Annotated in this window: 94 protein-coding genes, 5 tRNA genes and 2 pseudogenes (1 of these 101 cut by a window edge); 74 read left to right on the top strand and 27 right to left on the bottom strand. The window is 71.6% G+C overall.

Annotated elements, in window-relative coordinates; genetic code table 11:
- Positions 1 to 193: 193 nt before the first annotated feature.
- The 11 genes from KUM03_RS10750 (at position 194) to KUM03_RS10700 (ending at position 13,658) form a co-directional block, all read left to right on the top strand.
- Positions 194 to 2,515: a bifunctional diguanylate cyclase/phosphodiesterase gene (locus tag KUM03_RS10750; protein ID WP_217246797.1), complete on the top strand. Its 2,322-nt coding sequence runs from the start codon at positions 194 to 196 to the stop codon at positions 2,513 to 2,515.
- Positions 2,516 to 2,655: 140 nt separating this feature from the next.
- Entirely contained in the window at positions 2,656 to 2,952 is a 297-nt protein-coding gene (gene gatC, locus KUM03_RS10745; RefSeq protein ID WP_003973500.1) for an Asp-tRNA(Asn)/Glu-tRNA(Gln) amidotransferase subunit GatC, read from the top strand.
- A gap of 5 nt (positions 2,953 to 2,957) precedes the next feature.
- A complete protein-coding gene (gatA, locus tag KUM03_RS10740) occupies positions 2,958 to 4,451 on the top strand; it encodes an Asp-tRNA(Asn)/Glu-tRNA(Gln) amidotransferase subunit GatA (protein ID WP_217246796.1) in 1,494 nt (497 codons plus the stop codon).
- Positions 4,448 to 4,687 (top strand): hypothetical protein, encoded by a 240-nt coding sequence (locus tag KUM03_RS10735; RefSeq protein WP_073731658.1) that lies wholly within the window; start codon positions 4,448 to 4,450, stop codon positions 4,685 to 4,687. Before gatA ends, KUM03_RS10735 begins: the two co-directional genes overlap by 4 nt.
- A 15-nt stretch (positions 4,688 to 4,702) precedes the next feature.
- Positions 4,703 to 6,217 (top strand): Asp-tRNA(Asn)/Glu-tRNA(Gln) amidotransferase subunit GatB, encoded by a 1,515-nt coding sequence (gene gatB / locus KUM03_RS10730; protein WP_217246795.1) that lies wholly within the window; start codon positions 4,703 to 4,705, stop codon positions 6,215 to 6,217.
- A gap of 223 nt (positions 6,218 to 6,440) precedes the next feature.
- Positions 6,441 to 8,687 carry an MMPL family transporter gene (locus KUM03_RS10725; RefSeq protein WP_217246794.1) on the top strand — a complete coding sequence of 749 codons (2,247 nt, stop codon included), beginning with the start codon at positions 6,441 to 6,443 and terminating at the stop codon, positions 8,685 to 8,687.
- Entirely contained in the window at positions 8,665 to 9,249 is a 585-nt protein-coding gene (locus tag KUM03_RS10720; protein WP_217246793.1) for a GNAT family N-acetyltransferase, read from the top strand. Before KUM03_RS10725 ends, KUM03_RS10720 begins: the two co-directional genes overlap by 23 nt.
- A gap of 35 nt (positions 9,250 to 9,284) precedes the next feature.
- Positions 9,285 to 9,836 carry a hypothetical protein gene (locus KUM03_RS10715; protein ID WP_217246792.1) on the top strand — a complete coding sequence of 184 codons (552 nt, stop codon included), beginning with the start codon at positions 9,285 to 9,287 and terminating at the stop codon, positions 9,834 to 9,836.
- 194 nt (positions 9,837 to 10,030) lie between these two features.
- The gene (locus KUM03_RS10710) at positions 10,031 to 10,216 is read left to right on the top strand and encodes a hypothetical protein (protein WP_217246791.1); all 186 of its coding nucleotides are present in this window, start codon (positions 10,031 to 10,033) and stop codon (positions 10,214 to 10,216) included.
- Positions 10,217 to 10,320: 104 nt separating this feature from the next.
- Positions 10,321 to 13,413 (top strand): helix-turn-helix transcriptional regulator, encoded by a 3,093-nt coding sequence (locus tag KUM03_RS10705; RefSeq protein WP_217246868.1) that lies wholly within the window; start codon positions 10,321 to 10,323, stop codon positions 13,411 to 13,413.
- A gap of 38 nt (positions 13,414 to 13,451) precedes the next feature.
- Complete coding sequence (locus KUM03_RS10700; protein WP_217246790.1) at positions 13,452 to 13,658, top strand: DUF6191 domain-containing protein; 207 nt, start codon at positions 13,452 to 13,454, stop codon at positions 13,656 to 13,658.
- Here the strand turns inward: KUM03_RS10700 and KUM03_RS10695 are convergent.
- Positions 13,651 to 14,826 (bottom strand): sorbosone dehydrogenase family protein, encoded by a 1,176-nt coding sequence (locus tag KUM03_RS10695; protein ID WP_217246789.1) that lies wholly within the window; start codon positions 14,824 to 14,826, stop codon positions 13,651 to 13,653. The two genes, KUM03_RS10700 and KUM03_RS10695, sit on opposite strands and share 8 nt — an antisense overlap.
- 101 nt (positions 14,827 to 14,927) lie before the next feature.
- On the bottom strand, positions 14,928 to 15,926 hold the full coding sequence (locus KUM03_RS10690) for an aldo/keto reductase (protein WP_217246788.1): 999 nt from the start codon (positions 15,924 to 15,926) through the stop codon (positions 14,928 to 14,930).
- Positions 15,927 to 16,001: 75 nt separating this feature from the next.
- Between KUM03_RS10690 and KUM03_RS10685 the strand changes: the two genes are divergently transcribed.
- From KUM03_RS10685 to serA, 6 genes are all read left to right on the top strand, one after another.
- Entirely contained in the window at positions 16,002 to 16,943 is a 942-nt protein-coding gene (locus KUM03_RS10685) for a 2-hydroxyacid dehydrogenase (protein WP_217246787.1), read from the top strand.
- 394 nt (positions 16,944 to 17,337) lie between these two features.
- Positions 17,338 to 20,376 carry a bifunctional diguanylate cyclase/phosphodiesterase gene (locus KUM03_RS10680; protein ID WP_217246786.1) on the top strand — a complete coding sequence of 1,013 codons (3,039 nt, stop codon included), beginning with the start codon at positions 17,338 to 17,340 and terminating at the stop codon, positions 20,374 to 20,376.
- Positions 20,377 to 20,631: 255 nt separating this feature from the next.
- Positions 20,632 to 22,476, top strand: coding sequence for an acetolactate synthase large subunit (locus KUM03_RS10675; protein WP_217246785.1), 1,845 nt, complete (start codon positions 20,632 to 20,634; stop codon positions 22,474 to 22,476).
- A 21-nt stretch (positions 22,477 to 22,497) separates the two neighbouring features.
- Positions 22,498 to 23,022, top strand: coding sequence for an acetolactate synthase small subunit (gene ilvN, locus KUM03_RS10670; RefSeq protein WP_019329768.1), 525 nt, complete (start codon positions 22,498 to 22,500; stop codon positions 23,020 to 23,022).
- A 140-nt stretch (positions 23,023 to 23,162) separates the two neighbouring features.
- Complete coding sequence (ilvC, locus tag KUM03_RS10665; protein ID WP_217246784.1) at positions 23,163 to 24,161, top strand: ketol-acid reductoisomerase; 999 nt, start codon at positions 23,163 to 23,165, stop codon at positions 24,159 to 24,161.
- A 283-nt stretch (positions 24,162 to 24,444) separates the two neighbouring features.
- Positions 24,445 to 26,034, top strand: coding sequence for a phosphoglycerate dehydrogenase (gene serA / locus KUM03_RS10660; RefSeq protein ID WP_217246783.1), 1,590 nt, complete (start codon positions 24,445 to 24,447; stop codon positions 26,032 to 26,034).
- A gap of 59 nt (positions 26,035 to 26,093) precedes the next feature.
- Here serA and KUM03_RS10655 read toward each other — a convergent pair whose 3' ends face one another.
- A complete protein-coding gene (locus KUM03_RS10655) occupies positions 26,094 to 27,641 on the bottom strand; it encodes an MFS transporter (protein ID WP_217246782.1) in 1,548 nt (515 codons plus the stop codon).
- An 83-nt stretch (positions 27,642 to 27,724) separates the two neighbouring features.
- Between KUM03_RS10655 and KUM03_RS10650 the strand changes: the two genes are divergently transcribed.
- The gene (locus KUM03_RS10650; RefSeq protein ID WP_217246781.1) at positions 27,725 to 28,309 is read left to right on the top strand and encodes a TetR/AcrR family transcriptional regulator; all 585 of its coding nucleotides are present in this window, start codon (positions 27,725 to 27,727) and stop codon (positions 28,307 to 28,309) included.
- A 6-nt stretch (positions 28,310 to 28,315) separates the two neighbouring features.
- Here the strand turns inward: KUM03_RS10650 and KUM03_RS10645 are convergent, their stop codons facing one another.
- The gene (locus tag KUM03_RS10645) at positions 28,316 to 29,590 is read right to left on the bottom strand and encodes a CdaR family transcriptional regulator (protein ID WP_217246780.1); all 1,275 of its coding nucleotides are present in this window, start codon (positions 29,588 to 29,590) and stop codon (positions 28,316 to 28,318) included.
- 165 nt (positions 29,591 to 29,755) lie between these two features.
- Between KUM03_RS10645 and KUM03_RS10640 the strand changes: the two genes are divergently transcribed.
- From KUM03_RS10640 to KUM03_RS10625, 5 genes are all read left to right on the top strand, one after another.
- Entirely contained in the window at positions 29,756 to 30,682 is a 927-nt protein-coding gene (locus KUM03_RS10640) for a proline dehydrogenase family protein (protein WP_217246779.1), read from the top strand.
- A gap of 45 nt (positions 30,683 to 30,727) precedes the next feature.
- Positions 30,728 to 32,368, top strand: coding sequence for an L-glutamate gamma-semialdehyde dehydrogenase (gene pruA / locus KUM03_RS10635; RefSeq protein WP_217246778.1), 1,641 nt, complete (start codon positions 30,728 to 30,730; stop codon positions 32,366 to 32,368).
- A 306-nt stretch (positions 32,369 to 32,674) separates the two neighbouring features.
- Entirely contained in the window at positions 32,675 to 32,806 is a 132-nt protein-coding gene (locus KUM03_RS38845) for a hypothetical protein (RefSeq protein ID WP_302185845.1), read from the top strand.
- Between the two features lie 75 nt (positions 32,807 to 32,881).
- A complete protein-coding gene (locus KUM03_RS10630) occupies positions 32,882 to 33,925 on the top strand; it encodes a 3-isopropylmalate dehydrogenase (protein ID WP_217246777.1) in 1,044 nt (347 codons plus the stop codon).
- 259 nt (positions 33,926 to 34,184) lie between these two features.
- The gene (locus tag KUM03_RS10625; RefSeq protein WP_217246776.1) at positions 34,185 to 35,273 is read left to right on the top strand and encodes a branched-chain amino acid aminotransferase; all 1,089 of its coding nucleotides are present in this window, start codon (positions 34,185 to 34,187) and stop codon (positions 35,271 to 35,273) included.
- Between the two features lie 39 nt (positions 35,274 to 35,312).
- Here the strand turns inward: KUM03_RS10625 and KUM03_RS10620 are convergent, their stop codons facing one another.
- Positions 35,313 to 36,767, bottom strand: a complete 1,455-nt coding sequence (locus KUM03_RS10620) for a cytosine permease (RefSeq protein ID WP_217246775.1) — start codon at positions 36,765 to 36,767, stop codon at positions 35,313 to 35,315.
- Between the two features lie 144 nt (positions 36,768 to 36,911).
- On the opposite strand from KUM03_RS10620, the gene ureA reads away from it, so the two are divergent.
- The 7 genes from ureA (at position 36,912) to KUM03_RS10585 (ending at position 45,049) form a co-directional block, all read left to right on the top strand.
- Complete coding sequence (gene ureA / locus KUM03_RS10615) at positions 36,912 to 37,652, top strand: urease subunit gamma (protein ID WP_217246774.1); 741 nt, start codon at positions 36,912 to 36,914, stop codon at positions 37,650 to 37,652.
- A complete protein-coding gene (locus KUM03_RS10610; RefSeq protein ID WP_217246773.1) occupies positions 37,649 to 39,361 on the top strand; it encodes an urease subunit alpha in 1,713 nt (570 codons plus the stop codon). The genes ureA and KUM03_RS10610 overlap by 4 nt, the downstream gene beginning before the upstream one ends.
- Before the next feature lie 32 nt (positions 39,362 to 39,393).
- Entirely contained in the window at positions 39,394 to 40,413 is a 1,020-nt protein-coding gene (locus KUM03_RS10605) for an agmatine/peptidylarginine deiminase (RefSeq protein ID WP_217246772.1), read from the top strand.
- A gap of 10 nt (positions 40,414 to 40,423) precedes the next feature.
- Positions 40,424 to 41,032, top strand: coding sequence for a TetR/AcrR family transcriptional regulator (locus tag KUM03_RS10600; protein WP_217246771.1), 609 nt, complete (start codon positions 40,424 to 40,426; stop codon positions 41,030 to 41,032).
- Positions 41,033 to 41,387: 355 nt separating this feature from the next.
- Positions 41,388 to 42,992, top strand: coding sequence for a citramalate synthase (cimA, locus tag KUM03_RS10595; RefSeq protein ID WP_217246770.1), 1,605 nt, complete (start codon positions 41,388 to 41,390; stop codon positions 42,990 to 42,992).
- Positions 42,993 to 43,075: 83 nt separating this feature from the next.
- On the top strand, positions 43,076 to 44,428 hold the full coding sequence (locus tag KUM03_RS10590) for a hypothetical protein (RefSeq protein WP_217246769.1): 1,353 nt from the start codon (positions 43,076 to 43,078) through the stop codon (positions 44,426 to 44,428).
- A gap of 69 nt (positions 44,429 to 44,497) precedes the next feature.
- Positions 44,498 to 45,049, top strand: a complete 552-nt coding sequence (locus KUM03_RS10585) for a cysteine hydrolase family protein (RefSeq protein ID WP_217246768.1) — start codon at positions 44,498 to 44,500, stop codon at positions 45,047 to 45,049.
- Here KUM03_RS10585 and KUM03_RS10580 read toward each other — a convergent pair.
- Both KUM03_RS10580 and hpnR read right to left on the bottom strand, forming a co-directional pair.
- Positions 45,036 to 45,593 (bottom strand): YceI family protein, encoded by a 558-nt coding sequence (locus KUM03_RS10580; protein WP_217246767.1) that lies wholly within the window; start codon positions 45,591 to 45,593, stop codon positions 45,036 to 45,038. The two genes, KUM03_RS10585 and KUM03_RS10580, sit on opposite strands and share 14 nt — an antisense overlap.
- Before the next feature lie 91 nt (positions 45,594 to 45,684).
- On the bottom strand, positions 45,685 to 47,178 hold the full coding sequence (hpnR, locus tag KUM03_RS10575; protein WP_217246766.1) for a hopanoid C-3 methylase HpnR: 1,494 nt from the start codon (positions 47,176 to 47,178) through the stop codon (positions 45,685 to 45,687).
- A 159-nt stretch (positions 47,179 to 47,337) separates the two neighbouring features.
- Here hpnR and KUM03_RS10570 point away from each other — a divergent pair, with 159 nt between their 5' ends.
- The 3 genes from KUM03_RS10570 to KUM03_RS10560 all read left to right on the top strand — a co-directional run bounded on the left by KUM03_RS10570 (position 47,338) and on the right by KUM03_RS10560 (position 51,708).
- Positions 47,338 to 49,755, top strand: coding sequence for a polysaccharide lyase 8 family protein (locus tag KUM03_RS10570; RefSeq protein ID WP_217246765.1), 2,418 nt, complete (start codon positions 47,338 to 47,340; stop codon positions 49,753 to 49,755).
- A gap of 154 nt (positions 49,756 to 49,909) precedes the next feature.
- Positions 49,910 to 51,493, top strand: coding sequence for an acyl-CoA carboxylase subunit beta (locus KUM03_RS10565; protein ID WP_217246764.1), 1,584 nt, complete (start codon positions 49,910 to 49,912; stop codon positions 51,491 to 51,493).
- 17 nt (positions 51,494 to 51,510) lie between these two features.
- On the top strand, positions 51,511 to 51,708 hold the full coding sequence (locus tag KUM03_RS10560; protein ID WP_019328726.1) for an acyl-CoA carboxylase epsilon subunit: 198 nt from the start codon (positions 51,511 to 51,513) through the stop codon (positions 51,706 to 51,708).
- Positions 51,709 to 51,885: 177 nt separating this feature from the next.
- On the opposite strand, the gene KUM03_RS10555 is transcribed toward KUM03_RS10560, so the two are convergent.
- From KUM03_RS10555 to KUM03_RS10520, 8 genes are all read right to left on the bottom strand, one after another.
- On the bottom strand, positions 51,886 to 52,467 hold the full coding sequence (locus KUM03_RS10555; protein ID WP_009314218.1) for an ATP/GTP-binding protein: 582 nt from the start codon (positions 52,465 to 52,467) through the stop codon (positions 51,886 to 51,888).
- The gene (locus KUM03_RS10550) at positions 52,448 to 53,020 is read right to left on the bottom strand and encodes a DUF742 domain-containing protein (protein WP_073731626.1); all 573 of its coding nucleotides are present in this window, start codon (positions 53,018 to 53,020) and stop codon (positions 52,448 to 52,450) included. The genes KUM03_RS10555 and KUM03_RS10550 overlap by 20 nt, the downstream gene beginning before the upstream one ends.
- Before the next feature lie 94 nt (positions 53,021 to 53,114).
- A complete protein-coding gene (locus KUM03_RS10545) occupies positions 53,115 to 53,528 on the bottom strand; it encodes a roadblock/LC7 domain-containing protein (RefSeq protein WP_004983065.1) in 414 nt (137 codons plus the stop codon).
- Between the two features lie 10 nt (positions 53,529 to 53,538).
- The gene (locus KUM03_RS10540; RefSeq protein WP_217246763.1) at positions 53,539 to 56,811 is read right to left on the bottom strand and encodes a nitrate- and nitrite sensing domain-containing protein; all 3,273 of its coding nucleotides are present in this window, start codon (positions 56,809 to 56,811) and stop codon (positions 53,539 to 53,541) included.
- A gap of 410 nt (positions 56,812 to 57,221) precedes the next feature.
- Entirely contained in the window at positions 57,222 to 57,797 is a 576-nt protein-coding gene (locus KUM03_RS10535) for an ATP/GTP-binding protein (RefSeq protein ID WP_003973455.1), read from the bottom strand.
- Entirely contained in the window at positions 57,778 to 58,176 is a 399-nt protein-coding gene (locus KUM03_RS10530) for a DUF742 domain-containing protein (RefSeq protein WP_007387727.1), read from the bottom strand. Before KUM03_RS10530 ends, KUM03_RS10535 begins: the two co-directional genes overlap by 20 nt.
- Before the next feature lie 111 nt (positions 58,177 to 58,287).
- The gene (locus KUM03_RS10525; protein ID WP_003973453.1) at positions 58,288 to 58,701 is read right to left on the bottom strand and encodes a roadblock/LC7 domain-containing protein; all 414 of its coding nucleotides are present in this window, start codon (positions 58,699 to 58,701) and stop codon (positions 58,288 to 58,290) included.
- A gap of 9 nt (positions 58,702 to 58,710) precedes the next feature.
- On the bottom strand, positions 58,711 to 62,547 hold the full coding sequence (locus tag KUM03_RS10520) for a nitrate- and nitrite sensing domain-containing protein (RefSeq protein WP_217246762.1): 3,837 nt from the start codon (positions 62,545 to 62,547) through the stop codon (positions 58,711 to 58,713).
- A gap of 602 nt (positions 62,548 to 63,149) precedes the next feature.
- Between KUM03_RS10520 and KUM03_RS10515 the strand changes: the two genes are divergently transcribed.
- The 10 genes from KUM03_RS10515 to KUM03_RS10470 all read left to right on the top strand — a co-directional run bounded on the left by KUM03_RS10515 (position 63,150) and on the right by KUM03_RS10470 (position 67,639).
- Positions 63,150 to 63,338 (top strand): hypothetical protein, encoded by a 189-nt coding sequence (locus KUM03_RS10515; protein WP_198941511.1) that lies wholly within the window; start codon positions 63,150 to 63,152, stop codon positions 63,336 to 63,338.
- Positions 63,339 to 63,504: 166 nt separating this feature from the next.
- Entirely contained in the window at positions 63,505 to 64,281 is a 777-nt protein-coding gene (locus KUM03_RS10510) for a fumarylacetoacetate hydrolase family protein (RefSeq protein ID WP_073731622.1), read from the top strand.
- Positions 64,274 to 65,758, top strand: coding sequence for a glutamate--tRNA ligase (gene gltX / locus KUM03_RS10505; protein WP_217246761.1), 1,485 nt, complete (start codon positions 64,274 to 64,276; stop codon positions 65,756 to 65,758). The genes KUM03_RS10510 and gltX overlap by 8 nt, the downstream gene beginning before the upstream one ends.
- A 107-nt stretch (positions 65,759 to 65,865) precedes the next feature.
- On the top strand, positions 65,866 to 66,261 hold the full coding sequence (locus KUM03_RS10500) for a RidA family protein (protein ID WP_217246760.1): 396 nt from the start codon (positions 65,866 to 65,868) through the stop codon (positions 66,259 to 66,261).
- 56 nt (positions 66,262 to 66,317) lie between these two features.
- On the top strand, positions 66,318 to 67,052 hold the full coding sequence (locus KUM03_RS10495) for an HAD family hydrolase (protein WP_217246759.1): 735 nt from the start codon (positions 66,318 to 66,320) through the stop codon (positions 67,050 to 67,052).
- Positions 67,053 to 67,144: 92 nt separating this feature from the next.
- Positions 67,145 to 67,216 (top strand) — tRNA-Gln (locus KUM03_RS10490).
- A 39-nt stretch (positions 67,217 to 67,255) separates the two neighbouring features.
- Positions 67,256 to 67,328: transfer RNA gene (locus tag KUM03_RS10485), tRNA-Glu, on the top strand.
- 29 nt (positions 67,329 to 67,357) lie between these two features.
- Positions 67,358 to 67,430: transfer RNA gene (locus tag KUM03_RS10480), tRNA-Glu, on the top strand.
- 20 nt (positions 67,431 to 67,450) lie between these two features.
- A tRNA-Gln gene (locus tag KUM03_RS10475) sits at positions 67,451 to 67,522 on the top strand.
- A 44-nt stretch (positions 67,523 to 67,566) separates the two neighbouring features.
- A tRNA-Glu gene (locus KUM03_RS10470) sits at positions 67,567 to 67,639 on the top strand.
- Positions 67,640 to 67,685: 46 nt separating this feature from the next.
- Here the strand turns inward: KUM03_RS10470 and KUM03_RS10465 are convergent.
- Positions 67,686 to 68,021 (bottom strand): annotated as a pseudogene (locus tag KUM03_RS10465) (transcriptional regulator); the annotation flags it as partial.
- Here KUM03_RS10465 and KUM03_RS10460 point away from each other — a divergent pair.
- Positions 68,002 to 68,406: pseudogene (locus KUM03_RS10460) on the top strand (DUF4188 domain-containing protein); the annotation flags it as partial. The pseudogenes KUM03_RS10465 and KUM03_RS10460 overlap by 20 nt on opposite strands.
- An 85-nt stretch (positions 68,407 to 68,491) precedes the next feature.
- Here KUM03_RS10460 and ndgR read toward each other — a convergent pair.
- Positions 68,492 to 69,208 carry an IclR family transcriptional regulator NdgR gene (ndgR, locus tag KUM03_RS10455; protein ID WP_053137572.1) on the bottom strand — a complete coding sequence of 239 codons (717 nt, stop codon included), beginning with the start codon at positions 69,206 to 69,208 and terminating at the stop codon, positions 68,492 to 68,494.
- A gap of 197 nt (positions 69,209 to 69,405) precedes the next feature.
- On the opposite strand from ndgR, the gene leuC reads away from it, so the two are divergent.
- The 4 genes from leuC to KUM03_RS10435 all read left to right on the top strand — a co-directional run bounded on the left by leuC (position 69,406) and on the right by KUM03_RS10435 (position 72,740).
- Positions 69,406 to 70,836, top strand: a complete 1,431-nt coding sequence (leuC, locus tag KUM03_RS10450) for a 3-isopropylmalate dehydratase large subunit (protein ID WP_217246758.1) — start codon at positions 69,406 to 69,408, stop codon at positions 70,834 to 70,836.
- Positions 70,837 to 70,841: 5 nt separating this feature from the next.
- A complete protein-coding gene (gene leuD / locus KUM03_RS10445) occupies positions 70,842 to 71,435 on the top strand; it encodes a 3-isopropylmalate dehydratase small subunit (RefSeq protein ID WP_217246757.1) in 594 nt (197 codons plus the stop codon).
- Between the two features lie 277 nt (positions 71,436 to 71,712).
- Positions 71,713 to 71,943: a hypothetical protein gene (locus KUM03_RS10440; protein ID WP_217246756.1), complete on the top strand. Its 231-nt coding sequence runs from the start codon at positions 71,713 to 71,715 to the stop codon at positions 71,941 to 71,943.
- 137 nt (positions 71,944 to 72,080) lie between these two features.
- Positions 72,081 to 72,740, top strand: a complete 660-nt coding sequence (locus tag KUM03_RS10435; protein WP_217246755.1) for an HU family DNA-binding protein — start codon at positions 72,081 to 72,083, stop codon at positions 72,738 to 72,740.
- Positions 72,741 to 73,255: 515 nt separating this feature from the next.
- On the opposite strand, the gene KUM03_RS10430 is transcribed toward KUM03_RS10435, so the two are convergent.
- Together KUM03_RS10430 and cofC are read right to left on the bottom strand one after the other, a co-directional pair.
- Positions 73,256 to 73,459, bottom strand: coding sequence for a hypothetical protein (locus KUM03_RS10430; RefSeq protein ID WP_217246754.1), 204 nt, complete (start codon positions 73,457 to 73,459; stop codon positions 73,256 to 73,258).
- Positions 73,460 to 73,468: 9 nt separating this feature from the next.
- Positions 73,469 to 74,107 carry a 2-phospho-L-lactate guanylyltransferase gene (gene cofC / locus KUM03_RS10425; RefSeq protein ID WP_217246753.1) on the bottom strand — a complete coding sequence of 213 codons (639 nt, stop codon included), beginning with the start codon at positions 74,105 to 74,107 and terminating at the stop codon, positions 73,469 to 73,471.
- Positions 74,108 to 74,250: 143 nt separating this feature from the next.
- Here cofC and KUM03_RS10420 point away from each other — a divergent pair, with 143 nt between their 5' ends.
- From KUM03_RS10420 to KUM03_RS10410, 3 genes are all read left to right on the top strand, one after another.
- Entirely contained in the window at positions 74,251 to 75,063 is an 813-nt protein-coding gene (locus KUM03_RS10420) for a 1-acyl-sn-glycerol-3-phosphate acyltransferase (RefSeq protein ID WP_217246752.1), read from the top strand.
- Complete coding sequence (locus tag KUM03_RS10415) at positions 75,060 to 76,070, top strand: NAD(P)H-dependent glycerol-3-phosphate dehydrogenase (RefSeq protein ID WP_217246751.1); 1,011 nt, start codon at positions 75,060 to 75,062, stop codon at positions 76,068 to 76,070. The genes KUM03_RS10420 and KUM03_RS10415 overlap by 4 nt, the downstream gene beginning before the upstream one ends.
- Positions 76,071 to 76,184: 114 nt before the next feature.
- Positions 76,185 to 77,354, top strand: a complete 1,170-nt coding sequence (locus KUM03_RS10410) for a D-alanine--D-alanine ligase family protein (protein ID WP_217246750.1) — start codon at positions 76,185 to 76,187, stop codon at positions 77,352 to 77,354.
- A gap of 237 nt (positions 77,355 to 77,591) precedes the next feature.
- On the opposite strand, the gene KUM03_RS10405 is transcribed toward KUM03_RS10410, so the two are convergent.
- Positions 77,592 to 77,825, bottom strand: a complete 234-nt coding sequence (locus tag KUM03_RS10405) for an Lrp/AsnC family transcriptional regulator (RefSeq protein WP_019328745.1) — start codon at positions 77,823 to 77,825, stop codon at positions 77,592 to 77,594.
- Between the two features lie 228 nt (positions 77,826 to 78,053).
- Between KUM03_RS10405 and KUM03_RS10400 the strand changes: the two genes are divergently transcribed.
- Both KUM03_RS10400 and thiD read left to right on the top strand, forming a co-directional pair.
- On the top strand, positions 78,054 to 79,022 hold the full coding sequence (locus KUM03_RS10400; protein WP_019328746.1) for a thiamine-phosphate kinase: 969 nt from the start codon (positions 78,054 to 78,056) through the stop codon (positions 79,020 to 79,022).
- Entirely contained in the window at positions 79,019 to 79,816 is a 798-nt protein-coding gene (gene thiD / locus KUM03_RS10395; RefSeq protein WP_217246749.1) for a bifunctional hydroxymethylpyrimidine kinase/phosphomethylpyrimidine kinase, read from the top strand. The genes KUM03_RS10400 and thiD overlap by 4 nt, the downstream gene beginning before the upstream one ends.
- A 142-nt stretch (positions 79,817 to 79,958) precedes the next feature.
- Here the strand turns inward: thiD and rpmB are convergent, their stop codons facing one another.
- On the bottom strand, positions 79,959 to 80,144 hold the full coding sequence (rpmB, locus tag KUM03_RS10390; RefSeq protein WP_013000438.1) for a 50S ribosomal protein L28: 186 nt from the start codon (positions 80,142 to 80,144) through the stop codon (positions 79,959 to 79,961).
- Positions 80,145 to 80,412: 268 nt separating this feature from the next.
- On the opposite strand from rpmB, the gene KUM03_RS10385 reads away from it, so the two are divergent.
- The 9 genes from KUM03_RS10385 to mutM all read left to right on the top strand — a co-directional run bounded on the left by KUM03_RS10385 (position 80,413) and on the right by mutM (position 89,599).
- Positions 80,413 to 82,146 carry a DAK2 domain-containing protein gene (locus KUM03_RS10385; RefSeq protein WP_217246748.1) on the top strand — a complete coding sequence of 578 codons (1,734 nt, stop codon included), beginning with the start codon at positions 80,413 to 80,415 and terminating at the stop codon, positions 82,144 to 82,146.
- A 61-nt stretch (positions 82,147 to 82,207) separates the two neighbouring features.
- Positions 82,208 to 84,439 carry an ATP-dependent DNA helicase RecG gene (gene recG / locus KUM03_RS10380; protein WP_217246747.1) on the top strand — a complete coding sequence of 744 codons (2,232 nt, stop codon included), beginning with the start codon at positions 82,208 to 82,210 and terminating at the stop codon, positions 84,437 to 84,439.
- Between the two features lie 104 nt (positions 84,440 to 84,543).
- The gene (gene rsmD, locus KUM03_RS10375) at positions 84,544 to 85,131 is read left to right on the top strand and encodes a 16S rRNA (guanine(966)-N(2))-methyltransferase RsmD (RefSeq protein WP_217246746.1); all 588 of its coding nucleotides are present in this window, start codon (positions 84,544 to 84,546) and stop codon (positions 85,129 to 85,131) included.
- Positions 85,132 to 85,157: 26 nt separating this feature from the next.
- A complete protein-coding gene (coaD, locus tag KUM03_RS10370) occupies positions 85,158 to 85,637 on the top strand; it encodes a pantetheine-phosphate adenylyltransferase (RefSeq protein ID WP_210902217.1) in 480 nt (159 codons plus the stop codon).
- A gap of 71 nt (positions 85,638 to 85,708) precedes the next feature.
- A complete protein-coding gene (locus KUM03_RS10365) occupies positions 85,709 to 86,821 on the top strand; it encodes a cell division initiation protein (protein WP_217246745.1) in 1,113 nt (370 codons plus the stop codon).
- A 155-nt stretch (positions 86,822 to 86,976) separates the two neighbouring features.
- On the top strand, positions 86,977 to 87,621 hold the full coding sequence (locus KUM03_RS10360) for a DUF177 domain-containing protein (RefSeq protein ID WP_217246744.1): 645 nt from the start codon (positions 86,977 to 86,979) through the stop codon (positions 87,619 to 87,621).
- A gap of 2 nt (positions 87,622 to 87,623) precedes the next feature.
- Positions 87,624 to 87,797 carry a 50S ribosomal protein L32 gene (rpmF, locus tag KUM03_RS10355; protein WP_003951102.1) on the top strand — a complete coding sequence of 58 codons (174 nt, stop codon included), beginning with the start codon at positions 87,624 to 87,626 and terminating at the stop codon, positions 87,795 to 87,797.
- 7 nt (positions 87,798 to 87,804) lie between these two features.
- Positions 87,805 to 88,650 (top strand): ribonuclease III, encoded by an 846-nt coding sequence (gene rnc / locus KUM03_RS10350; protein WP_217246743.1) that lies wholly within the window; start codon positions 87,805 to 87,807, stop codon positions 88,648 to 88,650.
- An 88-nt stretch (positions 88,651 to 88,738) separates the two neighbouring features.
- Positions 88,739 to 89,599, top strand: coding sequence for a bifunctional DNA-formamidopyrimidine glycosylase/DNA-(apurinic or apyrimidinic site) lyase (mutM, locus tag KUM03_RS10345; protein ID WP_217246742.1), 861 nt, complete (start codon positions 88,739 to 88,741; stop codon positions 89,597 to 89,599).
- Between the two features lie 19 nt (positions 89,600 to 89,618).
- Here the strand turns inward: mutM and KUM03_RS10340 are convergent, their stop codons facing one another.
- Positions 89,619 to 90,026 (bottom strand): helix-turn-helix domain-containing protein, encoded by a 408-nt coding sequence (locus tag KUM03_RS10340; RefSeq protein WP_217246741.1) that lies wholly within the window; start codon positions 90,024 to 90,026, stop codon positions 89,619 to 89,621.
- A gap of 24 nt (positions 90,027 to 90,050) precedes the next feature.
- A complete protein-coding gene (locus tag KUM03_RS10335; protein WP_217246740.1) occupies positions 90,051 to 91,247 on the bottom strand; it encodes a CAP domain-containing protein in 1,197 nt (398 codons plus the stop codon).
- 186 nt (positions 91,248 to 91,433) lie between these two features.
- Between KUM03_RS10335 and KUM03_RS10330 the strand changes: the two genes are divergently transcribed.
- The 4 genes from KUM03_RS10330 (at position 91,434) to KUM03_RS10315 (ending at position 97,742) form a co-directional block, all read left to right on the top strand.
- Positions 91,434 to 91,715 carry an acylphosphatase gene (locus tag KUM03_RS10330; RefSeq protein ID WP_073731596.1) on the top strand — a complete coding sequence of 94 codons (282 nt, stop codon included), beginning with the start codon at positions 91,434 to 91,436 and terminating at the stop codon, positions 91,713 to 91,715.
- A 380-nt stretch (positions 91,716 to 92,095) separates the two neighbouring features.
- The gene (locus KUM03_RS10325) at positions 92,096 to 92,308 is read left to right on the top strand and encodes a hypothetical protein (protein ID WP_003973418.1); all 213 of its coding nucleotides are present in this window, start codon (positions 92,096 to 92,098) and stop codon (positions 92,306 to 92,308) included.
- Between the two features lie 273 nt (positions 92,309 to 92,581).
- Positions 92,582 to 96,136 (top strand): chromosome segregation protein SMC, encoded by a 3,555-nt coding sequence (gene smc / locus KUM03_RS10320; RefSeq protein ID WP_217246739.1) that lies wholly within the window; start codon positions 92,582 to 92,584, stop codon positions 96,134 to 96,136.
- 190 nt (positions 96,137 to 96,326) lie between these two features.
- Positions 96,327 to 97,742 (top strand): sugar porter family MFS transporter, encoded by a 1,416-nt coding sequence (locus KUM03_RS10315; RefSeq protein ID WP_217246738.1) that lies wholly within the window; start codon positions 96,327 to 96,329, stop codon positions 97,740 to 97,742.
- A gap of 754 nt (positions 97,743 to 98,496) precedes the next feature.
- On the opposite strand, the gene KUM03_RS10310 is transcribed toward KUM03_RS10315, so the two are convergent.
- Positions 98,497 to 99,951, bottom strand: a complete 1,455-nt coding sequence (locus tag KUM03_RS10310; protein ID WP_217246737.1) for a cytosine permease — start codon at positions 99,949 to 99,951, stop codon at positions 98,497 to 98,499.
- Between the two features lie 401 nt (positions 99,952 to 100,352).
- On the opposite strand from KUM03_RS10310, the gene ftsY reads away from it, so the two are divergent.
- Positions 100,353 to 101,561 (top strand): signal recognition particle-docking protein FtsY, encoded by a 1,209-nt coding sequence (gene ftsY / locus KUM03_RS10305; RefSeq protein ID WP_217246736.1) that lies wholly within the window; start codon positions 100,353 to 100,355, stop codon positions 101,559 to 101,561.
- A gap of 230 nt (positions 101,562 to 101,791) precedes the next feature.
- Here the strand turns inward: ftsY and KUM03_RS10300 are convergent, their stop codons facing one another.
- Positions 101,792 to 102,463: a bifunctional DNA primase/polymerase gene (locus tag KUM03_RS10300; protein ID WP_217246735.1), complete on the bottom strand. Its 672-nt coding sequence runs from the start codon at positions 102,461 to 102,463 to the stop codon at positions 101,792 to 101,794.
- A gap of 444 nt (positions 102,464 to 102,907) precedes the next feature.
- Here KUM03_RS10300 and KUM03_RS10295 point away from each other — a divergent pair, with 444 nt between their 5' ends.
- From KUM03_RS10295 to ftsH, 6 genes are all read left to right on the top strand, one after another.
- Positions 102,908 to 104,401, top strand: a complete 1,494-nt coding sequence (locus KUM03_RS10295) for a hypothetical protein (RefSeq protein ID WP_217246734.1) — start codon at positions 102,908 to 102,910, stop codon at positions 104,399 to 104,401.
- Positions 104,402 to 104,721: 320 nt separating this feature from the next.
- The gene (locus tag KUM03_RS10290; protein ID WP_217246733.1) at positions 104,722 to 106,071 is read left to right on the top strand and encodes an ammonium transporter; all 1,350 of its coding nucleotides are present in this window, start codon (positions 104,722 to 104,724) and stop codon (positions 106,069 to 106,071) included.
- Entirely contained in the window at positions 106,068 to 106,406 is a 339-nt protein-coding gene (locus KUM03_RS10285) for a P-II family nitrogen regulator (RefSeq protein ID WP_006346309.1), read from the top strand. The genes KUM03_RS10290 and KUM03_RS10285 overlap by 4 nt, the downstream gene beginning before the upstream one ends.
- Before the next feature lie 29 nt (positions 106,407 to 106,435).
- The gene (locus KUM03_RS10280) at positions 106,436 to 108,883 is read left to right on the top strand and encodes a [protein-PII] uridylyltransferase (protein ID WP_217246732.1); all 2,448 of its coding nucleotides are present in this window, start codon (positions 106,436 to 106,438) and stop codon (positions 108,881 to 108,883) included.
- A 219-nt stretch (positions 108,884 to 109,102) separates the two neighbouring features.
- Complete coding sequence (gene ffh, locus KUM03_RS10275; RefSeq protein ID WP_217246731.1) at positions 109,103 to 110,653, top strand: signal recognition particle protein; 1,551 nt, start codon at positions 109,103 to 109,105, stop codon at positions 110,651 to 110,653.
- A 103-nt stretch (positions 110,654 to 110,756) separates the two neighbouring features.
- Entirely contained in the window at positions 110,757 to 112,703 is a 1,947-nt protein-coding gene (gene ftsH / locus KUM03_RS10270; RefSeq protein WP_217246730.1) for an ATP-dependent zinc metalloprotease FtsH, read from the top strand.
- Positions 112,704 to 112,743: 40 nt separating this feature from the next.
- Here ftsH and KUM03_RS10265 read toward each other — a convergent pair whose 3' ends face one another.
- Together KUM03_RS10265 and KUM03_RS10260 are read right to left on the bottom strand one after the other, a co-directional pair.
- Complete coding sequence (locus KUM03_RS10265) at positions 112,744 to 113,346, bottom strand: hypothetical protein (RefSeq protein WP_217246729.1); 603 nt, start codon at positions 113,344 to 113,346, stop codon at positions 112,744 to 112,746.
- Between the two features lie 181 nt (positions 113,347 to 113,527).
- Positions 113,528 to 114,472, bottom strand: a complete 945-nt coding sequence (locus KUM03_RS10260) for a class I SAM-dependent methyltransferase (protein WP_217246728.1) — start codon at positions 114,470 to 114,472, stop codon at positions 113,528 to 113,530.
- A gap of 684 nt (positions 114,473 to 115,156) precedes the next feature.
- On the opposite strand from KUM03_RS10260, the gene KUM03_RS10255 reads away from it, so the two are divergent.
- Positions 115,157 to 115,343 carry the 5' end (the start) of a hypothetical protein gene (locus KUM03_RS10255; protein WP_043379434.1) on the top strand. Its footprint extends 410 nt past the window's final position, so only the first 187 of its 597 coding nucleotides appear in the window; it begins with the start codon at positions 115,157 to 115,159; the stop codon falls past the right edge of the window.

Raw genomic sequence — 115,343 nt, 5'->3', positions numbered from 1 at the left:
ACCGTCGACGACCGGTGCCCCTGGAAGCCTTCCGCGGCCTACTGTTGAGGTGTGCACCTGCCGTGCCCAGCTGCGGTCGGGGCATTCCCCTGCTCCTGAGGGGCAGGGGGAAGGGTCTCCAACGCGGAGCCGTTGAGGTGGTCGAGGCGGGGGCCGCGTGGCGTGGGCACCGCCGGCTGTGAGAGGGACGGGAATGGAACCGACCGAGAGCGCCGCCGAGGGCTCACGGCTGCGCCTGCGCCGCAGGGTGGGCGCGTGGCCAGTGAGCCGGTGGCTGGGGCAGCGGGGCGGTGGCGCACCGCGCCCCGCGGCGGACGCCCGTGCCTCCGCGCCGCCGCCCGGCCCCGGCCGGGCGTGGTCGGCCGACGGCCCCGGCCCGGCGTCCCATGTCCCCGGGCACGGCTCCGCACCGTCGCGTCCCGGCCACGCCCCGGCGCTCACCGGCCCCGACCCGGACGGCGAACGGCACCTGTCCTGGCCCGCGTTGCCCTCGGCGGTCGTCGCGGCCGCCGCCTTCGTGTTGGGCGCGGGCTTCTACCGGGCGTTCACCGGCGGCCACGCGCTCTTCCCGTCCGGCACCGCCGGCTGGTCGTTGGCCGTGCTGACCGGCATCGTCGTCGGCCACCTGGTCATGCTCGGCCGCTCCCGCTGGTGGGGCGGCACCGGCTCCGGCGCCGCCCTCACTCTCGCCGTCCTGCTGCTGTACGGCTGGGTTCCGGCCGGCATGGTCAGCCTCACCGTCGTCGTCCTGGTCGGCATAGCCCGGCGGGGCCGCTGGCGGCACGGCGTCCTGCACGGCGCGGTGGACATCCTCGGCATCGCCGCGGGGGCGACGCTGCTCGGTGTCTGCGGCTCCGTGCCGTCCGTGGAGGAACCCTGGGACCCGAACACCTGGGGGGTGTACGCGGCGCCCAAGGTGGTGCTCGTCGCCGTCGCCTACCTCGCCGTCACCAGAGCCCTGCTGTGGTACCTGCAGACGCCGCGCGCCGGCCTGCCGACCGCCGCCCGCACCGCCCTGGTCAGACAGGGCCTGGTCGCCGTGGCGCTGCTCGGCATCGCCCCGCTGGTCTGCGTGGTGGCCGTCGCCAAGCCGCTGCTGCTGCCGCTGTTCGCCATTCCGCTGATCGCCCTCGACTACACCCTGTGGATCGCCCGCGCCCGAGCCGAGGAGCAACTGCGCGACCCGCTCACCGGCCTGCCCAACCGGCAGTGGCTGCTGGAGCGCACCTGGACCGCGCTGGACGACGCCGAGCGCATCGGCGCCCGCGCCGCCCTGATGCTGATCGACCTCGACCGTTTCCGTTCGGTCAACGACACCCTCGGACACCTCGCCGGCGACCGGCTGCTGCTGCAGACCGCCGACCGGCTGCGGCAGGCGCTGCCGCGCGGGGCGGAGGCCGCGCGGCTCGGCGGCGACGAGTTCGCCGTCTTACTGCCCGTCGCCGACTCGACCACGTCGGCGACCCGGATCGCCCGGGGGCTGGTCGGCGCGCTCAGCTCTCCGATGGACCTGGACGGGCTCACCCTCGTCCTGGAGGCCAGCGCCGGTGTCGCCGTCTTCCCCGACCACGCGCTGGACGCCGAGGGACTGCTGCGCCGCGCGGACGTGGCGATGTACCAGGCGAAGCGGGACCGTACGGGCGTGGAGGTCTACGAGTCCAAGCGGGATTCCAACACCCCGGACCGGCTCGGCCTGCTCGGCGACCTGCGCCGTGCCCTGGACGCCCACGAGGTGCAACTGCACTACCAGCCCAAGGTCCGCTTCGACGGACACGTGGCCGGTCTGGAGGCGCTGGTGCGCTGGGTGCACCCGGAGCGGGGCAAGGTGCCGCCGGACGAGTTCATAGCGATCGCCGAGTCGTCCGGGCTGATGCCCCACCTCACCGAGTACGTACTGGAGACGGCGCTCGAACAGGTCGCCCGCTGGCGCTCCCAGGGCCTGTTCGTGCCGGTCGCGGTCAACGTCTCCCCGCGCGACGTGCACACTCCCGGCTTCGCCGGCTCGGTCGCCGCCCGGCTGGCCCGGCACGGCGTTCCCGCGGGAGCGCTCCAACTCGAGATCACCGAGCACGTCCTCCTGGAGGACCCGCAGCGCGCCGCCGACACCCTCAACGCCCTGACCGGGCACGGCGTCAAGATGTCCCTGGACGACTTCGGCACCGGCTACTCCTCCCTGGTCCACCTGCGCCGCCTCCCGGTCAGCGAGCTGAAGATCGACCGCTCGTTCGTGGCCCGGCTGGCCATCGACAACGAGGACGCCGAGATCGTGCGCTGCACCGTCGACCTCGCGCACTCCCTCGGCCTGCTGGTCGTCGCCGAGGGCGTGGAGGACGACGAGACCTGGGAACGCCTGCGCGACCTCGGCTGCGACGCCGTACAGGGCTGGCTGGTCGCCGCCGCGATGCCGCCGGAGGAGACCACCGCCTGGCTGCTGGCCCGTGGCGCCCGCGGCTGGCAGCGCCCCGCCGCCGCGCTCCCCGCGGCGGCGGGGGACGACCCGGGCCGGGTCGGCTGACGTTCCGGCGCGGAGCGCCGCAGAGCCGACGTGGGGGAAACCGTTTCACGGGCACGGGGCGCCGCCCCATAGGATTGGGCCAAACCGACTTGCCAAAGCCGATTTGCCCCAACCACACACTCACCCCAGAGGAACGCTGCATGCCTGGCATCACGCGCGAGGAGGTCGCCCACCTCGCCCGGCTGGCGCGTCTGGAGCTGAAGCCCGAAGAGCTCGAGCACTTCGCGGGACAGCTGGACGACATCATCGGCGCGGTCGCCCGCGTCAGTGAGGTCGCCGACCAAGACGTACCGCCGACCTCGCACCCGCTCCCGCTGACGAACGTCATGCGGCCGGACGAGGTCCGTCCGTCGCTCACGCCCGAGCAGGCGCTCTCCGGCGCCCCGGCCCAGGAGCAGCAGCGTTTCAAGGTGCCGCAGATCCTGGGGGAGGAGTAACCGCCATGAGCGACATCATCAAGCTCACCGCGGCCGAGATCGCCGCGAAGATCGCCTCCGGCGAGCTGACGGCCGTCGAGGTCACCGAGGCCCACCTGGCCCGCATCGAGGCCGTCGACGAGAAGGTGCACGCCTTCCTGCACGTCGACCGCGAGGGCGCCCTCGCCCAGGCCCGCGCCGTGGACGCCAAGCGCGAGCGCGGCGAGAAGCTCGGCCCGCTGGCCGGCGTGCCGCTCGCGCTCAAGGACATCTTCACCACCGAGGGCGTGCCCACGACCGTCGGCTCGAAGATCCTCGAAGGCTGGATCCCGCCGTACGACGCGACCGTCACCAAGCGTCTCAAGGACGCCGACGTCGTCATCCTCGGCAAGACCAACATGGACGAGTTCGCCATGGGGTCCTCGACGGAGAACAGCGCGTACGGCCCGACCGGCAACCCGTGGGACCTCACCAAGATCCCCGGCGGTTCCGGCGGCGGCTCCTCCGCCGCGCTCGCCGCCTTCCAGGCGCCGCTCGCCATCGGCACCGACACCGGCGGCTCCATCCGCCAGCCCGCGGCCGTCACCGGCACCGTCGGCGTCAAGCCGACGTACGGCGGTGTCTCGCGCTACGGCATGGTGGCCTTCTCCTCCTCCCTCGACCAGGGCGGCCCCTGCGCCCGCACGGTCCTGGACGCGGCCCTGCTGCACGAGGTGATCGCCGGGCACGACCCGATGGACTCCACCTCCATCGACGCCCCCGTCCCCGCCGTCGTCGAGGCCGCCCGCAACGGCAGCGTGCAGGGCATGCGCGTCGGCGTCGTCAAGCAGTTCCGCGGCGAGGGCTACCAGGCCGGCGTCGTCCAGCGCTTCGACGAGTCCGTCGAGCTGCTGAAGTCGCTGGGCGCCGAGATCGTCGAGCTGGACTGCCCGTCCTTCGACCTCGCGCTCTCCGCGTACTACCTGATCGCGCCCTCCGAGTGCTCCTCCAACCTCGCCCGCTTCGACGGCCTGCGCTACGGCCTCCGTACCGGCGACGACGGCACGCACTCCGCCGAGGAGGTCACCTCCCTGACCCGCGAGGCCGGCTTCGGCCCCGAGGTCAAGCGCCGCGTCATGCTCGGCACGTACGCCCTGAGCTCGGGCTACTACGACGCGTACTACGGCAGCGCCCAGAAGGTCCGTACGCTCATCACCCGCGACTTCGAGAAGGCCTTCGAGCAGGTCGACGTGATCGTCTCCCCGACGACCCCGACCACCGCCTTCGCGATCGGCGAGCGCGCCGACGACCCGATGGCGATGTACCTGGCCGACCTGTGCACCATCCCCACCAACCTGGCGGGCAACGCGGCCATGTCGCTGCCCTGCGGCCTCGCGCCGGAGGACAACCTGCCGGTGGGTCTGCAGATCATCGCCCCCGCCATGAAGGACGACCGGCTCTACAAGGTCGGCGCCGCCGTCGAGGCCGCCTTCGTGGAAAAGTGGGGCCACCCGCTGATCGAGGAGGCACCGTCGCTGTGAGCGCACTGTCCAAGGCCAAGGGCTTCAAGAAGTCCAAGTCCGGTACGTACATGTCCATGGCCGCCACCGCGTTCGGCGCGATCGGCGTCGCCAAGCAGATCAAGAAGGCCCGCGTGGAGAACGACACGCTGCGCCTCGCCGACGCCGTCGTCACCGCGGCCGGCGTCGTCACCGGCCTCGCCCTGCTCTACCGCGAGCTGAAGCGCCTGGGCGACGACGACGTCCTGCTGGGCTGAGAGGGAAGTTACACCGTGACCACCACGACCGACCTGGTGTCGTACGAGGACGCGCTGGCGTCGTACGACCCCGTCATGGGCCTCGAGGTCCATGTCGAACTCGGCACCAAGACCAAGATGTTCTGCGGCTGTTCGACCGCGCTCGGCGCCGACCCGAACACCCAGACCTGCCCCGTCTGCCTCGGCATGCCCGGCGCGCTCCCGGTCGTCAACGCGACCGGCGTCGAGTCGGCCATCAAGATCGGACTCGCGCTGAACTGCGAGATCGCCGAGTGGTGCCGCTTCGCCCGGAAGAACTACTTCTATCCGGACATGCCGAAGAACTTCCAGACCTCCCAGTACGACGAGCCGATCGCCTTCGACGGCTACCTCGACGTGCAGCTGGAGGACGGGGAGACCTTCCGCGTCCAGATCGAGCGCGCCCACATGGAGGAGGACACCGGCAAGTCGCTGCACGTCGGTGGCGCGACGGGCCGTATCCACGGCGCCTCGCACTCCCTCCTCGACTACAACCGCGCCGGCATCCCGCTCATCGAGATCGTCACCAAGCCGATCGAGGGAGCGGGCGAGCGCGCCCCCGAGGTCGCCCGCGCCTACGTCCGTGAGCTGCGCGAGCTCATCCGTGCCCTCGGCGTCTCCGAGGCCCGCATGGAGATGGGCCAGATGCGCTGCGACGTGAACCTGTCGCTGCGCCCGAACGGCACCGAGAAGTTCGGCACCCGCAGCGAGACGAAGAACGTCAACTCGCTGCGCTCCGTCGAGCGCGCGGCCCGCTTCGAGATCCAGCGCCACGCGGCGGTGCTGGGCGGCGGCGGCACGATCATCCAGGAGACCCGCCACTTCCACGAGGACACGGGGTCCACGACCTCCGGCCGCGTGAAGGAGGAGGCGGAGGACTACCGGTACTTCCCGGAGCCCGACCTGGTGCCGGTGGCCCCGTCCCGCGAGTGGGTCGAGGAGATCCGTTCCGCGCTGCCCGAGCTGCCGCTGGTGCGCCGCAGCCGGCTCCGCGAGGAGTGGGGCATCTCGGGCACCGACATGCAGTCGATCCTCAACGCCGGCGCGCTGGACCCGATCGTCGCCACGATCGACGCCGGCGCCGACGCGGCCTCCGCCCGCAAGTGGTGGATGGGCGAGCTGGCCCGCAGCGCCAACGAGTCGGGCAAGGCGCTCGACGAGCTGGCGATCACGCCGGTCCAGGTGGCCCGTGTCGCCGAGCTCGTCACCAAGGGCGACCTGAACGACAAGCTGGCCCGCCAGGTCATCCTGGGCGTCCTCGCCGGTGAGGGCACGCCGGACGAGGTCGTCGACAAGCGCGGCCTGAAGGTCGTCTCCGACGAGGGCGCGCTCACCACCGCCGTCGACGAGGCCATCGCCGGCAACCCGGCCATCGCCGACAAGATCCGCGGCGGCAAGGTGGCCGCGGCCGGCGCCCTGGTCGGCGCCGTCATGAAGGCGACCCGGGGGCAGGCGGACGCGGCCCGCGTCAAGGAGCTGATCCTGGAGAAGCTGGGCGTCGCAGAAGGCTGAGCACCGCTGCACCGCTGCACCGCTGCACCGAGGCCCTGGGGAACGTGTCATCACGACGAGTTCCCCAGGGCCTCAGTTGTGAATAAGCCCACTAAGTACGCAAACGATCACTTCCGCCTGAAAGAGTGATTTCGCATTGCTCATGCGTTCTTTGCGGGCGGTTCACACCAAGGAAGACTGTTCCCGGTCAAAGATCCACAATCAGACACCTGGGAGCACGTTCGTGGCAGCCCTCGCACGCTGGTGTGTTCGACGTCGTCTCGTCACTGTCCTGCTCTGGCTCCTCGCCTTCGGCGGGGTCGCCGCGGCCGCCGGCGTCGCGGGGTCGGCGTACTCCAACGACTACGGCGTGCCCGGCACCGACTCCGACCGTGCCTCCCGGCTGCTCACCTCCGGCTTCCCCGGCCTCGGCGGCGACAGCGACACGATCGTCTGGCACACGACGACCGACACCGTGCGCGCCACCGGCGTCGAACAGGCCATGACCCGCACCCTGGACCGCATCGCGGACCTCCCGGGCGTGGCCTCGGTGACCAACCCCTACGACGACGCCGACTCGCCGCGGATCAGCGAGAACGCCCACACCGCCTACGCCTCGGTCACCTTCGAGGACGCCTCCCAGGACATCGACCCGGCCGAGGCGCGGGCCGTCGTGGACACCGCGAAGGCGGCCGAGACCGACGGGCTCCAGGTCGAGCTGGGCGGCAGCGCCGTCGCGCTGACCGAGGCGCCGGACGGCCACCTCGCCGAGGCCGTCGGCGTGGCCGTCGCCGCCGTCGTCCTCTTCCTCGCCTTCGGCTCCCTTGCCGCCTCCCTGCTGCCCATCGCCACCGCGCTGGTCTCCGTCGGCACCGCCTACGCCGGCATCACCCTGCTCGGCCACGCCATGACCGTCGCCGACTTCGCGCCCATGCTGGGCACCCTCATCGGACTCGGCGTCGGCATCGACTACGCGCTGTTCATCGTCACCAGACACCGGCGCGGACTGAAGCGCGGCCTCTCCGTCGCCGAGGCCGCCGAGAACGCCGTCGCGACCACCGGACGGGCGGTCGCCTTCGCGGGTGCCACCGTTTGCATCGCGCTGCTGGGCATGCTGATCCTCCGGCTCAGCTTCCTCAACGGCGTGGCCATCGCCGCCTCGCTCACCGTCGTCCTCACCGTCGCCGCCTCCGTGACGCTGCTGCCCGCGCTGCTGTCGTACATCGGCCCGCGCGCCCTGAGCCGGCGCGAGCGGCGCCGGCTCGCGGAGCACGGGCCCGAGCCCGAGCTGCCGACCGGGTTCGCCGCCCGCTGGTCGGCGTTCGTGGAGCGCCACCCCAAGCTGCTCGGCGCCCTCGCGCTCGTCGTCATCACCGTCCTCGCGCTGCCCACCCTCGGCCTGCGCCTGGGCACCTCCGACCAGGGCAACGATCCCAAGGGCAGCACCACCCGCCAGGCCTACGACCTCCTCGCCGAAGGCTTCGGCCCCGGGGTGAACGGCCCCCTCACCCTGGTCACCGAGGTCGGCGGCGCCGAGGACCGGCTCGCCCTGGACAACCTCGACGCCGACCTGCGCACCACCGAGGGCGTCTCCTCGGTGACCCCGGTGGCCTACAACTCGGGCGGCGACACCGCGTACCTCACCGTCGTCCCCGAGTCCTCCCCGCAGTCGCCGGACACCAGCGAACTCGTCGAGCGGCTGCGCTCCGAGGTGCTGCCGCGCGCCGAGAACGGCACCGCCCTCGACGTGCACGTCGGCGGCGTGACGGCCGGCTACGACGACTTCGCCGACGTCATCGTCGGCAAGCTGCCCCTCTTCGTCGGCGTCGTCGTGGGCCTCGGCTGCCTGCTGCTCCTGCTCGCCTTCCGCTCGGTCGGCATCCCGGTCAAGGCCGCCGCGATGAACGTCGCCGCCGTCGCCGCGTCCTTCGGAGTCGTCGTGGCGATCTTCCAGTGGGGCTGGGGGAGCGAGCTGCTGGGCCTGGGCAGCGCCGGCCCGATCGAACCCTTCCTCCCCGTGATCATGGTCTCGGTGCTCTTCGGCCTCTCCATGGACTACCAGGTCTTCCTGGTCAGCCGGATGTACGAGGAGTGGCTGGAGACCGGCGACAACCGCCGCGCCGTCCGGGTCGGCCTCGCCGAGACCAGCCGCGTGATCAACTCCGCGGCGGTCATCATGATCTCGGTGTTCCTCGCCTTCGTCCTCAGCGGCGACCGGGTCATCGCCATGTTCGGCATCGCGCTCGCCGCAGCCGTCGCCCTGGACGCCTTCGTCCTGCGCACCCTCCTGGTGCCCGCCCTCATGCACCTGCTCGGCGGCGCCAACTGGTGGCTGCCGCGCCGCCTGGACAGGCTCCTGCCCCGCATCAGCATCGAGCCGCCCGAGTGCCGTGTCGCCCATGAGAGGCTGGCCGCGGCGACGGACGCCGAGGTGGCGGACGTCCTTGCGGAGGAGGAGCGACACCGGGATGTACGCGATACCACTGGGTGACGACGGAGCCGAACTGCGCCCCCTGGAGACCTGGCACGCCGAGGAGTTCCTGGCCCACCTGGACCGGGGCAGGGAGTTCATCACCCAGCACATCCCCTTCGGCGCGAAGGCCACCGACGTGGCCTCCGCCCGGGAGATCCTCCAGGCCTACGCCGACCGGCACGCCGCCGACAGCGGCTTCCTGCACGGACTGTGGCTGGACGGCAAGCTCGTCGGCGGACTGCTCTACCGGGTCTTCGACGCCGCCACCGGCGTCTGCGAGATCGGCTGCTGGCTGGAGCCCGCCGGAACGGGCCGGGGCCTGGTCACACGCGGTGCCCGGGTCCTGATCGACTGGGCGTTCGACGAGCGCGGCATGCACCGCGTGGAGTGGCACGCCTCGTCCGCCAACACCCCGAGTGTCAACGCCGCCCGGCGACTCGGCATGATGCGTGAGGGCGTGCTGCGCGAAAGCTCCCTGCACCGGGGTGTCCGCCAGGACATCGAGGTGTGGGCGGTACTCGCGCCCGAGTGGCGGGCGGCACGTGAGGCACGCGCGCGTGCCGCTCAAAAGGATCATTAAGGGACCTCTCAGACAGCGTCCGTACGGTGCGAGACATGGGAACGAAGACAGTGGACGAGACCGGCGTGAAGACCGACGAGCAGAAGACGGACGAGACGGCCGAGGCTCCCGAGACCACCGAGGTCGAGAAGGAGGAAGGCGCGGACGTCACGCCGGACGACGCCGAATCGTCCACCTCGGAGAACGAGGGACCCACCGGCGTCGGCCAGGGCGCCGGTGCCGTGGTCTCCGCGGGGCTGGGCATCGTCTCGCTGACCGGCAGCTGGGTCGGCACCGTGGCCTCCGCGCGCGAGTCGCTGATCGGACAGCTGGAGTCGTCCTCGTCGTCCGACGTCGGCGCGCTGATCGAGAAGGGCTACGGCAACGCCTGGCACGCCACCGCGCTGTGGGGCGGCGCCTTCGCCCTGGTCGCGCTGATCGTCGGTGTCGTGGTGCTGGCCCGCCCCGCGTTCGGCGCGCCCGGCCGCCCGCAGGCCCCGGGGATCAAGTCCGTCGCCTGGGCGGGCGTCGCCCTCGGCGTCATCGGGCTGCTGCTCGCGGTCCTGAAATACACGGACATCCTGCTCGGTCTGCCGTCCACCGGCTGACCAGGCCTTTCGCAGGGGTCTTAGGGCATCAACGCGCCCTGGGCGCACGTCCTAAGACCCCTCACGCACGTCTAAGGCCCCGCCCGGTGCCGAAGATGCGGAACTTACCCGATGTGGCGGACCCCCCTGGGAGACGAAGGTTGAGGCATCGCAGAGAGCGAAGCAGCAACCGGCCTCACCACAGGAGACAGACCGTGTTCGAGTACGAGATCCAGCAGACCCGCGCCACCGAACTGATCCGCCGCGCCGACCAGGCCCGGCTGGCCCGCGAGGCCGTCCGCGCCCGCCGCGCCGCCCGCCGGGACGCCCGCCGCGCCGCCGCGCCGGAGGAGAGCCATACGTTCCGCTTCCGCAGGCACCGGTTCGCCCGGGCGGCGTGAACGGGGGACACGGGGAGGGCGGCCGCACGGCCGCCCTCCCCGTCGCCGTACCGCCCGCCGTCCACCTGCCGAAAACAGCTGCGCCGCTGTCGGACCCGCGTGCGATGCTCGCTTCCGTGGAGACCAGGTCCGTCAGTCCCGTGTTCGTCGGCCGCGCCGGCGAACTGGCCACCTTGCACGACGCGCTCGTCCGCGCCGCCTCCGCCGAGCCGCAGGCGCTGCTGCTCGGCGGCGAGGCAGGCGTGGGCAAGACCCGCCTCGTCGAGGAGTTCGCCGACGCCGCACGCCGGCAGGGCGCCGTCGTCGCGCTGGGCGGCTGCGTCGAGATCGGCGCCGACGGGCTGCCCTTCGCACCCTTCTCCACCGCCCTGCGCGCCCTGCGCCGCCAACTGCCCGGGGAACTGGCGGACGCCGCCGCCGGACAGGAGGAGGAACTGGCCCGGCTGCTGCCCGAACTGGGCGATCCCGCCGTCACCGGCCCCGGCACCGGCCGGCACGACGAGGAGAGCATGGCCCGGCTCTTCGAGCTCACCGCCCGCCTGCTGGAGCGCGTGGCCGCCCGCAACACCGTCGTCCTCGTCCTGGAGGACCTGCACTGGGCCGACGCCTCCACCCGCCACCTGATCGCCTACCTCGTCCGCACCCTGCGCACCGGCCGCCTCGTCGTCCTGGCCACCTACCGCTCCGACGACATCCACCGCCGCCACCCACTGCGCCCCCTGCTCGCCGAACTCGACCGGCTGCGCACCGTCCGCCGCATCGAGCTGGGCCGCTTCACCCGCGACGAGGTGGGCCGGCAGATCGCCGGCATCCTCGCGTACGAGCCCGACCCGCTCCAGGTCGACGAGATCTTCGAACGCTCCGACGGCAACGCCTTCTTCGTCGAGGAACTGGCCGTCGCCGCCCACGAGGGCTGCTGCACCGGCCTCACCGACTCCCTGCGCGACCTGCTCCTGGTCCGCGTCGAGGCCCTGTCCGAGAGCGCCCAGCGGGTCGCCCGGACCGTCGCCGAGGGCGGCTCCACCGTCGAGTACCGGCTGCTCGCCGCCGTCGCCTCCCTCGCCGAGGACGACCTCATCGAGGCGCTGCGCGCCGCCGTCGGCGCCAACATCCTGCTGCCCGCGCCCGACGGCGACGGCTACCGCTTCCGGCACTCCCTGGTACGCGAGGCCGTCGCCGACGACCTGCTCCCCGGCGAGCGCTCCCGCCTCAACCGCCGCTACGCCGAGGCCCTGGACGCCGACCCCACGCTGGTGCCCGCCGCCGAGCGCGTGATGCGCCTGGCCAGCTACTGGTACCACGCCCACGACCCCGCCAGGGCCCTGCCCGCCGTACTGGACGCCTCCGTCGAGGCCCGCCGCCGCCACGCCTACTCCGAGCAACTGAGGCTCCTGGAACGCGCCATGGAGCTGTGGGACTCCGTCCCCGACGACGTCCGCGCCATCCTGCGCCCCGTCGACTACACCGAGGTCTACCCGCCCTGCGGCTGCGATCCGCAGACCGCGCCCCTGCGCTACCTCGACCTCATGGCGGAGGCCGCCGTCGCCGGCCGGCTGTGCGGGGAGCGGGAACGCGCCCTGAAGATCACCAAGCGGGCGCTGCGTCTGCTGGAGGAGGAGCAGGAGGCGGGCGCGGGCATGCCCGTGAGCGGCCGGGACCCGCAGCGCGCCGCCTGGTTCTGGACGCAGCGCTCCCTGCTGGTGCAGGCCCAGGGCCGCGGTGACGGCTGGCGGGAGCTCGGCATCGCCCAGGAACTGGTCCGCGGCCTGCCGCCCTCCCAGGTGCACGCCGAGGTGCTGGCCATGGCCGCGAACTGGTCGATGCTCCACGACCCGGGCCCCGACGCGGTCGTCGCCGCCGAGCGCGCCGTCGAGTACGCGCGCATGGTCGGCGCCGACGACATCGAGCTCAACGCCCGGCTCACCCTGGGCGGCCTGATGGTCGACGCGGGGCACATCGACGCGGGGCTGGCCGAGATGTTCCAGGTCAGGGACCTGGTGGTGGCGCAGGGGCGCTCCGCCGTGGTGGCCCGCAGCCACGTCAACCTGCCGTCCGTCCTGGAGAGCGTCGGCCGTTCCGAGGACGCGCTCGGCATCCTGCGCGAGGGCGTCGAACTCACCCGGCGGATGGGGCTGCTGGAGTCCGAGGCCTGGGTGTGGGGCAATCTCTCCGAGTCGCTGCTCTCGCTCGGCCGCTGGGACGAGGCGCTGGAGGCGGCGGCACGGGCTTCAGCCCCGGGCCGCAGCCCCGCACCACGGGGCGGCGCCGCCCTCAAGAGCGCCGTCGTCGCCCTCGCCCGTGGGGAGACGGCCGAGGCCGCCCGGCTGCTCGCCGAGGCCCGCGTCGCCTACGGGACGCACGATCCCATGCCGCAGCGCCGCCTCCCGCTGGCCGGCCTCGCCATCGGCCTCGCCGCCGCCGAGGGCCGTGTCTCCGATGTTCGCGCCGAACTCGGCCGGGCCCTGGACGCGGGCCTGCCACCCGGCACCCAGCGCTACGGCTGGCCGCTGCTGCTGTCCGCCGCTCAGGCGGAGGCCGACGCGCGCGGGCTGCCGGCCGCCGAGGAGGGACGGGCCGAGGCCCTGGAGCGCCTCGCCGGGACCGCCAAGTCGCTCACCACCGGCGCACCGGTCTGGCTCGCCCACGAGAAGTGGGTCCGTGCCGAACTCCACCGGGCCGAGGGCCGGGACACCCCGGCGCTCTGGACGGAGGCGGTCACCGCCTTCGAGTGCCTGGAGCGGCCCTACGATCTCGCCCGGGTCCGGCACCGGCTCGCCGCCGCCCTCCTGGACACCGGCGGCGAGGACGACCGCGCCCGCGCCACGGAACTGCTCCGCCTGGCCGGCGCCGTCGCCCGGCACCTCGGCGCCCGTCCGCTGGCCGACGCGGTCGACCTGCTCGGCCGGCGCGCCCGCCTCACCCTGGGCCGCGCCGCCGGACCCGGGCGCGTCCCCGCCGACCCGGCCGAGGCCCTGGGGCTCACCAGCCGGGAACGCGACGTGCTGCGCCTGGTCTCCGACGGCCGCACCAACCGTCAGATAGCGGAGGAACTCTTCATCTCCCCGAAGACGGCCAGCGTCCACGTCTCCAACATCCTGGCCAAGCTCGGCGTCTCCGGCCGCGGCGAGGCGGCGGCCGTGGCCCACCGGCTGGCGCTCTTCCCGGCCGAACCGCTCATGTCCGGTTCGGCCGAGTGAGGCTTACGCTGTAAAGGACGCCGACGGACGGAGGCTTTGTGTTCAACGCATTCGAGGAACTGTTCTCCCCCGGCCGCAAGCACACCCGCGACGAGCAGAACCGACTGGAACTGACCCGCGAGGACGTCGGCGACGGCGACCCCGGCCACGGCCCGATAGACCTCTCGTCGGGCAAGGTCGTCGTCCACGTCCCGCGCCCCGCCGAGGCGGCCGACGACCGACGGCGCCCGAGCGGCCCTAGCTGACCCGCAGTTCCAGGATCCGGTCGTCGTCCTCCTTCGGGTCGCCCCGGCCGTCCGTGTTGCTGGTCACCAGCCACAGACGGTCACCGCCCGCCGCGACGACCGTACGCAGCCGCCCGTACTCGCCCTCCAGGAAGGCCTGCGGCTCGGCCGCCGCCTCCGTCCCCTTCAGCGGCACCCGCCACAGCCGCTCGCCGCCCAGGCCCGCCATCCACACCGAACCCTCGGCGAAGGCGATACCGCTGGGAGAGGCCTCGTCGGTGCTCCACTGGGCGAGCGGATCGTGGAAGCCGGAGCCGCCGCCCTTGCCCTCGGCCTCGGGCCAGCCGTAGTTGTCGCCCGGCTTGATCGCGTTCAGCTCGTCCCAGGTGTCCTGCCCGAACTCCGCGGCGAACAGCCGCTGCTCGTCGTCCCAGGCCAGCCCCTGCACGTTTCGGTGGCCGTACGAGTACACGACGGAGTCGGGGAAGGGGTTGCCCGGCGCCGGTTCGCCGTCCGGCGTCATCCGCAGGATCTTGCCGCCGAGGGACTCCTTGTCCTGGGACAGGCCCTCCTCACCGCTCTCGCCGGTGCCCGCGTAGAGCATCCCGTCGGGGCCGAAGGCGATCCGCCCGCCGTTGTGGATCACTCCCTTGGGGATGCCCCGGAAGACCGTGTCCGGCTCACCCAGCTGCTCACCGGACGGCTTCTTCTCGTCGTACCGCATGCGCACGATCCGGTTGTCCGAGGCCGAGGTGAAGTACGCGTAGACCATGTGGTCCGAGGCGTAGTCGGGGGAGAGTGCGATGCCGAGCAGACCGCCCTCGCCGGCCGCGGCCACCCCGGGCACCTCGCCCAGCTCCGTCTTCTCGCCGGTCTTCTCGTCGACCCGCGTGATCGTGGCCTCGTCGCGGGAGGAGACCAGCAGGCCACCGCCGGGCAGCGGCGCCAGGCCCCAGGGGCTCTTCAGGCCGGTGGCGACCGTACGGACCACCTCCACGGAGCCCTTCGCGGGCGGCGTCTGTTCGGCGGCCGACCCCGGGGGCGACGACTGGGCCGCCGTACTGCTCGCGGAGGCGGAGGCGGAGGCGTCCGCGCCCGACGGCTCCCCGTCGTCGGAGGAGCAGCCGGCCGTCAGCAGCAGGGCGGCGGCGGCCAACACGGCCGACACGGCTCGACGTTGCACGATCATGGTCGACGGGTCCCTTCGACGCGGCGGGTTCTCCTTGTCATACACCGCACGCGCCCTCCAAGTTCCCGATCGCCGAATCCCGAACCCGGCAATCGCCCGCGTCACTCCCACGAGCCCTGGGCCGCCGGCAGCCGGCGCACCTGAGCCAGGTCCTCCTCGGTCAGCCGCAGACCCGCCGCCCCCGCGTTCTCGCTCACCCAGCGTTCCCGCTTGGTGCCCGGCACCGGCACCACGTGCGGTCCCTGCGCCAGCACCCAGGCCAGCGCCACCTGCGCGGGCGTGACCGCGTCGCCGTGCCGGGCCGCGATCCGGCGCAGGCCCGCCACGATCGGCTGGTTGGCGGCCATCATCTCGGCGGTGAAGCGGGGGTGCCGGGCGCGCAGGTCCTCCGGCTCGAAGCCCTGCCCGGGCGTCAGCGTGCCGGTCAGGAAGCCGTTGCCGAGGGGCATCGCGGCGAGGAAGCCGACGCCGCGCGTCACGCACCACGGCAGCAGCGTCCGCAGCGCCTCCGGCGACCACACCGACAGCTCGGCCTCGACCGCGCTCACCGGGAACACCTGCTGCACCCGCTCCAGCTGCCGGACCGTGGCGTCGTGCAGCCGCGCCCCCGGCCGCCGGGCCGACCGCGCGCCGACCGCGCAGAGCCCGAGCGCCCGCACCTTCCCGGCCCGTACCAGCTCCGCCATCGCACCCCAGGTCTCCTCGACGGGCACCTCGGGGTCGGCACGGTGCAGCTGGTAGAGGTCGATGACGTCCGTCTGGAGCCGGCGCAGGGACGCGTCGCAGGCACGTTTCACATAGCCGGGGCGACCGTTGGCCACGATGTGCTGGTCGCCCACCAGCAGGCCGACCTTGGTCGACACGAAGGCGTCCGACCGCCGCTCCTTCAACACCCGTCCCAGCAGCAGCTCGTTGGTGAACGGGCCGTACATGTCCGCCGTGTCCAGCAGCGAGACACCCAGGTCGAGGGCCCGGTGCACCGCCCTGACCGACTCCTCGCCCCGCTGCCGCGACGCGCTGTACGCCCAGTTCATCGGCATGCACCCCAGTCCGACGGCCCCCACCGCGAGTGCCGTCGCGCCGATCGTCCTGCGCTCCACCGGTCGTGACCCTCCCTCGTCAGGCCACCCAACCTAACCTCTGCCCTTCCGCACCCCTGACATAGCCTCCTGACCATGACTGCTGACGTGTGGCTGCCCATCCCGCCGGACGAGATCGAAGGCCTTCCCGAGGGCCCCGCCTACCGCTACTGGAACGGCGAGGAGTCCTTCCCCGCCGACCCGGCCGACTGCGCGTACTACGTCGTCCCCTACATGAAGCCCAGCGGCGTCGGCACCCGCCCGCTGCCCGAGATGCGCTCCGTCCAGGTCGTCCAGACCCTCTCCGCCGGCATCGACCACGTGGAGCCCGGCCTGCGGCACCTGCCCGCGGGCGTCCGGCTGTGCAACGCGCGCGGTGTGCACGAGGCCAGCACCGCGGAACTCACCCTGACCCTGATACTGGCCTCCCTGCGCGGCGTCCCCGACTTCGTCCGGGCGCAGGACCGCGGCGAGTGGCTGGGCGGCTTCCGGCCCGCGCTCGCCGACCGCAAGGTGCTCATCGTCGGGTACGGATCGATCGGCGCCGCGATCGAGGACCGGCTCGTGCCGTTCGAGGTCGCGCCGGTCGTGCGCGTCGCACGCTCCGCCCGCACCACGGCGCGCGGCCCGGTGCACCCGCTCACCGAACTGCCCTCCCTGCTCCCGGAGGCGGACGTCGTCGTCCTGTCCACGCCGCTCACCGAGGAGACCCGCGGGCTGGTCGACGCGGAGTTCCTGGCCCGCATGAAGGACGGGGCCCTGCTCGTCAACGTCGCCCGCGGCCCCGTCGTCGACACGAAGGCGTTGCTCACCGAACTGGAGAGCGGACGCATCACCGCGGCCCTCGACGTGACCGACCCCGAACCGCTGCCGCCCGGTCACCCCCTGTGGCATGCTCCCGGCATACTCGTCAGCCCGCACGCCGGGGGCCCGACCTCCGCCTTCCTGCCGCGCGCCAAGCGGCTGCTGGTGGACCAGTTGAGCCGTTTCGTGAACCGGGAGCCGCTGCGCAACGTGATCCTGACGACGGGCTCGTAATCCGTTTCGGGTACCCTCCGCAACTCCCCGGACGCGGTGGGTGCGCGCATATCCGCTGGTCGTCACGGAGCGTAGAGAACCTATGTCCCTGAGTGACGATCCTGGTGTATCGTCCGACAGGGGAACGCGCCGCGCACCGGTCGGCGCCGGGGATGGATCTCAGACTGTGAGGGGGGCGACGGGCGATGCACGGCCTATGGACGAACGACCCGACGCGGTGGAGCCGCCGCCGACGACCCTGGCGCACGACCGCGACCGCAAGCGGGCGAGGCCGGTCCGGCCACGACGGTCAGTGCCGCCCTCACCGGCGCCGGCACCGCGGCCGCGGGAAGCAGACACCGCCCCTCCCGCGGGGCGCGCGGGCCGCGGGACCGGCGCGGACCGGGAGGTCCCGGTGAGTCCGCCGGCCCCCGTACCCACGCTGGACGGCGCGCCGAGGGTACAGCCCTCGTCCGGACCGCTGCCGTCCCGGCAGTCGGCCGCCACCGGCGGACCGACTCTCGTCCGCCAGCTGGTCCTGGCCCTGGTCTGCGCGGGATACGCCGTCGGTTCCGCGTTCGGCTGGGGTTCGGACCACGTCGCCAAGATCATGGGTGACTTCGGGCTGAGCGCCGCCGCGGCCGCCGCCGCGGTCTCCTGCTTCGTCTACGCCCGTGGACGCCGGGTCCGTTTCCGGCCCGCCTGGCTGCTGTTCGCACTCTCCTCGGCGATGGCGTCCCTGGGCAACGCCGTCTGGGGGTGGTACGAGGTCGTCCTGCGGCAGCCCGTGCCCAGCCCGAGCTACGCGGACCTGTTCTTCCTGTGCTTCGCGCCGCCCGCCATCGTCGGCCTGCTGGTGCTGGCCAAGCGGCCCGTGACGAAGGCGGGCTGGATCTGCCTGGGCCTCGACGCCTGGCTGATCGGCGGTTCCCTGCTGACCCTCTCGTGGAGCCTCGCGCTGGCCCAGGCGGCGAAGGCCGGGGGCGGTTCCAGCGTGGCGCACGGCGCGCTGTCGGTGGCGTACCCGCTGCTCGACATCGCCCTGGTCAGCATGGTGCTCGCGCTGCACTTCAGGCGGTCGCCCGTCTGCCGTTCCGCGGTCAACACCGCCATCGGCGCACTCGCCCTGACGGTGATGTGCGACGCCCTGTTCACCTCTCCGCTGCTGCACAACAGCTACCAGTCCGGGCAACTGCTCGACGCCGGCTGGTTCGCCGGTTCGCTGCTGCTCGCCTACGCCCCCTGGGCCGCGTCCCGGCGCGGGAGGCCGGAGAACGAGGAGCGAACCGGCGGGCACACACGCGTGGTGCGTGAGCACGTGCCCGGCCAGCGCGGCACCACCGGCCACCATCCGGCGCCCGCGTCTTCGTCCACGTCCTCGGCCGTGCCCGGACCCGGCCCGGGGGGCGAGCGCGGGCGCTATCCGGGCGCCCGGCCCATCGCCGGTTCCCTGGCCGCCCTCACGCCCTACCTCGCCGCCGCCGTCTGCACCCTGGGCATCCTCTACAACGTCCTCAACGGCCGCAGCGTCGACCGCGTGGTGCTGCTGACCGGCGGCACCGTGGTGCTCGCCCTCGTCGTGCGCCAGGGCATCATGCTGCTCGACAACATCACCCTCACCCAGGAACTGGCCCAGAAGGAGAACCACTTCCGCTCCCTGGTCCAGGGCTCCAGCGACGTCATCATGATCGCCGCACCCAACGGCATCCTCCGCTACGTCTCCCCGGCCGCCGCCGGGGTCTACGGACGCCCGGCCGAGGAGCTGGTCGGCAGTGAACTGGCCGGTCTCATCCACCCGGAGGACCTCGGCTGCGTGGTGCACGAGGTGCGACGGTTCCTCGCCGCCAGCCCGGTGGAGGAGCCCACCACGCGCATCGAGTGCCGCTTCCGCTCCGGGGGTGGGGGAGGCTGGCTCAACGTGGAGTCCACCGTCAACCGCCACCACGGCGGCCTGATCTTCAACAGCCGGGACGTGACCGAGAGAGTGCGCCTGCAGGCGCAGCTCCAGCACAACGCCGAACACGACCCGCTCACCGACCTGCCCAACCGGGCCCTGTTCACCCGGCGCGTCCAGCAGGCCCTGTCCGGCCGCCGCGCCAGTGACCGGGGAGCCGCCCTGCGCGGCACGGCGGTGCTCTTCATCGACCTCGACGGCTTCAAGGCCGTCAACGACACCATCGGGCACCAGGCCGGCGACGAGCTGCTCGTCCAGGCCGCCCGCAGACTCCAGGAGGCCGTCCGCAAGAGCGACACGGCCTCCCGGCTGGGCGGCGACGAGTTCGCGGCCCTCATTGTCGGGGACGGCGCCACCCGGGAGCGGGCGGCCCGCGAGCGGCACATCCTGGAACTCGCCGACCGTCTCAGGACGACCCTCTCGCAGCCCTACCTCATCGACGGGAACGACGTCCGCGTCAACGCCTCCATCGGAGTCGCCTTCGCCGAAGCCGGCCTCGGAGCGGGCGAGTTGCTGCGCAACGCCGACCTCGCGATGTACCGGGCCAAGGCGGGCGGCAAGGGGCGCGTCGAGCTGTACAGACCGCAGATGCAGCAGGACGTCGTACGCAAGGCCGAGCTGGCCACGCGGCTGCGGGCCGCCCTCCAGGACGGGGAGTTCGCGCTGCTGCACCAGCCGGTGGTCTCCCTCACCGACGGCCGGATCGCGTCGGTCTGCGCCCAGCCGCGCTGGCGCTCCTCCCAGGGCGTGCTGTTCACCCCCGCGGAGTTCCTGCGGGTGAGCGAGGACGGCGACAAGACCGCCGAGCTGGACCGCTGGGTGCTCCAGGAGGCCGTGGAACAGGCCGCCGAGCGCGCGGCGGCCGGGCTGTCCGCGCCCGTGGCCATACGCATCGGTGCCCGCCGCCTGCTGGACCGCTCCATGCCGCTGGGGACCGTGGAGGCCCTGCTGACCCGGCACGGGCTTCCCCCGGGCGCCCTTGTGATCGAGCTGTCGGACATCGACCCACGGGTCGGCCTGGACGAGCTGGACCGCCGGCTGAACGCCCTGCGCAGGGTCGGCGTCCGCATCGCCCTCGACGGCTTCGGCAGCGGCTACGCGACGATCACCGCACTGCGGCGTCTGCCCGTGGACGTCCTCAAGCTCGAACGCGGCCTGGTCGAGGGCGTCGTGGAGTCGGCACGGCTGCACAAGATCACCAGCGGTCTGCTGCGCATCGCCACCGACCTCGGGCTGAAGTCCGTGGCGGACGGGGTCGACCTGCCCGAGCAGATCGTCGCCCTGCGCGCGATGGGCTGCACACACGGACAGGGCATGGCGTTCTCCGGTCCGCTCGACGAGTACCGGCTGCGCAGAGCGCTCGGAACCGGCCACTACCCGGTGCCGCACGGCCCGGCCGAACCCGCCTTCGCGGGCGGTGTCACGGCCGGCCTGCCCGGCGTCCTGCGTGGTGGCACGGCCCTTCGCTCACATAATGAGACTCCCGTCCCACCCACTTGACAGTGGGTGTGTGCCGGGTGGAGGGTCAGTGCCATGCGCACCCGAATTCTCGTACTTGGAAAGCGCGTCGGCTGAGCAGGTGACGTCCGGACCGTTCCGGACTCCCCGCGACCCACACCCGGCGCGCTCCCCTCGCTTGCCTTATGGCACGAGGGGTTTTTTGTTGCACCAGCACCTTTGGGCAACAGCCACACACCGCCCGAAACCTCGCAGAACCCTCAGCATCAAACCCTCAGCATCGAGAAGAGAATGCCGATGACCGAGCAGGCCACCGGGGCCCATCACCCGCAGCCCCGGCCCCGATCCGGAGGACAGTCCGCCCCCGAGCACGTCACGGGTGCGCAGTCCCTCATCCGCTCCCTCGAGGAGGTCGGAGTCGACACGGTATTCGGCATTCCCGGCGGCACCATCCTCCCGGCGTACGACCCGCTGATGGACTCCACCAAGGTGCGCCACGTCCTGGTCCGCCACGAGCAGGGCGCCGGCCACGCGGCCACCGGCTACGCGCAGGCCACCGGCAAGGTGGGCGTCTGCATGGCGACCTCCGGCCCCGGCGCCACCAACCTGGTCACCCCGATCGCCGACGCGCACATGGACTCCGTGCCGCTGGTCGCGATCACCGGCCAGGTGGTGTCCTCCGCGATCGGCACGGACGCCTTCCAGGAGGCGGACATCGTCGGCATCACCATGCCGGTCACCAAGCACAGCTTCCTGGTCACCAAGGCCGAGGACATCCCCCGGGTGATCGCGCAGGCGTTCCACATCGCCTCCACCGGCCGCCCCGGCCCGGTCCTGGTCGACATCCCCAAGGACCTCCTCCAGAAGAAGACCACCTTCGCCTGGCCCCCGGTCATGGACCTGCCCGGCTACCGCCCGGTCACCAAGCCGCACGCCAAGCAGATCCGCGAGGCCGCCAAGCTCATCACCGCCGCCAAGCGCCCCGTGCTCTACGTCGGCGGCGGCGTCCTCAAGGCGCAGGCCACCGCCGAGCTGAAGGTCCTCGCCGAACTCACCGGAGCGCCCGTCACCACCACCCTGATGGCGCTCGGCGCGTTCCCCGACAGCCACCCGCTGCACGTGGGAATGCCGGGCATGCACGGTGCGGTCACCGCCGTCACCGCGCTGCAGAAGGCCGACCTGATCGTCGCCCTCGGCGCCCGCTTCGACGACCGCGTCACCGGCAAGCTGGACAGCTTCGCCCCGTACGCCAAGATCGTCCACGCCGACATCGACCCGGCCGAGATCGGCAAGAACCGCGCCGCCGACGTGCCGATCGTCGGCGACGCCCGCGAGGTCATCGCCGACCTCGTGCAGGCCGTCCAGAAGGAGCACAGCGAGGGCAACACCGGCGACTACAGCGCCTGGTGGAAGGACCTCAGCCGCTGGCGCGACACCTACCCCCTGGGCTACGACCAGCCGGAGGACGGTTCGCTCTCCCCGCAGCAGGTCATCGAGCGCATCGGACGGCTCGCGCCCGAGGGCACGGTCTTCGCGGCCGGCGTCGGCCAGCACCAGATGTGGGCCGCGCACTTCGTCCAGTACGAGCAGCCCGCCACCTGGCTGAACTCCGGCGGCGCCGGAACCATGGGCTATGCCGTCCCCGCCGCCATGGGCGCCAAGGCCGGCATGCCCGACCGGGCCGTCTGGGCGATCGACGGCGACGGCTGCTTCCAGATGACCAACCAGGAACTGACCACCTGCGCCCTGAACAACATCCCGATCAAGGTCGCCGTCATCAACAACGGCGCCCTCGGGATGGTCCGCCAGTGGCAGACCCTGTTCTACAACCAGCGGTACTCCAACACCGTGCTGCACTCCGGCCCCGAGGACATCAACCCCGAGGCCCGCGGCACCCGCGTCCCCGACTTCGTGAAGCTGTCGGAGGCCATGGGCTGCTACGCCATCCGCTGCGAGGACCCCGCCGACCTGGACAAGGTCATCGAGGAGGCCAACTCCATCAACGACCGCCCGGTCGTCGTGGACTTCATCGTCCACGAGGACGCGATGGTCTGGCCGATGGTCGCCGCCGGCACCTCCAACGACGAGATCATGGCCGCCCGCGACGTCCGCCCCGACTTCGGCGACAACGAAGACGACTGAGCGAGAGAGACCGAAGAGACCATGTCCAAGCACACGCTCTCCGTCCTGGTGGAGAACACCCCCGGCGTCCTGGCGCGGATCACCGCCCTCTTCTCCCGCCGCGGCTTCAACATCGACTCCCTCGCCGTCGGCGTCACCGAGCACCCCGACATCTCCCGCATCACCATCGTGGTGAGCGTCGAGGACTTCCCGCTGGAGCAGGTCACCAAGCAGCTCAACAAGCTGGTGAACGTGCTCAAGATCGTCGAGCTGGAGCCGACCCAGGCCGTCCAGCGCGAACTCGTTCTGGTGAAGGTGCGCTCCGACAACGAGACGCGCTCCCAGATCGTCGAGATCGTCCAGCTCTTCCGCGCCAAGACCGTCGACGTCTCCCCGGAGGCCGTCACCATCGAGGCCACCGGCAGCAGCGACAAGCTGTCCGCCATGCTCCGGATGCTGGAACCGTACGGCATCAAGGAACTCGTCCAGTCCGGCACGATCGCCATCGGCCGCGGCGCCCGTTCGATCACGGACCGCTCGCTGCGCGCACTCGACCGGTCCGCGTAACAACGGAAAACGGTCCGCACAACGACGGAAACGGGCGGCCGCGGACACCACCGGCCGCCCGCATTCCGAGACCCCGAAACTTCCCTTCCCCTCACCGGCATACGGTGGGACGCAACACCTGCACACAAGGAGAGAACCCAGTGGCCGAGCTGTTCTACGACGCCGACGCCGACCTGTCCATCATCCAGGGCCGCAAGGTCGCGGTCATCGGGTACGGCAGCCAGGGCCACGCCCACGCGCTGTCGCTCCGCGACTCGGGTGTCGACGTGCGCGTCGGTCTGCACGAGGGCTCCAAGTCCAAGGCCAAGGCCGAGGAGCAGGGCCTGCGCGTGGTGAGCCCGTCCGAGGCCGCCGCCGAGGCCGACGTCATCATGATCCTGGTCCCGGACCCGATCCAGGCCGAGGTCTACGAGAAGCACATCAAGGACAACCTGAAGGACGGCGACGCCCTGTTCTTCGGCCACGGCCTGAACATCCGCTACGGCTTCATCAAGCCCCCGGCCGGCGTGGACGTCTGCATGGTCGCCCCCAAGGGCCCGGGCCACCTGGTGCGCCGTCAGTACGAGGAGGGCCGCGGCGTTCCCTGCATCGCCGCCGTCGAGCAGGACGCCACGGGCAACGGCTTCGCGCTGGCCCTGTCGTACGCGAAGGGCATCGGCGGCACCCGCGCCGGCGTCATCAAGACGACCTTCACCGAGGAGACCGAGACCGACCTCTTCGGCGAGCAGGCCGTCCTGTGCGGTGGCACGGCCGCGCTGGTCAAGGCGGGCTTCGAGACCCTGACCGAGGCCGGTTACCAGCCGGAGATCGCCTACTTCGAGTGCCTGCACGAGCTGAAGCTGATCGTGGACCTCATGTACGAGGGCGGCCTGGAGAAGATGCGCTGGTCGATCTCCGAGACCGCCGAGTGGGGCGACTACGTCACCGGCCCGCGGATCATCACCGACGCCACCAAGGCCGAGATGAAGAAGGTCCTCGCCGAGATCCAGGACGGCACCTTCGCCAAGAACTGGATGGACGAGTACCACGGCGGCCTGAAGAAGTACAACGAGTACAAGAAGCAGGACTCCGAGCACCTGCTGGAGACCACCGGCAAGGAGCTGCGCAAGCTCATGAGCTGGGTCGACGAGGAGGCGTAAGCCGAACGCTCCGCGACGGTGCCGCCGGGTTCGGGCGCCGTCGCGGGGCTCCGCCCCGGACCCCGCTCCTCAAACGCCGGAGCGGCTGGATTCTCGTTGGCCACCCTGTACAGCCACTTCCGGGTGATCCTTCCGCAGAGGCGCAGGACGACCCGCGTCACGCCACTAGACTGCTGCACAACATACGCGTCAGGCCCACAGCGTCGTGCGTCTTCCACGCGGCTCAGCGACACCGAATGCGGCCGTCGGGACGGCCGTCCGCATTGGACTTGTGAGGACTCACGTGAGCTCGAAACCCGTCGTACTCATCGCCGAAGAGCTGTCGCCCGCGACCGTGGACGCGCTCGGCCCCGACTTCGAGATCCGCCAGTGCAACGGCGCGGACCGGGCCGAACTGCTCCCCGCCATCGCCGACGTGGACGCGATCCTGGTCCGCTCCGCGACCAAGGTCGACGCCGAGGCCATCGCCGCCGCCAAGAAGCTGAAGGTCGTCGCCCGCGCGGGTGTCGGCCTGGACAACGTGGACGTCTCCGCCGCCACCAAGGCCGGCGTCATGGTGGTCAACGCCCCGACCTCCAACATCGTGACCGCCGCCGAGCTGGCCTGCGGCCTGATCGTCGCCACCGCCCGCAACATCCCGCAGGCCAACGCCGCGCTGAAGAACGGCGAGTGGAAGCGCAGCAAGTACACCGGCGTCGAGCTGGCCGAGAAGACCCTCGGTGTCGTGGGCCTCGGCCGCATCGGCGCACTGGTCGCCCAGCGCATGTCGGCCTTCGGCATGAAGGTCGTCGCCTACGACCCCTACGTGCAGCCCGCGCGCGCCGCCCAGATGGGCGTCAAGGTGCTGTCGCTGGACGAGCTGCTGGAGGTCTCCGACTTCATCACCGTCCACCTCCCGAAGACCCCCGAGACCCTCGGCCTGATCGGCGACGAGGCGCTGCGCAAGGTCAAGCCCAGCGTCCGCATCGTCAACGCCGCGCGCGGCGGGATCGTCGACGAGGAGGCGCTGTACTCGGCGCTGAAGGAGGGCCGCGTCGCCGGCGCCGGCCTGGACGTGTACGCCAAGGAGCCGTGCACCGACTCGCCGCTGTTCGAGTTCGACCAGGTCGTCTGCACCCCGCACCTCGGCGCCTCCACCGACGAGGCCCAGGAGAAGGCCGGCATCGCGGTGGCCAAGTCGGTCCGCCTCGCCCTCGCCGGCGAGCTGGTCCCCGACGCGGTGAACGTCCAGGGCGGTGTCATCGCCGAGGACGTCAAGCCGGGCCTGCCGCTCGCCGAGCGCCTCGGCCGCATCTTCACCGCGCTCGCCGGCGAGGTCGCCGTCCGCCTCGACGTCGAGGTCTACGGCGAGATCACCCAGCACGACGTGAAGGTGCTGGAGCTCTCCGCCCTCAAGGGTGTCTTCGAGGACGTCGTCGACGAGACGGTCTCCTACGTCAACGCCCCGCTGTTCGCCCAGGAGCGCGGCGTCGAGGTCCGCCTGACCACCAGCTCGGAGTCCCCGGAGCACCGCAACGTGGTCACCGTGCGCGGCACCCTCTCGGACGGCGAGGAGGTGTCGGTCTCCGGCACGCTGGCCGGCCCGAAGCACCTCCAGAAGATCGTCGCCGTCGGCGAGTACGACGTGGACCTGGCCCTCGCCGACCACATGCTCGTCCTGCGCTACGAGGACCGTCCCGGCGTCGTCGGCACCGTCGGCCGCGTCATCGGTGAGGCCGGCATCAACATCGCCGGCATGCAGGTCGCCCGCGCGACGGTCGGCGGCGAGGCGCTGGCCGTGCTGACCGTCGACGACACGGTGCCCTCCGGGGTTTTGGCGGAGGTTTCGGCGGAGATCGGTGCGACGTCGGCCCGGTCGGTGAACCTGGTCTGAGCGACCGTGCCCGGGGGCTGCCGCCCCCGGACCCCCGTTCGCCCTGAACGGGCTCGTCCTCAAACGCCGGACGGGCTGGGATGTCCAGCCTGTCCGGCGTTTTCCGTGCACGCCTCCTCACGCACCCGCACCCTCCGCAGCGTCACCGACGCCAGGACCGCCGCCCCGGCCAGCACCACCGCGCCCGCGATGGCCGCCGCGTGCATCCCGCTGGTGAACGCCTCCCGGGCCGCCGTCGTCAGGGCGTCCCCCGCGCGCTCCGGCAACTGCCCGGCGACGGCCAGCGCGCCGCCCAGCGTCTCGTGCGCCACCGCCGGAGCCGAGTCCGGCATCTCGTGCCGGTAGACCGCCGTGCCGATGGAACCGAGGACCGCCATCCCGAGCGCCCCGCCGAACTCCGCGCCGGTCTCCATCAGCGAGGAAGCGGAGCCGGCGCGTTCCACCGGGGCGGCGCTCAGCGCGAGGTCCATGATCTGGGACATCACCATGGTGACGCCGGAGGCGAGGACACCGCAGGAGACCAGGCCCAGGGCCAGCGCGTCCGTGTCCACCAGCGTCAGCAGCGCGTAGCCGCACGCGGCCAGGCCGAAGCCCGCGGACACCACATGGGCGCGGTTGACGCCGCCCTGCACCAGACGGGTGGCGAGCGGGGCCGCGAAGCCGATCGGCACCGAGGGCAGCAGCGCCCACAGGGCGGCCTCCAGCGCGCTCTTGCCCAGGACCGACTGGATGTACTGCGTGGTGAAGAACGCCGAGCCCATCATCGCGAACATCGTGACCAGGTTGAGGACGACGGCGGGGGCGAAACCGCGTCCGCGGAAGAGGGCGGGGGAGACCATCGGCGAGGCGGCGGTCCGCTGCCGGTGCACGAACAGGGCCGCGAAGAGCAGGCCCACGGTGACCGCCATGACGTAGCGGACGTTCAAGCCCTCGGACGGGATCTCTTTCAGGCCGTAGACGACCGGGAGGACCGCGGCCATCGACAGCGGGACGCTCACCCAGTCGAAGCGGCCCGGCGCCGGGTCCTTCGACTCGGGCAGCAGGAGCGGGCCCAGGATCAGGAGCAGGGCCATCGCCGGCAGGTTCACCAGGAAGACCGAGCCCCACCAGAAGAACTCCACGAGCACCCCGCTCAGCACCGAGCCGAGCGCCACGCCGCCCGTCATCACGCCGGACCAGATCGCGATGGCCTGCGCCCGCTGTCCGGGGTCGGTGAAGAGCGAGCGGACCAGGGCCAGCGTCGACGGCATCAGCGTGGCGCCGCCGATGCCGAGCAGCGCGCGAGCCGCGATGAGCATCTCGGCGCTGTCCGCGTACGCCGCCGCCAGCGAGGCGGCACCGAAGGCGGCGGCACCGATCAGCAGCAGCCTGCGGCGGCCGACGCGGTCGCCGACCGAGCCCATGGTGATGAGCAGGCCGGCCACGGCGAAGGCGTAGACGTCGAAGATCCACAGCTGCTGGGTGCCGCTCGGAGACAGGTCGGCGTTGATCGCCGGGATCGCGAAGTACAGGACCGACACGTCCATGGAGACCAGCAGCAGCGGAAGCATGAGAACGCAGAGCGCCGTCCACTCTCGGCGGCCGGCGCGGGGCGGGTTGGGTGTCATGCGAGCGACTATACGGGCGTCTTATACGGCTGTCTATGACGTGCGTATAGGACGGGCGTATGGACCGGGGATAGGGTGGCCGCATGGGACACCGTGAGGATCTGCTCGCCGGCGCCAAGCGCTGCCTGCTGGAGAAGGGGTTCACGCGCACCACCGCGCGGGACATCGTCAAGGAGTCGGGGACCAACCTCGCGTCGATCGGCTACCACTACGGCTCCAAGGACGCCCTGCTCGTCCAGGCGTACATCGAGCTGGTGGAGACGATGTCCGAGGCGTTCGAAGGGGACCCGGAAGGCGACCTGCCCGGCGAACCGGGCTCCCCGGAACGGTTCACGGCCGTGTGGTCGAACATCATCGGGACCATGCGAGAGCCGGGCTCGCTGTGGCGGCTCAGCATGGAGATCGTGGCCATGGGCGACGAGCTGCCCCAGGTCCGGGAGCACCTGGCCCGTGCCCAGCGGGCGGGCGCGCGCGGCCTCGTCACGCTCTTCATGGGCGGCCGTGAGGAGGAGGTCCCGGAGGAGACCGTCGACACCCTCGGCGGCTTCTACGTCAGCCTGCTGATGGGCCTCATGGTCCAGTGGTCGTTCAGCCCGCAGGACGCCCCCGACGCAGACCGGCTCACCGAGGGTCTGCGTCAGGCGGTCGAGGGCTTCGGCAAGAGCTGACCCGGCTCACAGCCGCGCGCGCTTCAACGCCATGTGCAGCAGCAGCCGGTCCTCCCCGTCGTCCAGGTCCAGGCCCGTCAGCTGCTCGACGCGGGACAGGCGGTAGTACAGGGTCTGGCGGTGGATGCCCAGCTCGGCGGCGGTGCGGCCGGCCTGGCCCGCGCAGTCCAGGTAGACCTCGGCGGTGCGGGCCAGCTCACGGTGCGTGGGGGAGAGCAGCACCCGTACGGCCGGATCGTGGGCCGACCGCGCCGGCAGCGCGGTCAGCAGCCGGAACGCCCCGATGGACGTCCACTCGGCGACCGGCCCGAACCGGCTCTCGGCGCGCGCCGCCCGGGCCGCCGCCGACGCCTCCTGCCAGGCGGCCCCCAGTTCCGCCAGGCCGGTGCGCGGGGCGGACACCCCGGCCGCCGCGCCCGCGCCCGCACGGGCCGCCGCCACCGCCCCGGCCGCCGACCCGCCGGCCCCGGCCGCCGCGCCCCGCGCCCGCTCCAGCATCCGCCCCGCCGCCGACGTCGCAGGGGTCAGCACGTCCGCCGACCGCAGCCGCACCAGCAGCGCCAGCGACTGGGCCGAAGCGCCCCACGGCACGGCGCACAGCGCCGTCGCCCCCGGCACCGTACGGACCGACGGGGCGTCGTCGGGGTCGGCCGACGGCCAGGGCGCCACGCACACCACCGCGTGCGGGGTGTCCGCGCGGGCGCCGAGCGCGGTGCGCAGCTCGGCCACCGCCATGTCCCGCTGCCAGTCGCGCTCGGCGGTCAACACCGCCCGCAGCTCCCGGCTCAGGTCGGCGCCGTGCTGCGCCTCGTCCGCGAGCAGCGCGCCGATCCGGCCGGTGACCTCCATGGCCGCCGCCAGCTGCCGGTCGGTCGGACCGGGGTCGGTGTCCAGCAGCCACACGTAGCCGAGGACGACACCCCGATGGCGTACCGGCAGGCAGGTGCGTCCGCGGTAGACCCCCGCCTCCGGGGTCGGCGGGATGCGGACCGGGCCCTTGGCCCGGGTGATGCCGAAGCCCTCGAACCAGGCCCGGACGGCCGCGGTGGAGCGCCGGGTCAGGATCGAGCGGGTGCGCACCGGGTCCAGGACGGACGGATCGAGGTCGCCCTCGCTGTCGTAGGCGCCGAAGGCGATCAGCTCGAAGTCGCGGTTCTCCAGGGTCGCGGGGGCGCCCAGCAGCTCGGAGATCTCGTCGATCAGCTCCTGGTAGTCGCCACTGGGACCACCGGAGCCTGCGGAACCTCTGGAATCCGACGTCACCCGGGCATTCTGCCGCATTTGTGCGCTGCCTTCATACATCTGTCTGAGATCCGCCGCACGGATGCGTGACAGCTGTCGATGGCCCACGATCGGGGTCATCCTTAGATTTCACGGTGGTTCTCCGTGCCGTTCCCGAAACGTCGGGTGGACGGCCCTGTGTTGGTTGGTAAGTGGAGGTGCCCCGTGCTGGGTCCCGTGATTCTCGCCGCGTCGCGCAGCGACCGGATGCGTCGGCTGGTTTCCGCCGCGCCCGTGACCAAGCCGGTCGTCGACCGGTTCATCCCCGGCGAGACGGTCGATCAGATCGTTCCGATCGTCCAGGAGCTGACCGATCAGGGCCTGGAGCTGACGATGGACGTCGTCGGCGAGGACATCACCACCCCCGCGCAGGCCGAGGCCGCCCGCGACGCCTACCTGGAGCTGGTCGACCGGCTCAAGCCGCTGGACCTCGGCACCCGCGCCGAGATGTCGGTGAAGCTGTCGATGTTCGGCCAGGCGCTGGACGGCGGCCACGAGCTGGCCCTGAAAAACGTCCGCCCGGTCGTCGAGGCCGCCGCCGAGATCGGCACCACGGTCACCCTCGACGCCGAGGACCACACCACCCTCGACTCGATGTTCGCCATCCACGACGAGCTGCGGAAGGACTTCCCGCAGACCGGCTGCGTCATCCAGTCCTACCTCTTCCGCACAGAGGAGGACGCGCGCCGCCTCGCCGCGGCCGGCTCTCGCGTACGGTTGGTGAAGGGCGCCTACAAGGAGCCCGCCGAGGTCGCCTACCAGCAGAAGCACGAGATCGACAAGGCGTACGTGCGCATCCTGCGGACCCTGATGGAGGGCGAGGGCTACCCGATGATCGGGTCGCACGACCCCCGTCTGATCTCCATCGCGCAGGAACTGGCCCGCACCGCCGGACGCAAGCTCGACGAGTACGAGTTCCAGATGCTGTACGGCATCCGCGGCGACGAGCACCTGCGGCTCGCCGCCGAAGGCCACCGCATGCGCGTGTACACCGCCTACGGCACCGACTGGTACGGCTACTTCATGCGCCGTCTGGCGGAGAAGCCGGCCAACCTCCGGTTCTTCGCCCGCTCGATGGTCAGCAAGGGCTGAGCCCACCCGCTCGCAAGACCGCTCAGTTAAGGAGTTACGGAACCCATGGACGCTGTGACCCAGGTCCCCACCCCCGTCAACGAGCCGGTGCACGGCTACGCCCCCGGTTCGCCCGAGCGCGCCCGTCTGGAGGCCAAGCTCAAGGAGCTGGCCGACAACCCGGTCGACCTTCCGTGCACCATCGGCGGCGAGAAGCGGATGGGCGGCGGCGAGCGCTTCGACGTCGTGCAGCCGCACAACCACAAGTCCCGCCTGGGCACGTACGCGAACGCCACGCAGCAGGACGCCCAGGACGCGATCGACGCGGCCCTGGCCGCCGCCCCGGCCTGGCGCGCGATGTCCTTCGACGACCGCGCGGCGATCATCCTGCGCGCCGCCGAGCTGCTGTCCGGCCCGTGGCGCGAGACCATCGCCGCCTCCACGATGCTCGGCCAGTCCAAGACGGCCCAGCAGGCCGAGATCGACAGCCCCTGCGAGCTGATCGACTTCTGGCGCTTCAACGTCCACTACGCCCGAGGCATCCTGGCCGAGCAGCCCCCGGCCAACTCCCAGGGCGTGTGGAACCGCATGGACCACCGCCCGCTGGAGGGCTTCGTCTACGCGATCACGCCGTTCAACTTCAGCGCGATCGCCGCCAACCTGCCCACCGCCCCCGCCCTGATGGGCAACGTGGTGGTCTGGAAGCCGTCCCCGACCCAGACCCACGCCGCCGTGCTGCTGATGCAGCTGCTGGAGGAGGCCGGGCTGCCCAAGGGCGTCATCAACCTGGTCACCGGCGACGGCATCGCGGTCTCCGAGGTCGCCCTGGAGCACCGGGACCTCGCGGGCATCCACTTCACCGGCTCGACCAAGACCTTCCAGCACCTGTGGAAGACGGTCGGCAACAACATCGAGAAGTACCGCACCTACCCGCGCCTGGTCGGCGAGACCGGCGGCAAGGACTTCCTCGTCGCCCACCCGAGCGCCGACCGCGCCGTGCTGAAGACCGCCCTGACCCGCGGTGCCTTCGAGTACCAGGGCCAGAAGTGCAGCGCCACCTCCCGCGCGTACATCCCGGCGTCCATCTGGAACGACGGCTTCAAGGAGGAGTTCGCGGCCGAGGTCGACTACCTCACCATGGGTGACGTCACCGACCTGTCGAACTTCATCGGCGCCGTCATCGACGAGCGGTCCTTCGCCAAGAACAAGGCCGCCATCGACCGGGCCAAGGAGGACGAGACCTGCACGATCGTCGCGGGCGGCTCCTACGACGACTCGGTCGGCTACTTCGTCCGCCCGACGGTCGTCGAGTGCACCGACCCGGAGAACGAGGTGTTCCGCACCGAGTACTTCGGTCCGTTCCTCGCGGTGCACGTCTACGACGACAGCAAGGCCGACGCGTACGACGAGATGCTGACCCAGATGGAGTCGGTGTCCGACTACGCCCTCACCGGCTCGGTCATCTCGGGCGACCGCGCGGCGGCGGCGTACACGATGGAGAAGCTGCGCTACGCGGCCGGCAACTTCTACATCAACGACAAGTCGACCGGCGCCGTCGTCGGCCAGCAGCCCTTCGGCGGCGGCCGTGCCTCCGGCACGAACGACAAGGCCGGTGCCCCGCAGAACCTGATGCGCTGGACCCTGACCCGCGCCATCAAGGAGACGCTGGTCGCCCCGACCGACTACGCGTACCCGCACATGGGCTGACGCCCACCCGAACCCGGACGGGCCAGGTCTCCCCCCGACCTGGCCCGTCCGACGTTTTCGCAGGTCACAGCGGAGTGACCGACGGCACTGTCTCAGATAGTAGGAAGTCCGAGTAATTGTGGAGACAGACGCTCCGCGCTCCCTTAGTTTTGTAGGAGCCGAACGTCCCGCTCGATCGAGCGGATGGCGGTCGTGAGCCGTGCCCGTGCAGGCAACCCCTGCGGCACCGTGCTCCCCGCCCTTTCCGGTGTCTCCCCGTACCACTCGCTTTCCGCGCTCTCCCGCGTGCCGAAGGAGTCGATTCCCATGGCCGAGACCACCGTCCGCCGCCGAGTCCGCCACCTCTCTCGTACCAGCGATTCCGACCGCAAGAACGCGGCCGCCGCCCTCCAGCGCGCCCTCGACCGCCGGGACAACGGCGGCTCCACCGGGCACTGAGTCGGAGATGACGCGCCGGCGTCCGCATGCCGGACGCCTCATGTCATCCCGTGGGACGAGGAGTAGGGTGCCGTCATGTCTCCCAGCATCAAACTCGCAGTGATTCCCGGTGACGGCATCGGCCAGGAGGTCGTGGCCGAAGGTCTGAAGGTCCTCTCCGCCGTCCTTCCCCAGGATGTGAAGCTGGAGACCAAGGAGTTCGACTTCGGCGCCCGGCGCTACCACGCCACCGGTGAGACCCTCACCGACGCCGACCTCGACGCCCTCAAGGCCCACGACGCCATCCTGCTCGGCGCGATCGGGGACCCCTCGGTGCCGTCCGGCGTCCTGGAGCGCGGCTTCCTGCTCAAGCTCCGCTTCGCCTTCGACCACCACGTCAACCTGCGGCCGAGCAAGCTCCTGCCCGGCGTCGCCACCCCGCTCGCCGGGCAGCCCGAGATCGACTTCGTCGTCGTCCGCGAGGGCACCGAGGGCCCGTACACCGGCAACGGCGGCACCATCCGCAAGGGCACCGAGCACGAGGTCGCCACCGAGGTCTCCGTCAACACGGCCTACGGTGTCGAGCGCGTCGTGCGCGACGCCTTCGCCCGCGCGCAGGCCCGCCCGCGCAAGAAGCTGGCGCTGATCCACAAGAACAACGTGCTGACCTTCGCCGGCCACCTGTGGACGAACGTCTTCAACAAGGTGGCCGCCGAGTACCCCGAGGTCACCACCGAGTACATGCACGTCGACGCGGCGACCATCTACCTGGTCACCCAGCCCGAGCGCTTCGACGTCATCGTCACCGACAACCTCTTCGGCGACATCATCACCGACCTCGCCGCGGCCGTCTCCGGCGGCATCGGCGTCGCCGCGAGCGGGAACATCAACCCGTCCGGCGACTTCCCCTCGATGTTCGAGCCGGTCCACGGTTCCGCGCCCGACATCGCCGGCCAGGGCAAGGCCGACCCCACCGCGACGGTCCTCTCCGTCGCCCTGCTGCTGCGCCACCTCGGCTACGAGACCCAGGCCGCCCGCATCGAGGACGCGGTCTCGGCCGACCTGGGCGAGCGTGCGGACAAGAGCGCCCGCTCCACCTCCGAGATCGGCGACGCGCTCGCCGTACGAGTAGCCGGCTGACTCGGCGCACTCGAAATCCAACCTCTGGAAGCCGCCGGGTCCGAAAAACAAGGCACCCGGCGGCTTTCTCCTGCGTCCGCCAGGTGCGACCATCGAACCCTGGGCCGCATTCACCCCGTTTCATCCGTCACGGGCCACGCGCGATAATCGAACGCGAAGCCGCGACATGAGGGAATGCTCGGACGTCCTAGCACCGGCCACCGGCCGTACGGGCGTGACAGCGGCCCGTCACAATCAAACCGGTGAAGGACATCAACCCATGACGACGCCCACGATCGAGCTCAAGCCCTCCGCCAACCCGCTCTCCGACTCAGAGCGCCAGGCGATCCTGGCCAACCCCGGGTTCGGCCGCCACTTCACCGATCACATGGTGACGATCAAGTGGACCGAGGGCCGCGGCTGGCACGACGGTCAGCTCGTTCCGTACGCCCCGCTCTCCCTCGACCCGGCCACCATGGTCCTGCACTACGCGCAGGAGATCTTCGAGGGTCTGAAGGCCTACCGCCGGCCCGACGGCTCCGTCGCCACCTTCCGCCCGGAGAAGAACGGCGCCCGCTTCCAGGCCTCGTCGCGCCGCCTGGGCATGCCCGAGCTTCCGGTCGACACCTTCATCGAGGCCTGCGACGCGCTGGTGAAGCAGGACGAGAAGTGGGTTCCCGCGCACGGCGGCGAGGAGTCCCTCTACCTGCGTCCCTTCATGATCGCGACCGAGGTCGGCCTGGGCGTGAAGCCGGCCAACGAATACCTCTTCCTCGTCATCGCCTCCCCGGCGGGCGCCTACTTCCCGGGCGGCGTCAAGCCGGTCTCCATCTGGGTCTCCGAGGACCGCGTCCGCGCCGTCCCCGGCGGCATGGGCGACGCCAAGACCGGCGGCAACTACGCGGCGTCGCTGCTCGCGCAGGCCGAGGCCGCCACCAAGGGCTGCGACCAGGTCTGCTACCTCGACGCGGTCGAGCACAAGTGGGTCGAGGAACTGGGCGGCATGAACCTGTACTTCGTGTACGGCGACAAGATCGTCACCCCCTCCCTCACCGGCTCCATCCTGGAAGGCGTCACCCGCGACTCCCTCCTCACCGTCGCCCGTGACCTCGGCTACGAGGCCGAGGAAGGCCGCGTCTCCGTCGACCAGTGGCAGCGCGACTCGGAGAACGGCACCCTCACCGAGGTCTTCGCCTGCGGTACGGCGGCCGTGATCACGCCGGTCGGCACGGTGAAGCGCGCCGGTGCGCAGTGGCAGCAGAGCGGGGGCGAGACCGGTGAGGTGACGCAGCGGCTGCGCGACGCGCTGCTGGACATCCAGCGGGGTACCGCCGAGGACAAGCACGGGTGGATGCACCGGCTGGCGTAGCATCACCGGAGCCGGGGGCTCCGCCCCCGGACCCCCGGCCTATGCCCGCCCACCACCCGACTCGGTCGGGCAGGAAGCGGGCTCGACCAGCCCCTCTCCGGGTGCCGTCGCCACGGCGGCACCCGGCGTGCACAGCACGTACACCACCCCGCCCACCAGCCCCGACAGCAGGAAGCTGCAGTCCACCCCGCCGGTGAACGTCAGCAGCGGGCCCTCGTACGACGGCAGGGACACCGCCAGCACGCCGACGACCGCGCCCGCCGCCCAGGCCGCCGTGGCCGGGACGTTCCAGCCGGCGCGGTACCAGTAGGCGCCGCCCCGCGCCCGGCGGTTGAAGACCTGGAGCGCGTCGGCGTCGTACTCCCCGCCGCAGCGCACGAAGCCGATCATCGTGATGACCGCCCACGGGGTGCCGATCGCCGTCAGCAGCAGCACGAAGGACGTCATCGCCGACTGCGCCTCCCAGGCGTAGTGCCCGGTGAAGACGCAGGCCGTGGCGACGACCGCGACCGCGCAGGTGGCCCGGGCGCGGGAGGCGCGCGGCAGGATGGCGTCCAGGTCCAGGCCCATGGAGTACAGCATCAGTCCCGCGTTGCCGACCGAGCCCGCGGAGGCGGCGAGCAGCAGCGGGACCAGGTACCAGGTGGGGGCGGCGTCGACCAGCGGGCCGGCGTAGTCCAGGGCGGCGCGGGCGGCGTACGAGGTGAAGGTGCCGAAGAGCTGCGGCACCAGCAGGCCCAGCATCAGCCCGAGCCAGGTCGCGTGCAGCACCCGGCGGGAGGAGAAGCGGGCCGGGGAGATGTAGCGGGTGTAGTCGCCGAGCAGCGTGATGAAGGCGATCGGCCCGGAGAGACCGGCGGCCACGGCGGCCAGCAGCCAGGTCGGCCAGAAACCGCCCAGCAGGTACCCGCCCGCCTCCGGCAACGCGGCGGTGGTGAAGTCGGGGGCGTAGGCGATCACGCCGAGGACCAGCAGGGCGGTCATGCCGTACGCCAGCACCTTGGACATGGCGAGCAGCACCCGGTAGCCGTAGACCGCGCCCGCGACGGTCGCCGCGGCGAGCAGCCCGTAGACGACGGCGTACGCGGCCCCGCCCTGCGGCAGGCCGAAGAGCCGGCCGAGCACGCCCATCATCACGTCCCCGCCGATCCACACGGTCAGCGCGGTGTAGCCGAGGGCCAGGAGCAGCCCGACCACCGAGCCGACCAGCCGTCCGCGCACGCCGAACTGGGCGCCGGACGACGTGGACAGGTTGGTGCCGGTGCGCAGGGAGACCAGGGCCAGTGGCGCGGTGAACAGGGTGCCGACGACCGTGCCCGCCACCACCGAGCTGACCGACGCCCACCAGCCCAGGCCGAAGGAGGGCGGCAGCCAGCCGAAGACGATCACGCCGAGACAGAGGTTGGAGCCCAGCAGGATCGAGACGAGGTCCCGTGGCCCGCTGGTGCGTTCCGCTTCGGGGATGGTGTCGACTCCGCGCTGTTCTATCGGCATGGCTGGTCTCCTTCGACGGCCGCCCACGGTTTAGAGCGACGCTCAATGTGACGTCTGCCCCGACCACTCGTCAATGGTTTCGCCGGAGGGGATCGATGTTTAGAGTGGTGTTCTAATGTGTGGACGGCAAGGAGGTGCCACGTCGTGAGACTGACTCCCACGGAACGTGACCGGCTGCTGCTCTTCGGGGCGGCCGAGCTGGCCCGGGCACGCCGTGCCCGTGGCCTCCGGCTCAACGTGCCGGAGGCGACCGCGCTGATCGCGGACACCGTGTGCGAGGCCGCCCGGGACGGCGCCCGGCTCGCGGAGGCGATCGAGCGCGCCCGGTCGGTGCTCGGCCCGGACGACGTGCTGCCCGGCGTCGCGGACGTGGTCACCGAGGTGCACGTGGAGGCCGTCTTCGACGACGGGTCGCGGCTCGCCGTCGTCTCCGACCCCGTCGGGGGCGGGCTCGGCCAGGAGGCGCCGGGCGCCCTGCTGCCGGGGCCCGACCACGCCGAGCCCGAGGCGGCGGTGCGCCTGCCGGTCACCAACACCGCGACCGTGCCCGTCTCCGTGACCTCCCACTTCCACTTCTTCGAGGCCAACCCGCGCCTCGACTTCGACCGCGAACGGGCCTACGGCATGCGTCTCGCCGTCCCCGCCGGGTCCTCGGTCCGCTTCGGGCCCGGGGAGAGCGCCGAGGTCGGCCTCGTGCCCATCGGCGGGCGGCGGATCGCGGTCGGCTTCGCCGGCCTGGTGGACGGTCCGCTGGACGCACCGGGGGCGAAGGCGGAGGCACTGCGGCGGGCCGCGGCCTGCGGATATCTGGGGGTCGCACCGGAAGTACCGGAAGTACCGGAAGTACCGGAAGTGCCGGAAGCACCGGAAGGAGGCGGGCGATGAGCCGCTCGAAGGGACGCGAGATCAGCGAGTCGATCCACGTCGACCCGCACGCCTACGCCGCCACCCACGGCCCCCGCGCCGGCGACCGGGTCCGGCTCGGCGACTCGGGCCTGGTGATCCGCGTCGAGTCCGACAGCCAGCTGCCCGGCGACGAGTTCCTCGCCGGCTTCGGCAAGACCGCCCGCGACGGGCTGCACCTCAAGGCCGCCGCCGTCCGCGAGACCTGCGACGTCGTGATCAGCAACGTCGTCGTGATCGATGCTGTCCAGGGCATCCGGAAGGTGTCGATCGGCATCCGCGAGGGGCGGATCAGCGGCATCGGACGGGCCGGCAACCCCGACACCCTCGACGGGGTCGACGTCGTGGTCGGCACCGGCACCACCATCGTGTCCGGTGAAGGGCTCATCGCCACCGCCGGAGCCGTCGACACTCACGTCCACCTGCTCTCCCCGCGCATCATGGAGGCTTCGCTCGCGTCCGGCGTGACGACGATCATCGGGCAGGAGTTCGGCCCGGTGTGGGGCGTCGGCGTCAACTCGCCGTGGGCGCTGAAGCACGCGTTCGGCGCCTTCGACGCCTGGCCCGTCAACATCGGCTTCCTCGGCCGGGGTTCCTCGTCCCACGACGCGCCGCTGATCGAGGCGCTGGCCGAGGGCGGGGCGAGCGGCTTCAAGGTGCACGAGGACATGGGCGCCCACACCCGCGCCCTCGACACCGCCCTGCGCGTCGCCGAGGAGCACGACGTCCAGGTCGCCCTGCACAGCGACGGACTGAACGAGTGCCTCTCCGTCGAGGACACCCTCCGCGTCCTGGAGGGCCGCACCATCCACGCCTTCCACATCGAGGGCTGCGGCGGCGGACACGTCCCGAACGTGCTGAAGATGGCCGGCGTCCCCAACGTCATCGGCTCCTCCACCAACCCCACCCTGCCCTTCGGCCGGGACGCGGTCGCCGAGCACTACGGCATGATCGTCTCCGTCCACGACCTCAAGACCGACCTGCCCGGCGACGCCGCCATGGCCCGCGACCGCATCCGCGCCGGGACCATGGGCGCCGAGGACGTGCTGCACGACCTGGGCGCCATCGGCATCACGTCGTCGGACGCGCAGGGCATGGGGCGCGCCGGTGAGACGGTCCGGCGTACGTTCGCCATGGCGGGCAAGATGAAGGCCCAGTTCGGTGCCGACGGGGACGACGACAACGAGCGGGTCCTGCGCTACATGGCCAAGCTGACCGTCAACCCCGCCATCGCCCACGGCCTGTCCCACGAGGTCGGCTCGATCGAGGTGGGCAAGCTGGCCGACATCGTGCTCTGGCGCCCGGACCACTTCGGCGCCAAGCCGCAGCTCGTCCTCAAGTCGGGCTTCCCGGCGTACGGCGTGGTCGGCGACCCGAACGCGGCCACCGACACCTGCGAACCGCTCGTCCTGGGCCCGCAGTTCGGCGCCCACGGCGCCACCCCGGCCGAGATATCGGTGGCCTTCGTCGCACAGGCCGCCCTCGACCAGGGCAACGACACGATGCCGACCCGACGGCGCCGGGTCGCGGTGCGCGGCACGCGCGGCATCGGACCGGCCGACCTGCGCCTGAACTCCCGTACCGGCGCGGTCGACGTCGACCAGCGCACCGGACTCGTCACCCTCGACGGTGACCCGCTGCGTTCGGAACCGGCCGATTCCGTCTCGCTCAACCGTCTCTACTTCCTCTGACGTACGTTCCTCCGACCTCCTGGGACACCTCCATGACCTTCCGCATGCCCCCCGAGTGGGCCCCGCACGAACGCACCTGGATGGCCTGGCCCGGCCCCAACCCGACGTTCACGAACGACGGGGAGCTGGCCGAGGCCCGTGCGGCCTGGGCCTCCGTCGCCCGCGCGGTGCGCCGTTTCGAGCCGGTGACGGTGGTGCACGGGCCCGGCCAGGGCGACGGGGCGCGCGAGCTGCTCGGCCCGGAGGTCGACCTGGTGGAGCGCGAGCTGGACGACGCCTGGATGCGGGACATCGGCCCGACCTTCGTGACGGACGGGCAGGGCGGGCTGGCCGCCGTGGACTGGGTGTTCAACGGCTGGGGCGCCCAGGACTGGGCCCGCTGGGAGCACGACTCCAAGATCGCCCGCCATGTCGCGGACCTCGTCGGCGCCCCCGCCCTCGGCAGCACGCTCGTCAACGAGGGCGGCGCGATCCACGTCGACGGCGAGGGCACGGTCCTGCTGACCGACACCGTCCAGCTCGGCTCCGGCCGCAACCCCGGCTGGACCCGCGAGCAGGTCGAGGCGGAGATCCACGCCAAACTCGGCACCACCAAGGCGATCTGGCTCCCGCACGGTCTGACCGGCGACTACGGCATGTACGGCACCCAGGGCCACGTCGACATCGTCGCGGCCTTCGCCCGGCCGGGCACCGTCGTCGTGCACAGCCAGCGCGACCCCCGCCACCCCGACCACGCCCGCTCGCAGATGTACCTGGAGATCCTGCGCGGTCAGACCGACGCCAAGGGCCGCCGCCTGGAGGTCGTCGAGGTTCCCGCCCCGACCGTCCTGAAGGACCAGGAGGGCGACTGGGTCGACTACTCGTACATCAACCACTACCTGTGCAACGGCGGCGTCGTCCTGTGCGCCTTCGACGACCCGAACGACGAACTGGCGGCGGGCATCTTCCGCCGCCTGTTCCCCGAGCGCACGGTGACGCTCGTGGACGCGCGTACGATCTTCGCGGGCGGTGGAGGCATCCACTGCATCACACAGCAGCAGCCGAGGATCTAGGAGCGGGAACATGGCCGGTGGTGGGCGCAGACCGGCCCCGCCTCGCGAGGACGTCCTCACCGCCGCCATGGAGATGATCGCCGAGCGCGGCCTGGAGAAGCTGACCATGGCGGCGCTCGGCCGCGAGGTCGGTATGAGCAGCGGCCATCTCCTCTACTACTTCCACTCCAAGGACGAACTGCTGCTGCGCACCCTGGAGTGGAGCGAGGGCCGCCTCGGCGCCGAACGCGGGCGGCTGCTCACCCGCGCCGGCACCGCCCGCGAACGCCTCGACGCCTACGTCGACCTGTACGTCCCCGAGGGCCACCGCGACCCGCACTGGACGCTGTGGCTGGAGGTCTGGAACCGCTCGCAGAGCGCCGCCGTCGAATCCGACGCCCGCGACCGGCAGGCCGCCATCGAGGGCGCCTGGCACCGCGACCTGGTGGCGCTGCTCGCCGAGGGCGTCTCGCGCGGCGAGTTCCGGCCCGTCGACCCCGACCGCTTCGCCTCCCGGCTGCGCGCCCTCCTCGACGGCTTCGCCATCCACGTGGCGATCGGGCTGCGCGGCACGGACCGGACCCAGGTGCTCGGCCACGTGCGGGAGTTCCTGGTGGACGGGCTCTACGCCGGAGCCTGAGCGTGCGGTTCCGGACGGGACCCGCGGGGAGGCCCGGGTGTCCGGTTCCGGACGGACGTTGCTCGCATCCTGAGACGGACGGTGAGCAGCGGGACGGACTGTGCCAGACTGCCACCGTGCTCTCGTTCGCCATGATTATTGGCAGCAGGCGCGCCGGTCCGCAGTGACCACCACGTACGACCAGGTACGGGTGGACACCGTCGTCCTCGACCCGCGCGCAGACCTCTCGCACCCGCGAGAGGTTTTTCGTTTTCCTGGCCCACCCCCAGCCGGGAAGAGAGCGCGAGGGATCATAGACGGACGGTGGAACCGGTCATTCCGGTAGACCGAGATCCCATACAGGAGCCTTCAGATCATGACCGCAACCAGCGAACTCGACGATTCGTTCCACGTCTTCGACACCACCCTGCGCGACGGCGCGCAGCGCGAGGGCATCAACCTCACGGTCGCGGACAAGCTGGCCATCGCACGGCACCTGGACGACTTCGGCGTGGGCTTCATCGAGGGGGGCTGGCCCGGCGCGAACCCGCGGGACACCGAGTTCTTCTCCCGCGCCCGCCAGGAGATCGACTTCAAGCACGCCCAGCTGGTCGCCTTCGGCTCCACGCGCCGCGCGGGCGCCACCGCCGCCGAGGACCACCAGGTCAGGGCGCTGCTGGAGTCCGGCGCCGAGGTGATCACGCTGGTCGCCAAGTCCCACGACCGGCACGTCGAGCTGGCGCTGCGCACCACGCTCGACGAGAACCTCGCCATGGTCGCCGACACGGTCTCCCACCTCAAGGCGCAGGGCCGCCGGGTCTTCGTGGACTGCGAGCACTTCTTCGACGGCTACCGCGCCAACCCTGAGTACGCCAAGGCCGTCGTCCGCGCCGCCTCCGAGGCGGGAGCCGACGTGGTCGTCCTGTGCGACACCAACGGCGGCATGCTCCCGGCGCAGATCCAGGCCGTTCTCGCCACGGTGCTCGCCGACACCGGCGCCCGGCTCGGCATCCACGCCCAGGACGACACCGGCTGCGCCGTCGCCAACACCCTCGCCGCGGTGGACGCGGGCGCGACCCACGTGCAGTGCACGGCCAACGGCTACGGCGAGCGCGTCGGCAATGCCAACCTGTTCCCGGTCGTGGCCGCGCTGGAGCTGAAGTACGGCAAGCAGGTGCTGCCCGGGGGCCGGCTGCGCGAGATGACCCGCATCTCCCACGCCATCGCCGAGGTCGTCAACCTCACGCCCTCCACCCACCAGCCCTACGTGGGTGTTTCCGCCTTCGCGCACAAGGCCGGGCTGCACGCCTCCGCCATCAAGGTCGACCCGGACCTGTACCAGCACATCGACCCGGAGCTGGTCGGCAACACCATGCGGATGCTGGTCTCCGACATGGCCGGCCGTGCCTCCATCGAGCTCAAGGGCAAGGAGCTGGGCATCGACCTCGGCGGCGACCGCGAACTGGTCGGCCGGGTCGTCGAGCGGGTCAAGGAGCGGGAGCTGGCGGGCTACACCTACGAGGCCGCCGACGCCAGCTTCGAGCTGCTGCTGCGCGCGGAGGCCGAGGGCAGGCCGCTGAAGTACTTCGACGTCGAGTCCTGGCGCGCGATCACCGAGGACCGCCCCGACGGCAGCCACGCCAACGAGGCCACCGTGAAACTGTGGGCCAAGGGCGAGCGCATCGTCGCCACCGCCGAGGGCAACGGCCCGGTCAACGCCCTGGACCGCTCGCTGCGCGTCGCCCTGGAGAAGATCTACCCGGAGCTGGCCAAGCTCGACCTCGTCGACTACAAGGTCCGCATCCTGGAGGGTGTGCACGGCACCCAGTCCACCACCAGGGTCCTGATCTCCACGACCGACGGGACGGGGGAGTGGTCCACGGTGGGCGTCGCGGAGAACGTCATCGCCGCCTCGTGGCAGGCCCTGGAGGACGCGTACACGTACGGGCTGCTGCGGGCGGGGGTCGAGCCGGCGGAGTGAGCCGCCACCCGGGTCGGTTTCCCGTTCGGTTTCCTCTTCCGTACTGATGTCTTATTGAGGTCGATTCGGGTACTTTCGAACGTATGAAGGACGCACGCGTTCGAGTCCTCATACGCCTCCTGGTCGCGCCGGTCATCGCCGCGCTGGCGGTGCTGATGGCCGGTGCGCCCGGCGCGCAGGCGGCCACCGACGTCTCGGAGATCGGCGCGGCCCTGCGCGAGAGTCCCGTGTACGTGGACCCGGCCGCCACCGACCTGCTGTCGAAGTCGGACGCCGAGGCGCTCGCCGACAAGATCGAGGACGCGGACGAACCCGTCTTCGTCGCGGTCCTCCCGGCCGGCTACCCGACCGAGAACCTCTTCCGGAACCTGCGCACCGAGACCGGCATCACCGGCCTGTACGGCGTCCGGCTCGGCGACCGGTTCGACGCGCGCGCCGACAGCAGCGTGCTGAGCCGCCAGGGCGTGGACAACCTGGTCACGGCCGCGCAGGGCGCGGGCGATCCCAAGGCCCAGCTCAACGACTTCGTCGACGACGCGCTGCGCAGCGTCCGCGGCTCCGCACCGGCGTCCTGGGACTCCGGCGGCGGCGGTTCCGTCTCGACGGGCGCCCTGATCACCGCGGGCGCGGTCGCGGTGGCCGGCGGTGCGGGCGTCTACGCGGTCTCGCGACGCAACCGGCGCCGCCGCGAGGAGGAGCAGCGGGAGGCGCTGGAGCGGCTGCGGGTGGTGGTCGACGAGGACATCACGGCGTTCGGCGAGGAACTGGACCGGCTGGACTTCCACCCCGGCGAGCCGGGCGCCGACGACGCGATGCGCACCGATTACGAGCGTGCCCTCGACGCCTACGAGCAGGCCAAGACGTACATGGCGGACGCCCGTAAACCGGAGGACGTCCGCGGGGTCACCCAGGCCCTGGAGGACGGCCGCTTCTCGCTGGCCCAGCTCGCCGCCCGCCGCGAGGGCAGGCAGCTGCCCGAACGCCGCCCGCCCTGCTTCTTCGACCCGCGCCACGGTCCCTCGGTCGCCGACGTCACCTGGACGCCGCCGGGCGGCACCACCCGCCAGGTCCCGGTCTGCGCGGCCGACCGGACCCGGCTGTCCGAGGGGCGTGACCCGGTGATCCGCGAGGTGGACACCGAGTACGGCCGCCGCCCCTACTGGGACGCGGGCCCGGCCTACGGCCCCTGGGCGGGCGGCTACTTCGGCGGCGGCATCCTGCCCGGCCTGCTGGTCGGCACCATGCTGGGCAGCATGATGGCCGGTCCGGCCTACGGGGCGGGGTACGGCGCCGGGTACGGGGACTTCGGTCACGAGGGCGGTGACGTCTCCGGCGGCGACTTCGACCCCGGCGACTTCGGCGGCGGCTTCGGAGGCGGCGACTTCGGCGGCGGCGGAGGCTTCGGGGGCGGCGGGGACTTCGGCGGAGGCTTCTGAGCGGGGTGGCGGGGCAGTTGCTGGAAAACGGGCCTGCGCGCGGACGGGGCGCCCGGCTACGGTGAGCGCATGCCGTCCGCCACCGCACTCCTCGTCATCGACATGCAGCACGCCACCGTCGCCATGGCGCACCGGGCCGCCGAGACGGTGGCCGCGATCGCCGGCCTGAGCGAGCGGGCGAGGGCGGCCGGTGTGCCGGTCGTGACCGTCCGGCAGCGGGGCGAGGGCATGGAGCCCGGCACCGACGGGTGGCGGGTGGTTCCCGAGCTGACGCCGCGGGAGGGCGAGCCGGTCGTCGACAAGACGACCCCGGACAGCTTCCTCGGCACCGATCTCGACGCGGTCCTGAAGGCGCTCGGCGTCACCGAGGTGATCGTCACCGGGTTCGCCACGGAGGTCTGCGTCGACACCACGGCACGGCAGGCGCTGAGCCGGGGGTACGACCTGGTGTTCGTGGCCGACGGGCACACCACGTCGCACCGGGCGGCCGCGGACGCGGGCCACCTGGTCCCGGCGGACGCCTCGATCGCGCAGTACAACACGATTTACCGGACGATCGGCTGGCCCGGCCGGAGCATTCGGGTCCGGGCCGCCGCCGACGTGGAACTCATGCCTGCTTGATCGCCGAGACGTCGAAGTTCAGCTTGATCTTGTCGGAGACCAGCACGCCGCCCGTCTCCAGGGCCGCGTTCCAGGTCAGGCCCCACTCCGAGCGCTTGATCTCCGCCTTGCCCTCGAAGCCGACGCGCTCGTTGCCGAACGGGTCCTTGGCGGCGCCGTTGAACTCCAGGTCGATGCTGATCGGCCGGGTGGTGCCGAGGATCGTGAGGTCGCCGGTGATGCGGTAGTCGTCGCCGCCCAGGGCCTCCGCCCCGGTCGAGCGGAAGGTCATCTTCGGGAACTCGTCCGTCTTGAAGAAGTCCGAGCTCTTGAGGTGGCCGTCGCGGTCGGCGGAGCCCGTGTCGATGCTGTCCATCGTGATGTCGAGGGTCGCGGTGGACTTCGCGGGGTCGGTGCCGTCCAGGCGGAGCGTGCCGCTGAAGTCGAGGAACTTGCCCTTGACATTGGTGACCATGGCGTGGCGCGCCGTGAAGCCGATCGTCGTGTGGGACGGGTCGATCGTGTACTCGCCGGTCAGGGTCGCGAGGTCGGTGGTCGTGGTCATGGCGTCCTCCAGAAAGGTCGAGCCGTGATGTTGAATGTTCAACCAGTCCAACGGTCACGACTCTAGACCTATTCCGTACACGCTTCAACGGTTACGACCGGCGTGGCGGCGAAGCCTGCGGAGCCGGCCGGGTGTGCACGTACAGCTGCCGCCGGTCGCCGACGTCGACGGGGCGCGGCAGCGGGAGTTCGTACCGGACCGGCATGCCGTGGTCCGCGAACTGCCGGCGCGGGTTGTAGACCTGGTTGAACTTCCACAGCATCCGCGCGAAGTTCGTCTGCCCGTGCAGCAGGTTCCGGCCGAGGATGCGGGCCGCGCCGAACGCCGTCCTCAGGCCCAGGTGCTTGCGGTTGATCACCGCCTGGGTGCGTACCAGCTCCTCGTAGAACCGCTCCAGCGGCAGCGTCGTCGGCACCACCGCGTGCTGGATGTCGAAGAGGCGGTAGTCCCGGGTGGTCAGGCGGCGGGACTCGGTGTGCCAGATCTCCGTGCCCGGGTACGGCGTCATCACCGTGAAGTGCACGATCTCCGGCACCGACAGCGCGAACTCCCGCACCACCCGGAACCGCTCCTCGTCCCAGGCCGGGTCCACGATCAGGTTGATGGCGACCTGGATGCCCATGCGGCGGGCCGCCTCCAGCGCCCGGAAGTTCTCGTCGGGGCTGATCCGCTTGCGGAACAGGTCCAGGCCCTCGGCGTCGATGGCCTCCATGCCCAGGAACATGTACCGCAGGCCGAGCCGCGCCCACCGTTCGAAGACCTCGGGGTGGCGCAGCAGCACGTCGCTGCGTGTCTCCAGGTAGTACTGCTTTCGGATGCCGCGCCGCTCCACCTCGTCGGCGATGGCGTTGCCGTGCTCGGGACGGATGAAGGCCACGTCGTCCACGATGAACACGTTGGGCTCGCGGACCCGTGCCAGGTCCTCAACCGCAGCCTCGGGGGAGGCCTTGCGGTAGCTGCGGCCGTAGAACGTCCAGGCCGAGCAGAACGAGCAGTCCCAGGGGCAGCCGCGGGTGAACTCGATGGAGGCGCACGGGTCCAGCTCGCCGATGAAGTAGCGGCGCCGGTTGCGCATCAGGTCGCGGGCCGGGAGCGGGGAGTCGATGCCGTGCATCATCAGCGGCGCGGGCCCGCGTCCGGCGGCGGTGATGATGCCGGGGACGCCGTCCACCCCGCCGTCGCGCACCGCCTCCAGCAGCGGCGCGATCGCCGGCTCGCCCTCGCCCCGGACCACCGCGTCCACCGCCCCGGCCGCCTGCTCCAGCACGTCCTCGGCGACGAAGGAGACACTGTGCCCGCCGAAGAAGACGAAACAGCCCGGCACCTCCCGCTTCACCTTCACCGCCAGCTCGATCGCCTCCGGGATGTTCGCCAGGTAGTTCAGCGAGATCCCGAGGGCCTCGGGCCGGAAGGACCGCACCTCGTCCCGCAGCACCCGCTCGCTGAGCACCTGGCGGTCCACGACCCGCACCTCGTGCCCGGCCTCGCGGGCCGCGCCCGCCACCCGTTCGAGGCCGAGCGGTTCCAGGCGGAGGAAGATCTCGGAGTACATCAGGGCGCTGGGATGCACGAGCAGCAGACGCATGGTCACCTCGTCGCGGGTCGGAACGCACCGGAACGGAGGCGAACCGGAACGGCGGTAGGGCTCGGTGGGGCACGGACAGGCCCCCCTTTCCTAACCCGGCCCGCCCGCCGCCGCAGCTCCCGTACCGCCGCCTGGCGGACCCCGGAACGGGGAAGGGTCATGAGCATGACCTCCAAGTGGCCGCACGCCCGCCGGACCGCCGCCGGACCCACCCGCCGCACCTTCCTCCTCGCCACCGCCCTGGCCGCCACGCTCACCCCGGCCCTCGGCACCCCCGCGCCCGCCGCGGCCCGCGCCGACCCCTACGACACCCTCCGCCGCCGCTGGCTCGACATCGCCCTCGGCACGGACTACGACCCGGCCGCCGAACCGTACGCCTCCCGCCTCGCCGAGACCGGCGCCCGCGCCCGCGACCATCGCGCAGCCATGACGCCCACCCCCACCTCCCTGTGGCCCGGCCACCCCTTCGACCCGCCCGCCGGCATCACCTTCGCCTACGGCCGCCTGTGGACCATGACCCAGGCCTACGTCCAGCAGGGCACCGGTTCCACCGGCGACCAGGCCCTCCTCGCCGACATCCTCCGAGGACTCGACCACCTCTCGGCCACCGTCTACAACCCCTCCACCACCCGCTACGGCAACTGGTGGGAATGGCAGATCGGCAGCCCCCGCCTCCTGATGGACATCACGGCCGCCCTCCACGACCACCTCGGCCCCGACCGCATCGCCGCCGCCTGCGCCGCCGTGGACCACTTCATCCCCGACGCCATGCTCCGCGACTACTCCGGCACCTCCACCGGCGCCAACCGCGTCGACCTGTGCCGCTCCGTCGCCCTGCGCGGCATCCTGGGCCGGGCCCCCGACAAGATCGCCCTGGCCCGCGACGCCCTCTCCCCGGTCTTCCCGTACGTCACGAAGGGCGACGGCCTCTACGCCGACGGCTCCTTCGTGCAGCACACCTGGGTCGCCTACTCGGGAACGTACGGCCAGGTCATGCTGGACGGCCTCGGCCGCCTCTTCACCCTGCTCGCCGGGTCGGACTGGGCGGTGACGGACCCCGGCAGGCAGATCGTCCTGGACAGCGTCGAGCACGCCTACGCGCCCCTCGTCCACGACGGACTCGTCATGGACACCGTGAACGGGCGCGCCATCAGCCGGGGCTACCTCAAGAGCGACGACCTGCACGTCATGCGCAGCGACCACTTCCACGGGCAGCAGCTCATCGCGGCCATGGCCGTCCTCGCGGGCGGCGCGAGCGACGCCGAGCGCGAGCGCTGGCACGCGCGGATCAAGGGCTGGATCGAGCGGGACACCGTCACCCCGATCCTCACGGCACCACAGTTCCCGGTCGCCGACCTGGCCAGGCTGCACGCGATCGCCGACACGCCCGTCCAGGCCACGCCCGAACCCACGGAGCACCGCCTCTTCGCCGCCATGGACCGCGCCGTCCACCGCCGCCCCGCCTTCACCGCGGGCCTCGCCATGGCCAGTGACCGCATCGCGCACTACGAGTGCGGGAACGGCGAGAACCCGCGCGGCTGGCACACCGGCGCGGGCCTGCTCACCTGGTGGGCGAAGGGTGTCGGATCCGATCGGTCCGATCGGTCCGATCGGTCCGATCGGTCCGATCGGTCCGATCGGTCCGATCAGTACACAGACTGGTTCTGGCCGACCGTCGACTGGTACCGGCTGCCCGGCACCACCGTCTCCACCAAGCGCCTGCCCGACCGGGCGGGCGGCGAGTGGGGCGCGCCCAAGCCCGACGTGCGCTGGGTCGGCGGCACCACCGACGGCGAGTACGCGGCTGTCGGCCAGCACCTCAAGGGCCTCGGCTCCACCCTCGAGGCCCGCAAGTCCTGGTTCTTCCTCGACGACGAGGTGGTCTGCCTCGGTGCCGGCATCACCTGCGCGGACGGCGTCCCGGTCGAGACGGTCGTCGACAACCGCAACCTGGGCGAGGGCGGCACGCAGGTCCTGGTCCGCGGCCGGGACTGGGCCCACCTGGAGGGCCACGGCGGCTGGATCGTGCCCGACGGCGACCTGCGGACCCTGCGCGAGAACCGCACCGGCGCCTGGTCCGACATCAACACCACCAGCACCACCGAGCGCCGCACCCGCCGCTGGCAGACCCTCTGGCTCGACCACGGCACCGACCCGGCCGACGCCGGGTACCACTACGTCCTCATGCCGGGCGCCTCCCGCGGGGCCGTCGCCCGCCGCGCCGCCGACCGCCGCCGGCTGACCGTCCTCGCCAACGACGCCCGCCGCCAGGCCGTCACCGTTCACCCGCTCGGCCTCACGGCGGCCAACTTCTGGCAGGCCGGCACGGCGGGGCCGCTCACCGCCACCGCGGGGGCGAGCGTGCTGGTCAGACGCCGGGGCCGCACCGCTACCCTCTGTGTGAGCGAGCCGCCGCGCACCGGAGAGCCCCTGGAGATCATCTGGGACCACCCGGTGCGAGGGGTGGTGCGGGCCGACGACACCGTCGAGATCCTCACCACGGGCCGCCGACTGCACCTCCGCGTCACTCCAGGGGTGGTATGTACCACCCATGAATGTGAGGTGACTCTCAGCTGACGACTTTGTACGACCCCTACAAGTATCAGGCCCCCTGAGCAGTCGAAACGACTGCATGCCATGGGGGTTCTGTTCAGTGCTACCAGGAAAACGCGCCGGAGACTGTACGGAGTCGACGGCTCGCAATCCTTGGTCGGGTTCGTAGAGTCGCTACATGACCGTTTTGGATGAGGCGCCGGGTGAGCCGACGGACGCGCGCGGGCGGGTCGCCGAGCTGCACGAGATCCGTGCGCAGGCACTGGCCGGACCGAGCGAGAAGGCGACGGCGGCGCAGCACGCCAAGGGCAAGCTGACCGCGCGGGAGCGTATCGAACTGCTCCTGGACCCCGGGTCCTTCCGGGAGGTCGAGCAACTGCGCCGGCACCGGGCGACCGGGTTCGGGCTGGAGGCCAAGAAGCCGTACACGGACGGTGTGATCACCGGCTGGGGCACGGTCGAGGGCCGTACGGTCTTCGTCTACGCGCACGACTTCCGCATCTTCGGCGGTGCGCTGGGCGAGGCCCACGCCACGAAGATCCACAAGATCATGGACATGGCCATCGCGGCGGGTGCGCCGCTGGTGTCGTTGAACGACGGCGCCGGCGCCCGCATCCAGGAAGGCGTCAGCGCCCTCGCGGGCTACGGCGGCATCTTCCAGCGCAACACGAAGGCGTCCGGTGTCATCCCGCAGATCAGCGTGATGCTCGGCCCGTGCGCGGGCGGCGCGGCCTACAGCCCCGCCCTCACCGACTTCGTGTTCATGGTCCGCGACACCTCGCAGATGTTCATCACCGGCCCCGACGTGGTCAAGGCCGTCACCGGCGAGGAGATCACCCAGAACGGGCTCGGCGGCGCGGACGTGCACGCCGAGACCTCGGGCGTCGCCCACTTCGCGTACGACGACGAGGAGACCTGCCTCGCCGAGGTCCGCTACCTCCTCTCCCTCCTCCCGCAGAACAACCGGGAGAACCCGCCCCGCCACGAGTGCGGCGACCCCGCGGACCGCCGCGGCGACACCCTCCTCGACCTGGTCCCGGCCGACGGCAACCGGCCCTACGACATGGCCAAGGTCATCGAGGAGATCGTCGACGACGGCGAGTACCTGGAGGTCCACGAGCGCTGGGCGCGCAACATCATCTGCGCCCTGGCCCGCCTCGACGGCCAGGTCGTCGGCATCGTCGCCAACCAGCCGCAGGCCCTGGCCGGCGTCCTGGACATCGAGGCCTCCGAGAAGGCCGCCCGCTTCGTCCAGATGTGCGACGCCTTCAACATCCCGATCCTGACCCTCCTGGACGTGCCCGGCTTCCTGCCCGGCGTCGACCAGGAGCACGGCGGCATCATCCGCCACGGCGCGAAGCTGCTCTACGCCTACTGCAACGCGACCGTGCCCCGCATCTCCCTCATCCTCCGCAAGGCGTACGGCGGCGCCTACATCGTCATGGACTCCCAGTCCATCGGCGCCGACCTCACCTACGCCTGGCCGACCAACGAGATCGCCGTGATGGGCGCCGAGGGCGCGGCCAACGTCATCTTCCGCCGCCAGATCGCCGAGGCCGAGGACCCCGAGGCCATGCGGGCCCGCATGGTCAAGGAGTACAAGACCGAGTTGATGCACCCGTACTACGCGGCCGAACGCGGCCTCGTCGACGACGTCATCGACCCCGCCGAGACCCGCGAGGTGTTGATCAAGTCCCTGGCGATGCTGCAGACCAAGCACGCCGACCTGCCCTCCCGCAAGCACGGCAACCCGCCGCAGTGACCCGAGGAGCCACGACCATGTCCCCTGCCGACATCCGCGTCGAGAAGGGCCACGCCGAGCCCGAGGAGGTCGCCGCCATCACGGCCCTCCTGCTCGCCCGCGCCGCCGCCCGCCCCGCAGAGATCGCCCCGACCCACGGCGGCGGCCGCGTCCGCGCGGGCTGGCGCCGCCTGGAACGCGAACCGGGTTTCCGAGCACCGCACAGCTGGCGCTGACCTGTAGTTGCGAGCAGGGCCCCTCCGTGAGGAGGGGCCCTGCTCGGCTTTTAGGGGCGCGGGGAACTGCGCGACCAGCCACGACGCACCCGCACCCGGCAACGAAACCGCCCCCGGCAGCCCAGTGGCCGCAGGGGGCGTCGCGCAGCCCGGCGTAGCGGGGTGCCGCCTGCGCGGCTAGCGCAGGCGCGCCATCAGCGCGTGCTCGACCAGCGTGATCAGCGCCGACTTCGCATCGGCCCGATGCCGCGCATCCGTCGTGATGATCGGCGTGTCCGGCCCGATCTGCAACGCCTCCCGGACCTCGTCCGGGTTGTACGGCTGCTGCCCGTCGAAGCCGTTCAGCGCGATCACGAACGGCAGGCCGCTGTTCTCGAAGTAGTCGACGGCGGGGAAGCAGTCGGCGAGCCGCCTCGTGTCGACCAGCACGATCGCGCCGATGGCGCCGCGCACCAGGTCGTCCCACATGAACCAGAAGCGGTCCTGGCCGGGCGTACCGAACAGGTACAGGATCAGGTCCTGGTCGAGCGTGATGCGTCCGAAGTCCATGGCGACCGTCGTGGTCGTCTTGTCCCCCGTGTGGGTGAGGTCGTCGATGCCCGCGGACGCGGACGTCATCACGGCCTCGGTGCGCAGCGGATTGATCTCCGAGACGGCGCCGACGAACGTCGTCTTGCCCACGCCGAATCCGCCCGCCACCACGATCTTCGCGGAAGTGGTGGAGCGGGAAGGCCCTCCGCTAGAGCTTGCGAAGTCCACTGAGCACCCTTTCGAGCAGTGTCACGTCTGGCTGGCCGCCGGCGTTCTCGTCGCCGCCGGGCTGATGGATGGCGACCAGGCCCGCCTCCGCCAAGTCGGCGACGAGGATCCTGGCCACGCCGAGAGGGATCGTCAGGAGGGCCGAGACCTCGGCCACCGACTTGATCTCCCGGCAGAGGTTGCAGATCCGCTGATGCTCGGGCAGCTGGCCCTGCATCTGGTGCGGCTGCGCGGTGGTGTGCACCAGCGCCTCGATGGCGAGCTGGTACCGCGGCCTGGTGCGACCGCCCGTCATGGCGTACGGGCGCACCAGGGGGTTGTTCGACGCCCCGGCGGGCGCCGGCTCAGGGGTGCGGCGCTGCGGCTGCACGGGCTGGATGCGCGGAGCCTGCGGCTGGTCGTACGGCGAAGGGCCGGGGCCCTGCGGTGCGTACGGCTGCCGGTGGTCCGGGACGGAGGGGTAGCCGTACCCGTTCGCCGAGCCGTCGTTACGGCCCTGGCCAGGGCCGTACGACCAGTTGCCCGAAGACGGACCGCCTGGGGGTGTTGCCACTTTTTCCTCCTCCGACTGTGCCGGGCATCCATCACTGTGGAGCCGCGTCCCGAAACTTTACGGCCACGGGACACCAAAACGCACCGTCTGTCCTTTAGTTGAGAAGGCTGCCCTGGAGCTCTGCCCGCAGGTCGGGCGTCAGAACCGTGCCGGCACGGTCCACCAGAAGGGCCATCTCGTACCCAATGAGACCGATGTCCGCCTCCGGGTGTGCAAGAACCGCGAGGGACGAACCGTCGGAGATGGACATGATGAAGAGGAATCCCCGCTCCATCTCCACAACCGTCTGGTTCACACTGCCGCCCTCGAAGATGCGCGAGGCACCGGCGGTCAGCGAGGTCAGGCCGGACGCGACGGCGGCGAGCTGGTCGGCGCGGTCGCGCGGAAACCCTTCGGACATCGCGAGAAGGAGTCCGTCGGCGGAGACCACCACCGTGTGGGACACCCCCGGGGTGTTGTCCACGAAGTTGGTGATCAACCAGTTCAGGTTCTGTGCCGCCTGGCTCATCGGGCTCACACTAACGCTCCTGGTTGTAGGTGCTGTCAGGACCACGGTGTTCATTCCTTGTGTCCTGGCCGTTCGTTTCACTGCCTGCGTTGCGGCCCCGTTCGACGCCGCGCCGCAGGTTGCTCAGCCTGCCCCGGACGTCCTCCGGAGCGCGGGAGACCTGTGGGCCTCCCTGTGGAGTGGATTCGGCGGTGCCCTCGACCAGGTTGGCCTTGGGTACCCGGCGCGGCAGCCCCGAGGAGGTCACCCCGCCCGCCTTGGGCTTGCGCAGCGCCGAGGCCTGCTGCCAGCGGTCGTCGTTGGCCGACCGCCAGTTGTCCGTGCCGTTCGCACCGGCCGGTTCCGCCGGCGTCTCCTGGCCCACGTGCCCCGCGCTGCCCGCACCGCCCGCGGTGGACCCGCGGCGGGGGAGACCGGCGTCGGTCATCTCGTGGGCGGCGGAGGTGGCCGGACCCGGACGGTCGAAGCCTACGCGGTCCGCCTCGTTCACGTCAGCGGCCTGCGCGGATTCCGCCTCCGGTGCCCCCGAGGGGTACTGGTCCGGATAGCCGTTCCGGTAGCCGTCCTGCTGCGGCCAGTCGTCCTGGTGGCGTCGCTGATCGAAGGCCGAGTAGCCCTCGTGCGCGCCGGAGCCGGCCGACTGGTGCCCGTTGCGGGCCGGTTCCCCGTACGAGGGGTCCGGGTAGCCGCCGCCCGCCGGGTAGCCCTCGCCCTGCGGCAGGCCGCCGTTCGGCGCGAAGTACTGCTCGTCGTACGCCTGCTGCTGGTCCTGGTACGCCGTCTGCTGCTGGTCGGCGTACGCCTGCTGGTCGTACCCGCCGGTCTGCTGGTCCTGGTAGCCGCCCTGGCCCTGGTCGTAGGCCTGCTGCTGCCCGGTGAACTGGTCCTGGAAGCCGAGCCCCTCGGTCTCCTCGCGGCCGCCGTGCTCCTCCGGGCCGGTCAGCTCGGGGTGCGACTGGGCCTCCAGGGCCGCGCGGCGCTCCTCGCGCATCAGCGAGCGGCCCACTGGGTCGAGCTCGCGTATGTCGTCGGGGACCTCGGCGTACCGGCTGTCGTCGAAGCCGAGTTCGGCGGCGGTCCGCATGGGCTGACCGACCTGCGCGAAGTTCTCACCCTGGAAGTTCTGCTCCGGGATGATCTGCGAGACGGTGAACTCGTCGCGCTGCTGGTGCTCGCCGCCGCCACCGTGGGTGATGGCGTCCGGGAGCATGACCAGCGAGGTGGTGCCCGCCTGCTCGCCGGAGGGGCGCAGCTGGACGCGGATGCCGTGCCGGTCGGACAGCCGGCCGACCACGAACAGGCCCATGCGCTGCGAGATCGCGGCGTCCACGGTCGGCGGGTTGGCCAGCTTGTGGTTGATGTCCGCGAAGTCCTCGGCGGTCAGGCCGATGCCCTTGTCGTGGATCTCGACCATCACGCGGCCGTCGGGGAGACGGGTCGCGGTGACGCGCACCTTGGTCTGCGGGGAGGAGAACGTGGTGGCGTTCTCCAGCAGCTCGGCGAGCAGGTGCACGAGGTCGGTCACGGCACGGCCGTGGATCTCGGCCTCGGGGACGCCCGACAGCTCGATGCGCTCGTACTGCTCCACCTCGGAGGAGGCGGCGCGCAGCACGTCGACCAGCGGCACCGGCTGGTCCCAGCGGCGGCCGGGCTCCTCGCCGGCGAGGACCAGGAGGTTCTCGCCGTTGCGGCGCATGCGGGTGGCCAGGTGGTCCAGCCGGAAGAGGTTCTCCAGCTGGTCGGGGTCGGCCTCGTTGTTCTCCAGGTCCGTGATCAGGGTCAGCTGGCCCTCGATCAGCGACTGGTTGCGGCGCGACAGGTTGGTGAAGATCGCGTTGATGTTGCCCCGCAGCAGGGCCTGCTCGGAGGCGAGCCGGACCGCCTCGCGGTGCACCTGGTCGAAGGCGCGGGCGACTTCGCCGATCTCGTCGGTCGAGGTGATCGGGATCGGCGCGACCCGGGTGTCGACCCGGCCGGGGTCGGTGCGGGAGAGCTGGTCGACCAGCATCGGCAGGCGCTGCTCGGCGATGCCGAAGGCGGCGGTGCGCAGCTGGCGCATGGAGCGGCTCATCTGGCGGGCCACCATGCCGGCCAGGATGAACGCGGCGAGCAGCGCGATCACGACCGCGGCACCCGTGATGTAGGCGTCCCGCTCGGCGTCGTCCGCGATCGTGGACGCCTCGGTCACCGCCTTGTCGGCCAGGTCCGACTCGATCTTCTGGTACGCGTCGAACTTGAGGGTGTTGACCGCCCACCAGTTTTCCGGCGTGATGCCCTGCTCGGCCAGGTCGGCCCGGGCGCTGGGGTCCGTGGACTCCAGCTGGGCCAGCTCCGAGACCATCGTGGTCGGGTTGGTGGGCGGCGGGACGTAGTCCGGGTCCTTGGCCTTGGCCTCCTTGGCCATGGCCGCGCCGTCCTCCTTGAGCTGCGCCTCGGCGTCCTCGAGCTTCTGCGCGTCCGCCTCGGTGCCGCCGCCGATGTACTCCTCGATCGCGATGCGCTCGAGGTAGGCGTACGAGGAGAGGGCGACGCGCTGGCTGGCGAGGTGGCTCGGCTCCGGACCCGGCTTGACCAGCATGTGCATGCCGATGGAACGCTCCAGGGAGAGCGCCGCCTTGGTCAGGGAGATCGCGTAGACGGTACGGCCGTAGGAGGTGATGTTGCCGGTGCCCAGACCGAGCTCGTTGGCGAACTCCATCAGGGGGTGGGCGACGCCGGTGTAGCCCTCCTCGGTCTCCACGCCCTTGAGCTTGGAGGTGTAGGCGGCCACGCGCAGCGACTGGAGCTTGGGCTCCTGCTCGCGGAACACCTTCAGCCGGCGCTCCAGGCCGGGCTTGGACGGCATGCCCTGCGCCGCCTCGTCGAAGGCGTCGGCCGCCTCGTCGGTCGCCTGGCGGGCCTTGACGACGGCGTCGTCCTTCTGGCCTTTGCCCTGCAGCAGCGGGGCGGCGGTGGTGTCGCGCTCGTTGTAGAGGGCGTTCGCGTAGTTCAGCGAGGCCTGCACCAGGCGCGCGGTGCTCTCGGCGTCCTGGGCGTCCGACCAGGTGTCGATCGAGCTCTTCACCTGGAAGCCGCCCATGACCAGGCCGACCAGTACGGGAATGAGCAGGATCGCGTTCAGCCGGGTGGTCACCCGCCAGTTGCGCGGGGAGAAGCGGCCGCCGCTCGGGGCGGGTTCCTCCGTGGGTTCCGCAGCGGGCACGGGGGCGGGCGCCGCTGTACGCGGCGGCGGGGTGAAGTTGCCCCGGGCCGATGGCTCGGGACTGTTCTTGCTTCGCCTCACTCGACCAACAACCTCTCGGCGGTCGGCACCTACGTCGTGCCGCTGTGTCTCAGAGCCCATCCGTCGACGAGTACGTGCTACCGGTGAGTACGTCTCGTGCGTCGTTGACCATTGGGCAGTTCTGGCATTCCAGCACGGCGACCTGCGCTCTTCCAAACAGTGGAACGCGGGGGTTACACGTGATGTAAGCCCCAGATAAAACGGTCATAAAGAGCGAGGCCCGTCAAAAGACGGTGCGTTCGTGCGCGCAGCGAGACCAGTTGACCGCGTCGCGTGTCGATACCACCCGATTCCTCTGCCGAAACGTTATGAACGGCGGAGCCGACCGTGTCAAAGGACACAGTCGGCTCCGTGTCGTCTACGGCAACTGCCGTAGATCACTGCCGACTTGGCTGCTACGGCCCGCGTACCTACCGCAGGCGCGCCATCAGCGCGTGTTCCACCAGCGTGATCAGGGCGCTCTTCGCGTCGGCGCGGTGCCGGGCGTCGGTCGTGATGATCGGGGTGTCCGGACCGATCTGCAGCGCCTCCCGCACCTCGTCCGGCGAGTACGGCTGCTGTCCGTCGAAGCCGTTCAGGGCGACGACGAAGGGCAGGCCGCTGTTCTCGAAGTAGTCCACCGCCGGGAAGCAGTCGGCCAGCCGGCGGGTGTCGCACAGCACGACCGCGCCGATCGCGCCGCGCACCAGGTCGTCCCACATGAACCAGAAACGGTCCTGGCCGGGCGTGCCGAACAGGTAGAGGATCAGGTCCTGGTCGAGCGTGATGCGGCCGAAGTCCATGGCGACCGTGGTGGTCGTCTTGTCCCCGGCGTGCGTGAGGTCGTCGATCCCGGCGCTGGCGGAGGTCATCACGGCCTCCGTGCGCAGGGGGTTGATCTCGGAGACGGCGCCCACGAACGTGGTCTTGCCGACGCCGAAGCCGCCGGCCACCACGATCTTCGCGGAGGTGGTCGCCCGCCCTCCGTCAGAGCTTTCGAAGTCCACTGAGCACCCTTTCGAGCAGTGTCACGTCCGGCGCACCGCCGTTGTTCTCGTCGCCGCCCGGCTGGTGAACCGCGACCATCCCGGCCTCCGCGAGGTCCGCGACCAGGATCCGGGCCACGCCCAGGGGCATGGCCAGCAGGGCCGACACCTCGGCCACCGACTTCACCTCGCGGCACAGGTGGCAGATGCGCTGGTGCTCGGGCAGGAGCCCCATGAGCGCTGCCGGGTCGGCCGTCGTGCTGATCAGCGCCTCGATGGCGAGCTGATAGCGCGGCCTGGTCCGGCCACCGGTCATCGCGTACGGACGTACCAGCGGCTGGTCGCCCTCGTCCTCGTACGGCTCCGCGTACGGATCATGAGAGGCGGTGGGCGGGGTCATGAATCCTCCGGGCGGGACAGCAGGTTGGTCAGTCGTGCCGTCTGACGAGGCCGGTGGGGGGATTGTGGCGGCCGGACGGTGATTTGGTAACACGGGTGGTGCCGGGGCCGATCAGTGGAGCAGACTTCCTTGTAGCTCGGCGCGCAGGTCGGGCGTGAGCACCGCGCCCGCGCGGTCGACCAGGAGCGCCATCTCGTAGCCGACGAGGCCGATGTCGCACTCCGGGTGGGCGAGGACGGCCAGCGACGAGCCGTCCGAGACGGACATGAGGAAGAGGAACCCGCGTTCCATCTCCACGACCGTCTGTGCCACGTTGCCGCCCTCGAAGATCCGGGACGCCCCGGCGGTCAGCGAGGTGAGCCCCGAGGCGACGGCCGCGAGCTGGTCCGCGCGGTCGCGCGGGAAGCCCTCCGACATCGCCAGGAGGAGTCCGTCGGCGGACACGACGACGGTGTGGGACACCCCCGGGGTGTTGTCCACGAAATTCGTGATCAACCAGTTGAGGTTCTGTGCCGCCTGGCTCATCGGGCTCAACTAACGCTCCTGCTGGTGAGTGGGCCGCGGGTAGCTGCCGGTCTGGTTGGTACCGGCCTGACGGCCCTGTGCGATTCCCCGACGGAGATTGGTCAGCCGGCCGCGCACGTCGTCGGGCGCGCGCGAGACCGCCGGACCGTTCTGGTTCGACTGCTGCTGAGCCGTGCCCGGGACGAGGTTGGCCCGGGGCACCCGGCGCGGCAGGCCGGAGGTGGTGATCCCGCCCGCGGCAGGCTGCCGCACGCGCTCGGCCTGCCGGACGAGGTCGTCGTTCGGCGAGCTGCGCCAGGCGGAGGCGGCGGGCCGCTGGGGGGCCGCCGGGGTCTGGGGCTGGGCGGCCTGCGGCTCCGGCGACGCGGCCGGGGCGCTCTGCTGAGCCCGCGCCTCACGGTCGCCGTGGAACCAGTTGGTCTCCAGCGTGTCGAACAGCGGCGTACGTCCGTCACCCGGACCGGAGGCCGGGGGCAGCGCCCAGGCGTCCTCCGGCCGCTGCGCGGCGGTCCCGATCTGGGGCTCCTGGGCGGCGGGACGCTGCTGCGGGACGGGCGGCCGCGGAGCGGCGAAGTCGCTGCCGCCGTGCGTGCCGGTCTCCTGCGGGCGCTCGAACTGGCCGGTGACGGCCGGGTTCTCGCGCTCCGGCAGGCGGTGCTGGCCGGTCGAGCCGTTGTCGTGGCCCTGGCCGGGCTGTCCGCCGAAGACGTCCGGGCGGACGAAGGCGCCGTTCTGCTGCGGGGCCTGCGGCTCGGGCCGCGCGAACCGGTCGCCCGGCTGGGCGTTCGCGCCGTACTGGTCCTGCCCGTACTGGTCCTGGCCGAACGGGTCCTGGCCCGGCTGGGCGAACTGCCCGGTGCTCTGCGGGTCCTCCTGGCGCGGCGCCGGGGCGTCGAAGTCCGGACGCGCGAACTCGGCCGTGGCGCCGGGCCCCTGAGCCTCGCCGAGACGGGGGACCGCCGGCATCTGGGCGGTCGAGCCCGGACCCTGCCGGTCGTCGTAGCGCGGCGTGCGGTCCGTACGGGAGCTGTCCGGCTCCTCGTGGCCGCGCGGGGCGTCCAGCGAGGCGCGCGGCACGGGCGGCTGGGCGTTCTCGTCGCTCCAGCTGGGCGTGCGGGGTTGCGGGTTGCCGCCGGGCAGCTCGGCCCGCGGTCCGCCGCGCGGCGGCAACTGCGGACGACGGCCCTGCTCGGCGTCGCCGTCACCGCCGCCCCGGCGCTTCCCGCGCTGCGCGGGCGAGGGCGCGGAGGGGCCGCGTCCACCGCCGAACATGTCCTGGCCCTGCGAAGCGTTGCCGTGGGGCGCGTTGCCCTGCGGCGCGCTCATGCCCGCGGCCTGCAGGCCCTGCGGAGCACCGGGCGCCTGTCCGGCACCGGCACCGGCGCCCGCGCCGGCCGGGGCCGGACGGTTCTGCTGACCCGGGCCCGCGGGGGACTGGGGTCCGCGCGCGCCGCCCGGCGCACCCGGGCGCCCGCCCGCGTCCCGCCCGGGCAGTGCGGCCCGCGGCCCCTGACCGGCGGCCAGCCGGCCACCGCCCGGAGCACCGGCGCCGAGGGCACCGCCACCACCGAAGGCACCGCCGCCCTGGCCGCCACCGCGCCGGGCCGCCGCGACACCCGCGGCCGCCTGGGCCGCGGCCGGACCGCCGTTGCCGGCGCCCTGACCGGGCTTGGGCTGCGGCTTGCGGCCGCCCTGGGCGACGTCGACGGGCAGCATGACCAGCGCGGTCGTGCCACCGGAGTCCGACGGACGCAGCTGGATGCGGATGCCGTGACGCTGCGAGAGGCGGCCGACCACGAACAGACCCATGCGGCGGGAGACGGAGACGTCCACGGTGGGCGGCGAGGCGAGCCGCTCGTTGATCGCGGCGAGGTCCTCGGGGGAGAGGCCGATGCCGGTGTCGTGGATCTCGATCAGCACCCGACCGTCGGGCAGCGCGTGACCGGTGACTTTGACCTTGGTCTGCGGGGAGGAGAACGAGGTCGCGTTCTCCAGCAGCTCGGCGAGCAGGTGCACGAGGTCGTTGACCACGCGGCCGGCGACCTCGGTGGTCGGCACGGAGGCCAGCTCGATGCGCTCGTACTGCTCCACCTCGGAGGCGGCGGCACGGAGCACGTCGACCAGCGGGACCGGGCGGGTCCAGCGCCGGCCCGGCTCCTCACCGGCGAGGACGAGGAGGTTCTCACCGTTACGGCGCATGCGCGTCGCGAGGTGGTCGAGCTTGAAGAGCGAGGACAGCTGGTCCGGGTCGGCCTCGCGGGACTCCAGTTCGGAGATGAGCGAGAGCTGACGCTGGATGAGGCCCTGGGAACGACGCGAGAGGTTGGTGAACATCGCGTTGACGTTGCCCCGCAGCAGGGCCTGCTCGGCCGCGAGGCGGACCGCCTCGCGGTGCACGTCGTCGAAGGCCGCGGCCACTCGGCCGATCTCGTCCCGGGAGTGCACGCCGACCGACTCCACCGAGGTGTCGACGTCCTGCGGGTCGGTCTCGGAGAGCTGCTTGACCAGCTCGGGCAGCCGGTCCTGGGCGACCTTGGTCGCGGTGTCCTCCAGGCGGCGCAGCGAGCGGATCATGGAGCGGGCCACGACGAAGGCGCCGACCAGCGAGACACCGAGCACCAGCAGGATCACGACACCCGAGATGATCGCCTCGCGCTCGGACTCGCTGCGCAGCTCACGGGCCTGCTGCTCCATGTCCTCCAGCAGCTTCAGCTCGATGTTCTTCATCTGCTGGATCTTGGTGGAGCTGTCGTCCAGCCAGTCCTGGTAGGACCGCTTGTCCAGTCCGCCGAGGGCGCCCTGCTTGGCGAGCGCGCGGCCCGCGTAGGCGTCGGAGGACTCGATCACCGGGTTGCCCTCGGAGATCGGCTTGAGGAGTTCCTCGGCGCCGTCGCCGTAGATGCTCGTGAAGCTGCGGATCTCGGACTTCTGGCTCTGCAGCGCGGACTCGGCGTACAGCCGGTCGTTCTCCGCGAGGTCGGGCTTGCCCGTGTTGCTCGCCGGGAGCGCCGCCGCGAGGACCGCGCGCTGGATGGACGCGTACTCCTTGGCGGAGGAGAAGGCCGCCAGGGTACGCGTGCGCTGGATCATCTCGGGGTTGCTGGTCGCCTCCGCCATGTCCTGCGAGAGGTCGAGCAGGTGGGTGATCAGGCGGTGGTAGGCCTCGACGGTCTGCGTCGAGTTGTCCTCGGCCTCGTAGGCGTTGCTCCGGATCCGCTCCAGGTCGTTCAGGTCTCCGGCGAGACCGACGAGGCTGTCGCGGACGCCGACGAGGTTGCCGTCCTTGCTGGCGGCGTCGATCGCCTCGGAGCTGTCGAGGAAGTTCTTGCGGGCCCGGTCGGTCTTCTCCCGGTCGCCCTTGACGGCGATCGCACCGGACGACGAGTCGTGCGCCAGCGGACCGGCGGACTGGTCGCGCTCCTCCTGGAGGGCGTGGGCCAGTTCGGTGGCCTGCTTGGTCATCTCGGTCAGCAGCTTCATGTTGTCGAGCTGCTGGATGTCCTCGACCGACTGGCTGATGCGCATCGCGCCCAGCGAGGTGGCCGCGACCACGGGAAGCGCGAGCAGCGACACCAGGCGGGTGGAGATCCGCCAGTTGCGCAGGGCTATTCGCGGGCCGGGGCCGGTCGAGCCCTTGGCCGGCTTCGCGGGCGGCTGCTGGCCGGAAGCGGGAGCTGCCGTGCCCTGGCCCGGGCGCCCGGCGCCGTCCCCGCTGTCGCTCGGCCGGTCCTGGCCCGGGTTCTGGGCGTGCTGGGGCGAGGAGCTGACGGCCTTGGGGCCAGTCCCGCCGTGCTGCGGCTCCGGCTCCGCCGAAGCGCTGCCATCCCTCTTGAAACGTCCCTGCACTAGCGTCGCAACCTCTGGACCAGGCACCCGGCCGCGTGAACGGCTGGGCACGGTGTCGGCGTCATAGGGGCGCCCTGAATACGCCCCCGTGGTGGTCGTGAGTGACCGGCGCTGGTTCCCCCTTCTCGCCGCCGCTCGGCGCTGGTGTGCGCCCCCTGTGCGCCGGCTCGATCCCGCAGCGGTCCGTGGAATTCCAGCACAGTGCCGGATCTCCAACAAGGCCCGTGGGTCAGGCCGTGACATAGGTGACACCACGTGAGGGTCGAGTCACCGGTCGTAGAAAATGATCACCACCAAACCGGACGTATGCCCGCGAGTCGTCGATGCGGGGCGGGTGTCCCAGTCGACATGATCAGGAGCGGAATGAGGGCTTCAGGTGGGCAATGTCGGTTTCGTCGGAGTGATGCGACGGTCGGAATTGACCGGTTTGACCCTTGATAAGTGAGCAAACTCACATGCGGATCGTGGGCCCCGGCCGGGGTCGCGGGGAATTGCATGTTTAGCCTGACGCTTTACAGAGAAGGCAAAACCGACAACCCGCGCCCCCGCGGGGCTTCTTGCAGCCCCTCCGGCGCCCGGACACGACAGGGTTCCGTACAACCGTGAAGACGACGATGATGTTCCACAAGATCGCCAACCCGCGACGCACGACGCTGGCGCACCTCGACGGCGCCGGCGAACTGCAGACGCCGGAGCAGCCGGAGCACGCCGTCGAGCTCCCCGCCCAGACCGCCAACCCCCGCCGCACGGTCCTCATGGAGGTCCCGGTCGCGGCCACCGCCGCACAGTAGTACGCCGGCCGGCCACCGCACGTTCAGCGGGCCGCACGGAACACCAGGGCGCCCGCGCCACGACCGCCACCCCGAGGGGAACCGGTAATGCGCGAGGCGCCCCCGCCTTGCCGCGTTAGCCTGGAGCGTCAGACTCCAGCCAGCTCAGCAAGGGGCCAAGCAACCCGTGCGCATCGCCAGGTTCTCCATCGACGGGAACGTCGCCTTCGGCGCGGTCGAGGGCGACCAGCCGGACCAGCTCGTCCTCGACATCATCAAGGGCATCCCGTTCGCGGACTTCGAGCTCTCCGGCACCAAGGTGCCCCTGAGCAAGGTGCGGCTGCTGCCGCCCGTCCTGCCCAACAAGGTCGTCGCCTTCGGCCGCAACTACGCCGAACACGCCCGCGAACTCGGCAACGAGGTCCCGGACGCCCCGTTCGCCTTCTTCAAGCCGTCCACCTCGGTCATCGGCCCCGGCGACGCCATCCAGTACCCCTCCTTCTCCGAGGAACTGCACCACGAGGCCGAGCTCGCCGTCGTCATCGGCCGCATGTGCCGCGAGGTGCCGCGCGAGCGCGTCAAGGACGTGATCTTCGGCTACACCTGCGCCAACGACGTCACCGCCCGCGACGTGCAGCGCCGCGAGAAGCAGTGGGCCAGGGCCAAGGGCTTCGACTCCGCCTGCCCGCTGGGCCCCTGGGTCGAGACCGACCTGGACCCGGCCGACCTGACCATCCAGCTCACGGTCAACGGCGGGCAGCGCCAGCTCGGCCGCACCAGCGAGATGATCCACTCCATCGAGGACCTGGTCGTCAACATCTCCGAGGCCATGACGCTGCTCCCCGGCGACGTGATCCTCACGGGCACCCCGGCTGGGGTCGGCCCCCTCAACGTCGGCGACGAGGTCGCCGTCACCATCGAAGGCATCGGCACTCTCACCAACAAGGTTGTCAAGCGTGGCTAGCGCATCCGCCCCAGCAGTCCGTGTCCGTTTCTGCCCCTCGCCGACCGGTAACCCCCACGTGGGCCTGGTCCGCACCGCCCTGTTCAACTGGGCTTTCGCGCGCCACCACCAGGGCACGCTGGTCTTCCGCATCGAGGACACCGACGCGGCCCGCGACTCCGAGGAGTCGTACGAGCAGCTCCTGGACTCGATGCGCTGGCTGGGCTTCGACTGGGACGAGGGCCCCGAGGTCGGCGGCCCGCACGCGCCGTACCGGCAGTCGCAGCGCATGGACATCTACCAGGACGTCGCCGCCAAGCTCCTCGACGCCGGCCACGCCTACCGCTGCTACTGCTCCCAGGAGGAGCTGGACACCCGCCGCGAGGCCGCCCGCGCCGCCGGAAAGCCCTCCGGCTACGACGGCCACTGCCGCGACCTGAGCGACGCGCAGGTCGAGGAGTACGTGGCGCAGGGCCGCGAGCCCATCGTCCGCTTCCGGATGCCCGACGAGCCGATCACCTTCACGGACCTGGTCCGCGGCGAGATCACCTACCTCCCGGAGAACGTCCCGGACTACGGCATCGTCCGCGCCAACGGCGCCCCCCTCTACACGCTGGTCAACCCGGTCGACGACGCCCTGATGGAGATCACCCACGTCCTGCGCGGCGAGGACCTGCTCTCCTCCACCCCGCGCCAGATCGCGCTGTACAAGGCGCTCACCGAGCTGGGCATCGCCAAGGAGACCCCCGCCTTCGGCCACCTGCCGTACGTCATGGGCGAGGGCAACAAGAAGCTCTCCAAGCGCGACCCGCAGTCGAGCCTCAACCTCTACCGCGAGCGCGGCTTCCTCCCCGAGGGCCTGCTCAACTACCTCTCCCTGCTCGGCTGGTCGCTCTCCGCCGACCAGGACATCTTCACGGTCGAGGAGATGGTCGCGGCCTTCGACGTCTCCGACGTCCAGCCCAACCCGGCCCGCTTCGACCTCAAGAAGTGCGAGGCGATCAACGGCGACCACATCCGCCTGCTGGAGGTCAAGGACTTCACCGAGCGCTGCCGCCCGTGGCTGAAGGCCCCCGTCGCCCCCTGGGCCCCGGAGGACTTCGACGAGACGAAGTGGCAGGCGATCGCGCCGCACGCGCAGACCCGTCTGAAGGTCCTCTCCGAGATCACCGACAACGTCGACTTCCTGTTCCTGCCGGAGCCGGTCTCCGACGAGGCGAGCTGGACGAAGGCGATGAAGGAGGGCTCGGACGCGCTCCTGCGCACGGCCCGGGAGAAGCTGGACGCCGCCGACTGGACGTCCCCGGAGTCCCTGAAGGAGGCCGTCCTGGCCGCCGGCGAGGCCCACGGCCTCAAGCTCGGCAAGGCCCAGGCCCCCGTCCGCGTCGCCGTCACCGGCCGCACGGTCGGCCTGCCCCTCTTCGAGTCCCTGGAGGTCCTGGGCAAGGAGAAGACGCTGGCCCGGATCGACGCGGCGCTGGCACGCCTCGCGGCATAACCGGCAGCACGTGTGAAGGGCGGCGTCCGCACGGGCGCCGCCCTTTCCGTACCCCGCCCGGCTCCCTCCGACCGGCGCCGCGGGCTCGACCCCCGCAGACTGACGGCATGCGCCGAGAGGACATCGACCCACGCTTCTTCGGGGACCGCCTGGCCTACAACCGGGCCGTACTCGTCGAACAGCCCCGGCGCTGGCTCGTGGTCGCCGGTCACGAGGCCCGGGACGACGACGGCGGCATCGCCGCCGTGGGCGACGTCCGCGGCCAGCTCCGGCTGACCTTCCGGCGCCTGGCCGAGACGCTGGACAAGGCCGGGTTCGCCCTGAGCGACCTCGTCCAGATCAGGATCCTCACCGTCGACATCGAGGCGGTGACGGCCCACTACGACGCGGTACTGGACGAGCTGGCCGCCGCCGACTGCCGCCCCGCGAGCCTGCTGGCCGAAGTACGGGCCCTGTCCGACCCGCGGATGCTCGTCGAGATCGAGGGCCTCGCCGCCCAGTAGGGGCCGAGTCCGCCGACTCCGGGGCACCCACCGTCCGTACGCCCTAGGCTGGCGCCATGCCGATCCAAGCCGTGGTCTGGGACGTAGACGACACCCTCTTCGACTACACCACCGCCGACCGCGAGGGCATGCGCGCCCACCTGGTCGCCGAGGGGCTGCTCGCCGGGTACGGGACGGCAGAGGAGGCCCTCGTGCGCTGGCGGGAGATCACCGACCGGCAGTGGGCCAGATTCGCCGCCGGTGAAGTCGACTTCGTCACACAGCGCCGCGACCGCACCCGGGTCTTCCTGGGCCGGCCGGAGCTGACCGACACCGAGGCCGACGACTGGTTCCAGCGCTACGTCACGCACTACGAGGCCGCCTGGTCCCTCTTCCCGGACGTGGTGCCCGTCCTCGACGCCCTCGCCGACAGCCACCGGCACGCGGTGCTCTCCAACTCCAGCCTCACCGTCCAGGACCGCAAGCTGCGCGTCCTCGGCGTCCACGACCGCTTCGAGGCCATCCTGTGCGCCGCCGAGCTGGGCGTCTCCAAGCCCGAGCCCGGCGCCTTCCTCGCCGCCTGCGACGCCCTCTCCCTCGCCCCTCACGAGGTCGCCTACGTCGGCGACCACCCGGAGATCGACGGACGCGGAGCCGCCGACGCCGGGCTGCTGTCGGTGTGGATCGACCGCGGCGGCGCGTACGCGACCCTCGACCCGCCCGCCGGACCACGCCGTATCGCGTCCCTGTCCGAACTCCCGGCGCTCCTCGGTGCCGATACTCGTTTTGGAGCCCCGTCCACCTTCGGGTAATGTTCTTCCTGCGCCGCCGGGGAGCGGGCCGAAAGGCCGGGAACCGGAAGCGCAAAGCTAGAACAAGATCCCCTCAGGGGCTTGCGTTCCAGTGGCCTATGGTGTAATTGGCAGCACGACTGATTCTGGTTCAGTTAGTCTAGGTTCGAGTCCTGGTAGGCCAGCTCGCAGAGCTTATCTGCGCCGCGGATGACATCCGCAAGGCCCCCGTTGTGTAGCGGCCTAGCACGCCGCCCTCTCAAGGCGGTAGCGCCGGTTCGAATCCGGTCGGGGGTACGGTGATCTCTCACGAGGTGATCGCTAGGGCCCCCGTTGTGTAGCGGCCTAGCACGCCGCCCTCTCAAGGCGGTAGCGCCGGTTCGAATCCGGTCGGGGGTACAAACTGGTCTAAACCACATTGGTCTATGGTGTAATTGGCAGCACGACTGATTCTGGTTCAGTTAGTCTAGGTTCGAGTCCTGGTAGACCAGCTCGGATCAGCGGCGGTTCAGCATGAAGCGCTTGCGAGATCCACGCCCCCGTTGTGTAGCGGCCTAGCACGCCGCCCTCTCAAGGCGGTAGCGCCGGTTCGAATCCGGTCGGGGGTACACGAGTCCGAAGGGGCTCCCGCACAGGCGGGAGCCCCTTCGGCGTTCATTCGGTGCCGTACCGCCGCGCCGACTCCTCCTCCTGTGCCAGCCGGTGCAGTGCCCGCAGCACCGGTTGGAAGAGCACCGCCGCCGCGACCGCCATCTCGACCTTCTCCGCCTCCGAGCCGTGGCTCTCCATGAAGTCCAGGTCCTTGCGGGCCACCTCGTGCATCAACTGCCCGTACGGCGCCATCAGTTCCGCGTCCCACGGGTAGTCCAGCCGGCGCAGCGCCGCCACCGCGGTCACCAGCGACCGGTGCACGAGGGAGAGGGAGGACAGCCCCCGGGCGGTCTCCCAGTTCAGCATCTCCAGCAGCCGGTGGCTGCCGGTCCTGCTGGCCATGCCGCGCATGCTGCGCGAACTGGCGAAGGACCCGGACCGCGGACTCCTCGGGCACGTCCTGCTGACGGCCTCGCCGCGGACGTACTACGTGGTCCAGTACTGGGAGTCCAAGGAGAAGCTCTACCGGTACGCCCACTCGCCCGACATGTTCCACCACCGGGCGTGGGCGTTCATCAACCGCAAGGAGCGGGCGCAGAAGGTGCGCGGGCACGTGGGGCTGTGGCACGAGGCGTACGTGGTGCCGGAGGGGTCCTACGAGTCGATCTACGCGGACATGCCGCCCTTCGGGCTCGCGGCGGCACACGGCCAGGTGCCGCTGGAGCGGCGGGGCAGGCGGGCCGAGGACCGGTACGCGCACCGGTCGGGGGCCGAAAGGGCATGAATGCGGGGTGAGTAGGAGGCGTGATGTACGGGAAGGCCCGCCGCGGCGTTGAGGCGGGCCTTCCCGGTCGCGTACGCGGGCCGGGTCAGCCCGTGCGGCGCAGGGCCTCGGAGAGGCGGCCGGCGGCGTCGATGATCGCCTGGGCGTGCATGCGGCCCGGGTGACGGGTGAGGCGCTCGATGGGGCCGGAGACGGAGACGGCGGCCACCACGCGGTTCGAGGGGCCGCGCACGGGCGCGGAGACGGAGGCGACCCCCGGCTCGCGCTCGCCGATCGACTGGGCCCAGCCCCGGCGCCGGACGCCGGACAGCGCCGTCGCCGTGAAGCGGGCGCCCTGCAGACCCCGGTGGAGGCGCTCGGGCTCCTCCCAGGCCATGAGGATCTGCGCCGAGGAACCGGCCTTCATCGTGAGCGTCGAGCCGACCGGGACCGTGTCCCTGAGGCCCGACAGGCGCTCGGCCGCCGCGACGCAGATGCGCATGTCGCCCTGGCGGCGGTAGAGCTGGGCGCTCTCGCCCGTCACGTCACGGAGGTGGGTGAGCACCGGGCCGGCCGTGGCGAGCAGGCGGTCCTCGCCGGCCGCCGCGGCCAGTTCGGCCAGGCGCGGGCCGAGAATGAAACGGCCCTGCATGTCGCGTGCCACCATGCGGTGGTGTTCCAGTGCCACGGCCAGGCGGTGGGCCGTGGGTCGTGCCAGTCCGGTCGCCGCGACCAGTCCCGCGAGGGTGGCCGGGCCGGACTCCAGAGCGCTCAGGACGAGGGCCGCCTTGTCCAGAACGCCGACGCCGCTACTGTTGTCCATGAAACGATACTCCCGTCTCACTCTGTGAAACGCAAGTTCAATTTTCCGTGGAACCCGCCACTCTTGATGGCAGGAAGTCACAGCGGCCCGTGACGAAAGGGCCTGGTGGCGGTTGCCCGGAAACACAGGGGTGCGGGCACCGCTTCCCCAAGATCTCTAGTTGGGCCGTCGCGTTGTCGCCGGCCGGAGGGAAAGCGATGGGTAGGACACTCGCGGAGAAGGTCTGGGACGACCACGTCGTCCGGCGCGCCGAGGGCGAGCCCGACCTCCTCTTCATCGATCTGCACCTGCTGCACGAGGTGACCAGCCCGCAGGCCTTCGACGGCCTCCGCAAGAGCGGCCGCCCCGTGCGCCGGCTCGACCTGACCATCGCCACCGAGGACCACAACACCCCGACCCTCGACATCGACAAGCCCATCGCGGACCCGGTCTCCCGGGCCCAGCTGGAGACGCTGCGCAAGAACTGCGCGGACTTCGGCGTCCGGCTGCACCCGCTGGGCGACGTCGAGCAGGGCGTCGTGCACGTCGTCGGCCCGCAGCTGGGCCTGACCCAGCCCGGCACCACTGTGGTCTGCGGCGACTCGCACACCTCCACGCACGGTGCCTTCGGCGCGCTGGCGTTCGGCATCGGCACCTCCCAGGTCGAGCACGTGCTGGCCACCCAGACGCTGCCCATGGCCCGCCCGAAGACCATGGCGATCACCGTCAACGGGGAACTGCCTGAGGGCGTCACGGCCAAGGACCTGATCCTCGCGATCATCGCGAAGATCGGCACCGGCGGCGGCCAGGGCTACGTCCTGGAGTACCGCGGCGAGGCCATCGAGAAGCTCTCGATGGAGGCCCGCATGACCATCTGCAACATGTCCATCGAGGCCGGTGCCCGCGCGGGCATGATCGCCCCCGACGAGACCACCTTCGCCTACCTCCAGGGCCGCCCGCACGCCCCCGAGGGCGCCGACTGGGACGCGGCCGTCGAGTACTGGAGGACGCTGCGCACCGACGACGACGCCGAGTTCGACGCCGAGGTCGTCATCGAGGCCGCCGAGCTGTCGCCGTTCGTCACCTGGGGCACCAACCCGGGCCAGGGCGCCCCGCTGTCCGCCGCCGTCCCCGACCCGGCTTCGTACGAAGACGCCTCGGAGCGCTTCGCCGCCGAAAAGGCCCTGGAGTACATGGGGTTGGAGGCCGGGCAGCCGCTGCGCTCCATCAAGGTGGACACCGTCTTCGTAGGTTCGTGCACCAACGGCCGCATCGAGGACCTGCGCGCCGCCGCCGAGATCGTCCGGGACCGCAAAGTCGCCGACGGCGTACGCATGCTGGTCGTCCCCGGCTCCGCGCGGGTGGGTCTCCAGGCCGTCTCCGAGGGCCTGGACGTGGTCTTCAAGGAGGCCGGCGCCGAATGGCGGCACGCGGGCTGCTCGATGTGCCTGGGCATGAACCCGGACCAGCTCGCCCCCGGTGAGCGCTCCGCGTCCACCTCCAACCGCAACTTCGAGGGACGGCAGGGCAAGGGCGGCCGCACCCACCTGGTGTCGCCGCAGGTCGCCGCCGCGACGGCGGTCCTGGGCCACCTGGCCTCCCCGGCCGACCTGTCCGCCGCCGACGTCCCCACGCCCGCTGGAGTCTGAGAGCCATGGAAGCATTCACCACCCACACCGGCCGGGCCGTCCCGCTGCGCCGCTCCAACGTCGACACCGACCAGATCATCCCCGCCCACTGGCTCAAGAAGGTGACGCGGGACGGATTCGAGGACGGGCTGTTCGAGGCCTGGCGCAAGGACCCGGAGTTCGTACTCAACCGGCCCGAGCGCGAAGGCGCCACGGTTCTGGTCGCCGGCCCCGACTTCGGCACCGGCTCCTCCCGTGAGCACGCCGTCTGGGCGCTGCAGAACTACGGCTTCAAGGCCGTGATCTCCTCCCGCTTCGCCGACATCTTCCGCGGCAACTCGCTGAAGAACGGGCTGCTCACCGTGGTCCTCGACCAGAAGGTCGTGGACGCGCTGTGGGAGCTGACGGAGAACGACCCGCAGGCCGAGGTCACGGTCGACCTTCAGGCCCGTGAGGTCCGCGCGGAGGGCGTCACCGCCTCCTTCGAGCTGGACGAGAACTCCCGCTGGCGGCTGCTGAACGGGCTGGACGACATCTCGATCACCCTCCAGAACGAGGCGGACATCGCCGCGTACGAGGCGAAGCGCCCGTCGTTCAAGCCGCAGACCCTCCAGGTCTGACACCGGGGGCCTTCTCAAGGCCCCCGGCAAGGTCGAGTTTCGGCCACCCAACACCCCGGCTGTACCCCCGATCGGCCCGATCGGGGGTACAGCCTTTTCTGCGTTCGCGCGCGTGTGCGTGTCACGGCTGGGTCTGTCAACTTCCCACGTTAGAGGCGTGGTTGCAGGGGTACGCGGCTCCTGGAGGCGCGGTTTCCGGATGTGGCCGGACGGCCGTCCGAGGCGGCAGTTGCCCCCTGCGCAGGCGACAACTCGCCCCAGATGGCACAATCTGTGCATGGAACACGACGGCCAACTCCAGCTCTATGCGGCGGTCGCGTCCCGGCTCAAGGAAGCGCACACAAGAGTGCGCGCACTGCAAGTCCCGGAGGGCGTACGGATGGCGCTGACCCGGAAGCTGCTGGTCATTACGGCCGCGGCCAAACACGATCTCGCCGGTGCGGAACGGCGCCTGGAGCGGTTCATCGCGGACCTCGACGAGGGTCGGTTTCCCGAAGAGGACGGCTGAACAGGCCAGGGCGGCCCGAGTCCGTTGCGGCACAAGGGTGATTAGCCCGTTTCGTGTTTGATTTGCGGTATATATCTGCCTAACGTGCGAAAAAGCTTGAACAGATTCGTTCTGGCGATGTCTCCGAAGGGGAAGACGTGAACAAGGCGCAGCTCGTAGAAGCGATTGCCGACAAGGTCGGCGGTCGGCAGCAGGCCGCCGACGCTGTCGACGCGGTCCTGGACGCCCTCGTCCGCGCAGTGGTCGCGGGCGACCGGGTCTCGGTCACCGGCTTCGGTTCCTTCGAGAAGGTCGACCGCCCGGCCCGTTACGCCCGCAACCCGCAGACGGGTGAGCGGGTGCGGGTCAAGAAGACGTCCGTGCCGCGTTTCCGCGCGGGTCAGGGCTTCAAGGACCTGGTGAGCGGCTCGAAGAAGCTTCCGAAGAACGACATCGCGGTCAAGAAGGCCCCCAAGGGCAGCCTGTCCGGTCCGCCGCCCACCATCTCCAAGGCCGCGGGCAAGAAGGCCGCCGCCAAGAAGGCCACGGGCGCCGCGAAGAAGACCACGGGCGCGGCCAAGAAGACGACCTCGGCGGCGAAGAAGACGACCGCGAAGAAGACCACCGGGGCGGCGAAGACGGCGACGGCGAAGAAGGCCCCCGCCAAGAAGTCCACCGCCAAGACCACCGCGGCGGCGAAGAAGACCACGGCCAAGAAGGCCCCCGCCACCAAGAAGGCGACGGCGAAGAAGGCTCCGGCCAAGAAGTCGACCGCCCGCAAGACCACCGCCAAGAAGGCCACCGCCCGCAAGAAGTAGCGGCACGCGGCAGGTCGCACGGGCACTCACGCGCCGGGCCGGACTCCCTCTCGGAGTCCGGCCCGCGGCGTGTGCGGCGCCCGGCCGGGAGAAGGGGGCCTGCGGCGCCGCCCGGCCGGTCAGGAAGGCTTGCGGCGCCCGGCCGGAAGAGCTTGCGTGCCCGGCGGCCGGTCGGAAAGGCCAGTGGTGCCCGGTCGTCATCGAGTCCGGTCCACAGGCCGTGAGCACGTCTGCCGCGCCGGTGGGCGGAGAGAGGTCTGCCACGGCGCCCGGCCGGTCAGCACGGCTTGCGGCGCCCGGCCGCCATCACGTCTGCCACGCCCGGTGCCGGAACTCTCCGGCGTCCGGCGTCGGAAACGCTGCCACGTCCGGCGTCGGAAATGCTGCCGCGCCCGGCGTCGGAAATGCTGCCGCGCCCGGCGTCGGAAATGCTGCCACGCCCGGCGTCGGAAACGCTGCCACGTCCGGCGTCGGAACTGTGCCGCGTCCGGCCGCCAGGGCCCCCGCGCGTCCGGTCAGAAGGTCTGCAACGTCACCAGCGTGATCCTGCGCTCCGCGCCCGAGCCCTCGGTCTCGATCCGCACCCGCTGACCGGGCCGCAGCAGCCGCAGGCCCCCCGCGTCGAACGCCGCCGCGTCGAAGGGCACCGGTGTGCCGTCGTCGAGCAGCACCTGCCCGCTGCGCTCTTCCGGGTCGTACGTGTAAGCGGTCGCCTGCATGCCGGCAGCCTACTGCCCGGCGATCAGCAGCCGCGCGGCCACCGCGGCCGTACGGGGCCCCACTCCCAGCGCCAGCGCGGCGCGCAGATCACCGCCGGTGTCGACGTCCTGCCGTACGGAATCCACCTCGCGGAGCCGCAGTTCCACCGCGCCGGACGCGCGGTGCCGGGACCTGGAATCCGACCCGAAAGCCGGAGTCAATTCACGGCCCGGCGCCGCGGCCAGCAGGGTCGTGCCGATTCCGGCCGCGTCGGCGAGAAATGCACGCGGGAATTCGGAAGCCGCCGCCAGGACTCGCGCCAATTCGGCCGGCCGCAGTGCGGGGAGATCGGCGTTGAGCGCGGCCACCGGGCGTGCGGGACGCCTCGCCCGCACCACGGCCGCCCCGTGCGCCAGGGCGGCGTTCAGACCGCCGCCCGGCTCGTCCGGAACGACCCCGGCGCCCAGTTTCGCCAGCTCCCGCCCCGCCCGGGCGTCGTCCGTGACGACTGCCACATCCGCCACCTCCGGGCAGGCCAGCGCGGCTGTCACGGTGTCCTGTGCGAACGCCAGCGCGAGGCCCGGCCGCACCCCGTCGTGCGCGGTGTCCGACAGCCTGCTCTTGGCCCGGGCAAGGGGCTTCACGGGTACGACCAAGGTCCACTGCACGAGCGTTCCGTCCTTCTCTCGTCGCCGCCATTGTCACCTGGGAGATCCGCCGGTTCACTCTCCGGGGCGTACGGTGTTCTCGACAGACGGGCGGCCCGGGGCGACACTTGTCCGGCCCCAGGCCCTGGAGGAAAGGTGTCAGCGTGCCCCGCCGCAGAATCGGCTTCTGGTACCGCCTGGCCGCGGTGATCTGCAAACCGCCGCTCGTGGTTCTGATCAAGCGGGACTGGCGGGGAATGGAGAACATTCCGGCCGACGGTGGATTTATCACCGCTGTGAACCACAATTCGCACGTCGACCCCTTCGCGTACGCGCACTACCAGTACAACACCGGGCGCGTCCCGCGATTCCTGGCGAAGAGCGGTCTTTTCAAGAAAGGATTCGTCGGTGCCGCGATGCGGGGCACCGGACAGATCCCCGTCTACCGCGAGAGCACGGACGCGCTCAGCGCCTTCCGGGCCGCGATCGACGCCGTGGAACGCGGCGAGTGCGTCGCCTTCTACCCCGAGGGCACCCTCACCCGCGACCCGGACGGCTGGCCGATGACCGCCAAGACCGGTGCCGCGCGCGTCGCCCTGCAGACCAAGTGCCCGGTGATCCCGGTCGCCCAATGGGGCTGCAACGAACTGCTGCCGCCCTACGCCAAGAAGCCCCACCTCCTGCCGCGCAAGACCCACCAGGTGCTGGCGGGCCCACCGGTCGACCTGGCGCGGTTCTACGACAAGGAGATGACCGCGGAGCTGCTGAAGGAGGCCACCGAGGTCATCATGGCCGCCGTCACCCGCCAGCTGGAGGAGATCCGCGGCGAGAAGGCGCCCGAGACGCCCTACGACCCGCGGCGTGAGCGGATCGAGCAGCGGCGCCGCACGCAGGCCCAGAACCGGCAGAACGAGCACACGCAGAACGAGCACACGCACAACGAGCAGCCGCAGCAGGCGGAAGGGCAGAGCACGTGAGCGAGCCCGTCAAGGCGGCCGTCTTCGGCACCGGGTCGTGGGGCACGGCCTTCGGCATGGTCCTCGCCGACGCCGGCTGCGACGTCACCCTGTGGGGGCGCCGCGCCGAACTCGCCGACGCCGTCAACTCGGACCGGACCAACCCGGACTACCTGCCAGGCGTGGAACTCCCCGCGAACCTGCGCGCCACCACCGACGCCGCAGAGGCCGCGAGGGGCGCCGACTTCACCGTCCTCGCGATCCCCTCCCAGACCCTGCGCGCGGGACTCGCCGACTGGACGCCGCTGCTGGCGCCCGGCACGGTCCTGGTGTCGCTGATGAAGGGCGTCGAACTCGGCTCCGCGATGCGGATGAGCGAGGTCATCGAGGACGTCGCCAAGGTCGGCCCCGAGCGCGTCGCCGTGGTCACCGGCCCCAACCTGGCCCGGGAGATCGCCGCCCGCATGCCCGCCGCCGCCGTGGTCGCCTGCCCCGACGAGTCGGTCGCCCAGCGCCTCCAGGCCGCCTGCCACACGCCGTACTTCCGCCCGTACACCAACACCGACGTCGTCGGCTGCGAGCTGGGCGGCGCGGTGAAGAACGTGATCGGGCTCGCCGTCGGCATCGCGGACGGCATGGGCCTCGGCGACAACGCCAAGGGCTCCCTCATCACCCGCGGCCTCGCCGAGACCACGCGGCTCGGAGTCGCCCTCGGCGCCGACCCGCTGACCTTCTCCGGACTGGCCGGACTCGGCGACCTGGTGGCGACCTGCTCCTCACCGCTGTCCCGCAACCACACCTTCGGCACCAACCTCGGCAAGGGCATGACCCTCCAGGAGACCATCGCGGTCACCAAGCAGACCGCCGAGGGCGTCAAGTCCTGCGAGTCCGTGCTGGATCTGGCCCGCAGGCACGGCGTCGACATGCCGATCACCGAGACGGTCGTCGCGATCGTCCACGAGGGCAAGGCCCCGGTGGTGGCGGTCAAGGAGCTGATGTCGCGCAGCGCGAAGCCGGAACGACGCTGAGCGACGCTGAGCGACGCCTCGACCGGAACCCGCCCGGCACCCGGGTCGCGCCCGCGCCACGCGGCCCCGCCGACGCTGTCTCGCGGCACCTCGGGCGGGTACTCTCAACCCGATATGAGCACCGAGAACCTCCCCCAGAGCCCCGAGCAGAGTCCGGAGCAGCCCCCTCGCAAGCCGCGCGTGGCCGTCGTGTTCGGCGGACGCAGCTCCGAACACGGGATCTCCGTGGTCACCGCCGGCGCCGTCCTCGCGGCCATCGACCGGACGAAGTACGACGTCCTGCCGATCGGCATCACCCGGGACGGCCGGTGGGCCCTGACCGCCGACGAACCGGAACGCATGGCGATCACCGACCGCCGTACGCCCGACGTCGACGAACTGGCCGAGTCGACCGAGGGCGCCGTGGTGCTCCCCGTCGACCCCGCCAGCCGCGAGGTCGTCTACAGCGAACCCGGCTCGGTGCCCAAGGCCCTGGGCGAGGTCGACGTCGTTTTCCCCGTGCTGCACGGCCCCTACGGCGAGGACGGCACCCTCCAGGGCCTGCTGGAGCTGTCCGGCGTGCCCTACGTCGGCTCGGGCGTGCTCGCCTCGGCCGTCGGCCAGGACAAGGAGTACATGAAGGCGGTGTTCACCTCCTACGGGCTGAAGGTCGGCCCGTACGCGGTGATCCGCCCCCGCGAGTGGGAGCAGGACCGTTCCGCCGCCCGCAAGAAGGTCGTCGACTTCGCCGGCGAACACGGCTGGCCGCTGTTCGTGAAGCCCGCGCGGGCCGGTTCCTCGATCGGTATCACCAAGGTCGACGACCTCTCCGGCCTCGACGAGGCGATCGAGGAGGCCCGCCGCCACGACCCGAAGATCCTCGTCGAGGCGGCGCTGCGCGGCCGGGAGATCGAGTGCGGGGTGCTGGAGTTCGAGGACGGCCCCCGGGCCTCCGTCCCCGCCGAGATCCCGCCGCCCTCCGAGCACGCGTACTACGACTTCGAGGCCAAGTACATCGACTCCACGCCCGGCGTCGTCCCCGCCCCGCTCACGGACGAGGAGACCGCCGAGGTCCGGCGGCTCGCGGTCGCGGCGTTCGACGCGGCCTCCTGCGAAGGGCTGGTCCGCGCGGACTTCTTCCTCACCGAGGACGACGAGTTCGTGATCAACGAGATCAACACCATGCCGGGCTTCACGCCGATCTCCATGTACCCGCAGATGTGGCAGGCGGCCGGAGTGAGCTACCCGGAACTGGTGGACCGGCTGGTCCAGGCGGCGCTGCGGCGCTCCACCGGACTGCGCTGACGTCTCCCGCCCGCGCACGGACGAGAAGGCGGCCCCCTCGGGGGTCGCCTTCTCGCAGTATGATCAGCGGGTTTCCCAGCCCGCTGCCCGTGTGTTGTCCGCGTTGTGCCACAGCTTGGTGACCAACGCGGCCGGGCCTGCGGCCGGGGGAACCGCCGCCGACCCGCTGTCGTCTGCTGAGGAGCAGCCTGCGGCGGCGATCACCGGTGGGAGAGCGAGCGAGCGGGCGGAAGGGGGCTAGAGATGCACGACCGGACAGGTCAGAGTACGAGTGATGCCGTCCACCTGCTGGACTTTGGCCACCACCATGCGACCCAGCTCGTCGACGGTGTCGGACTGGGCGCGGACGATGACGTCGTAGGGTCCTGTCACGTCCTCGGCCTGGATCACTCCGGGGATCTTGCTGATCGTCTCGGCGACGGTCGACGCCTTGCCGACCTCCGTCTGGATCAGGATGTACGCCTGTACCACGAAACCTCCAGAGCGGCCACGAGGATCATGTGGGGAAAAGGAACGCCACGGTATCGCGTCGCCGCTCCTCGCGGGGAGACCCGCGGAGCACGGGCCGTTCGCGCCGTGGTGCCGCGATGACACGAGTTGACGAGCGCGCCGGCGAGTGGCGACGGTCGTATCGACCGTAACGAGGACAGAGATGACGCGCGACCGGGCACGGACAGGGACAGAAGGGGAGCCAAGTCAATGAAGGGCACTGTTGGTGAGCTCGGGGAGTTCGGGCTCATCAGGGAGCTCACCTCCCGTCTCACCACCACCCCGGCGGTCCGGGTCGGCCCCGGCGACGACGCCGCCGTGGTGGCCGCGCCCGACCGCAGGGTCGTGGCCAGCACCGACATCCTCGTCGAGGGGCGACACTTCCGCCGCGACTGGTCCACCGCGTACGACGTGGGCCGCAAGGCCGCCGCGCAGAACCTGGCCGACATCGCCGCCATGGGCGCGGTGCCGACCGCGCTGCTGCTGGGCCTGGTGGTCCCCGCCGAGCTGCCGGTGACCTGGCCGACCGAGCTGATGGACGGCCTGCGCGACGAGTGCCAGGTCGCGGGCGCCTCCGTGGTCGGCGGCGACGTGGTGCGCGGCGACACGATCACCGTCTCCATCACCGCACTGGGCGACCTGCGCAACCAGGAGCCCGTCACCCGGGGCGGCGCCCAGCCCGGCGACCTCGTCGCGGTGACCGGCTGGCTCGGCTGGTCCGCGGCCGGGTTCGCCGTCCTCTCCCGGGGTTTCCGGTCGCCGCGCGCCTTCGTCGAGGCCCACCGGCGCCCCGAGCCGCCCTATCACGCGGGACCCGCAGCCGCCGGGCTCGGCGCCACCGCCATGTGTGACGTGAGCGACGGACTCATCGCCGACCTGGGCCACATCGCGGAGGCCAGCAAGGTCCGGATCGACATCCGCTCCGGCCAGATCGACATCCCGACCCAGATGAACGACATCGGGCAGGCCGTCGGCGTCGACCCGATGCAGTGGGTGCTGACCGGGGGAGAGGACCACGCGATCGTGGCGACCTTCCCGCCGGACGTGAAGCTGCCCGCCCGCTGGAAGGTCATCGGCGAGGTCCTCAACCCCTCCGCGCTGCCCCAGGTGACCGTCGACGGCGCGCCCTGGACCAGCAAGGGCGGCTGGGACCACTTCGGCGGGGAGGTCGAAGCATGAGCCTGCCGAACGTCCTCACCGTGGCCGGCTCCGACTCCGGCGGCGGCGCCGGCATCCAGGCCGACCTGAAGACCATGCTCGCGCTCGGCACCCACGGCATGAGCGTGCTCACCGCGGTGACCGCGCAGAACTCGCTGGGCGTGCAGGGCGCCTGGGAGCTGCCCGTGGAGGCGGTGCGGGCCCAGTACCGCAGCGTCGTGGACGACATCGGCGTCCAGGCGGTAAAGACCGGGATGCTGTCCTCGGCCGAACTGGTCGAGACGGTCGCCGAATTGATCGCGGACACCGACGCCCCCGCCGTCGTCGACCCGGTCGGCGTCTCCAAGCACGGGGACGCGCTGCTCGCCGCCTCGGCGCTGGACTCGGTCCGCACCAAGCTGCTCCCGGCCGCCACCGTCGCCACCCCCAACCTCGACGAGGTCGCCCAACTCACCGGCGTACGCGTCGAGTCGGACACCGACCTGCGCCGGGCCGCGGCGGCCGTGCTGGAGTACGGGCCGCGCTGGGTGCTGGTCAAGGGCGGCCACCTGGCGGGCGACGCCGTGGACCTGCTCACCGACGGCTCCGAGGAGCACTGGCTGCGCGCCCCGCGCCTCGACAACCGGCACACCCACGGCACCGGCTGCACCCTCGCGTCGGCCGTCGCCTGCGGGCTCGCCAAGGGGCAGTCGGTGCCCGAGGCGGTCGCGGCGGCCAAGGAGTACGTCACCGGGGCGATCGGGGCCGGGTTCGCGCTCGGCGGCGGCATCGGGCCCGTGGACCACGGCTGGGCGCTCGGGCGGGACGTTCTCTGAGCCCGACGCCGGTGGCCGCCTTCTCGGCAGAGGGCGGCCGGCCGGGCGGAGAAGCTTTACGGCACGGCAAAAAGCCGGCCCACCCGAGGTGGACCGGCTCCATGCAGCGGACCAGGCAGTGGCCGCGCGCTCAGCTGACGCGTCAGCGCGAGACCTTCCCGGCCTTGATGCACGAGGTGCAAGCGTTCACGCGCTTCGGCGTCCCGCCGACCACGGTACGCACACGCTGGATGTTCGGGTTCCAGCGACGGGACGTACGGCGGTGCGAGTGCGAGATGTTGTTGCCGAAGCTCGGCCCCTTGCCACAGACGTCGCAGTTGGCAGCCACGGGTCACTCCAAAGACTTCAGATGCACTTACGGTTGACCCCGGCATGCCGGGATCAAGGTTCCGGGGCCGCGAACGGTCCGGGGTCTGAGTGGCGGTGCCAGGGGGAAGAGCCCGATCGGGATCGGGCAACCGGAGCAGCATACAACGGCTGCTCCCGTACAACGAAACTACCATGGCAGCTCAGGGGCCCGCCCCCGGCCCTCTTCCGGTGGACACCCTCCCGAGGTCTACGCTGCCAGCCACGTCCAGCAGCTCAGGGAGGCGCAGGTGGCGCAGGTGCCGCAGAGGTTCTTCGACGCTCTGGCGGTGCGTACCTGGTGCGGTCTGTCGTTGCGCGCGCTCGGGCGGGCGCGCGAGGAGATCGACGCGATCAACGTCTATCCGGTCGCCGACGGGGACACCGGCACGAACCTGTACCTGACCGTCGAGTCGGCCGTCGCCGCCGTGGAGGCGGTGTTCGCGGCGCACGCGGTGGGCGCCGGGGAGCCGGGTCCGGGTCCGGACCCGGGCGAGGGCCCCTCGCTGGCCGAGACCGTCGGCGCCATGGCGCACGGCGCGCTGATCGGTGCCCGCGGCAACTCCGGGACGATCCTCGCGCAGCTGCTGCGCGGCCTGGCCCAGGTGCTCACCGCCGACGCCGAGGGTGCCCACCCGGACGGTGAGGGAGCCCGCACCGACGGCACGGGTCTGCGGGCGGCCCTGCGGCACGCGGCCGAGTCCGCCCGGCAGGCCGTGGCCCACCCCGTCGAGGGCACCGTCCTGACCGTCGCCGCGGCCGCCGCCGACGCGGCCGACGGGGCGGAGGGCGACTGCGCCGACGTGGCCCGCGCGGCGTACGACGGCGCACGCGCGGCGCTCGCCGCCACCCCGGGCCAGCTGCCCGCCCTGGAGCGTGCCGGAGTCGTCGACGCCGGCGGACACGGCCTCGTGACCGTCCTCGCGGCCCTCGTGGAGACCTTCACGGGCCGGGCACCGGAGCCGGTCACCGTGCCGCACGCACGCGTGGCGCACGACCCGGTGGACCCTGTGGGCGAGTGTTCCGTGGACGGCGGCTCCGTCGACGGTGAAGGGAGCGACGGCCCCGCCTTCGAGGTGATCTACCTCCTGGAGGCCAAGGACGCGGCCGTCGCGCGGCTGCGGCAGCGGCTCGACGCCCTCGGGGACTCGCTCGTCGTCGTCGGCGGCGACGGACTGTGGAACGTCCACGTGCACGTCGACGACGCGGGCGCCGCCGTGGAGGCGGGCGTGGAGGCCGGACGGCCGTACCGGATTCGGATCACCCACTTCGGGCACGGCGACGCGCACACCACCCACTCCGAGCGCCCGCCCCGGGAGCGGACCCAGCGCGCCGTGGTGGCCGTCGTGCCGGGGGAGGGGCTGGCCGGGCTCTACACCGAGGCCGGCGCGACGGCCGTGCTCGCCCGCCCCGGGGAGCCGCCCGCGAGCGGCGAGCTGGTCCAGGCCGTACGCCGGGCGCACGCGCGCGAGGTCGTGCTGCTGCCCAACGACGCCGAGCTGCGCCACACCGCCGCGGCGGCGGCCGAGCAGGCCCGGACCGAGGGTGTCCGGGTCGCCCTGATCCCGACCCGCTCCGCGGTCCAGGGCATCGCCGCGCTGGCCGTGCACGAACCCGGGCGGCGCTTCGACGAGGACGTGGTGGCGATGACCTCGGCGGCCGGCGCCACCCGGTACGCCGAGGTCGCCGTCGCCGAACGCCAGGCCTGGACCACCGCCGGCATCTGCCAGGCCGGCGACGTGCTCGGCCTCATCGACGGCGACGTGGCCGTGATCGGCGCGGACGTCACCGAAGTCGCCGCAACCGTCCTGGACCGGATGCTCGCGGCCGGCGGCGAGCTGGTCACCCTCGTCCTCGGCGAAGAGGCCCCCGAGTCCGTCGCCGGCCGTCTGGAGACCCGGGTCCGCCAGGCGTACCTGGCCGTCGACACGGTGGTCTACCGGGGCGGGCGGCAGGGCGCGCTGCTGCTGGTCGGCGTGGAGTAACACGGCGGGCACCGCCGTTTCGCCGGGCCGTGCGGGGTCATTGTCAGTGGCGTGGTGTGCAATGGATCTCGTGCCCGCACTGCGAGAACCCCTGAAGAAGGTCCTCGGCCCCGCCACCGCGAAGGTGATGACCGAGCACCTCGGCCTGCACACCGTCGGCGACCTCCTCCACCACTACCCCCGCAGATACGAGGAGCGCGGTCAGCTCACGCACCTGGCCGACCTCCCCATGGACGAGCACGTCACGGTGGTCGCCCAGGTCGCCGACGCCCGCCTGCACACCTTCGCCTCGTCGAAAGCGCCGCGCGGCAAGGGGCAGCGCCTGGAGGTGACCATCACCGACGGGAGCGGCCGCCTCCAGCTGGTCTTCTTCGGCGCCGGCGTGCACAAGCCCCACAAGGAGCTCCTGCCGGGCACCCGCGCGATGTTCGCGGGCAAGGTCTCCGTCTTCAACCGCCGTCTTCAACTGGCCCACCCGGCCTACGAGCTGCTGCGCGGCGACCCCGACGGCGGAGAGACCGTGGAGTCCTGGGCGGGCGCCCTCATCCCCCTCTACCCGGCCACCGCCAAGCTGGAGTCCTGGAAGCTCGCCAAGGCCATCCAGACGGTCCTGCCCAGCGCCCAGGAGGCCGTCGACCCCCTGCCGGGCTCCCTGCGCGAGGGCCGCGGCCTGGTCTCCCTCCCCGAGGCCCTGCTGAAGATCCACCGCCCGCACACCAAGGCGGACATCGAGGACGCCCGCGCCCGCCTGAAGTGGGACGAGGCCTTCGTCCTCCAGGTCGCCCTCGCGCGCCGCCGCCACGCCGAGACCCAGCTCCCCGCGGTCCCGAGGCGACCGAGCCCGGACGGCCTGCTGACGGCCTTCGACGACCGCCTCCCCTTCACCCTCACCGACGGCCAGCAGAAGGTCTCCCGCGAGATCTTCGACGACCTCGCCACCGACCACCCGATGCACCGGCTGCTCCAGGGAGAGGTCGGATCGGGCAAGACGATGGTGGCCCTGCGCGCCATGCTCGCCGTCGTCGACGCGGGCGGACAGGCCGTGATGCTGGCGCCCACCGAAGTGCTCGCCCAGCAGCACCACCGGTCGGTCGTCGAGATGATGGGCGAGCTGGCCGAGGGCGGCATGCTCGGCGGCGCCGAACACGCCACCAAGGTCGTACTGCTCACCGGTTCGATGGGCGCCGCCGCCCGCCGGCACGCCCTGCTCGACCTGGCCACCGGCGAGGCGGGCATCGTCATCGGCACCCACGCGCTGATCGAGGACAAGGTCCAGTTCCACGACCTCGGCCTGGTCGTCGTCGACGAACAGCACCGCTTCGGCGTCGAGCAGCGCGACGCCCTGCGCGGCAAGGGCAAGCAGCCCCCGCACCTGCTCGTCATGACCGCCACGCCCATCCCGCGCACCGTCGCCATGACGGTCTTCGGCGACCTGGAGACCTCCGTCCTGGACCAGCTCCCGGCCGGCCGCTCCCCGATCGCCAGCCATGTCGTCCCGGCCGCCGACAAACCGCACTTCCTGGCGCGGGCCTGGGAGCGGGTCCGCGAGGAGGTGTCGAACGGCCACCAGGCGTACGTCGTCTGCCCGCGCATCGGCGACGAGGACGAGGACCCGAAGAAGGCCGCCAAGAAGGCTTCTGAAGCCGCCAAGAAGGCCCCTGAAGGGGACGCGGAGAAGCGGCCCCCGCTCGCCGTCCTCGACGTCGCCGAGCAGCTCGCCAAGGGTCCGCTCCAGGGCCTGCGGGTCGAGGTCCTGCACGGCCGCATGCAGCCCGACGACAAGGACGCCGTCATGCGCCGCTTCGCGGCCGGCGAGACCGACGTCCTGGTCGCCACGACCGTCATCGAGGTCGGCGTCAACGTCCCCAACGCCACCGCCATGGTGATCATGGACGCCGACCGCTTCGGCGTCTCCCAGCTGCACCAGCTGCGGGGCCGCGTCGGCCGCGGCTCCGCGCCCGGGCTGTGCCTGCTGGTCTCCGAGATGCCCGAGGCCAGCGCGGCCCGCCAGCGGCTGAACGCCGTCGCCGGCACCCTCGACGGCTTCGAGCTCTCCCGCATCGACCTCGAACAGCGCCGCGAGGGCGACGTCCTCGGCCAGGCCCAGTCCGGCGCCCGCACCTCCCTGCGGGTCCTCGCGGTGATCGAGGACGAGGAGATCATCGCCGAGGCGAGACAGGAGGCGGCGGCGGTGGTGGCCGCCGACCCGGAGCTGACCGCCCTGCCCGAGCTGCGGACGGCCCTGGACGCCCTCTTGGACGAGGAGAGGGAGCAGTATCTGGAAAAGGGCTGAGCATCGCCCACCCGGGAGCGCGGGGCTGTGCCGACGTGCGGCTCCGCCGCGCGGGCGCGACCAGCCACACTGAACGTAGAGCCGCTCACGACCAAGGACCCCAGATGACCCGAGTGATCGCCGGCAAAGCCGGCGGACGCCGCCTCGCCGTCCCGCAGGGAACCGGCACCCGCCCCACCTCCGACCGCGCCCGCGAGGGACTCTTCTCCACCTGGCAGTCCCTGCTCGGCGGCCCCCTCGACGGCGAGCGGGTCATCGACCTGTACGCCGGTTCCGGCGCCGTCGGCCTGGAGGCGCTGTCCCGGGGCGCCGGGCACGTCCTGCTCGTCGAGGCCGACGCCCGCGCCGCCCGCACCGTCCGGGAGAACGTCAAGGCCATCGGCCTGCCCGGCGCAGAGGTCCGGGCGGGCAAGGCGGAACAGATCGTCCGCACCCCGGCCCCGGCCGAGCCGTACGACATCGTCTTCCTGGACCCGCCCTACGCCGTCTCCGACGACGATCTTCGGGAGATCCTGCTCACACTCCGCACGGAGGGGTGGCTCGCCGACGAAGCGCTCGTCACCGTGGAGCGCAGCACCAGGGGCGGCGAATTCCGCTGGCCGGACGGCTTCGACGCGATCCGGGCCCGTCGCTACGGCGAGGGAACGTTTTGGTACGGTCGCGCCGCCTCTACGTGCGAAGACGCACGATGACCGGACCGGAGAGCGAGGGAACTCAAGTGCGCCGCGCCGTCTGTCCCGGGTCGTTCGACCCGATCACCAACGGACATCTCGACATCATCGCCCGTGCCTCCAGCCTCTACGACGAGGTCTACGTCGCGGTGATGATCAACCAGGCCAAGAAGGGCCTGTTCGAGATCGAGGAGCGGATCGACCTCATCCGCCAGGTCACCGCCGAGTACGGAAACGTACGCGTGGAGTCCTTCCACGGCCTCCTCGTCGACTTCTGCAAGCAGCGCGAGATCCCGGCCATCGTCAAGGGCCTGCGCGCGGTCAGCGACTTCGACTACGAGCTGCAGATGGCCCAGATGAACAACGGCCTCTCCGGTGTGGAGACCCTCTTCATCCCCACCAACCCCACCTACAGCTTCCTGTCGTCCTCCCTGGTCAAGGAGGTCGCCACCTGGGGCGGCGATGTCTCGCACCTGGTGCCGCCGCTGGTCCTCGAAGCACTCTCGGAGCGCCTGAGGAAGGACTGACACCGTCGCCGCAGGGTCGTACAGTCGTCCCGTCCGTCTCCAACACAGCTGTAGAGAGTGGCGAGCACACGGTGGACGTGCAGAACAAGCTCGACGAGATCACCGCGATGGTCTCCGGCGCCCGCGCCATGCCCATGTCGGCCTCGTGCGTGGTCAACCGCGCCGAACTGCTCTCGCTGCTGGAGGAGCTGCGCGCCGAGCTGCCCGGCTCCCTCGCCCAGGCCCAGGAGCTGATCGGCGACCGGGAGCAGATGGTCGCGCAGGCCCGCCAGGAGGCCGACCGGATCATCGAGAGCGCACACGCCGAGCGCGGTTCGCTGATCTCCGACACCGAGGTCGCCCGCCGTTCCCAGGCCGAGGCCGACCGCATCCTCGCCGAGGCCCGCCAGGAGGCCGAGGAGGTCCGTGCCGAGGCCGACGACTACGTCGACTCCAAGCTCGCCAACTTCGAGGTCGTCCTCACCAAGACCCTCGGCTCCGTCGGCCGGGGCCGCGAGAAGCTGCTCGGCACCGGCCCCGGCCTCGACGAGAACGGCTACGAGGACGAGGACGCCCCCGAGCGCAGCCACGACCCGGAGGTCCTGCGCCGCGACGCCGACACCTACGTCGACACCAAGCTCGGCGCCTTCGAGGCGGTGCTGGCCAAGACCCTGGACGCGGTCGGCCGGGGCCGCCAGAAGCTGCACGGCCGGATCGCCACCGACGACCTCGGCGCCCTCGCCGACGACTCCACCACCGTGCAGCACTCCAGCGACGCCGACTACCTCGCCGACCTGGCCGCCCTCTCCGACGCCCCCGCCCAGCAGCCCCGCCGGCACGAGTACGACGAGCAGCAGCCGGCGGCGGCCCAGGTACCGGCGCAGGCGGTGCCGGAGATGCCGTCGCAGCAGCCGGCGTACGGCTACGCCCAGCAGCAGCCCGACCCGTACGCGGGCTACCAGCAGCAGTACGGCGGCCAGGACCCGTACGGCTACCAGCAGCAGACCGCCGACCCCTACGCGTACCAGGGCTACGACACGTCCCAGCAGACGTACGACGGGCAGCAGCAGGCCTACCCCCAGCCCCAGCAGCCCGCACAGCCCCCGCAGGCCCAGCCGCAGGCGCTCGACGAGACCAGCCTCTTCGACACCAGCATGATCAGCGCCGAGCAGCTGAGGGCCTACGAACAAGGCCGCGGCCTCTAGGGCTGGAGCCTCCGACCGGCCCGGATTGGGCCGTGAGCGAATGGTCCAGTATCCTGGCTCTTCGGTCGCGTGTACGTCCGCGATCGCCGCTGCCCGGGAACACCGAAGGGCGGCGTCCCCCAGCTGTACCCCAGCCACGAAGACCGAAAGCAGGAATGGTTCTGAACGCGCGCCTCGACCACCGCAACCCCCTCGTGTTCGACACACACGAGCTGGGACGGCGGCCCGGTGCGCTGCAGCGCCTGACCCGCACGGTCGACGCTCCCAAGGACTTCGGTGTCCAGGGAGTCATCGCGGTGCCGGAAGGCGCCCCGGTGGAACTCGATCTCCGGCTCGAGTCGGTCATGGAAGGGGTGCTCGTCACAGGCACCGCCCGTGCCAAGGCCAAGGGGGAGTGCGTAAGGTGTCTGGAGCCGCTCGAGCAGGAGCTCGACGCGGACTTCCAGGAACTGTTCTCGTACCCTGACGCCGACGACCGGGGCCGCCCTGCGGCGGAACCGGGCGACGACGCCGAGGACGACGAGGACAGGTACTTCGTCGAGGACGGACTGATCGGCCTCGAACCCGTGCTGCGCGACGCGGTGGTGCTCGCACTGCCGATGCAGCCGGTGTGCCGGGAAGACTGCCCGGGTCTGTGCTCCGAGTGCGGAGCACGCCTGGCGGACGATCCGGACCACCACCACGACGCCGTCGACATTCGTTGGGCGGCTTTGCAGGGACTCGCCGGTTCACTCGGAGACGGCGAGAAGGACGAGATGAGCGGCGCCGAACCTGGCGTCGACGAGAAGCAGGAGAAGTAGCCGTGGCTGTTCCGAAGCGGAAGATGTCGCGCAGCAACACGCGCCACCGCCGGTCGCAGTGGAAGGCTGCGGTCCCCACCCTGGTTGCGTGCGAGCGCTGCCACGAGCCCAAGCAGCAGCACATCGCGTGCCCGTCTTGCGGCACCTACAACAAGCGCCAGGTCCTCGAGGTCTGAGCGGCTGGTGAGAGGCACTGTGTCAGTCCCCAAGAAGGCGGATGACGCCAAGGCGGACCCACCCGCCAAGAAGAAGGCGGACAACAACCAGGCCTCGTCCCACACGCTTCTGGAAGGGCGGCTCGGCTACCAGCTCGAGTCCGCCCTTCTGGTGCGTGCACTGACCCACCGTTCCTACGCGTACGAGAACGGCGGTCTGCCGACGAACGAGCGGCTGGAGTTCCTCGGTGACTCCGTCCTCGGCCTCGTCGTCACGGACACGCTGTACCGCACCCACCCCGACCTGCCCGAAGGCCAGCTGGCCAAGCTGCGGGCCGCGGTGGTCAACTCGCGTGCGCTGGCGGAGGTGGGCCGCGGGCTCGAACTCGGCTCCTTCATCCGGCTCGGCCGCGGTGAAGAGGGCACGGGAGGCCGGGACAAGGCATCCATCCTCGCCGACACCCTCGAAGCGGTGATCGGCGCGGTCTATCTCGACCAGGGCCTCGACGCGGCCTCCGAACTGGTGCACCGCCTGTTCGACCCGCTGATCGAGAAGTCCTCCAACCTCGGTGCCGGCCTGGACTGGAAGACCAGCCTCCAGGAACTCACCGCGACCGAAGGGCTCGGCGTCCCCGAGTACCTGGTCACGGAGACCGGCCCCGACCACGAGAAGACCTTCACTGCTGCCGCCCGCGTCGGAGGCGTCTCGTACGGCACCGGCACCGGCCGCAGCAAGAAGGAGGCGGAGCAGCAGGCCGCGGAATCCGCGTGGCGGTCGATCAAGACCGCGGCGGACGAGCGTGCCAAGGCGACGGCCGACCAGCCGTCCGCCGAAGCCACCGAGGCCGCCGACGCCTCGTCGGCCTCCGCCTGACCCACCCGTACCACCACACGTCCCGAACGCCCGCCCCGCTACCGGGGTGGGCGTTCGGTACGTCAACCGGACCGTCCGAGGGGATGCCATGCCCGAGTTGCCCGAGGTCGAAGTCGTCCGGCGCGGCCTGGAGCGCTGGGTCGCCCACCGCACCGTCGCCGACGCCGAAGTGCTCCACCCACGCGCGGTACGCCGGCACATCGCCGGCCCCGACGACTTCGCCCACCGCCTCAAGGGCCACCGCATCGGCACGCCCAGCCGCCGCGGCAAGTACCTGTGGCTGCCCCTGGAGGACGCCGGTCAGGCGGTCCTCGCCCACCTCGGCATGAGCGGCCAGCTCCTGGTCCAGCCGCACGAGGCACCCGCCGAAAAGCACCTCCGCGTCCGCGTCCGCTTCACCGACGCCCTCGGCACCGAACTCCGCTTCGTCGACCAGCGCACCTTCGGCGGCCTCTCCCTGCACGACACGTCCCCCGACGGACTGCCCGACGTCATCGCGCACATCGCCCGCGACCCCCTGGACCCGCTCTTCGACGACGAGGCCTTCCACCTCGCCCTGCGCCGCAAGCGCACCACCGTCAAACGGGCCCTGCTCGACCAGTCCCTGATCAGTGGCGTCGGCAACATCTACGCCGACGAGGCCCTGTGGCGCTCCTGCCTGCACTACGAACGCCCCACCGCGACCCTCACCCGCCCCCGCACCGCCGAACTCCTCGGCCACGTCCGGGACGTGCTGAACGCCGCCCTCGCCGTCGGCGGCACCAGCTTCGACAGCCTCTACGTCAACGTCAACGGCGAGTCCGGCTACTTCGACCGCTCCCTCGACGCGTACGGCCGCGAGGGCCTGCCCTGCCGCCGCTGCGCCACACCGATGCGCCGCCGGCCGTGGATGAACCGCTCCAGCTACTTCTGCCCGAAGTGCCAGCGCCCACCGAGGACCGCCCCATAGGCGATCACCCCGCGATCGATCACACCGCAGGCGTCCGACGCGCCTCGTCGTACCGCTCCCGCGACGTCAGAACCTCGTCCATCCGCCCCTCCAGGCACTGGATGAGCGCGATCAGCCGCCCGGCCACCTCACGCCCCAGCGGCGTGAGCTCGTAGTCCACGCGCGGCGGGTTGGTCGGCTGGGCCTCGCGATGCACCAGACCGTCGCGCTCCAGCGCGTGCAGCGTCTGGGCCAGCATCTTCTCGCTGACGCCGTCGACGCGGCGCCGCAGCTCGTTGAAGCGGAAGGACCCCTCGAACAGCGCCCCGAGCGTCAGCGCGCCCCAGCGCCCCGTGACGTGCTCCAGGGTGCCGCGCGAGGGACAGGCCCGGGAGAACACGTCGTACGGCAGATCCTGCTCCGCCGTGCGCTCCTGCGTGGTCGACATACCGCCAGCGTACGTGGGCCGGGGTCAGTAGCCGAAGTTCTGCGTCCACCACGGCCCGCCGGAGCCGAAGTGGACGCCGACGCCCAGGGTCTGGAAGTCGCAGTTCAGGATGTTGGCGCGGTGGCCGGGGCTGTCCATCCAGGCGTCCATCACGGCCTGGGCGTCGGCCTGGCCGCGGGCTATGTTCTCGCCGCCGAGGTTGCTTATGCCGGCCGCCTCGGCACGGTCCCAGGGGGTCGCGCCGCTGGGGTCCGTGTGGTCGAAGAAGCCCTGTTCGGCCATGGACCGGCTGAAGTCCGCGGCGAGTCCGGTCAGGGCGCTGTTCGCGGCCAGCGGGCGGCAGCCCACCTTGGCCCGCTCGTCGTTGACCAGCTTGAGCACCTGGGCCTGGGCGACGGCCTGCTCCGAGGCCGCCGCGGGCGCGCTGGGCTTCGCCGGTTCCTTCGTGGCCGGCCGGGAGGGCGTGGGCTTCGGCTTCTCGCTGGGAGTCGTCGACTCCGGCTTCTGGGTCTTCGAGGGGGTCTCGGCGGGGGCGGCGGGCTTCGACGCCGGTGCCGAGGGGGAGGGCTTCTCGGACGGGGACTTGGAGGACGGGGCCTTCGAGGACGGGGACTGCGAGGGCGTGGACCCGTCCGAGGACGGTGCGGAGGACCGGTCGGTGCCGCGGCTCGTGGCGGTGTCGCCGCCCCGGCCCGACTCGGCGCTGCCGGAGGTGCCGCCCTGCCCGGACGGGGTGTTGGTCGGCACGTCCTGGGCCTGCACCCGGCCGCCTCCGCCGCTGCCGCCGTCGAAGCGGTAGTTGTCGAGGCCGGGCACCGTGCCCGTGGCCACCGCGACCGTGCCGATGGCGACCGCGGCGGAGACGCCGAGGAGGCCGGTACGGACGGGGGTGACGGCCTTCTTCCGGCGCCGGCGGTGCGTTCCCGCGTGCTGGGTGCCCTCGTCGGGGTTGAAGCCGTCGCTCGGGAAGGGGACCGTGCGGCCGGCCTGCGGGTGGCCGCCGCCCTCGCCGCCGTCGTCCGGAGCGAACAGGTACGCGTCGCTCTTCGCGCGGGCCTCGGCGTACGCCTCGGGGTTCAGGTAGGGCGCGATCCCCATCGTGGGGCGGTCGCCCGGCGCGGGCTGTTGCCCGTGCCGTCCCGTCGTACCGTCCGTCTGCCGGCCCCCCGCGGCGCGGCCCGTGGCGGCGCGGCCGGCGGCGGAGCGTCGGTGGCGTCCCATGTTCTGGCCCTCCTCGTCCTCGCGGTCCTGACGCGGGACGTGTCCTCGCGGTCGACGTTCCTCACGATCAACACGGAACTCACACGTTCGAGTGAGTTTCAGGTGCGATTCATTGGGTGGGGACGGTACCGCATGGCGCAAGGGGGTGAAGTGTCCGGCGAGACATTGACTGGTTAGCTTGCACCCATGAGCGAGGATGTACGGCTGGTCGCGTGGGTGCGCGGACAGGTTCAGGGTGTGGGTTTCCGCTGGTTCACGCGGGCCAGGGCGCTGGAACTCGGCGGGATGAGTGGTTTTGCTCTCAATTTGGCCGACGGGCGGGTCCAGGTCGTCGCGGAGGGCCCGCGCGAGCGCTGCGAGGGGCTGCTCGAATGGCTGCACGGTGACGACACGCCCGGACGCGTGGACGGTGTGACCGAGATCTGGGACACACCCCGAGGCGGTTACGAGGGCTTCGCCATCCGCTGACCCGGCGCCGCGCGAGGGGCCTCCGGCGCCCGGCGAGGTCCTCCCCGAAGGGCGTTCCGCAAGGGAAACGGGCAGGTGGTTGCCAAGAACGACGTCCTCGTGGCAGGCTCCCCACGCAGGATGATCGCCACGCCCCCAGGGGCCCGCAGGAGTCGCCGCGTCGCCGTTTCCCGGCCGCGTGCCCCCGGGCGCCCACCGATACGGGGTGTGATCGTGTTGACCGTCAAACTTTTTGGTGAGACGCTGAAAGCCCCGCGCACCTTAGCTGTTTGGCATGGTTGAACGGCAGAAAAAACTCCAAAGTGCCAAGCACCGCGGGTGCGATCCCTACACGACCCACACCGCTTCGGTCGGTCACTCATTGTGGAGGACCATCCATCATGGCAAAGGCGCTTCTCGGTTACGTCGGCGGCTCCGACCCGCGACTCCTCGCCGAGATGCGACGGCTCCAGCAGCGCGTCCAGGACCTGGAATCCGAGCTCGGACGGATCCAGGCGGAGAACGACGCGTTGGCGGCTGCCGCTTCTCACGACAGGATCATGGAGAGCATGGAGAGCGTTGACGCACACCAGGCGGAGCCTGCGCTCACCTGATCACTGCTGATCACTGCATCGCTCCACTACGACACGGCAGTGGTCGGGACAACCCGTACCACCGCAGGTGTCAGAGTCTGCAAGGGACGCTTCGGCGTCCCTTCTTTCTTGCCCCCGTCCCAGCGCCTGTGCCGTCCGGCCCCCGCCCGTTCCTGCCCCGCGCATCCTTTCACCCTCTTCAACGTCTGATGTGCCCTGCACGTTCACCCGTGAAACCGCGGTGGTTCACCGGTTCATGGAGTGAGACACCCGCGAAAGGTAGAGTCCGACGGCGTGCACCTGAAGGCCCTGACCCTGCGCGGGTTCAAGTCGTTCGCGTCGGCGACCACGCTCCGGTTCGAGCCCGGCATCACCTGCGTGGTCGGACCGAACGGCTCGGGCAAGTCCAACGTCGTGGACGCGCTCAGCTGGGTCATGGGCGAACAGGGCGCCAAGTCGCTGCGCGGCGGCAAGATGGAGGACGTCATCTTCGCCGGCACCACCGGCCGCCCGCCGCTCGGCCGGGCCGAGGTGTCGCTGACCATCGACAACTCCGACGGGGCCCTGCCCATCGAGTACGCCGAGGTGACCATCACGCGGATCATGTTCCGCAACGGCGGCAGCGAGTACCAGATCAACGGCGACACCTGCCGCCTCCTCGACATCCAGGAACTGCTCTCCGACTCCGGCATCGGCCGCGAGATGCACGTCATCGTCGGCCAGGGCCAGCTCGACTCCGTCCTGCACGCCGACCCGATGGGCCGCCGCGCCTTCATCGAAGAGGCCGCGGGCGTCCTCAAGCACCGCAAGCGCAAGGAGAAGGCGCTCCGGAAACTCGACGCGATGCAGGCCAACCTCGCGCGCGTGCAGGACCTGACGGACGAGCTGCGCCGCCAGCTCAAGCCGCTCGGCCGGCAGGCCGCCGTCGCCCGCCGGGCCGCCGTCATCCAGGCCGACCTGAGGGACGCGCGGCTGCGCCTCCTCGCCGACGACCTCGTACGGCTGCGTGAGGCGCTGGACGCCGAGATCGCCGACGAGGCCGCGCTCAAGGAACGCAAGGAGTCCGCCGAGCGCGAGCTGGGCAAGGCACTGCGCCGCGAGGCCGACCTGGAGGACGAGGTCCGCCGGCTCACCCCGCGCCTCCAGCGCGCCCAGCAGACCTGGTACGAGCTGTCCCAGCTCGCCGAACGGGTGCGCGGCACGATCTCCCTGGCCGACGCCCGCGTGAAGAGCGCCACCTCCGCGCCCCCCGAGGAGCGCCGCGGCCGGGACCCGGAGGAACTGGAGCGCGAGGCCGCCCGCGTCCGCGAGCAGGAGGCCGAACTCGAAGCGGCCCTGGAGGCGGCCGAACGCGCCCTGGAGGACACCGTCGCCCACCGCGCCGACCTCGAACGCGAACTGGCCCTGGAGGAGCGCCGCCTCAAGGACGCCGCCCGCGCCATCGCCGACCGCCGTGAGGGACTGGCCCGGCTCAGCGGGCAGGTCGGCGCCGCCCGTTCCCGCGCCGCCTCCGCCCAGGCCGAGATCGAGCGGCTGGCCGAGGCCCGCGACGAGTCCAGGGAACGGGCCGCCGCCGCCCAGGAGGAGTACGAGGCGCTCCAGGCGGAGGTCGACGGACTCGACGCCGACGACCAGGAACTCGCCGAGCGGCACGAGACCGCCAAGCACCGGCTCACCGAGGCGGAGGCCGCCCTGAGCGCCGCCCGCGAGGCGGCCACCGCGGCGGAACGCGAACGCGCCGCCACGCAGGCCCGCCACGAGGCCCTGGCCCTCGGGCTGCGCCGCAAGGACGGCACCGGCGCGGTCCTCGCCGCGGGGGACCGGCTCGCCGGACTGCTCGGCCCGGCCGCCGGACTCCTCACCGTGACGCCCGGTCACGAAGCAGCCCTGGCCACCGCCTTCGGCGCCGCCGCCGACGCCCTCGCCGTCACCTCCCCGGCGGCCGCCGCCGACGCCCTCCGCCTGCTGCGCAAGCAGGACGCCGGCCGGGCCGCCCTGCTGCTCGCCGGCGCCCCCGACGACGTACCCGACCAGCGCCGGGGCGACGGACCGCCGTACGCCGCCGACCTGGTCCGGGGCCCCGACGACCTGATGCCCGCCGTACGGCGGCTGCTGCGCGGGATCGTCGTGGTCGGCACCCTGGAGGACGCCGAGGCCCTCGTCTACGCCCACCCGGAGCTGACCGCCGTCACGGCCGAGGGCGACCTGCTGGGCGCGCACTTCGCGCAGGGCGGGTCCGCCGGGGCGCCCAGCCTGCTCGAGGTGCAGGCCTCCGTGGATCAGGCCGCCGCCGAACTGACGGAGCTGGGCGTGCGGTGCGAGGAGCTGGCCGGGGCGCAGGAGGCGGCCGTCGAACGGCGCCGGGAGTGCGCGGCGGTCGTCGAGGAGCTGGGGGAGCGGCGCCGGGCCGCCGACCGGGAGAAGTCGGCCGTCGCCCAGCAGCTCGGGCGGCTCGCGGGCCAGGCACGGGGCGCCGCCGGTGAGGCGGAACGGTCCGCCGCCGCGGCCGCACGGGCGCAGGACGCGCTGGACAAGGCGCTCATGGAGGTCGAGGAGCTGGCCGAGCGGCTGGCCGTCGCCGAGGAGATGCCGGTCGAAGAGGAACCCGACACCTCCGTGCGCGACCGGCTCGCCGCCGACGGCGCCAACGCCCGCCAGACGGAGATGGAAGCCAGGCTCCAGGCCCGTACCCACGAGGAGCGGGTCAAGGGTCTCGCCGGACGCGCCGACTCCCTGGACCGCGCGGCCCGCGCCGAACGTGAGGCACGCGCGCGTGCCGAACAGCGCAGGGCCAGGCTCCGCCACGAGGCCGCCGTCGCCGAGGCGGTCGCCAGCGGCGCCCGGCAGCTGCTCGCGCACGTCGAGGGCTCCCTGACCCGCGCCGACGAGGAGCGCACCGCCGCCGACGCCGCCAAGGCCCGCCGCGAACAGGAGCTGACCGCCGCGCGCACCGCCGGGCGCGACCTGAAGGCGGAGCTCGACAAGTTGACGGATTCGGTCCACCGGGGCGAGGTACTCGGCGCCGAGAAGCGGCTGCGCATCGAGCAGCTGGAGACCAAGGCGCTGGAGGAACTCGGTGTGGAACCGGAGGGGCTCGCGGCCGAGTACGGCCCCCATCAAGAGGTGCCGCCCTCGCCCCCCGCCGAGGGCGAAGAGCTCCCCGCCGACCCGGAGCACCCGCGAAACCGTCCCCGGCCCTTCGTCCGCGCCGAGCAGGAGAAGCGTCTGAAGGCCGCCGAGCGCGCCTACCAGCAGCTCGGCAAGGTGAATCCGCTGGCGCTGGAGGAGTTCGCGGCGCTGGAGGAACGGCACCAGTTCCTCAGCGAGCAGCTGGAGGACCTGAAGAAGACCCGCGCCGACCTGCTCCAGGTCGTCAAGGAGGTCGACGAGCGCGTCGAGCAGGTCTTCACCGAGGCCTTCCGGGACACGGCCCGGGAGTTCGAGGGCGTCTTCAGCCGACTCTTCCCGGGCGGTGAGGGACGGCTGATCCTGACCGACCCCGACAACATGCTCACCACGGGCGTGGACGTCGAGGCCCGGCCGCCGGGCAAGAAGGTCAAGCGGCTGTCGCTGCTGTCGGGTGGGGAGCGGTCGCTGACCGCGGTGGCGATGCTCGTGTCGATCTTCAAGGCGCGGCCCAGCCCGTTCTACGTCATGGACGAGGTCGAGGCGGCCCTCGACGACACCAACCTCCAGCGGCTGATCCGGATCATGCAGGAGTTGCAGGAGGCCTCGCAGCTGATCGTGATCACGCACCAGAAGCGCACGATGGAGGTCGCCGACGCGCTCTATGGCGTGTCCATGCAGGGCGATGGTGTGTCAAAGGTCATCAGCCAGCGGCTGCGCTAGTTCTTCAACTCTTGAACGATTAACCCTCTACTGCATCTCCAAACTCACACCTCTTCACCTATTGACTTCGAAACTTGAAGGCATAGTCTCTGCAACGTTGCTTTTACCTTCAGGTCCCTTCAGCTTCCTTCTGGTGGCACCTCGAAGGCGAACCACCCCGGCAGCGTTGCCGGTAGCCCGAGGAGTACACGTGGCCAGCACATCGCAGGCATCATCAGGAGCCAGGACGGCTCACCCCGACCATCTCGGGCACGTCATCTTCATCGCGGCGGCGGCCGCGATGGGCGGTTTCCTCTTCGGCTACGACAGCTCCGTGATCAACGGCGCGGTCGAGGCCATCCGGGACCGCTACGACGTCGGTTCCGCGGTGCTGGCCCAGGTCATCGCCATCGCGCTGATCGGCTGTGCCATCGGCGCGGCGACCGCGGGCCGCATCGCCGACCGCATCGGCCGCATCCGCTGCATGCAGATCGCGGCGATCCTCTTCACCGTCAGCGCCGTCGGCTCCGCCCTGCCCTTCGCGCTGTGGGACCTCGCCATGTGGCGCGTCATCGGCGGCTTCGCCATCGGCATGGCGTCGGTCATCGGCCCCGCCTACATCGCCGAGGTCTCCCCGCCCGCCTACCGGGGCCGGCTCGGTTCCTTCCAGCAGGCCGCGATCGTCATCGGCATCGCCGTCTCGCAGCTCGTCAACTGGGGGCTCCTCAACGCCGCCGGCGGCGACCAGCGCGGTGAGCTGATGGGCCTGGAGGCCTGGCAGGTCATGCTCGGCGTCATGGTCATCCCGGCCGTCCTCTACGGCCTGCTGTCCTTCGCCATCCCCGAGTCCCCGCGCTTCCTGATCTCCGTCGGCAAGCACGAGCGGGCCAAGGAGATCCTCCAAGAGGTCGAGGGCAAGGACGTCGACTTCGACGCCCGCGTCGCCGAGATCGAGCACGCGATGCACCGCGAGGAGAAGTCCTCCTTCAAGGACCTGCTCGGCGGCAGCTTCTTCTTCAAGCCGATCGTCTGGATCGGTATCGGTCTGTCGGTCTTCCAGCAGTTCGTCGGCATCAACGTCGCGTTCTACTACTCCTCGACGCTGTGGCAGTCGGTCGGCGTCGACCCGACGCAGTCCTTCTTCTACTCGTTCACGACGTCGATCATCAACATCGTCGGCACCGTGATCGCGATGATCTTCGTGGACCGCATCGGCCGCAAGCCGCTCGCCCTCATCGGCTCGGTCGGCATGGTCATCGGCCTCGCGCTGGAGGCCTGGGCGTTCTCCTTCGACCTGGTCGACGGCAAGCTCCCGGAGACGCAGGGCTGGGTCGCCCTGATCGCCGCCCACCTGTTCGTGCTCTTCTTCGCCCTGTCCTGGGGCGTGGTGGTCTGGGTCTTCCTCGGCGAGATGTTCCCGAACCGGCTCCGTGCCGCCGCGCTCGGTGTGGCAGCGTCCGCGCAGTGGATCGCCAACTGGGCCATCACCGCGAGCTTCCCGTCGCTGGCCGAGTGGAACCTCTCCGGCACCTACGTGATCTACACGATCTTCGCCGCGCTCTCCATCCCCTTCGTCCTGAAGTTCGTGAAGGAGACGAAGGGCAAGGCCCTGGAGGAGATGGGCTGACCGCCCCGCCCCCGCACTCGGGGAGAAGGGCCAAGCCCCCGCTGCCCCTCTCCTCGTACCGTCCGCCGCCCCGCCCGGTCACCTTCCGGGCGGGGCGGCGGTGTGTGCGCGGCAGGGCGCCCACGCCCGTCGGCCGACATGGCCGCCTGCCCCAGCGCCGTAGGCCGCCACCGCCGAATGGGCACCACTCACCGGCGAGCGGTGCCGGCCGCGGTCGTACGCGGGCGCCTCGGGCCACTGCGCGGGCAAGACGGTCTCTGCGCGCCTGCCGAGGGCGCCGATGTCGGCATGGCCGGGGCACCCTTCGGCACGGGCGGGGCGTCGAGGGGCTCGACCGCGCGGTGGGTCCTTACGCCTCAGGGTGGCGTCTCGCGGTACGGGGGTCGTCCGCGTGCTGCCCTTTCCCGTGGTGGGGGTGGTGCCGGCCGCCGTCGTACACGGATACCGCGGGCCGCCCCGGGGTCGCGGTCTGCGGGCGCCTGCCGAGGGCTTCGGCGCCCGAAGTGCCGGGCCCTCGGGCCGGGTGGGGCGTCGAGGGGCTCGACCGCGCGGTGGGTCCCTACGCCTCAGGGTGGCGTCTCGCCGCCGTACGGGGGCGGCGGGTGCCCGTCGTCGCGAGCGTCGCTCACTCCCGTGGTGGGACGGCCGGGGCGCGCCGCGTGCCCCGGCCAGGGGTGTGCGCGCCGAGCGCAAAGCGAACGTCCCCCCTCGCCCGGGGCGAGAGGGGACGCGGACCGGACCGAACGCCGTCGGCTCAGACGCCCGCGCGCTCCTGCTCCGCCGCACGCTCGGCCGGCGTCGCCGCCGGGACGACCAGCGCCGGCTTCGGCAGCACCGCGTACAGCAGGCCGGAGATCACGACCGTGGCCACCCAGCCCAGTCCGTACTCGCCGACGAAGTTGTTCGTGGCCAGCGGGCCGGTGAACCAGTCGGAGGTGGTGAACATCAGGCCCGCGACCAGACCCACCGCCCAGGCGGCGACGGCGGCGGGGGAGAAGCCGCCCCGGTACCAGTACGCGCTGCTGCGCGTGGTGTCCGCCATCGCCGCGCCGTCGTACTCCCGCCCGCGCAGCATGTCCGCGCCGAAGACGCCGACCCAGGCGGAGAAGGCGACCGCGAGCAGCGACAGGAAGGCGATGAAGGAGCCCATGAAGCTGGTCGCCACCAGCATCAGCACGCCGCCGAAGATCAGCGAGATGACCGCGTTGACCGAGACCGCCCAGTGGCGCGGGACCTTGAAGCCCAGGGTCTGCGCGGTGAAGCCGGCCGAGTACATGGACATCGAGTTGATCAGCAGCATGCCGATCAGGGCGATCAGCAGGTACGGCACCGCGATCCAGGTGGGCAGGATCTCACCGAGGAAGGACACCGGGTCGGCGGCCGAGGCCAGGTCCGGCGTGGAGACGGCCATGATCATGCCCATCAGGACCATGGGCAGTACGACGATGCCCGCGCCGCCGACCGTGACGCCCACGATGCCCTTCGAGGAGGCCGTGCGCGGCAGGTACCGGGTGAAGTCCGGGGCGGACGGGATCCAGCTGACGCCGCCGGCCGCGATCAGGCCGACGCCCGTGATCATCGCGGCCACCGAACCGGCGGACCGGTCGAAGACCGCGGACCAGTCGGTGTCGACGACCAGGTAGCCCAGCACCAGCACCGAGAAGGCACCGAAGAGGTACGTCGCGTACTTGTTGCACTTCTGCACGGCGTTGATGCCCAGCCCGGAGATCGCGAACGTCGCCACCACGAAGGCGAGCAGCGTCACCATGTCCAGCACGCTGTTGGCCTTGATGCCGAACACGATGTCCAGCACGGTGAGCACGGCGTACGCGCCGGTCACCGCGTTGATCGTCTCCCAGCCCCAACGGGCGACCCAGATCAGCGAACCGGGCAGCAGGTTGCCCCGCTGGCCGAACACCGCGCGGGAGAGCGCCATGCCGGGCGCCCCACCGCGCTTGCCGGCGATGCCGATCAGCCCGACCAGGCCGTACGACACGACCGGCGCGGCGGCCGCGACGACGAGGGCCTGCCAGAAGTTGAGCTGGTACGCCACGACGAGGCTCGCGCCCATCGTGAGCAGCAGCACGCTGATGTTGGCGCCGACCCAGGTCGGGAAAAGCTCGCGGGTCCGGGCGGTGCGCTCGTGGTCGGGCACCTGCTCGATGCCGCGGGTTTCCAGTGCGCCTTCGGTCTCGGCGGTCTTGCTCATGTGGGGGGTCCGTGCCTCGATCGTGTGAGAAGAGGATTCGGTCGGGACTCTACGCGCGTTGACGTGGCCTCTACCATCGTACTTTGATCCGACTCCTTCCTTCCAGGGGCCTTTGTCCTTTGGAGGAAGCCATGAGTGGTCTTCTGTGCTCGGCCCTGTATGAGAAAGGCGTGGCACGGCTCACCGCATGAGCCATGCCACGCCTTGGGTGTGTCTCGACACCCCTCGACCCAGTCCTCCGTGCATCAGCGTGCGCCGCTGATACCGGACGGGTTGTGACTCCATCCGAATGGGCTTCCCGCCGGCCATGAGCCAGGCGGCGGGCCAGCCCGGCCCGGGGGCACGCCTGCCCCGCTGACCAACGAAGGGCCGGGGCAGGGGTCACGCATACTGGAGCCGTTATGGAAATCGTCATCCTTGCTGTAGTCATCGCCGTGGTCGTGATCGGCGCGCTCGGCGGGCTGATCGTGGGCAGCCGCCGCAAGAAGCAGCTGCCTCCGCCGCCCCCGTCCACGCCCGACATCACCGCCCCTCCGACCGAGCCGCACGTCGGCGAAGAGGCCGAGACACCGCGCGACGAACCGCGCCGGACGATAGAGGAGGTCGACCTCCCGGACGGCGGCACCGCCACCGTCGAGGAGCCGCCCGTCGTCGAAGAGCTCGAGGTCCCTCAGCTCGAGGTTCCCGAGCCCACCGCCGGCCGCCTGGTCCGGCTCCGTGCCCGCCTCTCCCGCTCGCAGAACGCCCTCGGCAAGGGCCTGCTCACCCTGCTCTCGCGGGAGCACCTCGACGACGACACCTGGGAGGAGATCGAGGACACCCTGCTCACCGCCGACGTCGGTGTGCAGCCCACCCAGGAGCTGGTCGAGCGGCTGCGCGAGCGGGTGAAGGTGCTCGGCACCCGCACCCCCGAAGAGCTGCGCGGCCTGCTGCGCGAGGAGCTGATCAACCTGGTCGGCCCCGACATGGACCGCGAGGTCAAGACGGAGCCGCCGAACAGCAAGCCCGGCATCGTCATGGTCGTCGGGGTCAACGGCACCGGCAAGACCACCACCACCGGCAAGCTCGCCCGCGTCCTGGTCGCCGACGGCCGCAGCGTCGTCCTCGGTGCCGCCGACACCTTCCGTGCCGCCGCCGCGGACCAGCTCCAGACCTGGGGCGAGCGGGTCGGCGCCCACACCGTGCGCGGCCCGGAGGGCGGCGACCCGGCCTCCGTCGCCTTCGACGCGGTCAAGGAGGGCAAGGAGCTGGGCTCGGACGTCGTGCTCATCGACACCGCCGGCCGCCTGCACACCAAGACGGGCCTCATGGACGAGCTCGGCAAGGTCAAGCGGGTCGTGGAGAAGCACGCGCCGCTGGACGAGGTGCTGCTCGTGCTCGACGCCACCACCGGCCAGAACGGCCTCATCCAGGCTCGCGTCTTCGCCGAGGTCGTCGACATCACCGGCATCGTGCTGACCAAGCTGGACGGCACGGCCAAGGGCGGCATCGTCGTCGCGGTGCAGCGGGAGCTGGGCGTGCCGGTCAAGCTGATCGGGCTCGGTGAGGGCGCGGACGACCTGGCGCCGTTCGAGCCGGCGGCCTTCGTGGATGCCCTCATCGGCGAGTGACGCCGCGGCACCACGAGCGGAAGCGCCCGCTCCCGGAGTTCGACCGGGGGACGGGCGCTTCGCCGTGTGCGGAAGGCGTGCCCTTCACGGAGGTTCGCGGACGGTCGGGTCGTACCGGTCGGGTAAGCACCGTGTCCTGGCGGACTCTTCCGGCCTCGGCGGGCGCGGGCCGCTTCGGTGACCACCGTGGTCGGGGGTCCAGCCCCGGCGGACCCGGGCCGACGGCAGCCCTACACCCGCGATCGATGGGCGACGTACGCCAGCGTCCCGAGCAGCAGCCGGGCCGCCGGTGGCTTCGTCGCCGAGTCGAGGGCCGGTGGGCGCAGCCAGCGCACCGGGCCCAGGCCGCCTCGGTCGGAGGGCGGGGCCGTGACGTACGCGCCGGGGCCGAGGCCGCGCAGGTCCAGGGCGGAGGGGTCGTCCCAGCCCATGCGGTAGAGCAGCCGGGGCAGTTCGGCGGCGGCGCCCGGGGCGACGAAGAAGTGGGCGCGGCCCTGCGGGGTCGCCGTGACCGGCCCGAGGGGCAGACCCATGCGCTCCAGCCGGGCCAGCGCCCGCACCCCGGCGGCCTCGGCCACCTCGATCACGTCGAAACGCCGCCCGATCGGCAGCATCAGCGCGGCGCCCGGGAACTGGGCCCAGGCCTCGCTCGCCTCGTCCAGGGTGGCCCCGGCGGGCACCTGGGGCGCGAAGTCCAGCGGGTGCGCGCCCGGCGCCGGGCAGTCGCGTCGCCCGCAGGAGCAGGCGCCGGCGGCGGCCCGGGCCCCCGGCACCACGTCCCAGCCCCACAGTCCGGTGAACTCGGCCACCGCGGTGCACTCCGACGCGCGACCGCGGCGGCGTGCGCCGGACCGGATGTCGCGCATGCCCCGGGTGCCGCCGATGCCGATCGTGAAGCCCATGCCCCCTCCAACGGGTCCGACCCGAAGCGGTTACGCAGCGGACGCGAAACGTGACTCTCTGCTTCCAACTCCCCAGTGTGGCGCGGTTCAGACAGCGTCCTGATGCACTCCGGGTCGCGTGCGGTCCCGCGCACGCCCCGGTGTGCACCGTTGCACCGACTCCCGGTTGGCCTATGTCAAGTGAATCGCGTGCAGGCCACCGCGAGTTCATTCGAAGGGGTGGCGAATGGTGGCGATTCCGCAATCGCCATGGCTGGACGGGTGATCGTAGGATTACTTTGTGTGCATGAAGCCGTGGGACACATGCACTTGTGGGTATGCCGGAGGCAACTCGGCTTTCCGTTCGAGGGGTGGCAACCGCCGGACGGAGGGCCCCGACCACCGGCATTCTGATAGGGCTTGGCGCACTCGGCGACAGGTGGTTCCAGGGATGGGGGCGTTCCAGTGAGCGGCAACGGCGGAAGCGGTACGAGCGCGGGAAGCGCCTCGCACGCTGACAAGCGCCCCAACGAGCTGCTCACCTCCTGGTTCGCCCGCAGCGGCTGGTCCAAGGGCGAGCTGGCCCGCCAGGTCAACCGCCGGGCCCGCCAGCTGGGCGCCAACCACATCTCCACGGACACCTCACGCGTGCGCCGCTGGCTCGACGGTGAGAACCCGCGCGAGCCGATCCCGCGCATCCTCTCCGAGCTGTTCTCCGAACGCTTCGGTGTCGTCGTCTCCGTCGAGGACCTGGGCCTGCGCACCTCCCGCCCGGCTCCCTCGGCGACCGGCGTCGACCTGCCCTGGACGGGCCCGCAGACCGTGGCCCTGCTCAGCGAGTTCTCGCGCAGCGACCTGATGCTGGCGCGGCGCGGCTTCCTCGGGAGCTCGCTGGCCCTCTCCGCGGGCCCGTCCCTCATCGAGCCCATGCAGCGCTGGCTCGTCCCCTCGCCCCCGGCCGCCGGCGCCGGGCGCGATTCCGCCCCGGGCTCACGCGCGCGCGGGCGCCTGTCCAGGCCGGAGCTGGACCTGCTGGAGTCCACCGCGGTGATGTTCCGCCGCTGGGACGCCCAGTGCGGCGGCGGCCTGCGCCGCAAGGCGGTCGTCGGACAACTGCACGAGGTGACCGACCTCCTCCAGGAACCGCAGAGCGAGACCACCCGCGCCAAGCTGTTCAAGGTCGCCGCCGAACTCGCCGAGCTGGCCGGCTGGATGTCGTACGACGTGGGGCTCCAGCCCACCGCGCAGAAGTACTTCGTCCTCGCCCTGCACGCCGCCAAGGAGGCCGGAGACCGGCCGCTCGGCTCGTACATCCTCTCCAGCATGAGCCGCCAGATGATCCACCTCGGCCGGCCCGACGACGCCCTGGAGCTGATCCACCTCGCGCAGTACGGCAGCCGGGACTGCGCCAGCCCCCGCACCCAGTCGATGCTGTACGCCATGGAGGCCCGCGCCTACGCCAACATGGGCCAGCCCGGCCGCTGCAAGCGCGCGGTGCGCATGGCCGAGGACACCTTCGCCGAGGCCGACGAGTGGGACGAGCCGGACCCCGACTGGATCCGCTTCTTCTCCGAGGCCGAGCTCTACGGCGAGAACAGCCACTCCTTCCGCGACCTCGCCTACGTGGCCGGCCGCAGCCCCACCTACGCGTCGCTGGCCGAGCCGCTGATGCGCCGCGCGGTGGAGCTGTTCGCCGAGGACGAGGAACACCAGCGCTCCTACGCGCTGAACCTCATCGGCATGGCCACCGTGCACCTGCTGCGCCGCGAGCCCGAGCAGAGCACCGGACTGGCCGTCGAGGCCATGGGCATCGCCAAGAAGGTCCGCTCCGAACGCGTCAACACCCGCATCCGCAAGACCGTCGACACGGCCGTACGCGATTTCGGTGACCTCGGCGAGGTCATCGACCTGACCGAAAGGCTCGCGGTCGAGTTGCCGGAGACCGCCGAAGCGGTCTGAAGAAACCCACCAGCCCCGGCCGCGGCCGGCCCTCCCGAACTGCCCGACTCGGCTCCCCCATGCCAGGTCACTCGGAGGCCGCGCCGCGGCCGGCTCACGTCCCCGGCCGGTACGTCGCGCCACGTCAACGACCGCCCGGCCCCGCATCCCGCAGTTCACCGACGCGTAACACGCACAGCGCCTTCGTCACGGCGGCGAAACAACGAGGGGCGTCCACCGAAACCGCGCTGCGCCAATCTCTTGGCGCATAACCGGCCCACCCCTCACTGCCTGCCCAGGCTTCGCCCGCACCGGGCCGTACCGACGACGAGGAGACGCCGATGGCTCCAGCCATCACGCTCGCCGCAGAGACGGAGCTCTCTGCCGCCAACACGGGCTTCATGCTCATCTGCTCCGCCCTGGTGATGCTCATGACACCGGCCCTGGCCTTCTTCTACGGAGGCATGGTCCGCGTCAAAAGCACCCTGAACATGCTGATGATGAGCTTCATCAGCCTCGGCATCGTCACCGTCCTGTGGGTGCTGTACGGCTTCTCCATGGCGTTCGGCACCGACACCGGCAGCATCGTCGGCTGGAACTCCGACTGGGTGGGCCTGAGCAACATCGGCCTGACCGAGCTGTGGGACGGCTACACCATCCCCGTCTTCGTCTTCCTGGTCTTCCAGCTGATGTTCGCCGTCCTCACGCCCGCCCTGATCAGCGGCGCGCTCGCGGACCGGGTCAAGTTCACCGCCTGGGCGCTGTTCATCACTCTGTGGGCCACGATCGTCTACTTCCCGGTCGCCCACTGGGTGTGGGGCGCCGGCGGCTGGGCCTTCGAACTGGGCGTCATCGACTTCGCCGGCGGTACGGCCGTGCACATCAACGCCGGCGCCGCCGCGCTCGGCGTGATCCTCGTCATCGGCAAGCGGGTCGGCTTCAAGAAGGACCCGATGCGCCCGCACAGCCTGCCGCTGGTCATGCTCGGCGCCGGTCTGCTGTGGTTCGGCTGGTTCGGCTTCAACGCCGGATCGTGGCTCGGCAACGACGACGGCGTCGGCGCGCTGATGTTCGTGAACACGCAGGTCGCCACGGGCGCCGCGGTCCTCGGCTGGCTCGCCTACGAGAAGATCCGCCACGGCGCCTTCACCACGCTGGGCGCCGCCTCCGGTGCCGTCTCCGGCCTGGTCGCCATCACCCCGGCGGGCGGCGCGGTCTCCCCCCTCGGCGCCATCGCCGTCGGCGTCGTCGCCGGTGTGCTGTGCGCCATGGCCGTCAGCCTGAAGTACCGGTTCGGCTACGACGACTCCCTCGACGTCGTCGGCGTCCACCTCGTCGGCGGCATCCTCGGCTCCCTCCTCGTCGGCTTCTTCGCCACCGGCAAGGGCCAGTCCGACGTCGAGGGCCTCTTCTACGGTGGTGGCCTGGACCAGTTCTGGAAGCAGTGCGCCGGTGTCTTCGGCGTCTTCGCCTACTCCCTGGTCGTCTCCGCGATCCTCGCCCTGATCCTGCACAAGACGATCGGCATGCGGGTCCCGGAGGACGACGAGGTGGCCGGCATCGACCAGGCCGAGCACGCCGAGACTGCGTACGACTTCAGCGGCGCCGGAGGCGGTGCCGCCCGGACGACCGCGCCGGCGGTCGCCCCCACGACCGCTTCCCAGGCCGAGAGCAAGAAGGTGGACGCATGAAGCTCATCACCGCCGTGGTCAAGCCGCACCGGCTCGACGAGATCAAGGAGGCCCTCCAGGCCTTCGGGGTGCACGGACTGACCGTGACGGAGGCCAGCGGCTACGGACGGCAGCGCGGCCACACCGAGGTCTACCGCGGTGCCGAGTACACCGTCGACCTGGTGCCCAAGATCCGCATCGAGGTGCTGGCCGAGGACGACGACGCCGAACAGCTCATCGAAGTCGTCGTCAAGGCGGCCCGTACCGGCAAGATCGGTGACGGAAAGGTCTGGTCGGTTCCCGTCGACACGGCCGTACGGGTCCGGACCGGCGAGCGCGGCCCGGACGCCCTCTGAGGCGCGACGAACAGAACAGGAGTCGCCGGGTGACGAGTACGGACGTGACGAAGGAAGCAGAGGACTCCGGACCCGGCGGCTACGCGGCGGCCCGGCTGCGCCTCCTCACCGAGGGGGCGCGGTCCGGGCCGCCGCGCCGTGCCGCCCTCGCCGAACTGACCGACGCGTGGCTGGCCGGCCTCTTCGCCGCGGGCGCCGGGGGAGTGAAGGGGGTCTCGCTCGTCGCCGTCGGCGGGTACGGGCGCGGTGAGCTCTCCCCGCGCAGCGACCTGGACCTGCTCCTGCTGCACGACGGCGGTGACGACAAGGCGGTCGCCGCCCTCGCCGACCGCCTCTGGTACCCCGTCTGGGACCTCGGCCTCGCCCTCGACCACTCCGTACGCACTCCCGCTCAGGCCCGGAGGACGGCGGGCGAGGACCTCAAGGTCCACCTCGGCCTCCTGGACGCCCGCCACCTCGCCGGCGACCTGGGGCTGACCGCCGCGCTGCGCACCACCGTCCTCGCCGACTGGCGCAACCAGGCCCCGGGGCGCCTCCCCGAACTGCGCGACCTGTGCGCCGAGCGCGCCGAACGCCAGGGCGAGCTGCAGTTCCTGCTCGAACCCGACCTCAAGGAAGCCAGGGGCGGCCTGCGCGACGCCACCGCGCTGCGCGCCGTCGCCGCCTCCTGGCTGGCCGACGCGCCGCGCGAGGGCCTCGCCGACGCCCGGCGCCGCCTGCTCGACGTACGGGACGCGCTGCACCTGGCGACGGGCCGGGTCACCGATCGGCTGGCGTTGCAGGAGCAGGACCAGGTGGCCGCCGAGCTGGGGCTGCTGGACGCCGACACGCTGCTGCGGCAGGTGTACGAGGCGGCGCGCGTCATCTCCTACGCCGGGGACGTCACCTGGCGCGAGGTGGGGCGCGTACTGCGGGCCCGCTCCGTACGGCCGAGGCTGCGCGCCCTGCTGGGCGGCGGCAAACCCGCCCCCGAGCGCTCCCCGCTCGCCGAGGGCGTCGTCGAGCAGGACGGCGAGGTGGTGCTCGCCCGCACCGCGCGCCCCGAACGCGACCCCGTGCTCCCACTGCGCGCCGCTGCCGCCGCCGCACAGGCCGGGCTCCCGCTCTCCCTGCACGCCGTACGGCGCCTCGCGGCCACCGCGGGCCCGCTGCCCACGCCCTGGCCCGCCGAAGCGCGGGAGCAACTGGTGACGCTGCTGGGATCGGGCCGGCCCACGGTGCAGGTCTGGGAGGCGCTGGAGGCCGAAGGGCTGGTCACCCGGCTGCTGCCCGACTGGGAGCGGGTGCGCTGCCGCCCGCAGCGCAACGCCGTGCACGTGTGGACCGTCGACCGGCACCTCATCGAGACCGCCGTCCGCGCCTCCGGCTTCGCCCGCCGGGTCCACCGGCCCGACCTGCTCCTGGTCGCCGCGCTGCTGCACGACATCGGCAAGGGCTGGCCCGGGGGCCACTCGGTGGCCGGGGAGACCATCGCCCGGGACGTGGCGGCCCGCATCGGCTTCGACCGCGCCGACGCGGCCGTCCTGGCCACCCTCGTACGCCACCACCTGCTGCTCGTCGAGACGGCCACCCGGCGCGACCTCGACGACCCGGTCACCGTCCGCACGGTCGCCGAGGCGGTCGGCACGGCGGGCACCCTGGAACTGCTGCACGCCCTGACCGAGGCGGACGCGCTGGCCACCGGACCGGCGGCCTGGTCGTCCTGGCGCGGCTCCCTCGTCGCCGACTTGGTCAAACGCGTCTCGGCGGTCCTGGCCGGGGACCCGCCGGCGGAGCCCGAGGAGGGCGCGCCCACCGCCGAGCAGGAACGGCTCGCCGTCGAGGCGTTCCGCACGGGCGGGCCGGTGCTCGCGCTGCGGCCGCAGACGGAGCCGCCGGCCGGTCCGGCGCCGAGCGCCGACCCGGAGCCGCTCGGCGTGGAGCTGCTGGTCGCCGTACCCGACCAGCCGGGCGTGCTCCCCGCGGTCGCCGGGGTCCTGGCCCTGCACCGGCTGACCGTCCGCACCGCCGAGCTGCGGTCCCTGCCGCTGCCGGACGGCGTGGACGGCTCCGTGCTGCTGCTGGACTGGCGGGTCGCCGCCGAGTACGGCTCGCTGCCGCAGGCCACCCGGCTCCGTGCCGACCTGGTCCGGGCCCTGGACGGCACCCTGGACATCGCCGCGCGGCTCGCCGAGCGCGACGCCGCCTACCCGCGCCGCCGGGGCGTGGCGCCGCCCCCGCCCCGGGTGACGGTCGCCCCGGCCGCGTCCCGGCTGGCCACGGTGATCGAGGTCCGGGCGCAGGACGCGCCGGGGCTGCTGTTCCGGCTCGGGCGGGCGCTGGAGGGGGCGGGGGTGCGGGTGCGGAGTGCGCACGTGTCGACGCTGGGGGCCAACGCGGTGGACGCCTTCTATGTGACGCGGGGCGAGGGGCGGCCGTTGCCGAGGGAGGACGCGGTGTCCGTGGCACGCGAGCTGGAGGAGTCGCTGCGGGCGTGACTTTGTGGTCGAGTCTCGTGTTGATCGGGTGCGCTCCCCGCCCATGCGGGGATGGTCCGGGCCGGTTGTCCGAGGCTGACATGGACGCAAGCTGCTTTTTGCACACGCGGGGATCCGGTCCCTGTCCGCTCACCGCAGCGGGCAGGGACACTTTGCTTGCCGGGCCGGATACCCTGGAGGGCGACCCACACCAACGCCGACGCGAGGACCTACGCCGCCGTGTTCGATACTCTCTCCGACCGCCTGTCAGCCACCTTTAAATCCCTCCGGGGCAAAGGAAGGCTGACCGAGGCGGACATCGACGCCACGGCCCGCGAGATCCGCATCGCGCTCCTCGAAGCCGACGTCGCCCTGCCCGTCGTCCGTGCCTTCATCAAGAAGGTCAAGGAGCGCTCCCTGGGCGCCGAGGTCTCCAAGGCGCTCAATCCTGCCCAGCAGGTCCTCAAGATCGTCAACGAGGAGCTGGTAGGCATCCTCGGCGGCGAGACCCGCCGCCTGCGTTTCGCCAAGCAGCCGCCGACCGTGATCATGCTGGCCGGTCTCCAGGGTGCCGGTAAGACCACCCTCGCGGGCAAGCTGGGCCACTGGCTCAAGGAGCAGGGCCACTCGCCGCTGCTGGTGGCCTGTGACCTCCAGCGCCCCAACGCCGTCAACCAGCTGAGCGTCGTCGCCGAGCGCGCCGGCGTCGCGGTCTACGCCCCCGAGCCGGGCAACGGCGTGGGCGACCCGGTGAAGGTCGCCAAGGACTCCATCGAGTTCGCCAAGTCCAAGGTCCACGACCTGGTGATCGTCGACACCGCCGGCCGCCTGGGCATCGACCAGGAGCTGATGCAGCAGGCCGCGGACATCCGCGACGCGGTCTCGCCGGACGAGATTCTTTTCGTCGTCGACGCGATGATCGGTCAGGACGCGGTCAACACCGCCGAGGCCTTCCGCGACGGCGTCGGCTTCGACGGCGTGGTGCTGTCCAAGCTCGACGGTGACGCGCGCGGTGGTGCGGCCCTGTCGATCGCCTCGGTGACCGGCAAGCCGATCATGTTCGCGTCCAACGGCGAGAAGCTCACGGACTTCGACGCCTTCCACCCTGACCGGATGGCCTCCCGCATCCTCGACATGGGTGACCTGCTCACCCTGATCGAGCAGGCGGAGAAGACGTTCAGCCAGGAAGAGGCCGAGAAGATGGCCTCCAAGCTGGCGTCCAAGAAGGGCCAGGACTTCACCCTGGACGACTTCCTGGCCCAGATGGAGCAGGTCAGGAAGATGGGCTCGATCTCCAAGCTCTTGGGGATGCTGCCCGGCATGGGCCAGATGAAGGACCAGATCAACAACCTCGACGAGCGCGACGTCGACCGCACGGCCGCCATCATCAAGTCGATGACCCCGGCCGAGCGCCAGGAGCCCACGATCATCAACGGCTCGCGCCGCGCCCGTATCGCCAAGGGCTCCGGTGTCGACGTCAGCGCGGTCAAGTCGCTCGTCGAGCGGTTCTTCGAGGCCCGCAAGATGATGTCCCGCATGGCCCAGGGCGGCGGTATGCCCGGTATGCCGGGGATGCCCGGCATGGGCGGTGGCCCCGGTCGGCAGAAGAAGCAGCAGAAGAAGGCCAAGGGCAAGCAGCGCTCCGGCAACCCGATGAAGCGCAAGCAGCAGGAGCAGGAGGAGGCCGCCCGCCGCGCCGCCGCCGCGCAGAACGGGGGCGCCCTCGGACTGCCGCAGCAGGGTGGCAAGGACTTCGAGCTCCCGGACGAGTTCAAGAAGTTCATGGGCTGACGCCCGCGCCCGTACGACGCCGGGGGCGCCCCTTCTCGGAGGGGGCGCCCCCGGCGTCGTACACCCACATGCCCGCGCGGCGTTCCTGTCGTAACGTCCCGGTATGACCAACCCGTCCCCGCCGCGCAAGGCCCCCGAGCCGCCCTGGCGCACCGAGGGCACGCCCGACGAGCCTCCGAAACCGCCGTCCGGTGGCCGGAGGATGCGTGGCGGCTGGTGGAACCTGGTCCTGGCCGCGCTGGTCGTCTACCTCATCGCCAACCTCGTGCTCTCGTTCTTCAACGAGGGTGACGAGCCGACGATCTCCTACACGGAGTTCAGCAAGCAGGTCGACGCGGGCAACGTCAGCAAGATCTACGCCAAGGGTGACGCGATCCAGGGTCAGCTGAAGAAGGCCCGGGACAATCCCGAGGGCGACGGGACGTACACCAAGTTCACGACGGAGCGGCCGACCTTCGCCGACGACCGGCTCTGGGAAGAGCTGACCGAGCACAACGTCACCGTCACCGCCGAACCCGTCGTCCAGCAGCGCAGCTTCCTGGTCAACCTGCTGATCGCGCTGGCGCCGATGTTGCTCCTGGTGGTGCTGTGGATCTTCATCGCCCGGCGGATGCGGGGCGCCCTCGGCGGCGGGGCGGGCGGCATGCTCGGCCGCAAGGCGCCGCCCAAGCCGGTCGAGCTGGAGCCCGGCAAGCAGCGCACCACCTTCGCGGACGTCGCCGGGATCGACGAGGTGGAGGGCGAGCTCAGCGACGTCGTCGACTTCCTGAAGAACCCCGGCGCCTACCGCCGCATGGGCGCCAGGATGCCCCGGGGCGTCCTGCTGTCCGGGCCGCCCGGCACCGGGAAGACGCTGCTCGCGCGCGCGGTGGCCGGCGAGGCGGGCGTGCCGTTCTTCTCCGCGTCCGCGTCCGAGTTCATCGAGATGATCGTGGGCGTCGGTGCCTCCCGGGTGCGGGAGCTGTTCGCCGAGGCCCGCAAGGTGGCGCCGTCGATCATCTTCATCGACGAGATCGACACCATCGGCCGGGCTCGCGGCGGCGGCTCCGGCATGGGCGGCCACGACGAGCGTGAGCAGACGCTGAACCAGATCCTCACGGAGATGGACGGCTTCTCCGGCGCCGAGGGCGTGATCGTCATCGCCGCCACCAACCGCGCCGACATCCTCGACGCCGCTCTGACCCGCCCCGGCCGCTTCGACCGGGTGGTCAGCGTCTCGCCGCCGGACCGGGGCGGCCGGAAGGCGATCCTGGAGATCCACACCCGTGAGATCCCGCTCGCCCCCGACGTCGACCTCGCCCAGGCCGCCCGCACGACCCCGGGTATGACCGGCGCCGAACTCGCCAACCTCGCCAACGAGGCCGCGCTGATCGCCGTCAAGCGGAAGCAGGACCGGGTGACGCAGGCGAACCTTTCCGAGGCCCTGGAGAAGGTCCAGCTCGGTGCCGAACGTCCCCTGGTGATGCCCGAGGAGGAGCGGCGGCGCACCGCCTACCACGAGAGCGGGCACGCCCTGCTGGGGATGCTCCAGCCGGGCGCCGACCCCGTCCGCAAGATCACCATCGTGCCGCGCGGCCGGGCGCTGGGCGTGACGCTGTCGACGCCGGACGCGGACAAGTACGCGTACACCGAGGAGTACCTGCGCGGGCGGATCATCGGCGCGCTCGGCGGGATGGCGGCCGAGCAGGTGGTGTACGACGTGATCACGACCGGCTCGGAGAGCGACCTCGAACAGGTCACCCGGATCGCGCGCGGCATGGTCGGCCGCTGGGGGATGAGCCGGCAGGTCGGCCGGCTCTCCGCGCTGCCCGGCGACGCCCAGCAGGCGTACGGGCTCGCCGCCGCACCGGCGACGCTCGACGCCATCGACGGCGAGATGCGGCGGGTCGTCGACGAGTGCTATGCGGAGGCCGTGCACAAGCTGCGCGACCACCGCGGGCGGCTCGACGCCCTCGCCGAGGCGCTGCTCGCGAACGAGACGCTGGACGAGGCGGACGCCTACCGGATCGCCGGGATCACCCGGCTCACGAAGGAGGGGCCGGAGGTCTGATCACCGTCCGGCCCTGTCTGATGCGCCTCCGCGCGGGGACCTACTTCTGCGGGAACTTCCAGACGTAGGGCTCGCCGTCCTCTTCCTCCCAGTGGACCTCGACGCTCGTGGCGCCCGCGGGGATCACGTAGGTCTCGCAGAAGACGTGGCTCTCGCCCTGCTTCCAGCTGTCCACGTCGTACGGGTCCTCGCAGCCCGGGGCGTCCTCGGAGGCGCCGATGAGGACGCCGCCGCGCTGCCCGTCGGCGAAGACCGTGGTGCCGTCGTGCACGTCGGCGCCGTCGGTGAGGGCCGGGCCGCTCTTGTGCGTGTACTTGACGTGCGCGGTGGCCAGCACCTTGCCCTTGGCGTCCGCGGCGTCCGCCACCGCCTTGGCGGCCTCCGCCTCGGTGCCGACGTCCACCTTCTGCGCCACGACCTCGTAGGTGACCTCGCCCGGGTCCTCCGCGACCTTCCCCGTCGCGCTCTCGCCGGTCGCCAGGTCGCCGCCCGAGGCTGCCTCGGACGGAGAGGCGGGCGCCTCGGGGCTCGACGAGTTCTTCGCGTCGGCGTCGGTGTCGTCCCCGCCCCCGCACGCGGTGAGGGCCAGGGCGAGGGCGGCGACGGGCGCGGCGAGGCGCAGCGCGGTCTTGTGGTGCGGCACTACAGGCTCCTGTATGCAGATGTGTCTTTCCCCCGAACGGTGGATCAGACTAAAGGTCCAAGATCCGCCTGAAGGATGGAGTGAGGGCCTGAACCGGCATCTTCACACCATTCACACCTGCATCGCACCTGCGCCCGAAGAAGCCGTTCAGGTACCGCGCCCGCCCGGTCGGAACCGGTCGTCAGGGAATCCGGGCGATCAGGTACCGGAACACGTTCGGCATCCACACGGTTCCGTCCGGCCGCTGGTGCGGATGCAGGGACTCGGTCAGCTCCTTGTCGACCTGTTCCTGGTCGGTCGCCGCGATCGCCGCGTCGAACAGGCCGGTCGACAGCAGACCGCGCACCGCGCTGCCGGTGTCGGCGTAGCCGAAGGGGCACGCCACCCGTCCCGAGCCGTCCGGCCTGAGCCCGGCCCGCTGGGCGACCTCCTCCAGGTCGTCACGGAGAGCGGGGCGCCAGCTGCCCGCGCTGCGCAACGGGTCCGCGAGCTTGGTGGCCACCCGCAGCACCGACGTCGTGGCGCACCGCTCCGGCGGGCCCCAGCCGGCCAGCACGACGGCCGCCCCGCGCGCGGCGAGCGGCGTCGTCCGGGCGAGCAGCCCGGCGAGCCCGTCCGAGTCGCCCGCGAGGCACCCGATGGGCTCGAAGGCGGTCACCAGGTCGAACGCCGGCTGCGACGGGTCCGCCGCGTCCCGAGGGGTACCTTCGACGAGCCGTACCGCGTCCGCGCGTACCGCGTCCGCGCGTACCGCGTCCGCCCGTACCGAGTGGACTCGCGCGCTTGCGTCGTCGGCACGCGCGCGTACGTCCCGCGCACCGGGCGCGTCGGGCGCCTCGGGAAGCAGCCGCCGCCGCGCCAGGTCCAGCCGCTCCGGAAAGCGGGAGTCCACCCCGGTCACCGCGGCGCCCCGCGAGGCGGCCATCAGCAGGGCCAGTCCGGAGCCGCAGCCCAGCCCCAGCACGCGTGTGCCGCCGCCCACGTCCAGTCGCTCGTAGACGGCCTCGTAGAGCGGTACGAGCATCCGCTCCTGTATCTCGGACCAGTCACGCGCGCGTGCACGCAGGTCCACGCCGGGTGTCGCCCCCGCGTGAGATGAGTGCTGCCGCACGAGCGTAGGTGTCATAGGAAAGCGCCCCAATCGCCGAGTGTTGCCGCCGTGCCCGATTCCATGGCCCCCGTGCAGTGCGCTCGCACTCCCCCCGTATGCCAGGAAACTCCGGGCTCGCCGTGGCGTCCAGTGGTAGCGGGGGCCGGTTTGCCCGATCCCCGCCGCAGTGGCGAGATTTCACTTCCCGGCAACGTGCGCCTGGCCGTGCGGTACTCCGGGTAGCCCCGGTCCGACGCCTCCGGCGGTTGGCCGGAACGCGTCCCTCGGTGATGACAGGGGGTGGCGACCGTGCCGACGAGGCGGTTCCGGCCAAGGTCGGCGAGCCCGGCGGACACCCCGCCGGGAGGCGGAGCGGCCCGGGGAGGGGCGGTGCCGCACGCCGGTGGCACACCCGGTAACCTCGCTCCCGTCGACGCGTCCCGCGATGCGCCCGATCGGGTGGCGCCCTTCCGGTTCGACCGCGGCCGAAAACGCCCCTTGCGCATCCGCGAGCCCCACGCAACCCGGCGCGTGGACGGGGTCTACGCGCCGGCGCGTACGTCGGACTACGCACCAGCTTGTGACGAGCTGTGAGGCTTCTCCGCAGATCAGCGCACCCGCCCTCGTCGCGACGCATCAGCGGCAACTGACGGGTACGTGCAAATTATTTGGGATGCCCCGGAATAGGAACACAGCGGCACCCCGGCTCGTTGTCATTACGTGAGCACGACACCACCTGTTCTCGCCGCAGAGCTGGCGCAGGCGTGGGCCGACATTCAGCGGCACCACACCGAGCTGCCGGATCTTGCCGCGCCCGAGTCCCTGATCGGAGAGTCGTCGTCCGCCTGCGGGCACGAGCTCTCCTTCGAGCGACTGCTCCATGAGGCAGTCCACGGCATCGCCGCCG

It is taken from the genome of Streptomyces sp. AC602_WCS936 (genome assembly GCF_019049125.1).
Classification (GTDB): Bacteria; Actinomycetota; Actinomycetes; order Streptomycetales; family Streptomycetaceae; genus Streptomyces.
Note: the sequence above shows the minus strand (reverse complement) of the source record. Positions and strands in the feature narration are given on the sequence as shown.

Bases quoted from the DNA above. Each gene is read 5' to 3' on its own strand.
- KUM03_RS10360 (WP_217246744.1), top strand. From the start codon at position 86,977: ATGGTTCTGAACGCGCGCCTCGACCACCGCAACCCCCTCGTGTTCGAC.
- KUM03_RS10605 (WP_217246772.1), top strand. From the start codon at position 39,394: ATGACCTTCCGCATGCCCCCCGAGTGGGCCCCGCACGAACGCACCTGG.
- KUM03_RS10650 (WP_217246781.1), top strand. From the start codon at position 27,725: ATGGGACACCGTGAGGATCTGCTCGCCGGCGCCAAGCGCTGCCTGCTG.
- KUM03_RS10580 (WP_217246767.1), bottom strand. From the start codon at position 45,593: ATGACCACGACCACCGACCTCGCGACCCTGACCGGCGAGTACACGATC.
- KUM03_RS10570 (WP_217246765.1), top strand. From the start codon at position 47,338: ATGAGCATGACCTCCAAGTGGCCGCACGCCCGCCGGACCGCCGCCGGA.
- KUM03_RS10290 (WP_217246733.1), top strand. From the start codon at position 104,722: ATGGCTCCAGCCATCACGCTCGCCGCAGAGACGGAGCTCTCTGCCGCC.
- KUM03_RS10610 (WP_217246773.1), top strand. From the start codon at position 37,649: ATGAGCCGCTCGAAGGGACGCGAGATCAGCGAGTCGATCCACGTCGAC.
- KUM03_RS10325 (WP_003973418.1), top strand. From the start codon at position 92,096: ATGGCAAAGGCGCTTCTCGGTTACGTCGGCGGCTCCGACCCGCGACTC.
- ftsY (WP_217246736.1), top strand. From the start codon at position 100,353: ATGGAAATCGTCATCCTTGCTGTAGTCATCGCCGTGGTCGTGATCGGC.
- KUM03_RS10645 (WP_217246780.1), bottom strand. From the start codon at position 29,590: ATGCGGCAGAATGCCCGGGTGACGTCGGATTCCAGAGGTTCCGCAGGC.
- KUM03_RS10720 (WP_217246793.1), top strand. From the start codon at position 8,665: ATGTACGCGATACCACTGGGTGACGACGGAGCCGAACTGCGCCCCCTG.
- gatA (WP_217246796.1), top strand. From the start codon at position 2,958: ATGAGCGACATCATCAAGCTCACCGCGGCCGAGATCGCCGCGAAGATC.
- leuD (WP_217246757.1), top strand. From the start codon at position 70,842: ATGGAAGCATTCACCACCCACACCGGCCGGGCCGTCCCGCTGCGCCGC.
- leuC (WP_217246758.1), top strand. From the start codon at position 69,406: ATGGGTAGGACACTCGCGGAGAAGGTCTGGGACGACCACGTCGTCCGG.
- KUM03_RS10525 (WP_003973453.1), bottom strand. From the start codon at position 58,701: ATGAGCCAGGCGGCACAGAACCTCAACTGGTTGATCACGAATTTCGTG.
- KUM03_RS10400 (WP_019328746.1), top strand. From the start codon at position 78,054: ATGAAGGGCACTGTTGGTGAGCTCGGGGAGTTCGGGCTCATCAGGGAG.
- cimA (WP_217246770.1), top strand. From the start codon at position 41,388: ATGACCGCAACCAGCGAACTCGACGATTCGTTCCACGTCTTCGACACC.
- KUM03_RS38845 (WP_302185845.1), top strand. From the start codon at position 32,675: ATGGCCGAGACCACCGTCCGCCGCCGAGTCCGCCACCTCTCTCGTACC.
- gatC (WP_003973500.1), top strand. From the start codon at position 2,656: ATGCCTGGCATCACGCGCGAGGAGGTCGCCCACCTCGCCCGGCTGGCG.
- KUM03_RS10590 (WP_217246769.1), top strand. From the start codon at position 43,076: ATGAAGGACGCACGCGTTCGAGTCCTCATACGCCTCCTGGTCGCGCCG.
- KUM03_RS10260 (WP_217246728.1), bottom strand. From the start codon at position 114,472: ATGACACCTACGCTCGTGCGGCAGCACTCATCTCACGCGGGGGCGACA.
- KUM03_RS10440 (WP_217246756.1), top strand. From the start codon at position 71,713: ATGGAACACGACGGCCAACTCCAGCTCTATGCGGCGGTCGCGTCCCGG.
- thiD (WP_217246749.1), top strand. From the start codon at position 79,019: ATGAGCCTGCCGAACGTCCTCACCGTGGCCGGCTCCGACTCCGGCGGC.
- KUM03_RS10685 (WP_217246787.1), top strand. From the start codon at position 16,002: ATGACTGCTGACGTGTGGCTGCCCATCCCGCCGGACGAGATCGAAGGC.
- KUM03_RS10340 (WP_217246741.1), bottom strand. From the start codon at position 90,026: ATGTCGACCACGCAGGAGCGCACGGCGGAGCAGGATCTGCCGTACGAC.
- KUM03_RS10750 (WP_217246797.1), top strand. From the start codon at position 194: ATGGAACCGACCGAGAGCGCCGCCGAGGGCTCACGGCTGCGCCTGCGC.
- KUM03_RS10335 (WP_217246740.1), bottom strand. From the start codon at position 91,247: ATGGGACGCCACCGACGCTCCGCCGCCGGCCGCGCCGCCACGGGCCGC.
- pruA (WP_217246778.1), top strand. From the start codon at position 30,728: ATGGACGCTGTGACCCAGGTCCCCACCCCCGTCAACGAGCCGGTGCAC.
- KUM03_RS10285 (WP_006346309.1), top strand. From the start codon at position 106,068: ATGAAGCTCATCACCGCCGTGGTCAAGCCGCACCGGCTCGACGAGATC.
- recG (WP_217246747.1), top strand. From the start codon at position 82,208: ATGGATCTCGTGCCCGCACTGCGAGAACCCCTGAAGAAGGTCCTCGGC.
- rsmD (WP_217246746.1), top strand. From the start codon at position 84,544: ATGACCCGAGTGATCGCCGGCAAAGCCGGCGGACGCCGCCTCGCCGTC.
- mutM (WP_217246742.1), top strand. From the start codon at position 88,739: ATGCCCGAGTTGCCCGAGGTCGAAGTCGTCCGGCGCGGCCTGGAGCGC.
- KUM03_RS10715 (WP_217246792.1), top strand. From the start codon at position 9,285: ATGGGAACGAAGACAGTGGACGAGACCGGCGTGAAGACCGACGAGCAG.
- KUM03_RS10530 (WP_007387727.1), bottom strand. From the start codon at position 58,176: ATGACCCCGCCCACCGCCTCTCATGATCCGTACGCGGAGCCGTACGAG.
- KUM03_RS10330 (WP_073731596.1), top strand. From the start codon at position 91,434: ATGAGCGAGGATGTACGGCTGGTCGCGTGGGTGCGCGGACAGGTTCAG.
- ndgR (WP_053137572.1), bottom strand. From the start codon at position 69,208: ATGGACAACAGTAGCGGCGTCGGCGTTCTGGACAAGGCGGCCCTCGTC.
- hpnR (WP_217246766.1), bottom strand. From the start codon at position 47,178: ATGCGTCTGCTGCTCGTGCATCCCAGCGCCCTGATGTACTCCGAGATC.
- KUM03_RS10695 (WP_217246789.1), bottom strand. From the start codon at position 14,826: ATGATCGTGCAACGTCGAGCCGTGTCGGCCGTGTTGGCCGCCGCCGCC.
- KUM03_RS10600 (WP_217246771.1), top strand. From the start codon at position 40,424: ATGGCCGGTGGTGGGCGCAGACCGGCCCCGCCTCGCGAGGACGTCCTC.
- KUM03_RS10545 (WP_004983065.1), bottom strand. From the start codon at position 53,528: ATGAGCCAGGCGGCACAGAACCTGAACTGGTTGATCACCAACTTCGTG.
- ftsH (WP_217246730.1), top strand. From the start codon at position 110,757: ATGACCAACCCGTCCCCGCCGCGCAAGGCCCCCGAGCCGCCCTGGCGC.
- KUM03_RS10300 (WP_217246735.1), bottom strand. From the start codon at position 102,463: ATGGGCTTCACGATCGGCATCGGCGGCACCCGGGGCATGCGCGACATC.
- KUM03_RS10495 (WP_217246759.1), top strand. From the start codon at position 66,318: ATGCCGATCCAAGCCGTGGTCTGGGACGTAGACGACACCCTCTTCGAC.
- KUM03_RS10705 (WP_217246868.1), top strand. From the start codon at position 10,321: ATGCTCGCTTCCGTGGAGACCAGGTCCGTCAGTCCCGTGTTCGTCGGC.
- KUM03_RS10430 (WP_217246754.1), bottom strand. From the start codon at position 73,459: ATGCAGGCGACCGCTTACACGTACGACCCGGAAGAGCGCAGCGGGCAG.
- KUM03_RS10585 (WP_217246768.1), top strand. From the start codon at position 44,498: ATGCCGTCCGCCACCGCACTCCTCGTCATCGACATGCAGCACGCCACC.
- KUM03_RS10410 (WP_217246750.1), top strand. From the start codon at position 76,185: ATGAGCACCGAGAACCTCCCCCAGAGCCCCGAGCAGAGTCCGGAGCAG.
- KUM03_RS10620 (WP_217246775.1), bottom strand. From the start codon at position 36,767: ATGCCGATAGAACAGCGCGGAGTCGACACCATCCCCGAAGCGGAACGC.
- KUM03_RS10500 (WP_217246760.1), top strand. From the start codon at position 65,866: ATGCGCCGAGAGGACATCGACCCACGCTTCTTCGGGGACCGCCTGGCC.
- KUM03_RS10675 (WP_217246785.1), top strand. From the start codon at position 20,632: ATGACCGAGCAGGCCACCGGGGCCCATCACCCGCAGCCCCGGCCCCGA.
- KUM03_RS10630 (WP_217246777.1), top strand. From the start codon at position 32,882: ATGTCTCCCAGCATCAAACTCGCAGTGATTCCCGGTGACGGCATCGGC.
- KUM03_RS10565 (WP_217246764.1), top strand. From the start codon at position 49,910: ATGACCGTTTTGGATGAGGCGCCGGGTGAGCCGACGGACGCGCGCGGG.
- KUM03_RS10625 (WP_217246776.1), top strand. From the start codon at position 34,185: ATGACGACGCCCACGATCGAGCTCAAGCCCTCCGCCAACCCGCTCTCC.
- ilvN (WP_019329768.1), top strand. From the start codon at position 22,498: ATGTCCAAGCACACGCTCTCCGTCCTGGTGGAGAACACCCCCGGCGTC.
- KUM03_RS10560 (WP_019328726.1), top strand. From the start codon at position 51,511: ATGTCCCCTGCCGACATCCGCGTCGAGAAGGGCCACGCCGAGCCCGAG.
- KUM03_RS10310 (WP_217246737.1), bottom strand. From the start codon at position 99,951: ATGAGCAAGACCGCCGAGACCGAAGGCGCACTGGAAACCCGCGGCATC.
- KUM03_RS10655 (WP_217246782.1), bottom strand. From the start codon at position 27,641: ATGACACCCAACCCGCCCCGCGCCGGCCGCCGAGAGTGGACGGCGCTC.